Origin of the sequence: Methylocella sp. CPCC 101449, assembly GCF_031921685.1 — a bacterium.
In the GTDB taxonomy this organism is placed as follows: Bacteria; Pseudomonadota; Alphaproteobacteria; order Rhizobiales; family Beijerinckiaceae; genus Terripilifer.
In genome coordinates, this window is the sequence record NZ_JAPDHU010000002.1 from 398,362 (window position 1) to 511,715 (window position 113,354).

Sequence of the window (113,354 nt, forward strand, 5' to 3'; positions counted from 1 at the left end):
GGGGCCTGTCGTCGATGTTCTGGAACCCGGCTGCCGTGACGCAGACGCCCGGCTGGAACAGCGAGTGGGTGGCGACGGGCATCCTGCCTTACGCTTCGATCAACCCGACCCTGCCGAACGTCACGCCGCTGGTCGGCTCGCAGGTGGGCGAGGCCGCCTTCCTGGCGTCGGGCTACACCAACTACCAGATCAATGATCGCTGGTATCTCGGCTTGAGCACGGGCGCGCCGTTCGGTCTCTCGACCCGTTCCTCGGAAATCTGGGGCGCCCAGGCTTACGGCACCACGTCGAAGGTCTTCAGCTTCAACGTCAACCCGGTCGTCGGCTGGAAGGTCAATGACTGGCTGGCGATCGCCGTCGGTCCGCAGATCCAATATTTTGAAGTGCGTCTGCGCGGCTCCACCACGGCCTTCGGTCCGGGCGGCTCGAACATTCTCGCTGGCAATAACATCGGCGCCGGTGTCACTGCCGGTATCATGCTGACGCCGTGGCAGGGCACCCGCATCGGTCTCGGCTATCGCTCGGCGATTTCGCATGCGCTGGAAGGCGGTTTGCAGGCGGGTGGCCCGGCTGTGATCCCGATCCGCACCAAGGTCACCCTGCCTGAAATCGTTACCTTGGGTGTCTCGCAGGACTACGGTCCGTGGACGGCCAACCTCGGCCTCGAATGGACCAATTGGTCGCGTTTGAAGACGTCTGATGTGTTCGCCCTCAACGGCGCCATCATCCCGGCCGCCAAGCAGAACTACATGTGGCGCGATGGTTGGTTCCTTTCGGGCGGTGTCGAATATCGCTACAGCCCGCAGTGGACCTTCCGCGGCGGCGTTGCCTACGAATGGTCGCCGGTCACGACGGCCGTCCGCTCGGTGCGTTTGCCGGACACCAACCGTATCTGGGCTTCGCTGGGCTTCAGCTATAAGTACAGCGAGCGTCTGAGCTTCGATGTCGGCTACACCCACATCTTTGGCACGCCCGACAACATCTTCCTTGGACCGGGCAACCCGAGCTTCATCGCGCCGCTGCTGTTCACCGCGAACACCCGCGCCCATGTCGACATTCTCTCGGTGGGTGTGAAGTACCGCTGGGATACGCCGGCTGCGGCCGTCGTCGCGAAATACTGATTTCATAACTTGGCTGACGAACGGAAGAGCCGGGCATTGCCCGGCTCTTTTGTTTTGTCAGGCCTTGATCCGTGCTGGATTGCCCATGACCGTGGCGCCTGCGGGAACATCGCGGGTAACAACGCTGCCCGCACCAATGATGGCGTCATCACCGATGGTGACACCGGGCACGATGATCGCGCCGCCGCCGATCCAGGCATTGGCGCCGATATGGACGGGACGTCCGAATTCGAGCCCCTGCTTGCGGGGAATGGGGTCGCGCGGATGATCGGCGGTGAGGATCTGCACCGATGGACCGATCTGCGTTGCTTCGCCAATGGTCACCGCGACGACGTCGAGGATGATGCAGTTGAAGTTGATGAAGACGCCATCGGCGACGCTGATGTTATATCCGTAGTCGCAATGAAAAGGCGGCCTGATGTCGACGCGCTCGCCGACTGAGGCGAAGCGCTCGCGCAGCAGCGGCAGGCGTTCGGCCGAAGTGAGTGCCGTGGTTGCATTGTAACGGGCGAGCCACGCATGCGCCGCTAGTTGATCGGCTTGAATCTCCGGAGCGGACGCATCATAAAGCGCGCCCGCCAGCATTTTGTCTTTCTCGTTCATGCGATTGCGGTTTCCAGTTTGACGTCGTCAAACGCCATACGCACGCGTCAAAATAAAGACGCTGGATCGCGCTGCGGCCGAAGCGGAACTTATTAGGATTTCACGCGCACATAGTCGCCCGGCGCCTCGCGCAGCGCGGGCAGGGCCCCTGTGCCCGGTTCGCGCGCTTCGACCTTTTCAGGCGCCTGCGTCGTGATCCAATTGACCCAGTCGAGCCACCAGGAACCTGCCGTTTCGGTGGCTTTGGTGACCCAGTCTTCGAAGGCGCCTTGCACCGGGCCGCCGGTCCAGAATTGGTATTTCGGCTTGTTGGGCGGATTGACCACGCCGGCGATGTGGCCGGAGCCGGCCATCACATAGCGCATCGGTCCGCCGAAGAATTTGGCGCCGTTGAACACCGATCGCGCCGGCGCGATATGATCTTCCTTCGCCGCCAGATTGTAGACGGGGATCGTCACGTCCTTGAGGCTGAGATGACGGCCATCGAGTTCCAGCAAACCGCGCGTCAGATTGTTTTCGAGATAGCAGTTGCGCAGATAGTACGAGTGATTGGCCGCCGGCATGCGGGTTGAATCGGAATTCCAGGCGAGCAAATCGAAAGCCGCCGGATCGACGCCCTTGATGTAGTTGTTGACCACATACTGCCAGATCAATTCGTTCGGCCGCAGCATGTTGAAGGCGGTCGCCATCTGCGCGCTGTCGAGATAGCCGCGCTCCATCATCTTCTTCTCGATGGCGGCGATATTCTCGGCGCCGGCGAACCATTTCAGATCGCCCGCATCGGTGAAGTCCACTTGCGTGGTGAAGAACGTGGCGCTGTCGATGCGGTCGTCGCGCAGTTGCGCCATCAATGCGAGAGCGATGGCGAGCAACGTTCCGCCGACGCAATAGCCGATCGTCGTTACATGCCGTTCGCCGGTGGCTTTCTCGACCGCATCGAGCGCGGCGAATATGCCCTCGTGGATATAGGCGGAGAAGCCCTTGCTTGCGTGCCGCTCGTCCGGATTGACCCAGGAGATGACGAACACCGTCAAACCCTGCTCGACGCAAAAGCGCACGAAGCTCTTCTCGGGGTTGAGGTCGAGCACATAGAATTTGTTGATCCAGGGCGGCACGATCAGCAGCGGCCGCTTGTAGACGGTCGGTGTTGTCGGGGCGTATTGGATCAGCTCGATGAGATCGTTCTGAAAGACCACCTTGCCTGGCGTCGTCGCCATGTCGCGGCCGAGCAGGAATTTCGAGGCGTCGGCCTGACGGATGCGCAGATTGCCTTTGCCGGCCTCGATATCCTCGGCGAACATCTGTAGGCCGCGCACGAGATTGGCGCCGTTCTCGGTCAGCGTCTTGCGCATCAGCTCCGGATTGGTGGCCAGGAAGTTCGACGGCGACAGGGCGCCGGTGATCTGCCTCAAATAGAAGGTGGCCTTGTCCTTGGTCGCCGGGTCGATCGTGTCGGCCTGGTCGATCATCTCGTTCGCCCAGCGTGTCGAGATTAGATAGGCCTGCCGCAGGAAATCGAACGCCGGCATGGCCTGCCAGGACGGGTCGGCGAAACGCTTGTCGCCCGGCTCCGGCACGGCCACGGGGGCGGTGTCTTCGCCGGACATGCGCTTCCAGGTCGCGCCCCACAATTCGAACAGGGAGCCGGTCAGTTTCTGCTGGGCTTCCATCGCCCGCTGCGGGTCGGCCAGCCAATAATCGGCGACAGCGCCGAAGGTGCGCACGGCATCGGCCACCTGTCCGGACGTGTCCGGCGCGGTCTCGCCCTGTTCGAACGGTTTGAGCCAGGCAGCGAGGGCCTTGCCGGTCTGCTCGGTGGCACGCGCCAGATTGAGCGACAGGGCCTCGAAATCTGGCACCGGAAAATCCTGCGGATTGTTGGCCTTGGCGTCGTTCCTTGAATCAGATTTCGAGGAAGCCTGCGGGCTGTCTTGCTTTGCCTCAGGCTTGACTTTAGGAGGCTCAGGCTTCACTTGCGGGACGGTCGGGGCTGGGCTGGGGACCGCGGCAGGGGGCAGGCTTGCCGCTTCCGGCTCCACCAGCAGAAGGGTGGATTCGCTCTCTTTCTTCCCTGATTTTCTACTTTTAGAACGCGTCGTCATGTCCATGACCGGAAAAGATGACGGTATGAGCCGTCATTGCAACACAATACGGAAATAATGAATGCTTTAGTCAATTCTCAATAGGGTTGAATGCGCATCGACGCTCCAATGGACAGACAAAGTGCTACAGCTTCGCGACATGAACAACCACCGTCGACCACATTCGATCCTTTTGGCGCTGCTACTTTTGGCCGCCGCGAGCGTCGGCGCTTACGCGCAGCAATCTACGGGCCAACAGGCGCCCGCCCGCCAGCAAAAAAACAACAGCTTTTTTGACACGTTGATGGAAGGCCCTCGTCTGACCACCACGCCGCTGGAAGCGCCGGAGTGGATGCAGCGCCGCCGCACCGGCCGCGAGCAGGAATTCGTGCCCATCGGGCCGCCGCCGAACCAGCCGCAACGGACGGTGCTTACCGAGGACCAGATCAAGGCCAAGGAGGCTGAGCTCGATGCCGTCGCCCGCCGGCACGACCAGATCGCCGGCCGCAAGGGCTATAAGGGCAAGATCGGGACGGCCTCGGCCCCGCCGATCAAACGGGTCAAGCCCAAGCCTATGCCTTGCGTGCTGACCTGCGAGACGGGTCTCGGCACGCCTACCAGAAAGTGATAATTAAGACGGTCTGGCGATGATTTGCTCATCTCCGGATTCACACCAATCGGGAATACTCTGATGTCTGAGGATTTTTATCGCGTACGCCGGCTGCCGCCCTATGTCTTCGAACAGGTGAATCGCCTGAAGGCACAGGCCCGGGCCGCCGGCGCCGATATCATCGACCTCGGCATGGGTAACCCGGACCTGCCGGCGCCCAAACATGTTATCGAAAAACTGGTCGAAACCGCGGGCAAGCCCCGCACCGACCGGTATTCCGCATCCAAGGGCATCCCCGGCTTGCGCCGGGCCCAGGCCGGTTATTACGAGCGCCGTTTCGGCGTGAAGCTGAACCCCGACACCCAGGTCATCGCCACCTTGGGCTCGAAGGAAGGCTTCGCCAACATGGCCCAGGCGATCACCGCGCCGGGCGACGTGGTTCTGTGCCCGAACCCGTCCTATCCGATCCACGCCTTCGGCTTTCTCATCGCCGGCGGCGTCGTCCGCTCGGTTCCCGCCGAACCGACGCCGGACTATTTCGTGGCGCTCGAAAAGGCGATCCAGCATTCGACCCCCAAGCCGATCGCCGTGGTCGTCTGCTATCCGTCCAATCCGACGGCCATGGTCGCGAGCCTCGATTTCTACAAGGACCTCGTCGCTTTCGCGAAGAAGCACGAGATCTACATTCTCTCCGATCTCGCCTATGCCGAGGTGTATTTCGACGGCAACCCGCCGCCGTCCGTCTTGCAGGTGCCGGGCGCCAATGACGTGACGGTCGAGTTCACCTCGATGTCGAAAACCTATTCCATGGCCGGCTGGCGCATGGGCTTCGCCGTTGGCAACGAACGTCTGCTGGCGGCGCTGGGACGCGTGAAGTCCTACCTCGATTACGGCGCCTATACGCCGATCCAGGTGGCGGCGGCCGCGGCGCTCAACGGCCCGGACGACTGCATCGAGGAGATGCGCCAGACCTACAAGCGCCGGCGCGACGTGATGGTGGAAAGCTTCGGTCAAGCCGGCTGGCATTTCGAACCGCCGACCGCTTCCATGTTCGCCTGGGTGCCGATCCCCGAGCGCTTTGCGCATCTGGGTTCGCTCGAATTCTCGAAACTGCTGATCGAGAAGGCGGATGTCGCCGTGGCGCCGGGCATCGGCTTTGGCGAACACGGCGATCAATATCTGCGCCTCGCCGTGGTCGAGAACGAACAGCGCATCCGTCAGGCGGCGCGCGGCATCCGCCGTTTCTTCGACAATGCCGACCAGACGCTGCACAACGTCGTGCCGCTGCGCAAACCGGCCTGATCGCTCCAGCCCAGCAGGGCTTGAGCCAGGGTTCAAGCGCGGGCGTCTCGCCGACGCCCGCGCTTTTTTCTTTCCAAGGCTCCGCGCCGAAACAGTCTGGATATCAGGGGGCTAGAGGCACGAGATCGGGGGCGGCTCCGGTCCCGAGCGAGCCTGCCCCGGTTTCCTTGATCGGCGGGGGGAAATGGGGCACAAGCGCAACGCCGCGTGGCTGTTCCGCCACTTTCGGCCGTTTCGTCCACCGTTTGTCTGGATCATTTCATGAGCACTCCCTTGCGTGTTGGCATTGCCGGCCTCGGCACTGTGGGCGCCTCCGTCGTCCGATTGTTGGAACGGCAGGCCAATTCCCTTGCCGCCAGCACGGGGCGCACGATCACGCCGGTGGCGGTCTCCGCCCGCAACAAGTCGCGCGACCGCGGCATTCATCTCAATGGTGCCAAATGGTTCGACGATCCGGTGGCGCTCGCCACCTCGTCTGAGATCGATCTGTTCGTCGAACTGATCGGCGGCGATGAAGGCCCGGCGCGCCAGGCCGTCACGGCGGCGCTCGATTCTGGCAAGCCGGTGGTCACCGCCAACAAGGCCTTGCTCGCCAAGCACGGCATGGAACTGGCGCAATTGGCCGAAGCCAAGAAAGTGGCGCTCGCCTTCGAAGCCTCCGTCGCCGGCGGCATTCCGATCGTCAAGACGTTGCGCGAGGGCCTGGCCGGCAATGAGATCAGCCGCGTCTATGGCATTCTCAACGGCACCTGCAATTACATCCTGTCGCGTATGGAGCTGGAAAAGCTCTCCTTCGACGCCTGCCTGAAGGATGCGCAGCGCCTCGGCTATGCCGAAGCCGATCCGACCTTTGACATCGGCGGTTTCGATACGGCGCATAAGCTCGCCATTCTCACCTCGCTCGCCTTCGGCGTTGCCGTCGATTCGGAGGCGATCCACGTGGAAGGCATCGAGCAGATCACGCTCGAAGACCTCAACGCCGCCGACGATCTCGGCTACCGCATCAAGCTTTTGGGCGTGGCGCAGCGCACCGCTGAGGGTATCGAGCAGCGCGTCCATCCGACCATGGTGCCGAAGACCTCGTCGATCGCCCAGGTGATGGGCGTCACCAATGCGGTGACGATCGATGCGGACGCGGTGAAGGAACTGACGCTCGTCGGCCCGGGCGCTGGTGGCGATGCCACCGCTTCGGCTGTCGTCGCCGACATCGCCGACGTCGCGCGGGGCATTCGCTCGGCGCCTTTCGGTCTGCCGGTGGCGCAATTGCAGAAGGCGCCGCGGCGCGAGATGCAGCGCCACGAAGGCGGCTATTACATCCGCCTGTCGGTCGCCGATCTCACAGGTGCCGCAGCCGCCATTGCCACGCGCATGGCCGAGCGCAAGATTTCGCTGGAAAGCATCATGCAGAAATCGCGCGGCGGCGCTCATGGCGCGGCGAGCGGCGATCCGGTCACCGTGGTGTTGCTCACCTATGCGACGAGCGAGGCGAACATCCGGGCCGCCTTGGACGCGGCCTTGAGCGACGGCTACATTGTCGGCCGTCCGCAGGTCATTCGGATCGAGCGCAAATAGCTCGCTGCCCGAACCGGCAAGGAGCATGCGATGGTTGAGCTTGTTATCAAGGAACAGGACATCATCGATCGCATGCTGGCGTTCGAGTTCGTCCGCGTGACCGAACGCGCCGCCGTCGCCGCCGCCGAATGGCGCGGGCGCGGTGATGAAAAGGCGGCGGACCAGGCGGCGGTCGATGCCATGCGCCGCGAACTCAATCGCCTGCCGATCAATGGTACCATCGTGATTGGCGAGGGCGAACGCGACGAAGCGCCGATGTTGTTCATCGGCGAGAAGGTCGGCACCGGCACGGGACCGGCCGTGGACATCGCCGTCGATCCGCTAGAGGGCACGACGCTCTGCGCCAAGGATATGCCGGGCTCGATCGCCGTCATGGCCATCGCCAATGCGGGCTCGCTGCTCAACGCGCCCGACGTCTATATGGACAAGATCGCCATCGGCCCGGGTTATCCTGCGGGCGTCGTCGATCTCGACAGGACGCCGGAAGAAAACGTGTTGGCACTGGCCAAAGCCAAGGGCGTGAAGCCAGGCGACATCACCGTGCTCATTCTCGATCGCCCGCGCCATGCAAAGCTCATCGCTGGCTGCCGCAAGGCCGGGACTAGCATTCGCATGATCACCGATGGTGACGTGGCCGGCGTGATCTTCACCGCTCAGACGGAAAGCACCGGCGTCGACATGTATATGGGCACGGGTGGGGCGCCGGAAGGCGTGCTGGCGGCGGGCGCCTTGCGCTGCGTCGGTGGTCAGATGCAGGGACGCCTCGTCATCGACAATGAAGAGAAGCGTCAGCGCGCCTTCAAGATGGGCGTCAAGGACCCCAAGAAAAAATACGACATGACGGAACTGGCGGCGGGCAATGTCATCGTCTGCGCCACCGGTGTCACCGATGGCGCGCTGCTGCGCGGCGTCAAATGGTCCGGCGATATCGTCGAGACCGAAACCGTGATCTACCGCTCCGTCACCGGCACGGTACGCAAGATCACCTCCGAACATCGCTCGATGGACAAGTTCGCGCGCGACTGAGCGGTTCCAGTATCATCACCGACAGCCGCGCAGCGGCCTTTACCTCGTCGCCGGGCCTTCGATCAGAACCTTGGCGCGGGCGATCACCTGCGGCGAGGCGTTGAGCATGGATTCCGCCGCCGCTTGCGTCTGCGCCGCTGAAGAGGGGCTGATGTCCATCTTCGTCTTGGCGGCCTCGGCAAGGAATTCCTGATCCTTCATCATTGTGTCGAAGGTTGCACGCAGCGCCGCCAGCCGATCGGCCGAGACGCCGGGCGTGGTGATGATCGAACGCGACATGCCGATGTCCGACGAGATGAATTTCAGTACCGCGCGATCCTCGTCGTTCTTCGCCAGTTCCCAGATCAGCGGCACATTGGGCAGGTCGGGCGCGCGTTCGAGGCCGATCTGAACGAGGATGTTGATTTTCTTTTCCGCCAGCCAATGCGGATGGCCGCTTTTCCAGGACGCCCAGGAATTGGAGCCGCGCCCGCCCACTTCACCTTTCTCCATGGCGAGGTTCACGTCGTTGCCGCCGGGATAGCCGGTGACGATACGGAACTTCGTGCCGAGCAGCGCGTTCATGGCAGCAGGATAGACGTAGGAGCTGGAAGCGGCACCCGGCGCGCCGACCACCAACTCCTTGTTGTAAACATCTTCGATTTTGGTGATGCCGGTCGTGTGCCAGGAGTTGATGACATTGGGCGTATTGGTCGTATTGCCGATCCAGCCGAACTGGCGCACGTCGAATTGAATTTCCTTGGCGCCGATGGCCTGCAGGGTCGGCATGTTCTGGAAGATCATGTGCAGGACGGTGCCGTCGCGCGGCGCCACTTTCGCCACCCAATTGGCCGCCGCCACGCCAAGGCCGCCCGGCATGTTACGCACGACGACCTGCGGATTGCCCGGCATCAGGCGGGGATAGTGACGGGCCACCAGCCGCGAACGCAGATCATAGTCGCCGCCTGGCGATGTCGGAACGATGAAGTCGATGGTTTTGTTGCGGTAAAATTCTTCCGGCGATTGCGCCTGCGCGATGCCGGTTGTGCAAGCGAAGACGATCAAGCCGATGGCGGCCATGCGCATTGTGCGTTTCCTTCCTCTGCCGAGCCGTGGGATCGGTCGGTCATTGTGCGGCGAAGGTGCTACAGAGTTAGGCAGGGCGCAAGTTGGTCGGCGTTCGACAGGCTTCTTGTTGCTGACGTCTATCAGCCATGCAGGCCGGGCGTACAAAAAGGCGCCCAAACCTATGTCAGGGAGGCTTGCATTGAGGGCAAAATTTCGGCAGCGTCTGTCTGAAAAACATTCACGGGAACGGGGACGAGGATGGACCTGAAATATCCGGACGAAGCGCAGAAATTCGCGGAGGAGGTACGGGAGTTCGCCCGCGCCGAATTGCCGGCGGCGATCAAGGACAAGGTGACCCGCCACGCTAAAATGTCTCCGGACGCTCAAATCTATTGGCAGCGCAAACTGTGCGAGCGCGGCTGGGCCTGTCCCGGCTGGCCGAAGCAATATGGTGGCCCGGGTTTCACCCCGTTGCAGCGCCATGTCTTCGATAATGTGATGTCGGAAGAGGGCGCGCCGCCGGCAGTGCCCTTCGGCGAGAGCATGATCGCGCCGGTTCTCTTCCACGTCGGTTCCGACGCGCAGAAGAAGGAAATCCTGCCGCGCATCCGCACCCTCGAATACTGGTTCTGCCAGGGCTTTTCCGAGCCAGGCGCTGGCTCCGACCTCGCCTCGTTGAAAACCCGCGCCGTGCGGGACGGCGACGAATGGGTCATCAACGGCCAGAAGACCTGGACCAGCTATGCCCAGTTCGCCAACATGATGTTCTGCCTCGTGCGGACCGATCCGGATGCCAAGCAGCAGGAGGGCATCAGCATGATGGTCTTCCCGATGTCGCTGCCCGGCATCACCGTGCGGCCGATCATCACCATGGACGGCGGCCATTCGGTCAACGAGACCTTCTTCGACAATGTGCGCGTGCCGGCCACAAGCCTCATCGGTGAGGTCAACAAGGGCTGGACCTATGCCAAGCTGCTGCTCGGCCATGAACGTACCAGCATTGCCCGTATCGGCCAGTCGAAGCGCGAATTGCGCATGTTGAAGACGCTGGCCGCCGATCAAGGCACGGGTGGCACGTCGCTGCTCGACAAGCCGGCCTTCCGCACCAAGGTGGCGGAGCTGGAAATGGAGCTGCTGGCGCTGGAAATCACGGCTTTGCGCGTTCTGGCGCAAGATGGCGCGCCCGGTGTCGAGGCCAATCTGCTCAAGATCAAGGGATCCGAAATCCAGCAGACCCTGACCGAGTTGTTGATCGACGCGGTCGGTCCTTACGCGCTGCCGTTCGATCCGAACCGCGGCGTCGGCCTGGGCAATATGGACTATATCGGCCCGGATGAAGCGGCGGCTTTGGGGCCGACCTATCTTTCGACGCGCGTCGTGACGATCTATGGCGGATCGAACGAAATCCAGCGCAACATCATCGCAAAATCATTGGGGCTTTGAGCGACATGGACTTCGTTGCAACCGACACGCAGGCGATGCTGCGCGATACGGCCGACCGGCTCGTGCGCGACCGCTATGATTTTGAAGAGCGTAAGAAGATCGTTGCTTCCGACGACGGCTTCTCACGCAAATTGTGGAAAGAACTCGCTGACCTCGGCCTGCTGGGCATCGAGATTCCGGAAGAGCAGGGCGGCAGCGGCGGCACTTTCGCCGATGTGGCCGTGGTACTCGAAAGCTTCGGCAAGGGCTTGGTGGTCGAGCCTTATCTATCGACGGTGGTTCTCGGCGCCGGACTGATCGCGGCGGCCGGCTGGGAAGCGCAAAAACACGACATTCTGCCGAAAGTCGCCTCCGGCGATATGCTGTTGGCATTGGCCTATACCGAGGCGCACTCCCGCTACGCGCTGAACCACGTGGCGACCAAGGCGCGCAAGGATGGCGCCGGTTATGTGATCGACGGTCACAAGGCGGTCGTTCTCGGCGCCGACACGGCGGACAGACTGATCGTCAGCGCCCGCACCTCCGGCGAGGTCGACGATGCGAGTGGCATTTCGCTCTTTCTCGTCGATCCGAAGGCGGAAGGCGTCAGCATGCGCGCCTTTCCCAATCTTGACGATCGTCGCGCCGCGGAAGTGACCTTCGACGGCGTGAAGGTCGAGGCGAGTGCCCTTGTCGGCGCCGAAGGCGATGGTTTGCTTCCGCTCGAAGCCGCCATCGATCGGGGCGCCGCAGCCGTCGGCTGCGAAGCATTGGGCGCCATGGGCGCGCTGAATGCCTTGACGCTGGACTACCTGAAGACGCGTACGCAGTTCGGTCGGCCGATCGGCAAGTTCCAGGTGCTGCAACATCGCATGGCCGACATGGTGATGGCCGAACAGCAGGCCCGTTCCATGCTGTTCCTGGCCATCGAACAGGCCGACGCCAAGGATCCCGCCGCCCGCGCTCAGGCCATCTCCGCCGCCAAGGCGCAGATCGATGCCTGCGGCCAAGTGGTCGGTCGCGGTGCGATCCAATTACATGGCGGCATCGCCATGACGATGGAATATGTTGCCGGTCACTTCTTCCGTCGCCTCACCGCTCTTGAAAAGATGATGGGCGATAGGGATTATCACCTGGAGCGGTTCGCCATTTAGACGGAGAGACGAAGCGGATGGTGGTGCTCACGAGCAAGCAATCCGCTTCCCCACTTCGGCGAGGGGCCATCTACCTGATCTCCGCGCTATCGGCCTTTGGGGCGGGCGCGGCCTTGGCGCAGGATAGCGATGGCGGTTCGGATAGCGACTACGACGACAATTACGATGAAACGCTGAATCCCGGCCTTGGCCGTACGCCGCGTTTCATCTTCTCACCCTCCGTGCGGGCCGGCGTGCGCTATCGCGTCAATTCCGATTTTTCGCTCGACTTCATGGTGCGCCATAAACATGCGGGCCTCGAACCGCCGATGGTGGTGCGTGGCACCAATGCGTCGGCGGCCGTGCGGGCCTCGCTCCGCATCGGCGAGTTCAACTGGCGCAATCAGATCGACGTGAAGCAGACCTTCGTCAATTTCTATGGACCGAAGGACTATGCGGCGCTGGTCGTTTCAACGGGCCTGTCGCGGGAATTCGCGCTCGGCGAAAGCGGCTGGAATTTCACACCGATCGCCAGCGTGGCCTTCCAGCAAGCGAACGACCGTTTGCTCAACCGCTTGAAATATTCGCTGGAAGGCGCGTTCGGATATAATCTCACGGACCAGCTGAGTGTGAGTTTCGGCCCGCGCGCCGAAGTGCGTGTCTATACGTCCTATCCCTTGCATCGCGTCGATACGATCTTCGCTCTTGGCGGCGGCTTCGATTACGAGGTGACGAAAGGGTTCAATATCGGCAGCGAGCTGAGCTACCAGTTTTCCAAGAGCAGCCTGAGCCGGGCGCGTTTCTCGCAATGGCTGCTGGAACCGCAGATCAAAGCGCGCTTCACGTTTTAGGAGAATACTCGCTCTTGGTGTCATCCCGGACGATTGCGTAGCAGTCGATCCGGGATCCAGGAGCAAAAAGGCAAGTATGCCGATTACAGAAATTCTACCACTCGCCCCTGGGTCCCGGATCGCGCTTGCAGCGCGTCCGGGATGACACCGAGGCGGAGTGTTAATCCTTTACTCCGGCTCGAACATCAGAAGATGCGTGCCGTTGGAAAGCGGTGCCCAATAGGGCTTCACCTTCAGGCCGATCTTCATCTGCTCGAGCGAGCAATTGACCATATTGCCCATCACATTGACGTTCTCGGGCAATTTCACCACGGCGATGAAGAACGGCTCATGGCCTTGGAAGGGCGGGCGGGCGCGCCGCGCGATCGTGAACGAATAGACCTCGCCATGGCCTTTGACCTCGTGCCATTCGAGATTGCTCTTCTTGCCCGTGTAGATCGATGTCGGGCGCGGGAAGAACTGATATTTGCCCACTTCCTTGTCGTATTGGATGATGAGCTTCTTCTCGCGCGTCGCATCCCAGAACGGCTTTGAGAACGAACGCCACTTGGGCGGATCGCGCACGATGTTGAGTGTGTCGTTGATCGTGTTCATGAGCTTTCCTCAACCGTTGGGCGTCAAGATCATGACGACGCTGGAGTTCCAGTTGCGGGCGTAGGGAATGCCGCCGATCCCGGTGACGAGGGCGTTCTTCGTATTCTTCACCTGGCGTTTGTCGCCTTCGCCGAAAAGCTGGCGCACAGCTTCGACCAGATTGGTGCCGCCGCCGGCAAGGCCGCACTGGCCGGCCGAAATCTGGCCGCCGCCCGTGTTCAGCGGCAGATCGCCGAGATGATTGAATTCATGCTCGCGAATGAAAGCCGCGCCTTCACCCTGCTTGCAGAAGCCAAGCATTTCGAACTGCAACATGATGGCGATGATGAAATCGTCATAGGGGTGGATCGAGGCGATATCCTTGGGCGCGAGACCCGCTTGTTTGAATGCTTTTGCGCCGGCGACACGATGGCCGGTATCGGTGACATCGACCATGCTCTCGCTGGCGCGATAGGTGGTGCGCTCGCCATAGCCGATCGGCGTGACGATCTTGGTCAGGCCCTTGCGCGCCGCGTTCTTCTTGCTGGTGATGAGCAGGCCGCTGGCGCCGTCGCACACCATGACGCTGTCGAGCAGGCGCACCGGATCGGCGATCAACCGCGAGTTGATGTAGTCATCGACGGTGATCGGCTTGCGCAGCTTCTCGCAGGCGAGATCGTTCAGCACGGCACTGTCGCGTTGCGCCACGGCAAGCTTGCCGAGCGCCCGCAGATCCAGGCCGAACTGGTGATCGTAGCGGCTGCTGATGAAGCCGAACGAGGTCGGCGGGCCGAGCAGCCCCTGCGGCACCTGCCATTCCTGCTGGAAGCTGCGCGGACGCTGATTGCTCTCCGCCTTCTGCGTATCGGCAAAGAGGCACAGCACCGTGGTGCACAGGCCCGCATCGATGGCGATGGCTGCGCGGGCCAGTGCGCCCGTCGGCGAACAGCCGCCGATGTCGACGGTCTGGCAGAAGTCGACTTCCAAGGCGAGATGGTCAGCTGTCGTCTGCGACCAGAAGCAATTGCCGGCGCCGGTCATCGACGACGACAGGATCAGGCCGTCGATTTCCTGTTTTTCAAAGCCGGTGCGGTTGAGTAGGTCTTCGAGAATCTCGGCGCCCAATTCCCAGACGTCGCGATCGGACTGTTCGACGATCTTGGTTTCGGCAAAGCCGACGATCGCAGTGTCCTGCATTCCCATGGGTTCACTCCCTCATGAATTTTCTTGCGGCGGACCTTTTGGTCCGCCGCCGATTGACGTCAGCTCTGATCGCCGGATTTGCCCGGTTCGACAAGGCGCGCAGCGCGCTTTTCGACGAAAGCCTTCAGGCCTTCCTCGCTGCGGTTGCTGCTCACGGCCTGGCTGATGAGGGTTTCCATGAACAGGCCGTCTTCATGCGACGCGTCGTTGACGCGCGGCAGGCAGGCGCAGATCGCCCAGTTGGTCAGCGGCGCGTTCTTGGCGATGCGCTTGGCGAGCGACTTGGCGCGTTCGAGCGATTCACCCTTCGGCGTGACATACTGGCAGAGATTGTATTTCTCGCCTTCTTCGGCGGTCAACACGCGCCCGGTCAGCATCAGGTCGGCCATGCGGGCATAGCCCATCAGGCGCTGGATGCGCACCGAACCGCCGCCGCCGACGAAAATGCCGCGCTGGCCTTCCGGCAGAGCGAAAAAGGTTGTCTCGTCGGCAACGCGGATATGCGCGGCCGACGCCACTTCCAGGCCACCGCCAATGCAGGCGCCCTTGAGCGCGGCCACGAAGGGCACGCCGCCGCGTGCCATGAGATCGAGGGTGGGGTGCCAGTGGCCGCGACGACGGCGGCGCGCCTGCGGCGGGGCATTGATCCATTCCAGGGCTTCGGCCAGATCGAGACCGGCGGAAAAATTGTCGCCATGACCGAAAATGACGCCAGCCTTGGCCTCTTCATTCGCCTGGGTCAGGGCAGCGCGCAGTTGGCGGTTTGTCTCGTCGTTGATCGCATTGCGCTTATCCGGGCGGTTCAAACCAATCAGGGCAATGTCGTCTTCGAGTTCATAGGTGACGAGTTGGTCGGTCATATTTCCTCCTTGGCCGTGGGCGGCACAATTGCGCAAGTTGGAGACAATCGCAAGGAGGCTGATATAGTTGACTTGCGCGTCGAGGCCCGGCAAATGGAAGCCGGTTTCGACGAATTTCAGGCTGCAAGGGCGAGGAATCGGCCGCTAACGGGCGGTCCTTCCGCTCTTTGAAGCGTGAGTTTCGCCAACAACTTCAAGCTTCTGGCTGCGATCAACCGGCAGCAGACCTCAGATGGGAGAAACGGCTTTGGGTAACGGGACAGCAACACGTGGCGCCGCCGTCATGGAATACTACATGCGGCCGAAATCGGTGGCGGTCATCGGCTTTTCGTCAAAACCGGGCTCGGCGGGCATGAATGCCCTCACGAATCTGACGACCAATAATTTTGCCGGGGATATCTATCTTGTCGGCCGCAGCGGCGGCGAGGTTGAAGGCCGGAAAGTCTTCACCGAAATCGACCAACTGCCCGAGGGCGTCGATCTGGCGATCTTCACCTTGCCGGCGGCCGGCGTGAAGGAGGCCATGGAGGGCTGCGTTCGCCGCAAGGTCAAGGCGACGGTGATTTTTGCCTCCGGCTTCGCCGAAGTGGGCGAGCGCGCCAAGCAGGACGAACTGGCCAAGATCGCCCGCGACGGCAATGTCGCTCTGCTCGGCCCCAACTGCCTCGGCTATTCCAACTTCATCACCGGCTTCAACGCCTTCTTCGTGTCGGCGACCACCGTTCAGAAGATCGAGGCCAAGCCGCGCTCAGCCGCGGCCGTGATTTCGCAGAGCGGTGGCTTGATGGCGCACATCCGCCAGGGCCTGGATCAGCGTGACATTCCGGTCAGCTACAATCTGTCGTCGGGCAACGAGGCGGGCGTGGGCCTCGCGGATTTCGTCGACTTCTTCGTCGAGGACGAAACCACCGCTTCCATCATCATCTATGTGGAGGAAGTGCGTCAGCCAGAAGCCTTCCTGGCGGCGGCACGCCGCGCCATGGCGGCCGGCAAGCCGGTGCTGATGGTGCATCCGGGCTCAAGCGACAAGGGCCGCGATGCCGTCAATTCCCACACCGGCGCCTTGGCGGGCAACCATGCGGTCATGCGCACGCTCGTCACCCATGCCGGCATCATGTTCGTCGATACGATCGACGAACTGATCGACAGCGCCGAGATTGCTACGCGTTATCCCAAGTCGCCGGTCAATGGTCCGGGCTTCCTGACCTTCTCCGGCGCGTTCTGCGCCCTCGCGCACGACTTCCTGGACAAGCTCGATCTCGACATTCCGCCGCTGTCGGCGGCGCAAGAAGCCGAACTGCGCAAGGTCATGCCGTCCTTCGCCACGCCGCGCAATCCGCTCGATCTGACGACCCAGCCCGTGTGGCAGCCGGAACTGGTCGGGCAGGGCGCGCAGGCGCTGCTCGACGATCCGGCCATGGGCAGCATGGTGATTTCGATTCCGATCGGCCCGCCGGTGCTGGCGATGAAATATCTCGACGGCATCACCAAGGCGATCGACAGCAGCAAAAAGCCGGTGGTGTTCTCAATTCTCGGCGAGCGTTCGCCGCTGCCGCAGGAGTTCATCGACAAGGCCAAAGAGAAGAAGATCATCATCTCCCGTTCGGCGGAGCGCTCCATGCGCGCCATGGCGCAGGTGACCTTCCACGGCCGCGCGGTCGAGCGCGCCAAGATGACCGTCGAAGCCAAGCCGATCTCGGGCCTGCCGTCCTTCGGTAAAGGCACCCAGGCGGAATGGGTCGGCAAGCTGGCACTGAAGGCCGCGGGTATCCGCATCCCCGAGGGTGACCTGGCACGCTCCGCCGATCAGGCGGTGCAGATCGCCGGCAAGATCGGCTATCCGGTGGTGATGAAGGCGCAGGCCGCCAAGCTGGCGCATAAGACGGAAGCCGGCGGCGTGCTCCTCAATCTCGCCGACGAAGCCGCCGTGCGCAAAGCCTGGACGACTCTGCACGAGAACGTCGAGCGCTATCAGCCGGGCTTGAAGCTCGACGGTGTGCTGGTCGAGAAAATGTCGTCGAAGGGTCTCGAGTTCATCGTCGGCTCGCGCCGCGATCCGGTCTGGGGTCCGGTGGTTGTCGTCGGCATCGGTGGCGTTCTGATCGAAGCCATCGGCGACGTGCGCCTGCTGCCGCCCGATCTCTCCAAGGAAGCGATCGTCAAGGAGCTCTACAAGCTCAAGACGGCCAAGCTGCTCGACGGCTTCCGTGGCTCGCCGGCAGTCGATGTCGAAGCCGTGGCGGAAGTCGCGGTCAAGGTCGGCAATCTGATGCTCACCGTGCCGGAGATCATGGAAATCGACATCAATCCGGTGTTCGCGCATCCGCGCGGGCAGGGCGTCACCGCCCTCGACGCGCTGATCGTCACCAAGGACTAGGCAAGGGACTAAGACATGGAGGGAGCGCCCGTGTGGCGCTCCCTTTTCACATCGGCTCGCTTCTACATGGGGTCGATGCGGGCGCGCTGGATATAGTCGGCCCAGTTCTTGATCTCGGCACGCAGATAGGTGTCGATTTCCTTCGGCGTCAGGACGAAGGTGTCGGAACCGGTCGCCGCGAAGAATTCTTCCGTCTCCTTCAACCGCACCATTTCATTGATCCAGCCCGATAGCTTGTCTTTGACCGGCTGCGGCGTCCCGGCCGGCACCGCCACGACCCACCAAGTCAACAGATCGATGCCCGGCACGCCACCTTCCGTCATCGTCGGCACGTCGGGGACGGACTTCATGCGCTCGCCGCTGCCGATGGCCAGCGGCCGCAGTCGACCGGCCTTCATCTGGCCGATCAGATAGGGCGCATCGGCGACCATGTAATCGATATTGCCGCCGAGCAGGTCGTTCAGGCTGTCGCCCATGGTTTTGTATTGCACCTGCACCGCATCGAGGCCGGCGATCTGCTTGTACATTTCGCCCATCACATTGCCGATGGTGGTCGATGTGGCGAACGAGGCCTTGCTGCCCCTCTGCTTGAGGGCGGTGGTCAGCTCCGGCAGCGTCTTGTACGGGCTCTTGGCATCGACGGTGATGAACCAGGCCTGTTTGAACAGCGAGCCGAGATAGTCGAAATCCTTCAGCGGATCGGCTTGCGGCTTCTTGAACAGGGAAAGGCTCGCGGCCAAGGTGCTGCCGCCGACGGGATAGATCACATAGCCATCGGGCCGCTGCCGCGCCACATAGCCATGTGCCAGATTACCGGCGGCGCCGGGTTGATTTTCGACGATGAACGTCTTGCCGGAGATGGTCTGCAACTGCTTGGCGAAATAGCGGCACATGATGTCGGCGCCGCCGCCAGCCGGAAAACCGCAGACGACCCGGATCTCGCGGGTCGGAAAATCCTGCGCCTGCCCGGAGCCGATGGTCGAAACCACGGTGCCGATGGCCACGGCGATGCCGGCAATCCACTGCTTCATGACGTCCCCTCCCGGTCGTAGGGACAGCATGTCGTCTCAGGGCCGCCAAAGCAATGCGCCGGCCGCGAGGGGCGGCCGGCGCATCATGTTTCATCGAAAGCCAGGGTTTAGCGACGGGCCTTCTTGGCCGCTTTCTTCGCAGCCTTCTTGGCGGCCTTCTTCACGGCGCCCTTTTTGGCAGCCTTCTTCGCCTTGACGGGAGCGGCCTTGCCGCGCACCGCCAGCACCTTCTTGGTGCGGCTGGCCTTGGCCGGTTTCGCGCGAGCCGAAGACTTGGTTTTGGCAGACTTGGTTTTGGCAGACTTGGCCTTGGCGGATTTGGCCTTCGTCGCGCGCTTCTCGGGCCGGTTTTCCAGGATGAGATGGCCGACGGCGGTGTTGGAAGCCGGCACCGTGTAGAACCGGTAGACTTCCTCGACGTTCTTGTTGAGCGCGCCGCGGGCGACGAGCCACATCACCATTTCGATGCCTTCGGCACCGGCCTCGCGCATATATTCGACGTGGCGCAGCGCCGTCAGCTTTTCCGGATGAGCGGAGAAGTTGTCCATGAAGTTCTTGTCGAACTTGCTGTTGATCAGGCCGGCGCGCGGGCCGGAAATCTGATGCGACATGCCGCCGGTGCCGAACACCACGACCTTGAGATCCTCGGGGAAGGATTCCACGGCCTTGCGGATCGCTTCGCCGAGGTGGAAGCAGCGATTGCCTGTCGGCGGCGGGAACAGCACGACGTTCACCGCCAGCGGGATGATCTTGCACGGCCATTCTTCCGGCTGGCCGAACATCAGGCTCAGCGGCACGGTCAGACCGTGGTCGACGTCCATCTTGTTGACGACGGTGAGATCGAATTCGTCGAGGATAACCGATTGGGCGATATGGGCGGCGAGTTCCGGATGACCCTTGACGACGGGCACCGGGCGCGGGCCCCAGCCTTCATCGGCGGGAATGAATTCCTCGGCGCAGCCGAGTGCGAAGGTCGGCACCACGTCGACCGAGAACGCCGTCGCATGGTCGTTGAATACGACGATGCAGACATCCGGCTTGATCTCTTCGATCCAGCGCTTCGAGCGCTCGTAGCCGGAGAAGACGCGCTTCCAATAGGGTTCCTCGGTCTTGCCGAGATCGAGTGCCGCGCCGATGGCCGGCACGTGCGACGTGCAGACGCCTGCTACAATCTTAGCCATTTTTCTTTTCCCACTCCGATTTCCTGCGATTGCCTTTCACCGGACGGCCGCCGGCGAGCATCATGTCGGCATATTCCTGCTGGGTGGAGCCGGTCATCTTCGCCGCCACCTGCTGGAAGGACAGGCCGTCGGTCGCGCCCAGTTTGGAAGTGAAGTAAATGTTGCCGCCAAGTTCCAGCATGCGGTTCCACTGGCGATTGAGGATGGCGTCGCGCTGATCGGCGGTGAGCTTGAAACCGTCGAGATATTTATTTTCGTCGGCCTTGAACGCTTCGCGGTTTTCCGCCTTCAACAGCGACATGCAGAACATGTTGATGCTGTAGCCCATGCGGGACTGGTCGGCATCGAACACGATCGTGCCAGGAATATCGGAATATTCCTTTTCTTTCCTTTTGGCTTTCGCCGCACCCTTCATGACAGCTCTCCCCTGATGTCCCTCGCCTGGAACGTCGATGCTGGCGAGCGGACTGGAATGTCTGCTGACGCAGATAGCAGATTCCGACCTAGACACACTAATTTTATGACCGTCTTGACCCACATCAAAACCACCGCGATCGGCTTTGCCGATTGGGGCAACGGCTGTTGGGGAACTCGCGTCTTGACAAACCGATGGGCAGGGACGAAACTAAATCATCCGTACACGGATGAATAAACGGTTTTGGAGGAAACCCCGGGGAGGGCGCGCCATGGAATTCGGATTGCAATTTTTTCCCAGCGTCGGGCCGGATGAAAAAAGTGCCGGCGACTATTTCGCCGAAAGCCTGCGCATCGTCGACGAGGCGGATGCGCTGAATTTCAAGTCGGTACGCATCGTCGAACACTACTTCCGCCCCTATGGCGGCTATAGCCCCAACCCGATCGTCTTCCTGGCGGCGGCGGCGATGCGCACGAAAAAGGCGCGGCTGATGACCGGCGCCGTACTGCCGGTGTTCAACAATCCGATGAAGCTCGCCGGCGAGATCGGCATGCTCGACGCCATCTCCGGTGGACGGCTCGATGTCGGTTTTGCCCGCGCTTTTCTGCCGCACGAATTCGCCCGCTTCGGTATCTCGGTCAACGAAAGCCGTGGCCGCTTCGATGAAGGCATCGAACAGATTCGCTTGCTGCTCGAGCAGGAGACGGTCAGCCACGACGGCAAGTTTCACAAGCTTGATCGCGTCTCCTCGCTGCCGCGTCCGACCCAGACACCACGCCCGCCGTTCTGGATTGCCGCGCTGGCGACGCCCGAGAGTTTCGAATTTGCCGGCCGCATGGGCTACAGCATCATGGCGATCCCGCTGGTCGGCGAGACCTTGCGGCCGCTGTTGGCGCGCTATCGCGAAGCCTGGAAAGCCGCGGGCCACCCCGGCATCGGCCGGGTGATGCTGGCCTTCCACATGTACTGTCATGAATCGAAGCAGGCGGCTTATGAGATCGCCCGCGATCCGATCAACAAATATCTCAAGGCGGTGGTCGACTCCGCCAGCGAATGGGACGGCGAACTCGATTCCAAGGACTATCCCAACTACGGCAAGATCATCGCCAGCCTGCGCGCCGAAACCTTCGAGACGCAGGTGGAAAAGAGCGCCATCTGGGTCGGCGATCCCAAGACGCTGCGCGAGACGGTCGCTCAGTACAACGCCGACGTTGGCGGCTTCGAAAGCGCTTCATTGCAGGTGAATTTCCACAACCTGCCTTATGAGCAGGCCATCACCTCGGCACGTCTGTTCAGCAAGGAAGTGATGCCGCACGTCAAGTGAGGCGATCACGCGCCAAGCTTTCACATATGTCAACACGCGACAGGCGAGGCATAAATGACGGAAGTAGCCATCGATCTCTACCATGGTCTGGCTTCGACATGTTCGAAGAAGGTGCGCCTCTGTCTGTATGAAAAAGGCATTGCTTTCAAAAGCCACTTGCTCGACCTGCAGAAGTTCGAACAACACCAGCCGGATTACCTCAAGCTGAACCCCAATGGCGTTGTGCCGACGCTGGTACATCATGGCCGGCCCGTCATCGAATCCAGCATCATCATCGAATATTTGGACGACGAATTTCCGGACGTGCCGCTCAAGCCGAAAGATTCCTATGGCCGGGCGGCCATGCGGCTGTGGACGAAATATTCCGACGAGGTTGCCTACAAAGCCGTCTATGCACCGACGTGGCACAAGCTGCGTCATCGGGCGGCCGAAGGGCTGTCTGAGGACGCGCGCAACGACACGCTATCGCGGGTGCCATCGGCCGAGCGCCGCGAACGCTGGGCGCGCATGGCGGAGGGTGGTTATTCCGAGCGGGAACTGGAAGAGGCCTATGACAAGATGAAGGCCTGCCTCGATCGCGCCGAAGCCACTTTGGCGACGGCGCCATGGCTGGCCGGCGAGACCTATTCGCTGGCCGATATCGCGATGATCCCCTTCATCGACCGCATTCGCAATCTGCGCCCCGATTTCCTTCCGGAAGGCTCCTATACCCATCTCCTCGATTGGTATCGCCGCCTGAGCAGCAGGGCCGCCTTCAAGAAAGCGTTTCAGTTTACCGACGACCCAAGAGCGAAGGAATTGCCGAACCTCTAATCGAGCGCCTCGAAACGCCACATGCGGCCGAAGCGTTGCAGCGCTTCGTCGCTCATGCTGACGAGCACCGCGTCCTCGCTCACCTGATGCTCGATCGCCGACCAGCAGGGCGCGGCGATCGTATCGCCAAAGCTCCAGTTGAACGTCTTGTCACCGACTTTCGATGTGCCTGTGCCTTGCAGAACGATGAAGATCTGATTGGCCGTGGAGCGATAGGGCTTGCTGCGGAAGCCGCTGTCCCAGCGCTGCATGTGAATGGTGATGGTCGGCATCGTCTGCGTGTCGAGCACGATGCGGTGGCCGAAATGGCCTTCGTTGTCCGGCCGCGCTGCATCGAGCGCTTTTTGCGTCGCCGCCCAGGTGAAACGAAACGGTGAATCCGGCGTCACCGCCTTCACAGGCTCAAGGCCGGCGGGATGTTCCTCGAAGAACATCGGTTCGAGCAGATGGGTGAGGGGCACGTCGAGCCCGTCGAACCAATAGGCCTGCGCCGTGCCGTCGTGGCCATGGCCGTGCCAGCTCCAACCCGGTGTCAGCACCACGTCGCCGGTTTCCATCGGATGTTTCTCGCCATCGACGATCGACCAGGCACCGTGCGAGTCGAGAATAACGCGAAAGGCATGCGGCGCATGCCGATGTGAACTGGCGACTTCGCCGGGCAGGATCGTCTGATAGGCACAGACCAAAGTGCGCAACGTGGCGAAATCATTGCCATCGACCGGATTGCGCATCACCAGATTGCGGCGCTCGGCCAGATCCGTGCCGATCAGCCGCGCGGCGCTGTCGAGCCCGGCCTTGGCTTCGTGCCAGGTCCACTGATGCGGGACGAAAACCGACCTCGGTTCGCGCCATAGAAGAGGGGTCGATCGTTTGATCCAGCCGGGCGTCAGATTGCGTTCGGCGGCGGCGCTCGTCAGATCGTCGAGTGTTTGCACTTTGTCCAAAGCGTCGAGCGGCATGATCCCCTCCCAGGAATGAATACGGCCAACAGGCTTTATCAATCCGCCAATCCGCGCGATTGTGGGCGCAGCCAGGGTCCATGGCAACACATCAATTGCTATTCCTGATCAGGAGTTTTCGCATGTCTGAGACAAAACCCGTCGCCATCGTCACGGGCGCCACCGGCAATCTCGGCCGCGCCGTGTCGTTGCGGTTGATCGAGGACGGTTTCGAGATCATCGGCGTTGGCGGATCGGCTGCGCCCGCCAAGCCCGTCTCCGAAACGTCCTATTCCTACATTCAAGGCGATGCGACGGATGCGGCATCGATGGCGCAGGTCGCCGCGACGGTTTTGCAGCGGTTCGGCCGCATCGATGCTTTGGTGCATACGGTCGGCGGCTTTGCCATGGGGCCCGCGGTTTACGAGACGAGCGATGCCGACCTCGACAAGATGATGGGCATGAACGTCAAATCGGTGCTGGCGACGGCCCATGCGATGACGCCGCCGATGATCGCAGCCGGGCGGGGCAAGATCGTTTTCGTATCAGCGCTCGCTGCCGGCCACGGCGTCGCCCGCATGGGTGCTTATGTGGCGGCCAAGAGCGCCGTGGCGCGTTTGACCGAAGCCATGTCGGACGAGGTGCGGCAGCAAGGCATCAACGTCAATTGCATCATGCCTTCGGCCATGGCGACACCGCAGAACCGCGCCACCATGGGGCAGGCCTCGATGGTGCCGCTGGAGGATGTCGCAGATGTCTGCGCCTTCCTCGTCTCCGATCGGGCGCGGGCTCTGCACGGCGCGGCCATTCCGGTGCGCGGCCTCACATAAAGAAAAACCCCGGACTTTCGTCCGGGGTTCGAAATCTTTTCGCGTAATGCGAATTAGGCGGACTTCAGTTCCGCTTCGGCGAACTCGTAGTTGGCGAGCTTGTCGAGGAAGTTCGTCACATAGTCGGGACGACGGTTGCGGAAGTCGAGATAGTAGCTGTGTTCCCACACGTCGAGGCCGAGAATGGCCTTGCCTTCGCCGGTGGCGAGCGGGTTCGAGCCGTTCGGGGTCTTGGTGACCTTCAGCTTGCCGTCCTTGCCGACGATGAGCCAGGCCCAGCCCGAGCCGAACTGGCTGATGGCCGCCGCCTTGAAGGCTTCCTTGAACGCGTCGACGCCGCCGAGGTCTTCCTTGATCTTCGCTTCCAGAGCGCCCGGGATGGCGCCGCCCTTCGGCGACAGCGCCTTCCAGAACAGAATGTGATTCCAATGCTGGCCGGCATTGTTGAACACCGGAGCCATGTCGTCCTTGCCGAAGGACAATTTGACGATCTCTTCGAGGGATTTGCCCTTCAGCGCGTCGTTCTTTTCGACGAAGCCGTTGAGCGCGGTCACGTAAGCCTGATGGTGCTTGCCGTGGTGGAGTTCGAGGGTCTCCTGGCACATGCCCTTATCAGCCAGGGCGTTTTGGGAATAGGGCAGGGAGGGAAGTTCGAATGCCATTGTCGTTTTCTCCAGCTTTAAACCGATTTTCCTGCCAGTTCAGGCGATTGCGACAGGTCTTGGCGAAGTGCCGAGGCGGTTGGGCGAGGCCTACTAGTTAGAAAGGAAGCAGGTTCCCGTCAAGGAACGCGCGAAGGCCCCCGCCGATGATGGGCGCAAACACCTGGACCAAACGCCTGGGGGTCTGGTCGCCATCGACAACGCCTATCGGCATGATAGGCCCTGTCAAATGGCTGCGACGGTTTCACGACATCATGACGTGAAACGCACCCTGTTCGGAAATGTTCCGCTTTGTCGATCGGCGCGGCCGAGAATCGGCCGGAGTTGGTCTTGCGGGGGCCGCGCGGGCCGATAGGGACCGTTCGGCGCATCGTGTCCTATTCCCACCGCCTTCCGATGTGCGCCCACGCACAAGCCGATGCCTGAGCGCGGCGCATGTTGACCGTGGTGCCACACGCTCGGTCCAGTTCTTCCGGCTCGAACGCGAGCGTGTTTCGGCGTAAGTGGATCACTCAAAGCGATGAATGGAAATATCGTCGACAGATGGAAGCGGCGGGCAAATAAAATGAGCGGACCGCAAGCCAGGCCCCCTTTTGCCGGACGCATAGTGCAAGCGGTCGTGATCGTCTTTGCGCGTTTCATCACCGCCACGCGCGGTCGATGGGAAGGTGTCGCGCCGATCGACGAGCAACGCATCTATTTCGCCAATCATGTCAGTCACGGCGACTTCGTTCTGATCTGGACGGCGCTGCCGCGGCGGTTGCGAAGCCGCACGCGCCCCGTTGCCGGCTCCGATTACTGGCTGAAGAGTAGCCTGCGGCGTTTCATCGGCCGCGATGTCTTCAACGCCGTTCTCATCGACCGCAATCGAGACACGCGGATGGACGACCCGATCGTCCAGATGAGCGATGCTCTTGACGCTGGCGAATCCCTGATCGTGTTTCCCGAGGGCACGCGCAACACGACGGAGGCGCCGCTGTTGGCTTTCAAGAGCGGTTTGTACCATCTGGCGACCGCCCGCCGCAGCGTTGCTCTGGTGCCGGTGTGGATCGACAACCTCAACCGCGTCATGCCGAAGGGCGAATTCGTGCCGATCCCGCTGATCTGCACCGTCACCTTCGGCGCGGCCCTGCATCTCGGCGAGAGCGAAGCGAAACAGGCGTTCTTGACCAGAGCCGAAGAGGCCCTGCTGGCCCTCTCTCCCAAGGCAAATACCCTATGACGGCGCCACCGCCCAATCTCGTGATCGTTCTGTCCGGGCTGCTCGTCATCCTGATCGTCGCCTCAGGCGTCGGTTATGGACTGCAACGCAAGCTTTCCCCCGACGGGACGAATGCGGTCATCGAGAACCTGAACGACCGCATCCGCGCCTGGTGGGTGATGGTCGTATTGATGGGACTTGCGTTGATCGGTGGCAAGACCGGTGTGACGCTTCTCTTTGCGTTCTGCTCCTTCGCGGCCTTGCGCGAATTCATCACGCTCATCAACACGCGCCGAGCCGATCACTGGGCATTGGCGGCCGCCTTTTTCATCGTTCTGCCGGTGCAGTATTATCTCATCTGGATCGACTGGTACGGTCTCTATTCGATCTTCATTCCCGTCTACGCTTTCTTGCTGATGCCGATCGTCGCGGCCTTGCGCGGCGACACCGACCGCTTTCTGGTGCGCATCGCCGAGGTGCAGTGGGCGCTGATGATCTGCGTCTTCTGCGTGTCTCATGTTCCGGCTTTGCTCAGTCTCGATATTGCTGATTATCACGGCCGTAACGTCTTGCTGATTGCTTTCCTCGTCATCGTCGTGCAGGCGAGCGACGTCCTGCAATATGTCTGGGGCAAGCTGCTTGGTCGCACCAAGATCGCGCCGAAATTGTCGCCTTCCAAGACGGTCGAGGGGTTCGTCGGCGGTGCGCTCTCCGCCATGGCCGTCGGCGCCGGTCTGTCCTGGATCACGCCCTTCACGCCATTGCAGGCCGCCTTACTGTCGTTTGTTATCGTTCTGATGGGCTTCTTTGGTGGCCTTGTGATGTCGGCGATCAAGCGCGACCGGGGCGTCAAGGACTGGGGCCATCTGATCGCCGGCCATGGCGGTTTCATCGACCGCCTCGATTCGGTGATCTTCTCGGCGCCGATCTTTTTCCATCTGGTGCGCTACGGCTGGTCGGCCACATGAGCGCGCTGTTCACCCGTCTGGCGCGCAGCAGCGTTACCCATGTTGCTGTCGCCTTCCTTCTGATGGGGAGCTGGGCCGCCTTTGCCAACCATAGCCATCCGATGCCGGCGCCGCTCTATGCCGGACTGATCCAGGGGACGATTTCCGCCTGCATCACCTTGGTTCTGAAACGCGGGATCGAATATCTCGCCAGACATTTCGAAGGATTGGCCGGCCTCATCCTCCCACCGGTGATCGCCGGATTGATTTCGGCAAGTTTGCTAACCGCTATTCATATGATCGCCGGCACACCGGAGATCGCCACGACGATCGCGGTGCCGCTAACGGTCGCGACCAGCTACGCGGCGCTTTACAATCTCTCTCTTTGGCGAGCCGGAAAACTCGATGACCAACGATCCTGACCGCCGCCCTCTGTCGAGCCGCGACACGGGCTGGGCGCATGCAATCGCCCGTTTCCTGACGACCTCGGGGCTTTCGCCCAATCAAATCTCCATCGCCAGCATGGTGATGGCAGCGCTGGCCGGCATTGCCTTCTGGCGCGCCGGTCTGGCGGATGGCACGCCGCGTGCGGTTCTCTTCATCGTGGCGGTCCTGTTCTGTCAGCTCCGGCTGCTCTGCAATCTGTTCGATGGCATGGTCGCCATCGAAGGCGACAAGCGCAGTGCCGATGGCGCGTTTTGGAACGAGTTTCCAGATCGTATCGCCGATCTGCTGATTTTTGGCGGCGCCGGTTACGGCGTCGGCGAGCCAGCCCTCGGTTGGGCCGGGGCCAGTTTCGCGATCCTGACGGCTTATACCCGCGAACTGGGCCGTGCCTGCGGCCTGCCGGCCGATTTCTCCGGCCCGATGGCCAAACAGCATCGCATGGCGACGATCAGTGTGGCGGGACTGCTGTCATTGTTCGAGCCGCTCTGGGGTGGCCACAATCAAGTCCTCACGGTGGCGCTCTGGCTGATTGTCATCGGAGCCATCGTCACGACGCTTCGGCGCGCGATCCGCATCGTGCGCGCGCTGCGGGTCGGCTGAGACCTAGCTCGCGGTGCGCGCGTGTTCGCGGACGATGAGCAATTGCGCGGCTGTCGATGCGGCGATGACCGCCGGCAGCTTGCCTTCGATCGCTTCGATACCGATCGGGCAGACGAGCCGTGCAATCGTGTCCGTGGCCAGACCGAGATCGGCCAGGCGATGTTCGAAGCGAGCCCGTTTGGTGGCCGATCCGATGAGCCCGACATAGGGAAAGCGCCGCGCCGCGAGCGCCCGTGCGACGATATCAAAATCGAGCGCATGCGAATGGGTCATGATCAGGATGAAGGCGTCCTTGTCGGCCGCAGCGATTTCCTCGACCGGATTGGTACTGGCGACCGGCGTCACATTGGCTGGCATGGCAGCAGGAAACATCTTGCGGCGTGGATCGATCCAGCGCACCGTGAAGGGCAGGGGCGCGAGCGCCAGCACCAAGGCGCGGCCGACATGGCCGGCACCGAAGAGCAAGAGGCTCGTCGGCACCTCCTCGAAATTCTCGACATATTCGCTGGCGCCCATGGCGCTGTCCTCGCCGATCGGCGCGATGCGCCGCTTCATGCGGCCGTCGGCACCGACGCTCGCGACGATATATTGCCGGTGCGTAACATCGGCGAGCGCGCGCAGTTCCGCGAGATGGTTGCGGTCGAAGGTTTCGATCCGCACCCAGACGCGGCCGCCGCAGCATTGGCCGAGGTCTGGCCCCAGCGCCTGCGACCGTTCGATCACCGGCTCCTTGGCGCGGGCGAGCGCTTCGCGCGCATGGGCGATGGCTTCATATTCGAGCGCGCCGCCGCCGATCGTGCCGTTGAAGGCGCCTGACGGACGCACCACCATCCAGGCGCCGGCATCGCGCGGGCTGGAGCCGGCGGTGCGCGGCAGGCTGACCAGCGCGGCGCTGCCTTCGCCGGCAATCGCGTCAAGCAGCAGCTTGAACGGCGTCATGGTCGTTTGGCGAGCGTATTGGTGAGCGCCTCGGCCGCCATCAGGATGCGCTCCGGCGTCGCCGGCGCATCGAGCGGCACTTGTCGTCCAGGCGCCAGGCTATGCAGCGCGTCGAGAATGGCCGAGAAGACCGAGATCGCCAGCATGAACGGCGGTTCGCCGACCGCCTTGGAACGGTAGATCGTGACTTCGCGATTGGGATGGTCGAGCAGATCGACGCGGAAATCCTTCGGCACGTCGGAAGCGACGGGAATTTTATAGGTCGAAGGCGCGTGGGTGGTCAGAATGCCCTTGTCGTTGAAGACCAGTTCTTCCGTCGTCAGCCAGCCCATGCCCTGCACGAAGCCGCCTTCGATCTGGCCTTTGTCGAGAGCCGGATTCAGCGAATTGCCGACGTCGTGCAGCACGTCGACGCGGGTCACTTTCATCTCGCCGGTAAGGGTATCGATGATGACTTCGGAACAGGCCGCGCCATAGGCATAGTAAAGGAACGGACGGCCTTTGCGGGCTTCGCGATCCCATTCGATCTTCGGTGTCTTGTAGAAGCCCGCATGCGAGAGCTGCACGCGCGCCTGCCGGCATTGCTTGGCGAAGTCGGGGAAGGGCACGGTCGCGTTGCCGATGTAGACCACGCCGTCGCGGAAGGCGATGCTGTTCTCCGGCACGCCATAGGCCTCGACCGCATGCGCGATCATCCGCGCCTTGATGGAGGCAGCGGCAATCTGCGCCGCCATGCCGTTGAGATCGGAGCCGGAGCTGGCAGCGGTGGGCGATGTATTGGGCACTTTCGCCGTATTGGTGGCGGTGACGCGCACCCAATCAAGGGGAATGCCGAACTCCTCGGCCACCACCTGCGCCACTTTGGTGAACAGGCCCTGGCCCATTTCCGTGCCGCCGTGGTTCAGATGCACCGAGCCGTCCTGATAGACATGGACCAAGGCGCCGGCCTGGTTCATGGCGATCAGGGTGAAGGAAATACCGAACTGCACGGGCGTCAGCGCCAGGCCTTTCTTGAGGATCGGCGATGTCGCATTGAACGCGGCGATGGCAGCCTTGCGCCGGCGATAGTCGCTGGAGGCTTCGAGCTTGTCGAGCAGCGCGACGAGGACGTCCGCATCCTCGGCCTTTTGCCCATAGGGCGTCAGGTCGCCGCCGGGCCGCAGGAGGTTGGCCTTGCGCACGTCGAGTGGATCGAGCCCGGTGGTATGAGCGATGCCGTCCATCGCGCGTTCGATCGCCAGCATGCCCTGCGGTCCGCCGAAGCCGCGAAAGGCGGTATTCGAAACGGTGTTGGTGCGCAGCCGCGTCGACAGGATTTTCACCTGCGGCAGCCAATAGCAATTGCCGGCATGGAACATGGCACGATCGCACACACCAGGCGACAGATCGACCGAGCAGCCGCAGCGCGCATGCAAGGTCACGTTATAAGCGCTGACCTGGCCGCGCGCGTCGAAGCCAATAGCCCAATCGGCGCGAAAATCATGGCGCTTGCCGGTGATGGCAAAATCATCGTCGCGATCGAGCCGCACCTTGCAGGGCTTGCCGGTGACGCGCGCCGCGAGCGCCGCCATCACGGCGGTCTGCGCTGCCTGGCTCTCCTTGCCGCCGAAGCCGCCGCCCATGCGGCGGGTTTCGACGGTGACGAAAGCATCCGGCATGGCGAGCACGCGCGCCACCACATGCTGCACTTCCGTCGGATCCTGCGTCGACGAATGGACGAGGATTTCGCCGGCTTCACCGGGAACGGCGAGAGCGGCCTGTCCCTCGAGATAGAAATGTTCCTGGCCGCCGATCTGCAATTGCCCCGCAAGTTGCAACGGCGCGGATTTGATCGCGTCCGCTGGATCGCCGCGATTGAAATCATAATCCGGCAGCACTTTCGCATTGGCCGCCAATGCATCCTCAATGGTGAGAAGCGGTTTGCTCGGCGTGATCTCGACACGCGCCAGTTTGGCGGCGCGGCGGGCTTCATCGCGCGTGCGCGCCACCACCGCGAAGATCACCTGGCCGGCGAAGACGATCTCTTTCTCGGCGAACAGCGGATCGTCACCAAAAGCCGGCGCCACGTCGTTCTTGCCGGGAATGTCGGTGGGGGTGAGAACCGCGACGACACCGGGCGCGGTCCGCACCGCATCGAGATCGATCTTGGTGATCGTGCCGCTGGCAACGTTGGCGAGGCCGGGCGCCACATGCAGCGTGCCTGCGGGTTCGAGTATGTCGTCGATATAGGGCGCGACGCCGCGCACATGCAGGCGGGCGGAATCATGCGGGGAGGGTTTGCGCACGATCGACAGGCGCTCGCCGCTGGCTTCCGGGGCCATATGTTCATTCGGCAGCATCGATCAATCCCAAATCTGAGTTGAAGGCGAGAAGGCGCGTCGCGCCGCCGCCGCCAGCCTCGATGAAAGCCTTGCGCAGCAGATTGCGCGCGACGAGCTGGCGATAGGCGGCACTGGCGCGCATGTCGCTGATCGGTTGCAGGTCATCGGCCAGCGCATTCAGCGCGACGCTCCAGGTCCGCTCGTCGTCGAGCACGACGCGCAGACAGGCGGCCTCGGTCTTGCGAGCGCGTGCCGGAATGCCGGCCATGCCGCCAAAGCCCGTGCGCGCGCAGACGATGCGCTTGCCGTCAAGTGTGAATTTGAACGCGGCCAGCACGGCGGAAATGTCCTCGTCGAACCGTTTGCTGACCTTGTAGATATGCACGCTGTCATCGGTCGCTGGCCGCTTGACGATGATGCGGCGGACATATTCGCCGACCTGCCGATCCTGCTTCTTATAGGCGAGAAAGAAATCTTCCAGCGGCAAGGTGCGGCGCACGTCACGGCGCTGCAGCTCGATGGTGGCGCCCAGCGCGATGAGGCTGGGCGCGAGATCGCCGATCGGCGAGCCATTGGCGATATTGCCGCCCACCGTGCCGGACGCGCGCACCTGTGCCGAGCCAAAGCGGCGCATGACTTCGCCAAGATCGGCATGCAACTCGCCCAAGAGCGGCGCCGCGTCGGCGAGCTTGACGCCAGCGCCCAGCGAGAGCTCGCCCGACGTTGCTTGGATTTCGTCGAAGCCCTGTACGCGGCCGAGCCAGATCACTTTTTTCGGGGCGGCGAGGCCCTTGGTGATGCTCAGCCCAAAATCGGTGGCACCGCCGACGAGATGCGCTTCGGGATTGTTGGCATAGAGCCGCGACAGGGTGGCTTCACGCGCCGGCGCGGCGAAGAAAGCGTTTTCATCGCCAATAAAGATGTCTTCGGCGGCGGCTTCGAGCACCGGGGCCGGAGCGGGCAGGGCGGACCGTTCCGTCGTGGCGCAGGCATCCATCATCGCATCGATGATCGGCCGGTAGCCGGTACAGCGGCAGAGGTTGCCGGCGAGCGCGTCGCAGATGCTGCCGCGCGTGACTGGTACGTCGCTCTGCCGATAGAGCGTGAACAGGCTCATGACGATGCCCGGCGTGCAGAAGCCGCATTGTGAGCCGTGATGGTCGACCATCGCCTGTTGCACGGGATGCAGCGTGCCGTTAGCGGCGAGATCCTCGACGGTGACGACTTCGGCGCCGTCCACCTGCCCGAGCAGCAGGATGCAGGCATTCACCGGCAGATATTCGGTCTTGCCGTTGCGCTGCCGGCTGAGAGCGACCGTGCAGGCGCCGCAATCGCCTTCGGCGCAGCCTTCCTTGGTGCCGGTGGCCCGCGCGTCGAGCCGCAGCCAATCGAGCAGGGTGGCGTGCGGCGCGAAGTCCGATATCTCGACAGGCGCGCCGCGAAACGTGAAGCGGATCGCCGCGCGGGGGTGGCTTTGGGGCTGGCCAGGGCTGCTCAACACTTTTTCACGCCTCATCCTGCTGTCTGCAACTGTCTCACGAACGATCGGCACGCGCCAAGGCCGCGGACGGCCGCCCAAACCTGCCCACTTTAAAAGGGGAGCAAATTAGATTCCAGTTGAAACGGGCCGATCCGGGTTTTGTTGCGGCCTGGCGTCGCGCCTCAATCCGTGCAGGTGCCCGGGAACACCCGTAGAAACCGTAATTCACTATTGAAATTTGTCCGGCGCCCTGAAACAACGCAACCGAATTGAGGCAGACGCGACCCGCCGCGACACAGCGGATCGAAGGTCGCGCGGAAAAGGGTCGAGGGACGCCATGGTGAAGCATATCGGTGAGCCGGCGCGCCGCAAGGAGGACGAGCGGCTCATCACCGGCCAGGGGCAATTTGCCGACGATATCACATTCCCCAAATTGGCACAGGCCTATGTCCTGCGCTCGCCGCACGCCCATGCCGCGATCCGCAAGATAGATACGGCGGCGGCCCGCGCCATGCCGGGCGTCCTCGCCGTGGTCACGGGCGCCGATCTGGTCGAACAGGGTTTAAAACACATTCCCCACGGCACCGGCGGGTCGAAAGTCGGTTACGACGTTCCGCTGCGCAACCTCGACGGCTCGGAACGGCTGATCACCCGCCAGATGCCCTTGCCGGTCGATCGCGCCCGCTATGCCGGCGAGGCGGTGGCCATGGTGGTCGCCGAGACTTTGCTGGCGGCGCGTGACGCGGCCGAAGCCATCGAGATCGATTGGGATGTCTTGCCGGCCGTGGTGCGCGGCACTCAGGCGATCGGGACCGATGCGCCGGCACTGTGGAACGAGGTGCCGGCCAATCTGCCGCTCGATTCCGAGATCGGCGACAAGGCTGCCACCGACGCGGCCTTCGCCAAGGCGGCGCATAGGGTGTCGTTCAAATCGGCGATCCAGCGCGTCACCGGCGTGCATATGGAGCCCCGTGCCTGCATCGGCGAATGGGATGCGAAAGCGAACAAATATACGCTCCATGCCTCGCACGGCATCGGCGTCGTGCAGATGCGTTCCGACGTCGCCCATGCGCTGAATGTCGCGCCGGAACAGGTTCGCGTCATCGCGCCCGGCGATGTCGGCGGCAATTTCGGCACGCGCAACGCCACCTATCCGGAATTCGTGCTGGTGGCCCATGCGGCGCGCCTCGTCGGTCGCCCGGTCAAATATGTTGCCGAGCGGCAGGATGCGCTGCTGTCGGATTTTCAGGGCCGCGATCTCGATATCGACATGGAGCTGGCGCTCGACGCCAAGGGCAATTTCCTGGCCGTCCGCTCGGTCAATACGGGCAATATCGGCGCGCATACGGCATCTTTCGTGCCTTTGAACAAAGGCTCGCAATTGATGACGAGCCTGTACCGGGTGCCGGCCGCCTATGTGCGTGCCCGCGCCGCTCTCAGCAACACGCCGTCGACCATTCCCTATCGCAGTGCCGGCCGGCCGGAGGCCATGTATGCGGTCGAGCGCATCATCGATCTGGCGGCGCGCCAATGCGGGTTCGATCGGGTGGAACTGCGGCGGCGCAATCTCATTCCGCCGAGCCAGCAGCCGTATCGCAATCCCTTCGGCGTGGTTTATGACAACGGCGACTATCTCGGCGTCATGCGCCGGGCGTTGGAACTGGCGGATTGGAAGGGCTTCGAAAAGCGCCGTCGTGAAGCGCGCAAGCGCGGGCTCTATCGCGGCATATCGATCGCCAATTATATCGAAACGACCAGCGGTGCGCCGCGCGAGCGTGCCGAAGTGACGATCCTCGAAGACGGTACGGTCGATGTCATCATCGGCACCCAGGCTTCGGGCCAGGGACACGAGACGAGCTTCAGCCAGGTGGCTGCCGATTGGCTGGGCGTGCCGTTTGAGAAGGTGCGGGTGCGCTCGGGCGATACGGATTTCGTGTTGGCCGGCGGTGGCTCCCACTCCGGTCGTTCCATGCGCCATGCCAGCATCGTCATCGGCGAGTCCGTGAAGCAGATCGTCGAAAAAGCCCAGCGTGTGGCCGCCATCATGTTTCAGGCGCGGGCCGAGGACATTGAATTCGCCGACGGCGCCTGTCGGGTGAAGCGGACGGACCGGTCCGTCACCCTGGCCGAGATGACCGCTTTCACCATTCAGACCTCGGCGCTGCCCGAGGATTTACGCGGACCCTTGAAGGGGGCTTGCGATCGGGTCACGCCGGGCCTTGCCTTTCCCTATGGCGCGGCGGTCTGCGAACTCGATGTCGACCCGGAGACCGGCTCTTTGAGCTTCGTGCGCTATACGTCCGTCGATGACGTCGGCGTCGCGGTCAATCCGATGATCCTGCATGGCCAGACCCATGGCGGCATCGCCCAGGGCGTCGGCCAGGCGCTGATGGAACAATGCTGGTACGATGCCAAGGACGGGCAGAACCTGTCGGCCTCGTTCATGGACTATGCCATGCTGCGCGCCAGCGATCTGCCGAGTTTTACCACTGATTTGAGTGAAGTGGCGGCCAACAGCCATCCCCATGGCATGCGGCCGGGCGGGGAAGGGGGCACGACGCCGGCGCTGGGCTTGACGATCAATGCGATCGTCGATGCCTTGGCCGATCTTGGCGTCACGCATATCGAAATGCCTGCGACGCCGCATAAAATCTGGCAAGCCATCCAAGCGGCCAAGCATCGACAGGCAAGCTGAGAATTTCCATGCGAGTGAAGCGCATCGTCAGCAATATCGCGGTCTCGGACATGACGGCCGTGCGGTATTTCTACGAGACGCTGCTCGGCCTCGATCCAGCCATGGACCTCGGCTGGATCGCAACGCTCACATCAGATGAAACGATGCGAACGCAAGTCAGCCTGATGACCGAAGGTGGTTCGGGCACGCCCGTGCCGGCTTTGTCCATCGAAGTCGATGATGTCGAAGAAGCGCACAAGCGTATGCGTGAGGCAGGCATCGCGATCGAATATGGCCCTGTCGATGAGCCTTGGGGCGTGCGGCGCTTCTACGTGCGTGATCCGATGGGCACACTCGTCAACATCCTTGCCCATCGATAGCCGAACATCTCGATACGATCATTTTCATCGTGCAGAAAATCATCTGCACTGTTGAACCATGACAAGCATCAGCGTAAGACCCCGCGATTGATTCTTGATAGAGGGGCCGATGTCGCGGATTAAGGTAAGCGTGCGCAAGTCGAAGAAGCACGGTCGTGGACTTTTCGCAGACGAACTCATTCCAAAGGGCACCGTCGTTATCCACTACGCAGGTCAGAAGATTTCTAAGAAGGAAGGCGCGCGCCGCGCTCGCTTCTACGATTCGATCGGCTACTGCCCGCTTTTTAATTTCAATGAAAAATATGACATCGATGCGCTGGTCGGTGGCAACGAGTCGATCTACATCAACCACTCGAAACGCCCCAACATGGCCGCTTATGCCTGCCGCTCGAAGATTTCGTTCGAGACGCTGCGTGATGTCGCGCCTGGCGAAGAGCTGCTCTTCGACTATGGCTTCACGCCTGAAAGACCAAAGAAATTTACTTAATCCATATTGAGCATCGCCGCGATCCTGCCTATGGGTAGGATAAGCGATGAACGAGACGGAGCCATGGTGCGACGCGAGGACACAGAATCTGATCGCGTCGGCGACCTTGCGTCCGGCGACTTTGAACTGTTCCGGCATCTGCCGCATCTGCTGCGTCGCGCTCATTTCGAGGCGGAGGCACTCTTTCCCTTGGTCTATGGCGAAGAAGTCACGTCACGCCAATTGGCGTTGCTGACGGTCGTTGGCCAACGCCCTGGCTTGTCGCAGAGCGCCGTCGCTCAGCAGATCGGGATCGACCTCAACACCTGCAGCGATCTGGTCGCGCGCCTCGTTGCCAAGAAACTGCTGCGTCGCGAGCGCTCGCAGATCGACGGGCGCACCTATGCGCTGCATCTCGCGCCCAAGGGGGCGCGCGCGTTCGAGGAAGGCATCGAGAAGGCGGCCGCCTATCGCGAATCCGTCGCACGCCGCCTGTCGCCAGCCGAGCACGAGCGGCTTGTGGTGCTGCTGCGCCGCCTTCTTGGGCTTGAAAGTTCGAAACTTTAGGCAGCACCTGCCGCACATTCCAGCAATCGGTTGATTGACAGCCATTCGGGCTTTTGCCAGATTAAACTACGAATACGTAGTAATTTGTCGACCAACGCGAGAGAGGCAAGAGATGGGTGGCGAAAGATGAGCGGGTTGGTGGCGTTTGATCCTGGCAATTACCGCTATCTGCCCGGTGGCTTCCAATATTCCGCCGCTGTGATCGCCAATCCTGGCTGGGAGATCGAGCGCGCCCGTTTCGCCCAGCCGGTGCCGCTGGCAGAGGGGTTCGCCCGCATCGAAGCGCATCTCGCTTCGATCGGCCGCGCGCCGACGGCGCTCTGCGCTTGCGAGTTGCGCTCGCCCGAGCCTTTGGTCGAAGCCGCCTTCGTGGCCTTCAATCGCGGCTATGTGCAGCCCCTCGAACGCTGGGGGCTTTATCGCGACGAGGCCAATCCGGTGGCGCGCTGCAATCTCTGTCCCGAGCTGGGTGGCCTCACCGGGCCGAGCTTCTATGCGTTCAGCTACACGGTGCCATCGGCATCGAAGGCCGCGAGCTTCATCACATCTGGGGCGGCCGAATGTCCAGATCGGCCGAACTATCGCGATAGCATCACCCGTCTTGGCGAGACCTCGCCTGATGCGTTGCGCGACAAGGTGCATTTCGCACTCGGCGATCTCGAAACGCGCTTCTCGCCGATGGGCGTGTCCTGGGCCGATGTGCTGAACGTCAGCCTCTATACGGTGCATGACCTGCATCACGTGATGGCCGAAGAGTTCGGCCGCCGTGGCGCTTTGGCAGGCGGGCTGAACTGGCATTTCGTGCGCCCGCCCGTTCAGGACATCGAGATTGAAGTTGATGCGCGTGCCGTGCGCCGTGAACTCGTGCTGCCGTAACACGAGCGCCGAACACAGAGTCATTTATCGCCCTCACGACGAAAGGGGATATGCATGCCAAGTTCAATCAGAATGCGTATGGCAGGCCTTATTGCGGGTTTGTTTCTGGCCGCGGGGCCGGTAGCTGCTCAGGCACCATCCTTCTCTTCAGGCCCCGTCCGCTTGCTTGTGGGCTTTCCAGCCGGTGGCACGATCGATGTCGTCGCGCGGCTCCTGGCCGAGCAGATGCGCGTCGATCTCGGCACGCAGATCGTCGTCGAGAACATGACGGGTGCCGGTGGTCAGATCGCCGCGCAGGCGCTGAAGCGCTCAGCGCCCGATGGTCACACGCTGATGGTGGCGCCCGATCACACCATGGTGGTGATACCTCTTACCATGATCAATCCCGGCTTCGATCCGCTGGCGGATTTCGCCGCCGTCGGCCAGATCGCCGATTATTCCGGCGCCATGGCTGTGGGCGCGGGTAGCGATGTCAAAGACCTCGATGGCTTTCTTAAGAAGGTCCAGGCCGATCCGAAACTCGGCAGCGTCGGCATCGCGGCCGCCGGCAGCAAGCCGCAGTTCGCCCTGCTGGCGATCTCGCGCGAAAAGAAAGTTTCGCTCAATCCGGTGCCTTATCGCGGTTCCGTGCCGATGGTGCAGGATCTCGTCGGCGGCCATCTGCCGTCAGGCATCACGGCGCTCGGCGACTTCCTCGAGCAGCATGCCGGCGGCCAGCTTCGCATTATCGCCGTCACCGACGAGAAGCGCGTGCAGCAACTGCCCAACGTGCCGACGGCGGTGGAGCAGGGCTATCCGATGAAGCTGAATTTCTGGCTCGGCATGTTCGCGCCTGCCAAGACGCCGGATGCGGTGATGGCGGCATTGTCGGCATCCATGCTGAAAGCCCTGGCGCAGCCAGCCGTGACGGAACGCATGAGGGCGCTCGCCTTCGAGCCGCGTCCGAAGCCGCCGGCTGGTATGACCGAAGAAATCACAGCCGACATGAAATATTGGGGGCCCCTGGTCGAGGCCTCCGGCTGGGTTAAGCAGTAAAGAGAGGCAAGAGCATTCAGCTCTTGCCGACCGCTTTGCGCAGCACCGCCTCGGCACTGGCCGGCGCCGCGTTCGCCGTCCAGACCACATATTGGTCGGGCCGCACCAGCACGAGCTTGCTCTCATAGTCCTGCCGCCCATCCGCATAGGTATCGCGGATGGCTTTGAAGGGAATACCGAGCGTCTTCGCGGCCGCTTCGAACGCGGCGACGGTTTTGTCGTCGACATCGAAGGCGAGCAGAGTGAAGCCTTCGCACAGCTCCTCATAGATATCGCGACCGTTGGAGAGCGGTTGCGGCGTCAAGTGGTGGCCGGGACGAGCTTTCAGCATATGCGCGCCATGGGCGCTGCATTTGCCATCAGGCGGTCCGAAGATGACGGACGAGCCTTCGAAATTGGGCTCGTAACGCGCGGCCATGCGGCCGTCCTCGATTTCCTTCTGCTTCCAGGCAGCCTCGAAGGCTTCGCGATCGATCGCCGGATCATAGGTGTTCAAGAATTTGCCTTCGGCCTCGATGCGCGAAGCGATGAAATCCTCGCCGGTCTCCTTGAACACCGGGCGCCGCTCCTCGCTATAGGAGGGCACGAGGCCCGCGCCGCCCCAGCCGGCAAGCGCGCCCCACAGTTTCCAGCCGAGATTGCGTGCGTCTTCCAGACCGTTGTTGAGCCCGAAGCCGCCATAGGGCGGGTGGCTGTGCGCGGCGTCGCCGGCGATCAGCACGCGGCCGACCTGATATTTGTCGGCGACGGCGACGCGCAGGTCCCAGAAGCCGAGATGGTCGAACTCGGCCTTGAACTTGAAGCCGGTGGCCTTTTCCAACACGCCCTGGAAATCGAAATCCTTCCTTTGCGCGGCCTCCGCCGGCACCGGCGAATGGAAGAAGAAGCCATTGCCGACGTCGATACGGCCGAAGAACTGCCAATAGCCGTTCAGGGCCGGGTCCATGACGCGGTAGGTGGAGCGTTCCGGAAAGCGCTTCAGCCGTTCGTGCAGTTCCGGCGACCGGAACACGGCCAGCATCATCACCTGATCGAAATCGGTGCCGCCGCGTTCGATGCCAACCTGGGCACGGATCGTCGAATGGGCGCCGTCGCAACCGACGAGATAGTCGGCTTCGATCGTCTCTTTGGCGCCGTTCTCGTCCGCGATGTCGAGGCGGACGCTCTTGTCATCCTGTTCCAGTCTGCTGGCGGTCCAGCCGAAGCGCTGCTCAACGGAAGGAACGGTGGCAAGCTTGCTGCGCAGCACATCCTCGGTCTGATATTGCGGCAGCCGCTCATTATCCTGGAAGAAATAGCGCCGCACGGTCTCGCGGCCTTCGTGGGCGTGCCAGTATTCGCTGGTCAGGCTGCGATAGGCGTTGACATTGCCGATCGGATAGCCCGGCGGCATGACGCGCGCGGCGCGCAACTGGTCGACGATGCCCCAGAAGTAAAAATGTTCGAGGGTGCGCTGGGTCAGGTTCTGTCCGCGCGGAATACGATGGTGGCGGGTGCGCCGCTCGATGAGCACGCATTTGATGCCACGCAGCCCGAGATCGAGCGCCAATCCCAGGCCAACCGGGCCACCGCCAACGATAGCCACTTGAAATCGCTTGTTCATTTCCACCCCGCGCCTTGTTCTTTGTGTTCGGCGGGAAGGTTTTAGCGTCTCTGCGCCGCAAGGGCGAGTGCTTAGCCATTGCTTTTATGGGAAGGCGCCTAGTGGTGTGGATGGGCGTGCGGTGGCTGGCCCAACACATAGGCCTGAGAGGCGAGCGCGCGTTGCCGCAGCTTGTCGAGATCGACATTCAGCATACGCCCCTGGCGCTTCACCGCCTGTCCGGCGACGAGAACCGTATCGACATTACCGGGATGCGCCGCCAGCACCACGGCGGCGATGGCATCGGAGACGGGTGTGAGATTGAGGTCGTCGGTGCGGATCATGACGATGTCGGCCTGCTTGCCCGGCGTCAGCGAGCCGACCTTGTGGCTCAGGCCGTTGGCCTGCGCGCCCGCCATGGTGGCGAAGGACAGCACGTCGCGCAGCGACAGAGCCGGGGGGCGATCGAGGCGCGAGTGCTGGCCGCCGACCCATGAACGGTAATAGGCGAAGGCATGGCGCATCTGGGTGAACATGTCGCCGGAGCATTTCGTCTCGGTGTCGCCGCTCAGGCTGGGCCGAATGCCGGCGGCGAGCAGGCGATCGAAGGGAATGTCGCCGATGCCCTGCGCATTCATCTCGCAATGGACACCAAGCGAGGCGCTGACCCCCGCATCCGCCATCATCTTGATTTCGTCGTCGCCGCAGAAGCAGCAGTGAACGAACGTGAGATCGTCTCCGAGCACGCCGGCGGCCTGCATCTGCGCGATGGCGCGCACGCTGCCGTTGCGCGCATAGGCGCCCATATGAATGGTCGAGCGAATGTCGAGTTCCCGCGCCAGTCTGAGATCTTCAAGCCAGACATCGCGTTGCGCCATTTCCGGTCCGCGCGCCGCCATGGCGAGCGTCAGGAGCTGGTCGTCGGAGGCGAAATACTGTTGCCGCAGGCGGCGAATGTCGTGCGGATGCGGCCGCTGGCTGTCGAACATCCATGAATCGCCCTCGATCAGCGGCCAGCCGTGGCCGAAGACGCCGCGAATGCCGGCATCGCGCAGGCCGAAAATAGCGGCATCGGAATGTTCCGGGCTGTTCTGCACATGCGACCAGTCGAGCATGGTCGTGATGCCGCTCTCCAGAGCCGCGACAGCGCCGAGCAGCGTGCCGACATAGACATCCTCGGGTCGATAGGCGGCGCCTTTGGCGCCGAGCATTTCGCGGAAATAGATCAGCGGATCGATTTCCGCATAGCGATGACGCACGCAGGTCTGCCAGGTGTGGCGATGCGTATCGACGAAGCCGGGCAGGACGATCATGCCACTGGCATCGATGCGTTCGGCCTGCGGCGCTTCGATTTGTGGTGCTACCGCGACGATCCGCTGCCCCTCGATCAGAACGTCGCCCTGGCGAAAGTCGCCGATGGACGGATCCATGCTGATGATCCAGCCGCCGCTCAGGAGAGTAGGTTGTCGATCCATCTTATGGCCTCAACCATGTATTGATCTGCGCCTCAGCCTCGGCGAGGCGACCGACGTCGGTGCTCGCCCAGGCGACGTAACCGTCAGGGCGCACCAGCAGGGCTTTGATCCCGTCCAGCTCCGGCGGTACGCGACCGAGGCGCACGCGATGGACGACGAGCGGGCGCCCGGCGACCGGAAGCGCGTCGAACTGGCGGCTGTAGCCTTCGAGATCGAGCAGAACGAACTGGCGCTCGCGCAGCAGTTCGGTGATGTGCATGGAACGTCCATCGCGCATCGTCACATCGGCGTCGGGACAGCGTTCGCCGGTCAGCGGATGGCTGCCGGGCGCGCTGGGATAGGGCGCTTCAAGGCCGGAGAGTTCGCGCACCAGTTTACGTTGCACGTCGGGCAGGGGAATGAAGTGCTCGCTCATGCGCCGCTTCAGCGCCACGCCTTCCGGCCCGAAATTGAACTGCAGCACGCATTGCGCCTTCACGCTTTCAAGCAGCGCATGCATCACCGGCAGGCGCTCGCTGTCGTAACTGTCGAGCGTCTTCTCGTCGGCGAGGCCCTTGACCACATGAGCCAGTTTCCAGCCGAGGTTGAAGGCGTCCTGCAAACAGAAGTTCATGCCGACGCCGCTGGCGGGATAATGGATGCGGGCGGATTCGCCGACCAGGAAGACGCGGCCCTCGCGCAGGCGTGGCACGGCGCGCAGTTGATCGTCGAAACGCGAAGCCCAGCGGAAGCCCTTGATGCCGTAGTCGCTGCCGAGAATGTCGCGCAGACATTGCAGGGCTTCCTCCAGTGTCACCGGCTCGTCCTTGCTCGCATGGCGGCGATCGCGATGGACGATGTTGAAACGGGTGATGCCTTCGCCGAAGGCATAGCCGCGCAGCCAGCCCATCTCGTTGTCGGCGCCGATGGGGCCTGGCCAAGGCGTTTCCAGTTCGGCATCGATGACGATGCCCCGGAATGTGCCGGACGAACCTTCGAACGGCAGGCCCAGTTGCGCCCGCACCGTGCTGCGCCCGCCGTCGGCGCCGATCAGATAGCGCGCTTTCAAGGTGGAAAGCGTGCCCGATGGGTCGGCGACATCCACCTCGACGCCATCGTCGTGCTGGCGCAGCGCCCGCACTTCCGCGCCCCATTGCAGGTGCGCGCCGCTTTCGAGAGCCCAGCCCTGCAAAATCTCTTCGGTGATGTTTTGCGGCAGGGTCAGGCCAAAGCCGAAGCGCGTTTCCAGATATTTCCACTCGATCGGATCGAAGCCGGCCCAGATATGCGTTTTGCGGAAGGGAAAGTCCGTGATCTCGCGGGCGCGTTCGATGAAGCGCTCGGCGATGCCGCGCGCATCGAACAGTTCCAGCATGCGCGGCAGGATCGTCCCGGCGCGCGATTGTACGCCTTCCACCCGCCGCTCGAGTACGAGGGTCTTCACGCCCGACCCGGCCAGTTCCGCCGCCATGGTGAGGCCCGAAGGCCCACCACCGACGACGATGACATCCCACTCCATCATAATCTCCTTGCGCTTCTTCAAGTCGCCGGACTTTCGGCGAGGGCAGGGTCGGAGGCTTGCTCGTGCCGCAGCAGCGCGGTGTAGAGCCAGATGGCGGCGATCAAGGCGATCGTGCCGGCGCAGGCGAAGACCAGCACCATGGCGCTCGCCAAAGCGCTGGGGCCGGTGCCGTAGACTTGCTGCGCGACGAAGGCGATCAGGGTGGGACCGACGCCCTGACCCATCAGGCCATTGAGCACGAGCACCAGCGCCATCACGAGGCCCACCGAAAGCGATGGCACGGTGCGGGCAACGATGGTCGAGCCTACGGCGAGATAGGTCGTCGAACACAACACCACCAAGGCATCGAAGAACCAGAACCAGCCGATCGTGTTGGCCAGGCACAGGGAGATGGTGAAAGCGGTCAATGTGACGGTGACGATAATGCCGACGAGGGCGGCGGAGGAGGCACGGCCGCCGGTCGCCTTGCGATCCATCGCCAGTCCCGCCAGCCACAAGCCGAGCGGCCCGATCGTCAGCAGCATGCCGCCCTGGATCAGGCCGATCTCCTTCATGCCGAGATGGAACTGCCGCGTGACCACGGTGGGAATCCAGGTCGCCAGGGCAAAGTTGATCATGGCGTTCATGACCGAGAACACCAGCAAGGGAATGAAGATGTTCTTGCGCGCCATTAGATAGCGGGCGACGGCGGAGACGGCAGGTTTGTCGCTGCGGCCGGGCGCCGTCTGGCGTCCTGGATCTTTGTTCAGAAAGATCAGCAGGCCGATCGGCAGGCCGGCGAGGCCGATGATGAACAGCGTCGCCTGCCAATGCGACACCTTGCCGATGAGTGGCAGTGAATTGATGCCGGCGGCCTCGATCGCGCTCATCAAGGGACCGCCGAGCACCAGCGACAGGCCGGTGCCGAGCATGATGGCCATCGTGTAGACGGACAGCGCGCGGGCGCGGCGCGTCTCCTCGACGCCGTCGCGGATCAAGGAGTAGGAGGCGGGCGGGATCAGCGCTTCGGCGGCGCCGACGACGATGCGCGCCGCGACCAGGCCGAGGAAGACGGAGGTGGCCGCATTGGCGGCCAGAGCCAGCGACCAGATGAGGACGCCGACGACGATGATCAGGCGACGGTCGAAGCGATCGGCGAGCCAGCCCGCCGGCAGACCCACGAGAATATTGGCGACGGCGAAGGCGGCACCGATCAGGAAACTGATCTGCACGTCGCTGATGCCCAGATCGGCACGGATCGGCCCGACCATGAGCACCAGGATGTTCTTGTCGATCTGCGCCAGCATGGTCACCAGCGTCAACGTGGCGACCAGGCCCCATTGCGCCCAAGGCGCATAAGCGCTGCCCGTGTCCCTCATCATCGCCCCCTCCGGTCTCGGCCCCTCCGGCCGTTGCGGGGCGGACTATTGGGGAAGGCGAGGCATTTACAAAATTAATTGTCTCAATATTCTACATTTAACGCCTAAATGGAGGGAGCCCCATGCGGTTCAACAAGCTCGACCTCAACCAACTCGTCGTTCTCGACACGCTGCTGGCGACCCGCAGCGTCGGGCGCGCCGCCGAACAGCTCTTTTTAAGCCAGCCAGCGACGAGCTGCGCGCTGGCGCGTCTGCGCGATTATTTCGAGGACGAGTTGCTGACGCCGGTCGGCAAGACGCAGGTGCTCACGCCTCTGGCGCAGGAACTGGCGAAGCCTGTGCGCGACGTGCTGCTGCAAATTCAAACCATCACGCGCTCGCGCCCGTCGTTCGAGCCGGCCACATCGGAGCGTCGCTTCGTCATCGAGTCCTCGGACTATGTAATGAGCGTCTTCCTCACCGAAGTGGCGCGCCGTGCCGCGCTCATCGCGCCCTTGGTGCAATTCGATCTGCGCGTGAAGTCGGCGCAATCGCCGGAGCGGCTCGAGAGCGGTGAGGTGGAATTGTTGATCACACCGGAATTTTCGACCGTGCCCGGGCATCCGTCCGAGGCTTTGTTCGAAGATACGTTCTCCTGTGTGATTTGCGCCGACTATAAATTGCCCGGCGGCAAGTTGAGCGCGGATCAATATTTCAGCGCCTCCCATGTCGGCGTCGAATGGGGTGGGGGGCGGCGGATCACCATCGATGCGCAATTGCTGTCGATCGCCAAGCGGACCCGTCGCCAGGACATCATCGCGCCGAGCTTCACGCTGGTGCCCGAATTCCTCATCGGCACGACGCGGGTCGCGACCTTACCGACGCGGCTGGCGCGACAACTGGCGCAGCGATTGCCGTTGCGCGTCTTGCCATGCCCTGTCGACATTCCAGCCTTCGCGGAAAAATTGCAGTGGCACAAATATCAGGAGCGCGACCCGGCCATCGCCTGGCTGCGCACGCTCTTGCGCGAGGTCGCCGACGACATGCCGCCGGTGGACGCGCGGACTGCGAGCGCGCGCCGCCGAAAAGTCGCGGCCTAAAGTTTCGCCGTTGATAGATATTCAGCACGTCGCCGCGCGATCGCATCGCGCAGCTTGCTGCCATAGGTTTTCATCTCGTCGGTCTCGTCCTGCGTCAGACGATTGTCGATCGCCTCAATGGTGCTCGGCCGCGCCTTGGCGCGCTGCCACCAGTCCTGCAAGCGCGGCCGGTCCGCGATCCAGATGTCGAGCAGGTCGAGATAGGCGAGACGCGCGACATAGGGCACCATGTTGATGTCGCCCAGCGTATAGCCGGCGCCGACCAGCCAGGGGCCGCCGTCCGCCAAAGCGACATCCATGGCCTTGAAGGCTTTTTCGAAATGGCCGATCGCCTGAAACACGTAGGGGCTTTCGACGCCGTGTTCATAGGTCGATAGAAACCGCGCCCGTCGCTCCGGATCGCCGACATTGGCGAAGCGCACCTGCCGCTGTTCCTCGGTCATGTTCTGCATTTTGTAGCGGAAATGCGCCGAGAAGCTGATTTCGCGCGTCGCCTCGAAAATCTGTTCGTCGATCAGCTTCGACCATAGCCGCATGCGCGTGCGCGAAAAGGCATCGGCTGGCATGAGCGGCTTTTGCGGATGGGTCTCGTCGAGATATTCGCAGATGAGCGTCGACTCGACCACCGCCTTGTCGTCATCGACGAGCGTCGGCACCACGCCCTTCGGATTGAGCTTCAGATATTCGGGGCTGTACTGCTCGTTGGTGAACAGATTGACGTTCTGCATCTCATACGGGATCGATTTTTCGTCGAGCGTGATGAAGACTTTCTGGGTGCAGATGGAATTGCGCGCCGTATAGAGCTTGAGCATCGTTCCCTCACCAAATTTGCGGCAACCTTTGCAGACGGGAAGCCGAAAGCCACCTACCATGGCCGAGTGGGGGGAAGTATGAGCCAGGTCAAAAAACGGCCAAGATGCCAAAACTATTCGAGTGATCAGGAAAGCGTATCGTTCCTGCCGGCGGTCAAAGGGCGGTCGTCTTGACCCGCGCCGTCGAGATGGTAAGCCTACCATACAAATAAAAACGCTTGGACGGCGAGGGAGGAACAATGGGCAAGGTGGATCAATCGGGCTTTCGCGCGCGCCTGCTGCTGATGGCTGCCATTTTCTACGCAGCGATGACTGCGCCCTTCGCCACGGCAGCAGACTATCCGTCAGGCCCGATCCGCATCATCATCGCTCTGCCGCCCGGTGGCAGCGCCGACACCATCGGGCGTTATTTCGCCGAACATCTCAATCAGCGTTTCAAGCAGACGGTGATCGTCGAAAACCGTCCCGGCGCCGATGCGCTGATCGGCCCGACCTATGTGGCCCGCTCCAAGCCCGACGGCCTGACCTTGTTGTTCACGACGCCGTCGCTGCCGACTTTCCGCGCTCTGTTCAAGAATCCGGCCATCGACCCGGAAAAGGATCTCGTCGCCATCGGGCAGGTGGTGGAGAGCCCGTATTTCATCGCCGTGCCGGCCAACAGCCCGGTCAAAACCCTGCCGGAACTGCTGGCGCAAGTGCGCGCCAATCCCGGCAAGTTCAACGTCGCGTCCTTTGCCGCCGGCAACCGGTTGACGGTCGAGTCCTTCAAGCGCGGCTTCGGCCTCGACATGGTCACCGTGGCCTATAAGGGCGAGGCGGCGATGTCGGCGGCCTTGCAGGCGGGGGAGGTCAATCTGGGCATCGCCACGGCCGTGACGATCGTCGCGCCCGCCAAGGAGGGCAAGCTGAGAGTGCTGGCGGTAACGGGCAAGAAGCGGGCGACCACCTTGCCGGAGGCGCCGACGGTGGCGGAATCCGGCGTCACGGGGTTTGAGCCCGGACTGGTCTGGTTTGGTCTGCTGGCGCCGGTCGCCACGCCCAAGGACATTGTCAAAACCCTGTCCGACGAGATTTTCGCTTTCACCAGCCGACCGGAACTTCCTGCCAAGCTTGAGCCGTTTGGATTCGTCCCAGCGCCGACGTCCACGGCCGATTTCACCGCTTTGGTGGCCCGGGAGGCACGGAATGCCATTGAATCCGCCAAGGCGGCAGGAATCGAACCGCAATAATCGAGCCGCAATAGGTGCGTAATAGGGTTTCCCTGCGCCCTTGCATCGTGTAAGAGCCGGCACCAAGTCACAGGCTTGTAAGCGGCTCTTGCCCGCCAGACCTTGGAATTTTCATGGATACGGTACTGATCGTCATTCACCTTATGGTCGTGATCGCGCTCGTCGTGGTGGTGCTCCTGCAGCGCTCCGAGGGCGGGGCGCTCGGGATCGGCGGCGGCTCTGGCTTTATGACCGGCCGTGGCCAGGCCAATGCGCTGACCAAGGCGACGGCCATTCTCGGCACGATTTTCTTTCTCACCAGCTTGGCTTTGACCATTCTGGCCAATGTTCACCGCGCGCCGCGTTCGGTGCTGGACGGCGCCCAGCCGGCCGGTCAGACCGCGCCGGCCCAGCCCGGCCAGGCGCCGGCTTCGGGCGGTTCATTGTTTGATCAGTTGCAGCGCATGGAAACGCCGGCGGCCCCGGCAGCTCCCGCCGCACCGCAGCCGCCCCAGCCGGGTCGGTAAGCGGTTCGAGAGCGCAAAATTAGGGGCCGGTTCGCCGGCCCCTTGCTTTTGGCCGGTCGTCAGAATGACGGCTGTGAATATCCCGTGGGGCGGCACGAAAATCCTCCCCGAATCGATCGCGAAAGGATAGGTCTCGGTTCCCATGGCGCGGTACGTTTTCATCACCGGCGGCGTGGTCTCCTCGCTCGGCAAAGGTTTGGCATCGGCGGCTCTCGGGTCGCTCCTGCAGGCACGGGGCTACACGGTCCGCCTGCGCAAGCTCGATCCCTATCTCAACGTGGATCCGGGCACGATGAGCCCGTATCAGCACGGCGAGGTCTTCGTCACCGACGACGGCGCCGAGACCGATCTCGATCTGGGGCATTACGAGCGTTTCACCGGCACGCCAGCGCGTAAGTCCGACAACATCACCACGGGTCGCATCTATCAGGAGATCATCGCCAAGGAGCGCCGCGGCGACTATCTGGGCGGCACGGTGCAGGTGATTCCCCACGTCACCAACCACATCAAGGAATTCGTCCTGGAAGGGAACGAGGGCGTCGATTTCGTGCTCGTCGAAATCGGCGGCACGGTCGGCGACATCGAGGGCCTGCCGTTTTTCGAAGCCATCCGCCAGCTCGGCAACGATCTGCCGCGCAATCACTGCATCTATGTCCATTTGACCTTGCTGCCGTTCATTCCCTCGGCCGGCGAGTTGAAGACCAAGCCGACCCAGCATTCGGTGAAGGAGCTGCGCTCCATCGGCATTCAGCCTGATATCCTGCTGTGCCGCACCGATCGCGAAATTCCGCGCGAGGAGCGCCGCAAGCTCGGCCTGTTCTGCAATGTGCGCGAGAGCGCCGTGATCGAAGCGCGCGACGTCGGCAATATCTATGACGTGCCGCGCGCCTATCACGAGGCGGGTCTCGACCGCGAAGTGCTGGCGGCCTTCGGCATCGAGCCGGCGCCCAAGCCCGACATGCGCCGCTGGGCCGAAGTCGAGGAGCGTATTCACAATCCGGAAGGCCAGGTCACGATTGCCATCGTTGGCAAATATACCGGCCTCAAGGATGCCTATAAGTCGCTGATCGAAGCGCTCGCCCATGGCGGCATGGCCAATCGCGTCAAGGTGAAACTCGACTGGATCGAGTCGGAGGTTTTCGAAAAGGAAGACCCGGCACCTTATCTCGAAGGCGTCAACGGCATTCTGGTGCCGGGCGGCTTCGGCGAGCGCGGCTCCGAAGGCAAAATATTGGCGGCGCGTTTCGCGCGCGAGCGCAAGGTGCCGTATTTCGGCATTTGCTTCGGCATGCAGATGGCGGTGATCGAGGCGGCGCGTGCCTTGGCCGGCGTCGACAAGGCGAGTTCGACCGAATTCGGCCCGACCACCGAGCCGGTGGTCGGCCTGATGACCGAGTGGATGCGCGGCAACGAGCTCGAACAACGCCATGCGGAAGGCGATCTCGGCGGCACCATGCGCCTCGGTGCTTTCAAGGCGAGCCTGAAGCCCGGTTCGAAGATCGCGGGCATCTACGGCACGACGGATATCTCCGAGCGCCACCGCCACCGCTACGAGGTCAACACGGCCTACCGCAAGCGGCTTGAGGACAAGGGCCTGACCTTCTCCGGCCTGTCGCCCGATGGCTTGCTGCCCGAAACCGTGGAGTTCGAGGACCATCCTTGGTTCATCGGCGTGCAATACCATCCGGAGCTGAAGTCTCGGCCGTTCGAACCGCATCCGCTGTTCGCCAGCTTCATCGCCGCCGCCAAGGAACAGAGCCGGCTGGTCTGAAGCCACCGGCGCGGGCGCTTCCGGTGCCCGCATGCGGCAAGGTTGTCTATTTTGTATGTTAATCGCATACAGATGTCAGACAACGACTGACAAACCGACCATCTTCTGGACATCCCATGTACGACATTCGCTGGATCCGCGAGAACACCGAGGCTTTCGATGCCGGCCGCCGTCGCCGTGGCCTGGAGCCGATGGCGGAAAAACTGCTGCAGCTCGATGATGCGCGTCGTGCCGCCATCGCTCAGGCGCAGAAGGCCCAGGAACGTCGCAATGCCGCCTCCAAAGAAATCGGCGCGGCGATGAAGGACAAGGACATGGCGCGCGCCGACGCGCTGAAGGCCGAGGTCGCCACGCTGAAGGACAGCATGGCGGGGTATGAGGCGGAAGAGAAGCGCGCCATCGAAGCCTTGAATATCGAACTCGGCGCCATTCCCAACACACCGCTCGACGAAGTGCCGGAGGGCAGGGACGAGCACGACAATGTCGAGCTGCGCGTCGTCGGCGAGAAGCCGCGCTTCAATTTTGCGCCGAAGGAACATTTCGATATCGGCGAAAAGCTCGGCCTGATGGATTTCGAAGTGGCGGGCAAATTGTCGGGTGCGCGCTTCGTCGTGCTGAAAGGCGCGCTCGCGCGGCTCGAGCGCGCCTTGATGCAATTCATGCTCGACCTGCACACGCAGGAACACGGCTACGAAGAGGTCAATCCGCCGTTGCTGGTGCGCGACGATGCCATGTTCGGCACGGCGCAACTGCCGAAATTCCGCGACGATCAGTTCGCGGCCGGCGATGGCTATTGGCTCATCCCCACCGCCGAAGTTCCCCTGACCAATCTGGTGCGCGAGAGCATCGTCGACGCCAAGCAATTGCCGATGCGCATGACCGCCGGCACCTATTGCTTTCGCGCGGAGGCCGGTGCGGCGGGCCGCGATACACGCGGCATGATCCGTCAGCATCAGTTCAGCAAGGTCGAACTCGTTTCGATCACCACGCCGGAACAGTCGCGCGACGAACATGAGCGCATGTTGCTGGCGGCCGAGGACGTGTTGCGACGCCTTGGTCTGCATTATCGTGTCGTGACGTTATGCACCGGCGATATGGGCTTTGCCTCGCAGAAGACTTACGACATCGAAGTCTGGCTGCCGGGTCAGGACCGTTTCCGCGAGATTTCGTCGTGTTCGGTCTGTGGTGATTTCCAGGCTCGTCGCATGAACGCGCGCTTCCGCGATGGCGAAGGCAAGCAGCCGCGATTCGTCCATACGCTCAACGGCTCGGGCGTTGCGGTCGGTCGCGCTTTGGTCGCGGTGCTCGAGAACTATCAGAATGACGATGGTTCGGTGACCGTGCCGGACGTGCTGCGGCCTTATATGAATGGTCTCGCCACGATCAGTGTTCGCTGAGCGTAAAGACTCGGAACATGGTGAAGATTCGCTTGCCATGATTGGCTCATTTCGAGCCACCGCCATGAACGGAACCACATTTGCGCCATAAAGCGACGAGTTTGGTCAGCTTTTGCGGCGGTCTGTCGCGGGCGCGCTTTCGCGCCAATCGCGAGTCTTTCTAAAACAGCCAGTCGTTTCAGATAAATCAGTGGTTAGCCAAAGGTTATGTTGCTTCGATGCAACGGCCTCCCGCAACGAAACAGAGGCCATTTTTAAGGCACATCTCAGCCACAAAGGTCGCGTTAAACAGCGGTGTGCCCTGGCTGCGACACCGACCGCACACTGCCTTCTGGATGACCCAGAAAGCGCATTTCGGCGGGAACCAAAGCCAATGTGCGGCGATTTGGTGTTCAGCGCACAACTGCACGGGGCGCTTGGTTTTTTGAGACGAGTGAAAAGGATAACGACTATGCGCAAGACCCTCCTCACCGCCGTCGCGCTTTCGGCGATGGCTTCGACCGCGATGGCGGCCGATCTCCCGCGCCGCGCCCCGGCGCCTGCTCCGGCTCCGATGTATGTTGCGCCGATCTTCACGTGGACCGGCTTCTACGTTGGTGCTCAGATCGGTGGCGGTTGGGGCCGTAGCGAAGTGGCTGGCATCAACTACAATGCCAACGGCGTCGTCGGCGGTCTGCATGCCGGTTACAACCAGCAGTTCGGCATGATCGTTGCCGGTGTTGAAGGTGACTTCGAAGCCACTTCGATGAAGGGCTCGGCGGTCGACTTCTTCGGCAACATGTACAAGACCCGCGTGCCGTGGCAGGGTTCGTTGCGCGCTCGCGTCGGCGTTGCCGCCTTCGATCGCGCTCTGATCTACGCCACCGGTGGTGTCGCCTTCGCGAGCATCAAGAACGACGTCATCGTGCCGCCGTTCGCTTCGTCGACCACGACGACCCGCGCGGGTTGGACGGTTGGCGCCGGTGTCGAATACGCCATCGACAACAACTGGTCGGTTCGCGCCGAATACCGTTACACCGACTACGGCCGGTTTAACGTCGGCTTCTTCCCGCTGGGTTCCGCCAACACCCGCTTCCGCGAAAACGCGGTTCGCGTCGGCGTGTCCTACCGCTTCGGCGGCCCGGCCGGCCCGGTCCTCGCCCGCTACTAATCGCGGCGGTCCGATCTTCTATGAGCCGGCGGCCTTCGGGCCGCCGGTTTTTTTATGGCCTTGCTCAGGGGGAGGGGCCAATTTCACCCCCGGGATTAAGCCTTGGCCAGAATCGGCGACCCCTGTAGACACGGAACTGGGGAAAGGCCAAAGAGCGGCATGCATATTCTGATCACCAATGACGACGGCATCCACGCGCCCGGTCTGAAAGTTCTCGAAGGCATCGCCGGTCGGATGGGCGCCAGCCGGATCACCGTCGTCGCCCCGGAGACCGACCAGTCCGGCGTCGCCCATTCGCTGTCGCTCAACGATCCGTTGCGCCTGCGTGAGGTCACGCCCAATCATTTCGCCGTGCAGGGGACGCCGACCGATTGCGTCATCATGGCCATCCATAAAGTGCTTGATGGCGCGCGACCCGACGTGGTGCTCTCTGGCGTCAACGCCGGTCACAACGTCGCCGAGGACGTCACCTATTCCGGCACGGTCGCAGGCGCGATGGAGGCGGCGATTCTCGGCATTCCCGCCGTCGCCCTGTCGCAGAGTTTTGCGCCCGGCGGCCGCGACATGATTCCCTGGGACAATGTCGAAACCCATGCGCCGGGCATCCTGCGCCGCCTGCTCGAACTCGGCATCCCGCAAGGGACGTTGGTCAATCTCAACTTTCCGCGTTGCTCGGCGAGCGAGGTGCGCGGCATTTCGGTGTGCAGCCAGGGCAAACGCGACGCGGCGCTGCTGCGCATCGAGGAACGCTTCGATGGCCGCCATCGTCCTTATTATTGGATCGGCTTTCAGCGCCAGACGTCAGCTCCAGGGGCGGGCTCCGATCTGGCGGCACTGGCCGACAACCGTATTTCCGTGACGCCGTTGCGCATTGATCTCACCGATCGGGAGGCCATGCAGAAATATGCCGGTGCCTTTGCCTGATGTCTTCTTGGGGATGACGCCATGAACGGCGGCGTCCCCGCGACCACGCCGCTGTCGGCCACCGACCAAGCGCGCATGGCATTCGTCCTGCGGCTGCGGGGCCGGGGCATTTCCGATCTCAGGGTCTTGCGGGCGCTCGAAACCATCCCGCGCGAATTGTTCGTTCCGCACCGGCATGTCGATCTCGCCTGGCGCGACCTAGCCCTGCCGATCGCCTGCGGCCAGACCATGCCCGAGCCGTTTCTCGTCGCCCGCATGCTCGAAGCCTTGAAACTGCAGCCCTCGATGCGCGTCTATGAGATCGGCACCGGCTCCGGTTACACCACGGCCATTCTGGCGAATGTCGCCAGCGAGGTTCTGTCCTGCGAGCGCTACCAGACCTTGGCGAGCCAGTCGGCCGAGCGGCTGCGTCAGATCGGGTTGGAGAATGCCCGGATCGAATGGCGCGATGGATTGGCGCCGCCGGAAGGGGCAGGGCAGTTCGATCGCGTCCTCATCCATGGCGTGCTGAACGAGATCCCTCGCCAGATCGGCGCCCTGATCCATGGGGCGGGCTTGATTATCTGTGCCCGCTCGGATGCGTCCGGCCAGGTCCATCTGGTCAGTCTGCGCCGCGACGCAGCCGCCGAGGATGGCTACGAAACGACCGTCATCGCCCCCTGCCGATTGACGCCTTTGGTGCCTGGAAAATCCCTTCCGCTTTAGGATCGGACCACGATCAAGCATCTGCTGGCACGTATTGTTACAATATAAAACTCAACTTTTTCAGTCGCATATATCTATTTGGCGGCGAATTTTCGGAAAATTCTGACAAATCGATTCATCATAAACCCCGTCTTAACCGACCGCGCATTTAATGAATCTGCGAACGTGAATGCGTGGTGTGCGGGTAAGCAAATGAGTGCAAGGTCCAAATTTTCCTCAGTGCGCATGCCAATGCGCTTTGCCCTGATGAGCGCGACCGCGTTATTGATCGCCGGTTGCTCCGACTCTTCCAGGCTAGCCGATCTCACTGGTGGTGTTGATCGCACCGCCACAGGCTCTGTGCCGCGTCCGCCGGACTCGGTGAACAGTGGCGGCTATCCGATGGCCCAGCAGGCTGCGCCCGCGCCGGTGCGCTCTGCCTCGATCCAGTCCTCGCCGTTGCCACCGCCTTCGGTGCCCTCGCGGCCGAACTATTCAGCGCCGGCCGCCGCCAGTCCGCAATTGTCTTCGGCCGCGCCCGCGCAGCATGTGGCGACGACCGCCAGCACGGGTGCGCGCTCTTCCGGTCCGTGGACCGCCGCTGGCGGCACCACCATCACCGTCGGGCAGGGCGACACGGCTGGCGCCTTGTCCAATCGCTATGGCGTGCCGCAGGACGCTCTGCTGAAAGTCAACGGCCTGTCGTCGGCCTCGCAGATCCAGCCCGGCTCGCGCGTCATCATTCCGATTTACAGTCTGTCTTCGTCGCCCTCGACGTCGCAGCAGGCTCAGGCAGCCAAACCGGAGCAGCGTCCGGCTCCGGTCGCGGCCGCCAAGCCCGAGCATAAGCCGGCGCATGTCGCCGAGACCAAGCCCGCGCCCACTGCCAAGCCGAAGATGGCCGAGGTCAAGAAGCCCGAGCCGGCCCGCAAGCCGGAGAAGGTGGCCGAGAAGCCCGCCGAACCGGTGAAGGTGGCGAAGGTTGAGCCGAACGCGCGCCCGACGAAGGTCGACGCGACACCGACCGCCAGCGTTCCGGCGCAGGCTCCCGAGGTTAAGCCGGCTGCCACCACCGCCAGCGCCGATGACGGCAAGCCCGAATTCCGTTGGCCGGCCCGTGGCCGCATCATCCAAGGCTTCAAGGCCGGTGGTAACGACGGCATCAACATCGCGGTGCCGGAGGGCACGGCCGTGAAGGCGGCTGAAGGCGGTGTCGTCGCCTACGCCGGCAGCGAACTGAAGGGCTATGGCAATCTGGTTCTGATCCGCCACCCCAATGGCTTCGTCTCAGCCTATGCCCACAACGGCCAGCTCAGCGTGAAGCGCGGCGAAAGCGTGAAGCGCGGCCAGACCATCGCCACCTCCGGTCAGTCGGGCAACGTGTCTTCGCCGCAGCTCCACTTCGAACTGCGCAAGGGTTCTACGCCGGTCGATCCATCGAGCTATCTGGCGGGTCTCTAAGATCTGAAAGTTTGCTTCGGTCGCCGCGAGACACGTGCACCGAGCAAAAGAAGGGCGGCGGGGTCCAAAGAAAGGCCCCGCCGCCTTTGCATTTGCGGTCTGCGCAATCTGATGTTGCCTAATTTCTAGTCGCCGTGCAGCGTCATGGCGAAGGTGAAATCAGAATCATGTCCGCGTCTCGCTCTCTCGACCGTCTCGGTCTCTTCCTCACACTCGGTTTTTGCCTGTCCTGGTCGGTGCAGCAGGTGGCTGCCAAACTGGCCATGCCGGAAGTGCCGGCGCTCACCCAGGCGGCGGTGCGCTCGGTCGGCGCCTGTCTTGTCGTCGGCATCTGGATGTGGCTGCGCCAGCCCGACGTGTTTCGCCGCGATGGCACGCTCGCCAGCGGCCTGATCGCCGGCTTTTTCTTCGCGCTCGAATTCCTGCTGCTGTTTTTGGGTCTGCAACGGACGACGGCGAGCCACGCCATTCTGTTCATCTACACGGCGCCGCTGTTCGTTTCTCTCGGCGTGATCTGGGTCGCGCCGGACGAACGCTTGCGCTTGTCGCAATGGCTGGGTCTGGCGCTGGCTTTCATCGGTGTCGCTTTGGCATTGAGCGTTTCGTTCAGCGTGTCCAAGGACATGCTGATCGGCGACGTACTGTGCCTGCTGGCGGGGCTTGGCTGGGCGATCACCACGCTGATCATCAAAGGCACCAAACTCAGATTCGCGCCGGCTTCGAAGATATTGCTCTATCAGCTTGCCGTATCATCGGTTTTTCTGGTTCTTGCAGCTCTGCTGAAAGGTGAGAGCCCAAGCTTCTCGATCTCCGCTCTGGCCTATGCCTCGCTGGCCTATCAGACGATCTGGGTGGCCGCGATCACCTTCATGGGCTGGATGTGGCTGGTCGCGCACTACCGCGCCGCCGAACTGTCGGCGCTGACATTCCTCACGCCGGTGCTCGGCGTTCTCGCCGGCTGGGCCATCATGGGCGATCCGCTGCCGCCGCAATTCACGCTCGCGGTGGCGTTGCTGATCCTCGGCCTCTTGCTGGTGAGCTGGCCGCGCAAGGCGACGCAGCCCCAAGGGACATAAGCGTCAGCCGGCGAGAAAGCCGCCATCGGTCGACAGAACATGTCCGACGACAAAACTGGCTTCGTCGGACATCAGCCAGACGACGGCGGCGGCCACTTCTTCCGGATGACCCATCCGCCGCAACGGCAGACTGGCGGCCACGGTGCGCATGTCGGCGATTCCCGAGCCGAGCATCATGTCGGTGACCACGCGGCCCGGCGCGACGGCGTTGATGCGAATGCCCGAAGGCGCATATTCCATCGCCGCCGCGCGCGTCAGCGATATGGTCGCGGCCTTGGAGGCGCCATAGAGCGCCAGTCCCGGATTAGGGTTTCGCATGCCGCTGACGCTCGTATTGTTGACGATCGTGCCGCCACCGGATGTGAGCAGTGCGGGAATCTCATGGCGCAAGGCGTAAAAGACCGCGCGGACATTGGTGTCGAAGACCCGCGCATAGACATCGTCGGTCTGTTCGGCGAGAGGCGCGCGCCGTTCCTGGAAACCGGCATTGTTGAACACGGCATCGAGGCGCCCGAACTGCGTCATCGTTCGCTCGATCGTGCGGGCCATGTCCGCTTCCTGAGTGACGTCAGCGGCGATGAACAGGGCGTTCGTGCCCAATTGTTCGATGTCTTCGGCGAGAGCTTCACCTAGTTCTTGCCGTCGCCCGGTGACGACGACGGTTGAGGCGCCTTCCGATGCCATCATCAAAGCCGTGGCGCGGCCGATGCCGCTGGTGGCGCCGGTGACCAGGCAGATACGGCCTTTGAGCCGCCCGGCCGGCGCGCGAAGAGGTGTCGGGCCGGCAAGATCGACGAGCGAGGGAGAAGTTTTGATTGGCGAGGTTGTCATGGGCGAGGCCTCACGAAACGCTGTTCCAAAACTTCCTTGCCCCATTGGGTGCCGGACCATTCTTCCACGCAAGTGAAGCCATGCGCTTCATACAGGCGGCGGGCGGCGGAAAGACCGGCGAAGGTCCAAAGATGCGTTTCGGTAAAAGCTTTCTCGTCCACGAAGGCGAGGGCGGTCGAAAGCAGTCTGCGGCCGACACCGCCGCCGCGCACGCGATCATCGACAATGAACCAGCGCAGATGGGCGACATCTTTGTCCAAGTTCTTTCGATTTAAGTCTTCACCGTCGATCGCGATCGAGCCGATGATCTGGCCGTCTTGCATGGCGGCCCAGATCGCATTGCGCGGGGTTCCCAGGCGACCGCAGAAATCGGCTAAACCGCTTGCCACAACCGATTCAAAACGCTGCCCAAAACCGGACTCGCGCGCATAGTAGAGCGCGTGCATCTGCACGATGCGCGCGATGAGGCCGGGCTGATAGCCGGCGACGATCTCGATGCGGGGAGGGGTAGCGCGCTCATGCGCGATGACAGTGCCATCCGCATCAAGCGCATCGGTATAAAGGCGTAGTCCCTCCAGCACGGTGCGGCCCTGGCCGGGTTTCAGGCGGTCAAGCGCATTGGCGACCTGCGTGCGTGCGAAGGTGTGGATCGCCGCAACCTGTTTTTTACCTGTAGCCGTGAGGGACAGAATTTTGACGCGCGCGTCCTCGCCGGTTTCCTCCTTCACGTCGCCGGAGTCGACCAGCTTGCGCAGCATGCGGCTGACGCTCGATTTTTCCAGGCGTAGGCGCGCGCCCAGATCGCGCGCGGTGACGCCGCCTTTCTCGATCTCGATCAGCGCATGGACGGCGGAGGGCGAAAGATCTGTGCCGGCGAAATCGCCGCCGCCCATGAAACCCAGTTCACGCACCATCAGGCGAGATGCGGCACGTATGTCTTCAACCAATGGATCGATCGTCACGTGCAGAGGCTCTCATTTGATATGGTTGCATGTTACAACAATATAGTTGTAGTACGCAACCATACAAGAGCCGCCACCGACGATCAGGGGGTGAGCGTGCCGTTCACATAATCGATCTTCGGCGCCCGAAACCCCATGGCCGCCCAGGCGGTGAGGAGCTTCCACATGAACCGGCCGGAATGGGTTTTGTAGCTGGGCAGTCCATCGGTGAACTCGACGCCTGGCCGGCGATCCCGCGTCATGGTGCGCATGTCCAGGGCCGGCTGGTCAGCCTTGGCGAAGCGGTCCTTGTAGATCGAAAACCAATGACCACCGCTAAATTCCAGGAACACGGGGGTATTGCAGCAGGTGGCGACGACGCGCCGCGTCTTTGAGGTTGCGGCGAGGCGATATTCCCGCAGATGGGCCTGGCCGCGCAGCCAGCGAACGCGATCCTTGCGGAAAAGCAGATAGTCGGTTCCGCCATCGGCTGCGAGAACGCTGGGGGCGCCGAGGTGGGCTTCGAGGTTCTGGCCGGCCGTCTGGCAACTGGTGCAATGGCAAGAGGCCGTGACGATCGGCTCGCCTCTCGTTTCAAAGGCAACTTGTCCGCAGGTGCAGGCCGCCGTTCGAAGCCGCAGGGAGGAACTGGTCATGGAGGCTCTCTCAGATTTTCTGTAATTAGACTGGACCGTCTAGTTTGATTCGTCAAGCGAGAAGGTATAGACAAGGCACATTGAGCAGGGGCGACATGAACAAGGTGGCGGTGTCACGGATCGAGCGGACGCATCGGGCTATTGTCACGGCGGCGGCGGAGCTGTTTTTGCGCCAAGGCTTCCTTGGCACCAGCATGGATGAGATCGCCGCCGCGGCCGATGTGTCGAAGCAGACCGTCTATTCCCATTTTCAGAGTAAGGAAGCTTTGTTCCTCGGTGTCATCAGGGGCATGAGCGGCGGCGCCAGCGCGGAACTGCAAGAGCAGGTGGCCGATCCCGGCGATGACGTGCCGGTCGAACGCTTCCTCCTCCATTTCGCCAATCAGCAGCTTGCCATCGTGTTGACGCCACGCTTGCTGCAATTGCGACGCTTGGTGATCTCCGAGACCGTACGTTTTCCCGAACTGGGCCGCGAGCTACGCGAGCGTGGGCCGATGCGCTCCATCACTCGGCTCGCCCAAGCCTTCGCGCGTTATCAGGCGCGTGGCCATCTCGACATGGCTGATCCCATGGCGGCGGCTTCATTCTTCAACTGGCTGTTGATGGGCGCGATGACCAACGACGCCATGCTGCTGGGAGATGAGGCGATCCCGCCGGCGGATGAGATGCAGGCCCATGCCAAGGAGGCCGTGCGAATCTTCCTGTCCGCCTACGCGATCAAGGCAGTCTAACTGGTCTTCTTGCCCAGCCGTCCGGCGAGGTCCTGGATATATTGCCAGGCGGTGCGGCCGGAGCGGGCGCCGCGCGTCGTCGCCCATTCCAGCGCTTCGGCGCGCATGGTTTCGGCCGGTATGTCGAGGCCGAAATGCTTGGCATAGCTGAACACCATGTCGAGATATTCGTCCTGGCTGCATTTGTGGAAGCCAAGCCATAGGCCGAAGCGATCCGACAGCGAGACTTTCTCTTCGACCGCTTCATGTGGATTGATCGCCGTTGAGCGCTCGTTCTCCATCATGTCGCGCGGCAAGAGGTGGCGCCGGTTGGAGGTGGCGTAAAACACCACATTGTCGGGCCGGCCTTCGATGCCGCCTTCCAGCACGGCCTTCAATGACTTGTAGGACGTATCGTCGGTATCGAACGACAGGTCATCGCAGAAGACGATGAACTGCTGCGGCGATTGCCGCACGATGTTCATCAGCGCCGGCAGGCTTTCGATATCCTCGCGATGGATCTCGACCAGTTTAAGAGCATGCGAGCCTTCGGGCCGCTCATGGTTGATCTGGGCGTGGATCGCTTTCACCAGCGAGGACTTGCCCATGCCGCGCGCGCCCCAGAGCAGGGCATTGTTGGCGGGCAGGCCCCGGGCGAAACGCAGCGTATTGTCGAAAAGCTGGTCACGGACCCGGTCCACACCCTTGAGCAGGGCCATTTCGACCCGGTTGACCTTCTTGACCGGCTGCAGCACGTGGCCGGCCGCGTGCCAGACTAAGGCATCGGCGGCTTCAAGGTCGGGCCGGTCCTGTGTCTTGGGGGCGAGGCGCTCCAGCGCGCCGGCGATCCGCTCCAGCAGCGGCAACAGGGTTTCCCGATCGGTAGAATTGCTCATTGGCCCTATCCAGTGGTGCGCCTTCCTGACGCTGGCGCGGTTTAGCTTGTGAAATGAGGCAGGTCCATGCCGAAACAGGCATTTGAGGGGTTCGGAAAGCGCAGAGCCGGCATTGCTTTACGGGCGACGGCCGCTATATTCCGCGCCGAATAACCGACCGGTTCGCGCCGGTGCCCGCCAGTCGCTCGATGGAGCCTAGTTTCCAATGTCTTTTATCACTCCGGCCTACGCCCAGGCTGCCGGCTCCGGCCAACTGGACATGATCGCCCAATTGGCGCCTTTCGCCATCATTCTGGTCATCATGTATTTCCTCATCCTGCGGCCGCAGCAGAAGCGCCAGAAGGCTCATCAGGAGATGATCAAGAACGTCCGTCGGGGCGATACGGTGATCACCTCGGCCGGCTTCATCACCAAGGTCACCAAAGTGATCGATGACAATGAAATCGAAGTTGAATTGGCGCCCGAGACGCGGGTGCGCATGGTCCGCTCGATGATCGCCGAAGTGCGCGCCAAGGGCGAGCCGGTCAAGGAATGACCGGAGCCGCGGCTCGTATCTAACCGGAACAGGAAAATATGCTTCGCTTCTCCCGCTGGAAGGTTGCCTCGGTCATTCTGCTGACGGTGCTGACGTTCCTCATCATCGCGCCGAGTTTCCTCACCAAGGAGACCCGCGACGAATACGCCAAACACCTGCCGAAATGGGTGCCGTTCCAGGGCATCGTTTTGGGTCTCGACCTGCAGGGCGGGGCGCATGTGGTGTTCGAGGTTGATTCCGCGGACGTGCTGCGCACCCAGATTGAGAATCTGCGCGACGACGTGCGCCGCATTCTGCGCGAGGAGCGTGTGCGCAGCCTTGCTGGAACGGTCGCGGCCTCCGGTCGTACGATTCAATTGCGCATCAATGACGCTGCCGAACGGGCTCGTGTTTTGACCAAGTTGCGCCAGCAGGCGCAGCCGACCGGTGTTAATGCGCTTGGCCTTGCGACGCCGCCGGTATTCGACGTTCGGGACAATTCGGACGGTCAGATCGTTCTGTCCATCACGGAGGCGGGCACGCAGGAACGTATCCGCCGCGCCGTCGATCAGGCGATCGAAGTCATTCGTCGCCGTATTGACGCACTCGGCACGACCGAGCCGAACATTCAGCGCCAAGGTACCGATCGCGTGCTTGTCCAGGTGCCTGGCCTTCAGGACACGCAGCGTCTCATAGAAATCGTCGGCACCACCGCGAAGCTCGAATTCCGCCTCGTCGCCGATCCCGGCTACAATCCTGGCGATGTCGACATGCTCAATGAATATGAGCGCACGCCGGACGGTAAGAGCGAGCGCGTGGTCGCCACCTATCCGGTTGAAAAGCGCATCATGGTGCAGGGCGAAGACCTCACCGACGCACAGCCGGGCTTCGACACACGCAATGGCGAGCCGGTGGTCAACTTCCGCTTCAACATCCGTGGCGGCCAGCGCTTCGGCGAAGTGACGAGCCAGAACGTCGGCAAGCCCTTCGCCATCGTGCTCGACAACAAGGTGATCTCGGCGCCGCGTATTCTGACCGCCATCACCGGCGGTTCGGGCCAGATTTCCGGCCGCTTCACCGTGCAACAGGCCAACGATCTGGCGATCCTGCTGCGCGCTGGCGCTCTGCCGGCGAAACTCACCGTGGTCGAGGAACGGACCGTCGGTCCGGGTCTTGGCCAGGACTCGATCGATGCCGGCAAGCGCGCCGCTTATGTCGCCGCCGGCCTCGTCATCTTCTATATGTTGATGACCTATGGCCTGTTCGGCGTCTTCGCCAATCTGGCGCTCACCATCCATATCGGCATGATTTTCGCCGGCCTGATCTTGCTTCAGGCGACGCTGACCCTGCCGGGTATTGCCGGTATCGTTCTCACCATCGGCATGGCGGTGGACGCCAACGTGCTGATCTACGAACGCATTCGTGAAGAAGCGAAATCCGGACGATCGATCATTTCAGCCCTGGATGCCGGTTTCAACCGCGCTTTCGCCACGATCATCGACTCCAACTCGACGATGATGGTGGCCGCCGTGATCCTGTACTTCCTGGGGTCCGGACCGGTGCGCGGCTTCGCCGTGTCGCTCGGTCTTGGCATTATCACGTCCGTCGTCACCGCGGTGACGATGACCCGCATGATGATCGCGCTGTGGTACCGCTGGAAGCGGCCGACCACGATCCCGATCTGATTTTTAGAAAGCGCCCATGTTCCGGTTCCGTCTCGCCCCCGACAACATGCACTTTGGCTTCATGCGCCTGCGGCGCCTGAGCTATCCATTCTCCGCCATGATGTCGATCTTGTCGGTCGTCGCCTTCCTGACGCTCGGCTTGAACTTCGGCATCGACTTCTCGGGCGGCACCATGCTGGAGCTGCGTGCCAAGTCGGGGCAAATGGATCTGGCGCAGTTGCGCCAGCTCGGCGACAAACTGAATCTCGGCGAAGTCGAAGTTCAGGCTTTCGGTGACGGCCAGGACGCGACCTTGCGTCTGCGTTTGCAGCCGGGTGGCGATCAGGGCCAGCGCGATGCTGTCGACAAGGTGCGTGGCGCTCTCGGCGATGCCTATGAATTTCGCCGCACCGAAGTGGTGGGGCCGCGCGTCTCCGGCGAACTCGTTCAATCAGGCACGCTCGGTGTCGTGTTGTCGGTTCTGGCGGTGCTGATCTATCTCTGGTTCCGCTACGAATGGCAGCTTGCGGTGGCAGCCGTCATCGCGACCATGCACGATCTGTTGCTGACAGTCGGCTTTTTCGCCGTCACGCGGCTTGAGTTCAATATCACCTCGATCGCGGCGATTCTGACGGTGGTTGGTCTGTCACTCAACGAAACCGTTGTCGTGCTCGACCGTATTCGCGAGATGATGAAGAAATATCGCCGCGCCACCATGGCCGAGATCATCGATCTGTCGATCAATGCGGTTCTGTCGCGTACCATCATGACGGCGACGACCACTTTGCTGGCCCTGCTGGCCCTGGTGTTCTTCGGCGGTCACGTTATCCAGTCGTTCTCGCTCGCCATGATGTGGGGCGTTCTGGTCGCGACTTATTCGTCGATCTTCATCTGCTCGCCGGTGCTGATCTATCTCGGCGCACCCGGCCATGCGGCCGACGTCAAGCAGCCGGCGACGACGCCCTAAAAGGCTGACCGCGTTCGATCGAACGCGGTCTTGCCTCAAACTGCGCTCTCGCGTGCCCAACTCGGGAGGCTTGCAATGAATGCGCAACGCCATGACGGATTCTTTCCGGGCGAAGCCAATATCGACGGCTATGGCGCCGGCGGCTTTCAATTCGCCGGCATGTCGCATCGAGGCTCGATCCTCGTCACGCCCTCCGGCGTTCGCGCCTGGCCGGTGAATGATGTGTCCGCGCTCGATGTCGCGAGCCTCCAGCCGATCTTTGATGAACCGGCGGGAACAATCGAATTGCTGCTGATCGGCACGGGACGGACGCTGGCCCCCTTGTCGCCATCCGTCCGCCAAGCGCTGAGGGCCCATGGCTTGCGTTTCGATCCGATGGCCACCGGCCATGCGGTGTCGACCTACAACATTCTGTTGGGCGAACGCCGCAAGGTGGCGGCCGCTCTCATCGCCGCGCCATGAGCGATCTGTCATGAGCGAATTGGCGGAAGCCTATGCCGCTTGCGAACAGGCGCTGCGCACCGGCGACCGCGACCGCTGGTTGGCGTCCCTGTTCGTGCCGGCCCAGCATCGGCCGCACGTTCACGCCCTCTATGCTTTTTCCCATGAAGTGGCGCGCGCGCGCGAAGCGGTGTCCGATCCGCGCCTTGGTGAAATCCGGCTGCAATGGTGGCGCGAGGTGATCGAAGGCGGGCGGGACACGGAGGCGCAAGCCAATCCGCTGTCCCAGGCGCTGCTCGATACGATCGTGAAATTCAATCTGCCGCGATCCGCTCTGGTCAATCTCATCGAAGCGCGGCGGTTCGATCTCTATGACGATCCGATGCCGAGCCTGAACGATCTGGAGGGCTATTGCGGCGAAACCTGTTCGGCTCTGTTTCGTTTGTGCGCCATCATCTGCGCTGGCGGACGTGATCCGGGCGGCGGAGAAGTCGCCGGTCATGCCGGCTGTGCCTATGCGATGGCCGGACTGCTGCGGGCGCTGCCGTGGCAGGCGGCGCGCGGCCAATGCTATCTGCCAAGCGATGTGCTGAGCCGCCATGGCGCGCTCGTCGAGGCGGCCACGGCGGGGCTCGATTCGCCAGCCTTGCGGGAAGCACTGGCGGACTTGCGCGAACGCATCCGCTTTCACCTTAAGGCGGCCCGCAGCGGCCTGGCGCAGATACCGGAAGAGGTGCGGCCCGTATTCGCGCCGCTTGCCTTTGTCGAGCCTTGGCTGAAGGCGATGGAAAAGCGCGGTTACGAGCCGTTCCGCACCCTCATTGATCCGCCGCAATGGCGGTTGCAATGGGCGCTGGCGCGGTGGCCGGGCCGGCTGCCGCGTTGACGGGACGGGCGCGCGGCGCTTGGCCCGACGTCTGATAGTAGGCGATGATGTCCTTGGGATGCAGGCTCACCTGCGACTTCATGCCGAAGAAGTAAACGCCATTCGCCGCATCGAGGTTTTCGCGCCGCTTGGTGAAGCGGTCGAAGAAGCGCAGCCAGAAGAACGGCAGCGACAGCGCTGTCGCCAGCTTGTTGCCCAGCCCCAAGGCGCGCAGGAAATAACGATAGGACCACAAGAGCGACACACCCGCGCCACCAACGGCGCCAGCTTCGATTTCGCTGAAGCGGCGGAACAGCCAGCGATGGGCGCTGGGGCTGAAGCGCTGGAAGTCGTAAGCGCCCGCATGCACCTGCTGCATGAACGGCGTATCGGCATAGACGAGGCCATCGTTCTTGAGCACGCGATGCAGTTCGCCGACCACCACTTCTGGTTCAAGAACGTGTTCGAGCACCGCCTGAATCCAGATGGCGTCGAAACTCCCGTCCTTGAAGGGCAGATGGTGCGCATCGGCGATGAGCGTCGTCACCGCGGATGGGAAAACATCGGTTGAAACGACACGGACGTCGCTCTGCTCATAGAGCGCTTGAATGCCCGAGCCGACCGTGCCACCGCCGACGACGAGCACCACCGGATTGGGGCGACCGCGCAGGCGCGCCACCAGCTCATCGCATTTGGCTTTCGCCATTTCATTGGTGCCGAACAGGCCCTCGCGCAGTTTCATGCGCAGCATGCCGAAGGTCGACGTGGTGTGGTTGCCGATCTCCGGAATATGGCCGTCGGTGAATTCGGGCTCATCGAACAGGCTGCGCGAGAAATCGACCAGCACAGGCTGGCTCGCGGCATTGACGAAGCCGGCGCCGCCGGCGCGGCAACGGGGATCGGCGCAGCGCAACTTACTGCCCTGGGTGTTCAGACTGCCGTGGCAGCCGGGGCAGCGCAAAAGCGCATAGATGTCTTTGGCCTTGGCAACGGGCATGCGATTACTCCTCGTGTGTCGGGCGCCCGCTGCTCGCCTGACAACATGATCAACGCCCATCCTGAAAGGGGAGGGCAAAAGGCTGATGACGATCGCCGCGACCGTCCCGTTCGATCACCTGAAATTGCCGAAGGCCTCGCAATCCGTTTTGGTGATGCTCAGTAAATTTAAGTATGTAAGTTCACTGTTTAGTAAGCATAATCGTTAGGCTTAACGGCCGCAATCGTAACAGGCCAAATAGGGTAAACAATTAACCTTAATGTGATCGCTGCGCTGATTTCAGCGAGATTTCGCGCGGCGCTCGGCTCTCAACGCCCTCAGGCTGGCACCGGTTCCGATAGCCAAGCTTCCATGTCGCGTTTCGCCCGTTCCGTTAACAGCCGTTTGCGCGCCTGAGATTTCTCGGGACCCCGCAATCTCTTGCCGTCGGGGCTTTTGACCGCCGCTTCAATCGGCGGAAACAGCCCGAAATTGACGTTCATCGGCTGGAAGGACTGTGGCCCAGCGTCGATGGTCTCGATATGGCCGCCGGTGATGTGGTTGATCAGTGCGCCGATGGCCGTGGTGTGGGGTGGCATCTGGATGACCCGGCCCAACGCCTCGGTGGCGGCCATGCGGCCGGCGATCAGGCCGATGGCGGCGCTTTCCACATAACCTTCGCAGCCGGTGATCTGACCGGCGAAGCGGATGCGTGGATCGGCGCGCAGCCGCAGCAGCGGATCGAGCACTTTCGGCGAATTCAGGAAGGTGTTGCGATGCAGACCGCCGAGGCGGGCGAATTCCGCCCGTTCGAGGCCTGGGATCATGCGGAAGATCCGTGTCTGTTCGCTGTGCTTCAGCTTCGTCTGGAAGCCGACCATGTTGTAGAGCGTGCCCAGCGCATTGTCCTGGCGTAGTTGCACTATGGCGTAGGCTTTGACCGTGGGATTGTGCGGGTTGGTCAGGCCGACGGGCTTCAGTGGGCCGTGACGCAAGGTCTCGCGGCCGCGCTCCATCATCACTTCGATGGGCAGGCAGCCGTCGAAATAGGGTGTGCCTTCCCACTCCTTGAAGCCGGTCTTGTCGCCGGCGAGCGCCGCATCGATGAAGGCTTCGTACTCTTCGCGCGACAAAGGGCAATTGATGTAATCGGCGCCGGTGCCGCCGGGACCCACTTTATCGTAACGGGACTGGAACCAGGCTTTGTCCATGTCGATCGAATCGCGATGCACGATCGGCGCGATCGCATCGAAGAAGGCGAGTTCGCTTTCGCCGGTGAGGCGGCCGATACCTTCGGCCAGCGATTGGGACGTGAGCGGGCCGGTGCACACCAGGATCGAAGGCCAGTCCTGCGCCTGAAGGTCTCGCACTTCCTCGCGCACCAGTTCGATCAACGGATGGCTAGAGATGGCCTGAGTCACGGCTTCAGCGAAGCCATCGCGATCGACGGCAAGGGCGCCGCCGGCTGGCACTTGATGCGCATCGGCGGCGCGCATGATGAGCGAATCCATGCGCCGCATTTCCCAATGCAACTGGCCCACCGCATTCATTTCCGCATCGTCCGAGCGGAAGGAATTGGAGCAGACGAGTTCCGCAAGGGCATCCGTCGCATGGGCATCGGTGGCCCGCACGGGACGCATTTCGTGGAGGATGACCGGCACGCCCATCCGGGCGATCTGCCAAGCCGCTTCAGATCCGGCGAGACCGCCGCCGATGATGTGAACGGCAGGCCAAGAAACAGACTGCGAAGAAACGGATTGCGAAGAAACAGGCTGCGAAGACATGCGGCGGGTTATGCCGCCAGGGGCCGATTGGGGCAATGGTGCAGGTGCGTAGCGCAGTGCAAAAATAATGCGCCCGCCGGGGGAGGGACCGGCGGGCGCTTAAACGTGGGGGGCTGAGGGAGGGGAAGCCCGTCCACGCTATTCCAAATCTCTAATCAGATGCCCGAGCTTTGACGCGCAACGGCGTGGATTTCGGAGCGGGTAATGCCCAGATCATGCAATTCGCGATCCGAGAGCTGCGAAAGTTCCGCAACCGCCACCCGATACCGACGCCAGGAGTCAACCCAGGCCACAATGCTCTTGATAGTCATCTTATCCTCACTTGACGGTCTGTCCTGCAGCCCGTCGTTCATGAACACTATGTAGAATGATGCAGCGCACAATGCCATAGCTAAGTTGGACTATCTGATATGCATTTGATGCATGAGATTACAAAATATGAATTCTGTCACTTCTAAAAAGCGTGACACAAACCCGTCACATTGGTTTTTAGCGCCTATTTCTAGCCAAACTTAGTAACAAGAGATGCAGTATATGCATTGCCGCGACGCAAAATGCCCCTAAAAGGGGACGAAACTGATCAAATTTAGGTCGAAAAGCAAAATAAGCGGGCAACGACAGGGATGCCGTGCCCGCCTATGTAAAATTTTGCATGTGTTTTCAATAACACACGCGAACCGGGCGGCGATAACCGATCACATCGCCCCAGGCGTTGTAGATCGGACGCTGGCGAATCTCACAGTCATAGGCCGGAGCCGCATAAGCGGGCTGGGAAGCGGCGATCGCGCCACCGACGAGGGCCGCACCGAGCAGGCCGACGGCCAGGCCGCCGCCATAGCCATGGTGATGCTTCCAGCCGGCGGAGGCCGGGGTGGATGAAACGGCGAAGGTCGCGGCCAGGGCCAGAGCGCCAGCGGTGGCAGCAAGGGTCTTTCTGCTGATCATGACATGCTCCTGTTCTGTTCCGGGCCGGTGGAACTTTTCCGACCGGCGATGGAAAGACCCTAGGCGCCCCTTAGCCGAAAGAATGTGCGCGGCAGCACGAGCCACACGCAGGCTCCAGTTGCCTCCCGCCGCGCAACTTCGCATTGTCCGGCTCGAAACAGGGTTCAGTAGGGTGGAGCGGGACGATGGCCGGCAATGCTTATTCCAAGGGGTTGGATCGTAACCCCGCCAATTATGTGCCCCTCTCGCCTCTGAGCTTTCTCGAACGCGCCGCCTTGGTGCATCCGCATTTGCCCAGTGTCGTCCACGAAACCCGCGCTTTCACGTGGGTCGAGACCTATGCCCGTTGCCGCCGCTTGGCATCGGCCCTGGCGCAACGCGGTCTCGGCATCGGCGACACAGTGGCGGCGATGCTGCCGAATATCCCAGCCATGTATGAAGCGCATTTCGGCGTGCCGATGATCGGCGCGGTGCTGAACACGCTCAACACGCGGCTTGATCCGGAGGCTATCGCCTTCATGCTCGATCACGGCGAAGCCAAAGCGGTGTTGGTCGATCCGGAACTGGCGCCGGTGATGGAACAGGCGCTGGCGCTGTGCAAAGTGAAGCCCTTCGTCATCGATGTCGCCGATCCGGCCTTTTCCGGCGGCAAGACCATCGGCGAGATGGACTATGAGGACTTCATCGCCACGGGCGATCCCAATTTCCGCTGGCATCTGCCCGATGACGAATGGAATGCGTTGGCCCTCAACTACACGTCAGGCACCACCGGCAATCCGAAAGGCGTCGTCTATCACCATCGCGGCGCTTATCTGAATGCGGTGTCCAATGTGCTGGCTTGGGATCTCGGCTCCCATCCGGTTTATCTGTGGACCTTGCCGATGTTTCACTGCAACGGCTGGTGCTATCCCTGGACGATCGCGGCCGTCGCCGGCGTCAATGTCTGTCTACGCAAGGTCGAAGCGCCGAAAATCTTCGAACTGATGGCCCGCCATGGCGTCACCCATATGTGCGGCGCGCCAATCGTCTACAACACACTGGTGAATGCCAGCGACGCGCGTAAGAACGAAGCACGTTCGGTCAAGGGCAGTGTGGCGGGGGCGTCGCCGCCCATGGCGGTGATCGCTGGCGCCGAAAACATCGGCATCAAGCTCACTCATGTCTATGGCCTCACCGAAGTCTATGGTCCCGCCGGTGTCTGCTCGCCGCAGCCCGATTGGGCTTCGCTGCCGCTTGAAGAGCGCGCCAAGCTCACGCGGCGCCAGGGCGTGCCTTATCATTTGCAACAGGCGATGACCGTGCTCAATCCGGAGACCATGGAGGAAGTGCCGCATGACGGTGAGACCATGGGTGAGATCATGTTCCGCGGCAATATCGTGATGCGCGGCTATCTGAAGAACGAGAAAGCGACGCAGGACGCTTTCGCCGGCGGCTGGTTCCACACCGGCGATCTCGCGGTGATCGATCCCGACGGCTACGTGCTGATCCGCGACCGCTCCAAAGACATCATCATTTCGGGGGGTGAGAATATTTCGTCGGTCGAAGTCGAGGACGTGCTCTACAAACATCCCGCCGTACTCGTCGCCGCCGTCGTCGCCAAGCCCGATCCGAAATGGGGCGAGACGCCGTGCGCCTTCATCGAAGTGAAAGAGGGCGCACAAGTGACGGAGGCGGAGATCATCGCCTTCTGCAAGACGCAGCTCGCCGGCTTCAAAGTGCCGAAAGCCGTCGTCTTCGGCACGATCCCGAAAACGTCAACGGGCAAGATTCAGAAGTTCCAATTGCGCGGTCAAGTCGGCAGCGTCAAAGCCTTCGCGAGTTAAAGCCGCAGTCTTCGTGTCATCCCGGACACTTGCGTAGCAAGTGATCCGGGAACCAGTGGCACGTGGTAGAGTTTTATCGTATCGCAAAGACGCTACGTTGAAAGACTGAAGCGTTTGCCCCTGGATACCGGATCACGCTTCGCGTGTCCGGTATGACGCCGAGGTTGCGACAAAGCCGCCATCCTATTGCGGCTCCAACTTCGCCAGCTTCACATAAGCCGCCCAGTCGGCGATCTCTTTATCGATATGCGCCTTGGTCTGAGCCGAGGTGGCGATGAACGGTTCGGCGCCAAACTTGCCGAGGAAGTCGCGTGTCTCCTCCTGCTTGCCGATCTCGGTGAACCAGCCATTGAGCTTGTCGATGATCGGTGCAGGCGTATTGGCCGGCGCCGCCGTCACCCACCACAGATTCATGTCGACATTGGGAATGCCGGCTTCCTGCAGGGTCGGAATATCCGGCAGCGACTTGATGCGCCGGCCCGTGCTGACGCCGAGCGGCCGCATCTTGCCTTCGCGAATGCGCGCCAATGCGAACACCGGATCGCCCATGACGAAATCGATGCGGCCGCCGAGCATATCGTTGATGAAGTCGACACTGGTGCGGTATTGCACCTGCATGGTTTCGAGGCCGGCCGCGTTCTTATAGATCTCGGCCAAAATGGTCGCCGGATTGTTGGCGGTGGCGTAAGAGGCCTGATCCTTCTTCTGCTTAAGATAAGTGGTGAGTTCGGCCACCGTCTTGAACGGCTTCTGTTCATCGACCAGCAGGATGAAGCCCTGGCTCACCAAAGGTGAGATATAGATGAAGTCCTTGCGCGGATCGGTCGTTGGCTTCTTGAACAGATAGAGCGGCGAGGCGAAGGAATCCGAGCCGCCGATGAAAAGCGTATAGCCATCGGGCTTGGAGCGGGCGACATATTCGGTGGCAATGCTCGCGGCAGCGCCCGGACGATTCTCGACGATCACCGTGCGCTTGGCTTGCTGCGACAGCTTGTTGGCGAAATAGCGCGCATAGACGTCAGCGCCACTGCCGGCAGGGAAGCCGACGACGACTTTGATGTCTTGCGTGGGATACTCCTGCGCTGAAACGGACGTGGCGGCGGCAACGAGCGTCAGCAACCCGGCGCACGCGCCGGCAAGCGTTTTCCTCCTCATGCACCTTCTCCCTCGGCACGCGGATGCACCCTCCAACGGCTCTCCACGAACGCTCAGGCTGGCACGTTGGCCATTGATTGACAATTGGTCCAAGGGCCGGTGAAGGTGCCGCCCATCATGCGCCGCGCAGAAAGGCACAGTCGTTTATGTCCACCGCCATCACCGAACAGGCCGTCTCCTTCATTGAAAATGTGCGTTTCGACGATCTTTCGGCCGAAGCATTGCGGATCGGCCGGCGTTGCATGGTCGATACATTGGGCGTGATGCTGGCGGGCACGTCCGAACATGCGGTGCATATTCTGATGGATGACGCGGCCGAGCAGGGCGGACGGCCCGATGCGCTTCTCTTGGCCGCCGGCTGGCAGCGCGTGCCAGCCGCCATGGCGGCGCGCGTGCTGGCGACCGCGGGTCATGCCCACGATTGGGACGACACGCAGGTCTCCCACGATCCTGCCCACGTCTATGGTCTGTTGACCCATCCCTCCGTACCGCCGCTGACGGCGGTACTGGTGATGGCGCAGCGTCTTGGCGGCGTCGACGGCCGTCGCTTCATGCTCGCCTTCCAGACCGGCTTCGAGGTCGAATGCAAGATTTCCGAATGGATGCTGCCGCGTCACTATCGGCGCGGCCATCATTCCTCAGGCACCGTGGGCACGTTCGGCGCGGCAGCGGCGACTGCCAAACTGCTCGGCTTGAAAGGCGAACAGCTTGCCCATGCGCTTGGCATCGCCGCTTCATTCGCCGCCGGCATCCGCGCCTCGTTTGGCACCATGACCAAGCCGCTGCACGTCGGGCGCGCCGCCGAGAATGGCATTACAGCCGCGATGCTCGCCGCCCGTGGCTTCACCGCCGATCCGACGGTGCTCGATGGTCCCTGGGGCTTCTTCTCGGTGATGGGAGAGGGCTTCGATCCGGCGAAGATAGCGCAGGGCTTTGGCCGGCAACTGACGATCGTCGATCCAGGCGTCAGCATCAAACCTTATCCCTCAGGCATTCTCACCCATCAGTCGATGGATGCCATGCTGAAACTGGTGCTCGACCATGATGTGAAGGCCGATGAAGTTAAAAGCATCCGCTTTTACGCCGGCAAGAACATTTTGGAGCCGATCCGTTATCCGGTGGCGGTCAATCATTTGCAGGCGAAGTTTTCCATGCCGGCGCTGCTGTGCATGATCCTGCTCAAACGCCGCGCCAGCCATCATGAATTCATGGATAGCTTTGTGGCGTCCGCGTCCATGCAGGATTTGCAGCGGCGCACGCAGGTGCTGGGCGATGCCGAAATCGATGCGCGTGGCTACGATCTGATCCGTTCGCGCATCGAGGTCGACACCCAGGACGGTCGCACCCTGGTGCAATGGGCCGACGAGCGTTATCGCGGTGGTCCCATGAATCCGCTGTCCGATGCTGACCTCGAAGGCAAGTTCCGCATGTGCGCCGAGGGGGCGCTCGATGCGGGCGCGCAGGCAAAACTGCTGGAGGCGGTGCAGGGTGTTGAAAGCCTCACTAGCGCCGCGCGTCTGGCCGAACTGATGGTCTTTGATGGCCGCCAGCCCCACTGAGTTTTGTCGAAAACGGAACGCTCGCTCCTTGGCCTTAAGCGACAAAGACCATAATATATCGCGACGAGAACAACATCTGGGGCGAAACGCCGATGAATAAGCCAGTCGTCATCGATTCCACCGCTGCCACGCCGGCGCCCGGCGCCGCCGCGGCGATCGCGCGTCCGCCACCCTCGGCCGAATATATGCAGCGCTATCAGAACATCGAGGAATTGCGCCAGGCGGCCCGTCGTCGCCTGCCCAAGGGCGTGTTCGAATATTTCGACCGGGGCACGATGGACGAACTGTCGCTGCGCGACAATCGCACGGGCTTCCAGACGGTCAAACTGCGCAACAAGGTCTGTATCGACGTCACCAAGCGCAGCACCGAGGCGACGATCTTCGGCAAGCCGTTGAGCATGCCCTTGGCCGTCGGGCCGACCGGCGCCGCCGGCGTGTGTTGGTTCGAGGGCGAACTGGCTTTGGCGCGTGCCGCGGCCCGCTTCGGGGTGCCGTTCACCTTGGCGGTTCTGTCGCTGAGCACGATCGAAGCCGTTGCGGCGGCCGGGCAGGGCGCGCGGCAGTGGTTCCAGCTTTATGTGTGGCCCGAGCGCGAACAATCTTATGCCTTGGTGCGCCGCGCCAAGGATGCCGGCTTCGAAACCCTGATCGTTACGGTCGACACGCAGGTCTCGCCGGTGCGCGAATACAATCGCCGCAACGGTTTCACCATGCCGTTCTTCATCAACGGTCGCGCCGTCTGGGATGTGATGCTGCATCCGCGCTGGGCGATCGGCACTTTCGCGCCGCATTACTTCAAATATGGCATGCCGGCGCTGGCGCATCGGCCCAAACCGACAAAGGGTGGCGAGCGGCCTTCGCTTTCCGGTGGCGATGTCACCTGGGAAGACATCAAGCGCCTGCGTGACCTGTGGAAGGGGCCGATGATCCTCAAGGGATTGCACCGGCCGGAGGATGCGGCGCGCGCCGCCGCCGAAGGGCTCGACGCCATCGTCATCTCCAACCATGGCGGGCGCAATCTTGATACCGCCGTCAACTCCCTCGATGTGCTGCCGGAGATCAAGGCCGAGGTCGGCGACAAGATGAAGGTCATCGTCGACAGCGGCATTCGCCGGGGCGGCGATATTCTGAAGGCACGGGCGCTCGGCGCCGATCTGGTGCTGACCGGCCGCGCCACCCTCTATGGCACCTGTGTCGGCGGCGAGGAGGGGGCCTATCACGCCCTGAATTTGCTGCGGAACGAGCTGGAAACTGACATGGGGTTCACGGGCTGCTGCACCAACGACGAAATCGGCCCGCAGGTGCTCTGGCAGCCGAAGAAATAGTCTGAGTGCTATTGGGGAATGGGCCTCGATCTTGGTGTCATCCCCGACGACCGCGCAGCGGTCGAGCGGGGAACCAGGGGCAACCGCTCCGCTGTTGCAGCAAGACCAAATCGTTTGTCTCGACCACTCGCCCCTGGATCCCCGCTCGCGCCTGCGGCGCGTCGGGGATGACACTAAGGGTGCGGCCGCGGCACGGGTTTCCTCCCACGCAATCCTGCTTTAAAGCAGGCGCGAAGCGGCCGCTGACAGGCCGCGCCAAACCATGGGTGGAAACGTGTCTGTGAAAACCATTGCCTCCGGCACTGTCGCCGAGGCCTACGTCGAACTGTTGGCCGATCGCGGCGTCGACTTCCTCTTTGCCAATGCCGGCACAGATTTCGCGCCGCTGATCGAAGCTTTGGCCAAATTCGAGGGCGAGGGGCGCAAAATGCCCAAGCCTGTCATCGTCCCGCACGAGAATGTCGCTATCCACATGGCGCTCGGCCACTATTTGCAGAGTGGCAAGCCGCAGCTCGTCATGGTCCATGTCAATGTCGGCACCGCCAATTCGATTTGCGGCCTGATGAATGCCTGGCGCGGCAATCTGCCGGTGCTGTTCACCTCCGGCCGCACGCCCTACAGCGAGGAGGGTGGCGTTCTCGGCGCGCGCACGGGCGAGATCCACTGGCCGCAGGAAATGCGCGATCAGGGCGCGGTGGTGCGCGAGATCGTCAAATGGGACTATGAGCTGCCGAACGCGCAGGTGCTGGAACAGACCGTCGACCGCGCATTGACAGTCACCATGAGCGAACCGAAAGGGCCGGTCTATCTCACGCTGCCGCGCGAGGTGCTGGCCGCGCCGGTCGAAAATTTCTCTTACTCTTCGCCATCGCGCCGCCAGCCGGCGAGTGCGCCTTTCCCCGATCTCGATGCCATCGACCGTGCCGCCGATATCATCGCCAAGGCGGAAAACCCGGTGATCGTCTGCGCCAGCGTCGGCCGCGACTGGAGCGAACCGGCGGCGCTGGCCGCTCTCGCCGACGTGTTCGCCATCCCCGTCACCCAGCGCAAGCCCCGTTATGTCGCGCTCGACAGCAATCACCCGATGCATCTGGGCTACGAACCGGATGCCTTCATGACCGAGGCGGACGCGGTGATCGTCATCGAATGCGACGTGCCTTGGATTCCCAATAAGAAGGCGCCGGGCCGCGACACCAAGATCGTTCATATCGGCGTCGATCCGCTCTTCTCTTCTTATCCGATGCGCAGCTTCGCCAGCGATCTCGCCATCACCGGCGCGGCCGGCCCGTCGATGGTGGCGCTGGCTGCCGCCCTGGAAACACGCAAGGCCGTCGCGAAGGATCGCATCGAGGCGCGCCGCAAGCGCCTCGCGGAGCGTCGCGCGGCGCAGCGCCAACGCTGGCAGGCGGCGCTCGAGAAAGCCAAGCACGAAACGCCGATCAATCCGGCCTGGGTGACCTATTGCCTCGATCAGGTGCGCGGCGAAGACGATATCGTCATCAAGGAAGGTCCGATCACCTATGAACATTTGACCTTGCAGAAGCCCGGCTCCCTGTTCTTCACCGGCGCCGCCGGTGCGCTGGGATGGGGCCTCGGCATGGCGCTGGGCATGAAGGCGGCGGCGCCACACAAGCGCGTCATCTGCGCGGTGGGTGACGGCGCCTATATGTTCGGCAATCCGATCCCGGCGCATTACGTGGCGGCGGCGGAGGACTGGCCGATCCTGACCATGGTGTTCAACAATGCCATGTGGGGCGCGGTGAAGCGCAACACCCGCGAGGTCTATCCGAGTGGCTATGCGGCCAAGAGCAATCGCGAGCCTCTGACATATTTCGATCGAGAGCTGGCTTTTGAAAAAGCGGTCGAGACGGCCGGCGGCCACGGCGAGAAGGTCGTCGATCCGGCGGCCGTGCCGAAAGCCATCGAGCGGGCGTTCAAGGTGATGGAGACCGAGAAGCGCCAGGCGCTGCTCAACATCGTCTGCAAAGGCCCCTGAAGGGCTCAGCAACGGTTTGTCGGCGTTCAATAAAACGATCGTAAAACGGTTCGTTTCGTTGCCGCACAAGCATATGGGAGAGGGCGCCGTCGCGCTTGACAGGATGGCGCTCGCGCTCCAACCATGCACACGACAGAACCATTCTAAACTGCTTCAAGCAGTGAGCGGGAACACGTCCGCTCTCAACAAAACGATCGCGACGGAGTTCGTTTCGTTCCTGATGCGGCTCGTCGCGACAGCGCGGAGGACAACACATGGATGATCGCACCTCGGTTCCCACCGGTGTCTTCGAACTTCCGACCGTTGATACGTTAACCGACACCCGCGATCTCTTGGCCCATGCGACCAAGGAAGCGGAAAAGCTGAAGGATTATTTCGTCGTCGATGCCGATGGGCATTTGAGCGAGTTTCCGTTCTGGCAGGAAATCATCGGCCGGATGGACAACAAGGTCTATCGGGACATGGCGAAGTCCTTCAAGGACCGTCCCGGTTCGCCTCCCGGACTCAGCAATGCGACGCCCGGCATGTTGTATCAGGATATGTTCGGCCGCATCCCGCATCAGCAGCGCCTGGGCGAGAAGACGCCTGGTACCCAGCATCCGATGGTGACCCTGACGCAGCGCGCCATGGACACGATGGGCCTCGATTATATGGTGACTTTGCCGACGCCGATGCTGGTGCTCGGCATGCATCCGCAGCCGGAGATCGAAGCGGCCATCGGCCAGGCGTTCAATGCGTGGATGTGCGAGGATATGCTGCCGCACGAAAAGCGGATGATCAACATGATCTATCTGCCGTTCAACGATCCCGAAGCGGCGCTGCGCGAAGTCGAAAAGCACGCGGCCAATCCGCAAGTCGTCGGCTATATGGTGACCTCGACACGCTATCGCCCGGTGCATCATGATTGCTACATGAAGCTCTACGCGGCGATCGAGGCGAGCGGTAAGCCGATCAGCTTCCACTCCGGCTTCCACTGGGGCGATGAATCGATGAAGCAGTGCAATCGCTTCCTGTCGATGCACGCCATCTCCTTCGTCTACTATAACATCATCCACATGACTAATTGGGTCATCAACGGCATTCCAGAGCGCTTCCCGAAACTCAAGAGCATGTGGGTGGAAAGCGGGCTCGCCTGGGTGCCTTTCGTCATGCAGCGGCTCGATTCCGAATATATGATGCGCACATCGGAGGCGCCGCTGCTCAAGCGCAAGCCGTCGGACTATATGCGAGAGATGTATTACACCACGCAGCCGATGGAGCGCGACAATCTCGAACTGCTGGAAGCGACGTTCAAGGCGATCAACGCCGAGACGCAGCTTCTGTTCGCCACCGACTGGCCGCATTGGGATTTCGATCTGCCCAATTCGATCACGCAACTGCCGTTCCTTAACGAACAGCAGAAGCGCAATATTCTCGGCCTCAACGCCGCGAAACTTTTCAATCTCAAAGTGCCGGAGCACAAGCTCGGTAAACCGAGCCTCGGCCCGGTGGGCGAGGCTGCGGCCGCACAGGGCATCGCCCTGTCCAAAGGACGTTGATAATGGTGCAATCGGTTAAGGATGCGGGTGCGGCGCTCAGCGATGCACTGAATGATGCATTGAAGAGCGATGCGGCGGCGGACATTCCCGACGAGGTCTTGCAGAACGCCATGACCGCTCTGGTGAAAGCCTATGCGGCCAAGGTGGAAAAGACCGAGCAGGAATTCGCGCCGGTCGACACGCGGCTGGTCAACGCGACCGAGGCGGTGGTTGCCGCCTGCGCGCTGATCCGCGCGGTCGATCTCAACATGTTCGACGTGGCGCTCTGGTTCAACCGGCCAAGTCACACCCGGTAAGTCATACCAGGTAGATCATACCCGATAGTTCATCACATCATTCGAGGCAGACAATGGCTGACGTCAAAGTGGGAAGGTTCGACGACATCGCCGATGGCGCTCACCGGGTCTACGCCACATCGGGCCGCGAGGTCGGCGTGTTTCGGGTCGGCGGCAAAGTCTATGCGTGGGAAAATCACTGCCCGCACGCGGGTGGACCGGTGTGCCAGGGGCGCATCTTCGGACGCATCGGCGAGGAGCTGACCGAGGATAAGCGCAGTCTTGGCATGTTCTACACTGGCCAGAAACATATCGTATGCCCCTGGCACGGGTTCGAATTCGATGTCGAGACCGGCCGTCATCCGGGCGATGATGCCACGCGCTTGAAAGGCTTTCCGGCCGAAGTGCGCGATGGCGACATTTGGCTGAAGTTGCCGGGTTGATCTCTTTCTTGGTGTCATCCCGGACACGCGAAGCGTGATCCGGGACCCAGGGGCAAACGGTAACGCCTTCGATCTCACGTCGTCTGCAACGCATTAAAGCAAGCAGCACTCGTCACTCGCCCCTGGATCCCGGATCATTTGCTGCGCAAGTGTCCGGGATGACACGAAAAGCTTCGGCCCGTTTCAGCTAAGCCGTGATCTTATCGATCTCGGCCAATTCCTCACTGCTCAACGTCCACGCCGCCGCCTTCACATTGGTGGCCACCTGTTCCGGCGTCATGGCGCCGGCGATGACGCTTGACACCGTCGGCCGGCTGGCGAGCCAGGAGAAGGCGAGTTCGACCATCGTGCGGCCGCGCGCCTTGGCGAAAGCGTCGAGCTGTTCGATCCGCGTCCAGTTCTTGTCGTTCATATAGCGGTTCACATACATCGAGCCCGGCGCGAAGCGCGTGCCGGCGGCGCCCATGTCGCCGCGCTTGTATTTGCCGGTGAGCATGCCGGCGGCCAGCGGATAATAGGGCAGAATGCCAAGGCCGTATTGCTCGGTCACTGGCGCCAGATCGGCCTCGGGCTTGCGATAGAGCAGGCTGTATTCGTCCTGGCAGGAGGCGAAGGCGTTGAGGCCGCCACTCTTGGCTGTCCAGGCGGCTTCGACCACTTGCCAGGCGGCGAGGTTGGAGCAGCCGATGTAGCGCACCTTGCCCTGGCGGACGAGATCGTCGAGCGCGCGCAAGGTTTCCTCGATCGGCGTCAGCGGATCGGGCCGGTGCAATTGATAGAGGTCGATCCAGTCGGTCCGCAGCCGTTGCAGGCTCGCTTCGACGGCGGACATGATGTAGCGGCGCGAGCCGCCCTTGAGCTTGCCTGCCTCGTCCATCTGCATGCCGAATTTCGAGGCCAGGACGATGTTCTTGCGCTGGGCGCCGAGAATTTCGCCAAGCGCCGTCTCCGAGCCGCCGCGATTGCCGTACATATCGGCTGTGTCGAACAGGGTGATGCCCTCGTCGAGGGCCTTGTGGACCACCGTTTTCGCCCCGGCGAGGTCGAGCCGCGCGCCAAAATTGTTGCAGCCGAGGCCGACGACCGACACCCGCAACCCGGATTTGCCCAGATTCTTGTCCAGCATGTTTCGCTCACTATTTATTTTTGGCGAGATTGGTCTCGCGGTCATTTTCACGGCGGCGATAGGAGCGGGTCGGGCCGCATTTTGCAATGGTGAAGGCGATGTTCTGCCTTCATGATAAGCAAGAGTTGATAAGCATCGTTGCGCGGATCGCTGGAGCGGACGGAAGCACGCATGAAACAGGATGAACTGGATGAGGCGCACCGGCGCCTCGCGGCCTTTCTGGCGGACAGCAGCAGTGCGGCGGCGTTCACGGGCGCCGGCATTTCGACCGAATGCGGCATTCCTGATTTCCGCTCCAAGGACAGCGCCTGGCATCGTCATCCGCCGATGCCCTTCGAGGCGTTTCTGGCGAGCGAGGACAATCGCATTCTCGCCTGGGAGCGGAAATTCGCGATGGACGATTCTTATGCCGGCGCCAAGCCGGGCAGGGGCCATCGCGCGCTGTCGCGCCTCGTCTCCGATGGGCTGATGAGTGGCATCATCACGCAGAATATCGACGGCCTGCACCAGGCCTCTGGCCTCTCAGCCGAACAGGTGGTCGAACTGCACGGCAACGGCACCTATGCGACCTGCCTCGCCTGCGGCGTGCGCTATGAATTGGAGCCGATCCGGCGCAAGTTCGAGGCCGATGGCCGGGCACCGACATGCCTGTGCGGTGGCGCGGTCAAAAGCGCAACCATCGCTTTCGGCCAGGCGATGCCTGTCGAAGCCATGCGCCGCGCGCAGCGTGTCGCCGAAAATTGCGATCTGATGCTGGCGATCGGCTCGTCGCTCGTCGTCTATCCAGCGGCCGGATTCCCCTTAATCGCTAAGGAAAACGGGGCTGCTTTGGTGATCATCAATCGCGATCCGACACCGTTCGACGATATCGCGGACCTGGTTCTGCGTGGCGACATCGGCGCCATTCTCGAGCCGTTCGAGCGTGCTAACCGCTTGAACTAACGTCTTGGTGCACCAGCAAGACGGCCCAGTCATCCACAGGAGTTTTCTCAAATATCAGTTGGACCAATTTGGCCCGATGCTATCTTTAGTTGGTGATTCTGGGTGAAGTTGAATCAAGTTCGGCCCCATCCAGAGTGCATGGTGCGGCAACAAGAGTGTCCAGGCGGGGGCGGGTCCATTGACCAGCAAGGATCAGCTTGAAGGCAGAAGCGGCGTAAGCGGCCAGGGTGTCGCGCACGAAGCGACGTCCGAAGAACGGCCGTTGGATCTCTTCGAGATCGCCGGGCACATCAAGTGGTTTGATGTCGCCAAGGGCTACGGCTTCATCCTTCCAGACAACGGCGGTGCTGATGTGCTGCTGCATGTCACCGTTCTCAAGCGCGATGGTTTCTCTACGGCGCCGGAAGGTGCGCGCATCGTCTGCGAAGTGCAGAAGCGCGCCAAGGGCCTGCAGGTCTTCAAAGTGCTCTCGCTCGATGAGTCGACGGCGACGCATCCCTCGCAATTGCAGGCACCGCGCACCCATGTACAGGTGGCGGCGCCAGGTGGCTTCGAGATCGTCGTGGTGAAATGGTTCAACCGCGTGCGCGGCTTTGGCTTTGTCACCCGTGGCGAAGGCACCGAGGATATTTTCGTTCACATGGAAACCTTGCGCCGGTTCGGCATCGCCGATCTGAAACCGGGCGACGGGCTCCTGGTACGCTTCGGTAATGGCGACAAGGGCCTGATGGCGGCGGAAGTGCGGCCGCTCGACACCCGCCTGCCAAGCTCCCACTGAACTTAAACTTCACGATCGATTGATGGGCAGCCGATTCCGGCTGCCGCCGATCTATGCTAATCGGCCGGCACGGGCGGCTTCCGGAGCATAGAGTCGATGGTCAAGTTTTATGGATTTTTCTGCCGCGGCGCGCTTCTGGCCGGCGTAATCGGCCTGTCGGCCATTGTCGCACCCTTGGCCACGCCCTTCTCCGCACCGGCTTTCGCCCAGGCGGCGGCGGTGCAGGAAGAGGCTAATCTCGAACCTCTCACCATCACCACGGCTTCTGGCGCGCACAAGTTTTCCGTGGAGGTCATGCGGACCGACGAGCAGCGGGCGCGGGGCCTGATGTTCCGCCGCTACATGCCCGCCGATCGCGGCATGCTGTTTGATTTCAAAAGCGAACAGCCGGTGATGATGTGGATGAAAAACACCTATCTGCCGCTCGACATGGTGTTCATCTCGCGCAACGGCACGGTCATCAATGTGGCCGAAAACACCGAACCTCTGTCCGAACGCACCATTCCCTCGGCGCGCCCGGCCTTCGCGGTATTGGAACTGAACGCCGGTGCGGCCCGCAAGATCGGCCTGAAACCCGGTGACAAGATTGCCAATTCGCTGTTCCGCTAGACTTTCGACCGCCGTACCGGCTTCTTCGGTGCCAGTTCGGCGGTGAAGGCGAGGGCCTGCCGCAGCCACGCTTGCAAAGCGGCTTTCGTCCGATAGCCCTCCGGGTCCACCAGCACGAAACCCTTGGGTTGCCGCCCGCCGATGTCCATCGGCCGCACATGCGGCTTGGCGAGGGCGGCGGCGTAACCGTTTTGACCGACGCGGATCATCAGCGCCGATCCGGTGACGCCGCAGCACATATGGCCGTCCACCATGAAGCAGAGCGCGCCCATCATTCGGCGCTCGGCGACAGTTCCCGCCGCGGGCAGGGCGCTGCGGATGCGTGCGGCGACCGCCTCGTCATAAGCCATGGCCTATGAACCCAGGCTTTCGGTGAAAATTTCGGCAAGCCGGGCAAAGCTCGTTTCCCAGGCAATGCTGGTATTGGTGCAGATATCGGGAACCGCGATGCCGGCATGACGCAAGGTGATTTTGGTCCCCTTGCTGGTGGGTTCCAGGAGATAGGTGACGGTCGAGGGGCGGCCTGGTGCACCGGCGGCCTCCCAGGTGTGGACGAGTTTGCGCGGCGGATCGATCTCCAGATATTCGCCTTCCAGCACGTAAGGCCGGCCGTTGCCTATGCCGGAGGCACGCCAGCGCCCGCCGACACGTACTTCGCCGCTCCACTCCCGCGTATCCATGACACCGGGGCGAACCCACCAGTTGCAAATTTCGCTTGAGGTGAGGGCCTGAAACACCCGTTCGGGCGGCGCGGCGATTTCGACGGAGGCCAGCACGAGCCCTTCGCTGATGTCGGCGACGGCGCGGGCCTGATGGCTGGCAAGATGACTGGCAGATGTGCTCATGTTCCCTCCAGGTTACGTTTCAATTGGTCGAGGCTGGTCTGCCAGAAGGCACGATAGCCCTCCAGCCAGCCGGCGACGCTCTGCAGTGGGACGGGATTGACGGAGTAAACGCGCTCGCGCCCGACCGGGGTGTCGATCACCAGTTTGGCTTCACGTAAAACGCGCAAGTGCTTGGAAATGGCAGGTCGGCTGGTGTGAAAATCCGCGGCCAGGGCGCCGGCATTGGCTGGCCCGGCGCGCAGCCGGTCAAGGATCACCCGCCGGGTCGGATCGGCGATGGCGCGGAAGACGGCATTGGCGGCAGCAGGTGAAGGGCGCATAATTTGTAACCTTATAGTTACATATTAGCGCAAGCGATCCAGATGTCAACTTTGGCAAGAACGCGCGGATGGAGGGGGAGAAAATAAAGGGCCCGCCGGCGAGTGGCTGCTCACCGGCGGGAAAAGGGAACCTGGGGCTGGGGGGCTGATAGGTTCCCTGCTTGTCAATCGCTTCAGGCGGCGATAGTTCCGCGCAAATGCGAAGCAAGCAGGGAAAAAATGGCGACTCCGGTTGGGCTCGAACCAACGACCTGCCGCTTAGAAGGCGGCTGCTCTAATCCAGCTGAGCTACGGAGCCTGAAACTGCAGACAAATTGCGTTCGCTGAAACGCAAGGACGGCCGATCAGTGGGTCCACTGACCGATGCGAGTGGTCCGGAAATTATCCGAATAGGACAGGATCTTGCGCGTCGCCGTATTGGGCTCGACGACCACATAGGCAAGGCCTTCGCGCTCGGCATAGGCGATCGCCTCTTCCTTGGTCGGAAACCACAGTCTGACCTGCGCATTCATGTCGCTCGACGAGGTCCAGCCCATCAGCGGATCGATCTCGCGCGGTGAATTCCGGTCGAATTCCAGCAGCCAGCGTCTCGACTTGGCAAAACCCGATTGGGTCGCGGTCTTGGCGGGGCAGGAAATCCGGGCGGTCATGGGCTCTTCCATCTCGCTGTCAGAACGATCGTCACCAAATGCCTGGGAAATGGTCGGGGTAGCAGGATTCGAACCTACGACCTGAAGTACCCAAAACTTCCGCGCTACCAGACTGCGCTATACCCCGAATATTTCCAAGCATCTGAATAATAAGGAATATTACTCAAGCTGTCAAAACCACGTCGGGACCGAAGCAGAACGTTTTGGACCAAAAGTCCCACGCCAAGTCCCACGGAGTTGGCGGCGAGATACCATGGACCAAACACCCCCTGCAATCGGTTGCGAGCGGTTTGAGCCACCTAAATCTGCCAGCCAGCCTCATGCCTTCGATTTCAGCTCATCTCCCGCGAAATCGCCGCCGCCAAGTCCTTCAACTGCTCGGCATGCCTGTCCGCGAAGGCGGGCAGGGTGAGATAGGTCTGCGGCCACCAGAGGCTGACGGCGCCGATCCCCGTGCGGTGCGAGCGGATCGGGGCGGCGATGGCGTGGAAGCCGCCGTCGCTCTGGTTGGCGAGGCGGCGCGCATAACCCTTTTCGCGCGTCAGCTCGATCTCGCGAAACAGTCGCTGCGGCGTGACCCGATAGCGCGAGAGCGCCCACAACTCCTGGTCGCGCAGGGTTTCGATCATCTTCCACACCCGCGTATCCGACAGGGTCGCCAGATAGCTGATGCCGCTGGCGGCGGCGAAAATGTTGAGATCGAGCTCGGGCCGGTGCGGCCGGTTGAAACCGAAGGGACTGATCGTCCGCGTCGACTCGATCACCTGCATGCGGCCCTGATGATAGATGTGCAGATCGATCGGCCAGCGGATATCGGTATTGCTGGCCCGCAGCAGCGGCGTCGCCACGTCGATGAGACGGGCGATCTTACCCTGATGGGTTTTGTCGCCGCGCGACGGCAGGGTGATGTTGCAGCGATAGGCGCCGTCGCTCAGCCCGCGTCGCACGAGGCGCCGCCGCACTAAGGTTTCCAGCAACCGGCGCAGGGTGGTCTTCGACAGGCCCGTTTCGTCCTGCAAATGGTGCAAGGCGCTGGGACCGCGTGCCGCCAGATGTTCCAACACGTCGATGGCGCGTTCGAGCGAGCGGGTCTTGCTCGTCGTATCCATGCGGCCCCTCCCGTCATTCCGTCTCGGGCCACTGTGTGGCCCTCTCGTGAGTATGTGTTGAACAGGTTTGCGACTTGGGCAAGCCTTTATGTCGTATCGCGGGTCGAAGCGCGCTGGCGGAAGGGAGAACAGGCCAACGGTGCTTCGACTCGTGGCGAAAATTGGAGGGAGGAAAATGGTGGTGAGGAAGGGGTTGCGGATAGCCGTCGCGCTGGCATCCGTATTGATCATGTCGGCGGCCGCGCAGGCGCAGTCGAATACGATCCGGTTCATTGTCGGTGCGGCGGCGGGCGGCGCGATCGACCCTTACGCCCGTGTGATCGCCGATCACATGGCGGCAACGATGAAGCGGACGATCATCATCGAGAACAAGCCCGGCGCCAACGGCAACATTGCCATTCAAATGGTCGCCGATGCGCCCGCGGATGGCTCACTGGTGTGGGTCGGTACGCAATCCATGACCGAGATCAATCCCAGCGCTTATGACAATCTGCGCTGGTCGATGGATGACTTCGTTCCCTTGATCCGAGGCGTCGAGGCACCGATGGTGCTCGTGACCCATCCCAGTGTTCCGGCCAAGACGTTGAGCGAACTCGTGGCCTGGATCAAAACCAAGCCCGGGCAACTCAACTATGCCTCCTTCAATCCTGGCACGCCGTCGCATTTCTTCGGTTTTCAGCTCAACCAGCGTTTTGGGCTCGACCTGACGCATCTGCCCTATCGTGGTTCCGGATTGCAGGCCAATGATCTGGTGGCGGGGCATGCCTTGCTCGGCTTCGCGCAGATCAACAACACCGCGCCGCAAATCAAGCAAGGCAATCTCAACGCGATCGCCACCACGGGCGAGCAGCGCTCGCCGCTTCTGCCTGACGTGCCGACCTTCGCGGAATTGAAACATCCCGAATTCACGGCTTCCATCTGGTTCGGCCTGCTGGTCAAGAAAGGAACGCCGCAGCCTGTCATCGATGAGCTGGTGAAGGCGGCCCAGGCGGCGCATACCGATCCCAAGGTCAAAGCCACACTCGAAGCGCAGGGCTTTGAGGTTTCAGGCCGGACGGGCAGCGACGCTCTTCTTGCCGATATCAAGAAACAGGGCTTGCGCTGGGGCGAACTGGTGAAGGCCGCGGGCTTCAAGGCCGATTGATGGGCTTCATCCTGTCGTGATCAAAGCCGCCGGCGGCTGGGCTGCCGGCGGCAAAACGTTATTTGTTCACCGTCAACACTGCTTGCACCTTCTGCCTTTGCTCGGGCGTCAATTGGCCGATGGCCGAATTCACCGCCTTGCGGGTTTCTTCCGGGCCGATGAAATCGACATAGCGCTGCGATTTCTCGCCTTCGGCGATCAAGGCTGGGTCTTTCAGGGCGCGGGCGACGGCGGCATTGACGAAGGCGAGCCGGGCCGGCGGGATGTTGGCTGGCATGATCAGGATGCGGCCGAGATCTTCCACCGTGCCATGAAAGTCGAACAGCCATTGCGCCTCCGGCGACAGCTTCTCCATCTCGTAGACAGTCGGCAGATCGGGAAAGAAGCGGGACTTGCGCCGCGCCATATTGGCGATCGCCCTGAGATCGCCGGCCTTCACATAATTGTTGGCCGATGTGTCGGAAACATAGATGGCGTCCATCTCGTTGCGCGCCACCGCCAGTGCTGCCTCGCTGCTGCCCTTGTAGCCCATCACGATCTTGCAATTCAGCTTCAGGGCTTCGCAGGTGATCTGCGCGCCGTCCGACAAACCGTCGATCGGCCCACTGGACGACCAGTTTAACGGCCGGCCGAGTTTGCGGACATCGTCGATGGTGCGCAGCGGCGATTGCACCGGCACCAGCCAGACCCAAGGCGAAGCGCTGACCGTGCCGAGCTGCGTCAGCTTGCTCAGATCATAGCGCACGCCGGACATGCCCATGATCTGCGCCAGGCCCGCCGCCGTGCCATTGGCCAGCATCAGTTGCAGCCCATCGGGCGGGGCGATGCTGAGATTGTTCATGGCGCTGATGCTGCCGGCGCCGGGTTGGTTCTCGACCACTACATTGGCGCCGAGCTCATGGGACAGATAGGGCGCGATCATGCGCGCATAAGCATCGTAACCGCCGCCGGGGCCAAAGCCGACGATCATCCGCACTGTCTTGCCTTTGTAGAATTGCGCCTCGGCATCCTGGGCTTGCGATGTCCCCATGGCCGCCAGCAGCGCGACAGCACCCAGCACGCAACGGACTTTCGTCCCCGCCATAATCAATCCTCCCATATGTGCCCCGCTTTCAGCGAGGGCTTGTCATCAGAAGAGCCGGAACTCTTTGATCCTCATTCTAAGCTAACTTCGTCGTCTGCCAAGTTCTCACTGATCTTGAGGAGCATGGTGCGAAACCGCTTCTCGTCGGCCTCGGAAAACCCCTTCAAAGCGATTTTATTGACCTCGACCGCCAGCGGCACAAGCTTACGCTCAAGCGCGCGCCCAGCTGGCGTCAGAAACACATAGACATTCTTGCGATTGCCCTTTTGCTGGCGCAGCTCGACATAGCCCAGTTCTTCCATGCCCTTCACGGCGGCGAAGGTGGTGGGGCGGGTGACGCCCAACTGCGCGCCCAGCTCCGCCTGGCTCAGTCCGTCCTGCTGCCAGAGAATGCGCAGAAAAGTCCAATGTCCGTGGGCGACCGAGATTTTCGCCAGCCGCACCTGCAAGGCGCGCACGAGCGCCTTGCCGGAGAGTTTCACCAGATGAGCCATACGGTCGGAGGGATCGACCGTGATCGGTTTGCTTGCCCGGCGCGCCATTTGATCTCGCGATGTCATTGCAGAGGACCGCTTGGATCGCATGTCCGCGCCCGTCAGACAAACTCATTCCGTCGCGCTCATTCCGCCGGTTGCAGATGTTTTGCCGATTTAGCTTCGAAAACCTCGATCACATCGCGGGCGATCGGCGAATAGCCGGCATGGGTGCGCATGATCCAATTGCCGAAGCCATCGCTGTTGTGATGTTTCTTGCGCTCGTTGGGCAGATCGAGCCGCACATTTTTGGCCGGATCACGGAAAGTGGCGATCGGGTCCTGGCCCGCCTGCACCTTTTCGATCTCGCGCATGATCATCCGGCGATATTGCGCAATGCCAGAATCGGAGACGCCGAGATTTTCCTTCGTGCGGTCGGCGATGGCGCCTTGGGTGATCCAGGCCATCATGTCCTGGGTGTCGACATTGTCGAGAATGAACTCGCCGTTCTCGTCTTTCCACGGCACGGTGTAGGTGTGGATTTTGGAAAGCAGGTGCGGCGGCACAGGCCGGTCCTTCGGCGGCATATAGGCCGTGTACCACATATGCATCGTGTGCTGATCGTCGACCGGGACGCGGATCTGGAAGGCATAATAGCGCGAGGTTTCATCGCCATTGCCGACCGACAGCATGTTCGGGAACACGACCGGATGGCCGATGCGCCAATCGTCGGAGTCTTCCGAATGGCCTTCCAGCAGGCGATGCTTGGTCATGCCATATTCGAATTCCTTGAAGGCGATCTTTTCGTGACGGGTTGAGATCGCAACCTTCACGCCTTCCTGTTCCTTGACGAATTCATAGGTGTGGCCATGCAGCCATTCGGTGTGAATGGGGTCGAGTGAATTCTCCATGGCCTGCAGCCAGTTCACCGGGATCAGTGCGCGGCCGAGCATGCGGATGGCGCCCTCGACCACGAATCCGTCCCAGCGCGGCAGCAGCGGCTGCGGCTCCGGGCCGAGATAGGCGAACAGCATGCCGTTAAGTTCTTCGACGGGATAGCCCGCGGTCTTGATCTTGTCCTTGAAGCCCATGCGCTCGGGCTCATTAGGTTGGCTCAGGCATTGGCCTGTCTTGCCGAACTCCCAGCCATGATAGGGGCAGCGCAAACCCTTCTCGGTGGGGATGCCATAGGCCAGCGAAGCGCCGCGATGCGGGCATTTCTCAGCCACCAGGCCATAGCCGCCTTCGCGATTGCGATAGAGAACCAGATCTTCGCCCAAGAGGCGCACGCGCATCGTCCAGCGCTCGCTCAATTCCGAAACGGCGGCGACCGGCTGCCAATAGCGCCGCATCAGATTGCCAGCCGGCGTGCCGGGTCCGATGCGGGTGATCATCTCGTTCTGTTCGGCGGTAAGCATAGTCCTCTCCTAGACTTGGCGGCGGCCCAGACTTGAATGGGTCTTATTATAATGTTAGTTACCTAACATTAAGCCGGCACTTTGGCAAGCAGCTTTGAGCTGCCGCTCAAACGACAAGGGGGAGGGGACATGGCAGCCCTGAAGATTGGGATCGTCGGCATGGGCGCCGCCGGCCGCGCTTTTCTGCCGGCGATTGAAAAAAGTGATGATTTTCAGCTTGTCGCTTTCGCCGAAACGAATGCCGCCGCGCGAGCGGAGGCCGAGCGCGAGACGGGCGCGCAGGGCTATGCCGATGTGGGCGCGCTGGTTGCGCATCAAGGCATCGATGCGATCTACATCGCCACCCCGACGGAACAGCATCGTCCTCACGCGCAAGCTGCATTCGAGGCCGGCAAACATGTGCTGACCGAAAAGCCGATGGCGGTGTCGCTCGACGATGCGCAGGCCATGGTCGCAGCAGCAGGGCAAGCCAACCGCATTCTTCTGGTCGGTCATTCGCACAGCTATGACGCGCCCATTCACGCCATGCGCGGCGTCATCGACAGCGGCCGTCTCGGCCGCGTCCGCATGATCAACACCATGGATTTTACCGATTGGATGTTTCGCCCCAGGCGCATCGAGGAATTCGACGTCAGCCTTGGCGGCGGCGTCACTTTTCGGCAAGGCTCACATCAGTTCGACATCATCCGTCTGCTCGGCGGCGGCGCCGTGCGCAGCGTGCGAGCGTCGACCTTCGATTGGGATCCACGACGGCCATCTATCGGCGCGCATACGGTCTTCCTCACGTTCGAGGACGGGGCGACGGCGGTCGCGGTCTACAATGGCTACGGCTATTTCTCGACCATGGAGCTGACGAGCGATGTCACCGAATGGGGTTTCGTCGAACCTTTGGCGCAAAGGCCGAAGCTGAAGCGGGAAGTGGTTTCTGAAGCCGAGCTGGCCGCCAAGCGCAGCCGCGCCAAGACGGCCATTCCAGCGGCGGCGCCCTATCAGCCGACATTCGGCTTGACGGTGGTGAGCTGCGAGCGGGGAGACCTGCGCCAATCCCCCGGCGGCATTCTCCTCTATGACGAGAACGGCCGCGAAGAGATCATTCTCGCCACCGACAAGACACCGCGCGATCTCGTGCTGGCGGAATTCGCCGATGCGATTCTCGGCCGCAAGCCGCCGGTGCATACGGGCAAATGGGGCCTCGCCAATCTGGAGATCTGCCTGGCCGCCCTAGAGTCGTCCCGGCGGGGCCAGGAGCTTCCGCTGCGTTTTCAAGAGCCTCTGTCGGCGCGATAGGCGCAGACCAAAATCCTCGGATCCGGCCTTTGATGCGCAGAGCGAATTAATCGCTCCGGCGTTTGCATTTCACAATGCTTATTCTTTGGGCTCTATCGGGCGACCAAACACTTACGCAAAACGCTCTTGGAAACGGAGGAGGGATTCATGAAGTTTCGTGTTTTGGCGGCGACCGCGCTCGGCTTGTCGCTTGCCTTGGGTCTTGGCGCTGCGCAGGCGCAGGAGCCGATCAGCCTGCGCGCCATGGGCTCGTTCCATGTCGGCGGCAAACTGGTCGAACTGTCCGGCCGGCCGGTCACGGAAGTGACCTTCTCGCCCGGCGGCGTGCCGGCCAAGGTCGATCCGAACGGCACCTATCAGACCGGCCAGATGTATGTGCAGTATTTCCTGCCGCAGAACGAGAAGGGCAGCGTACCGCTGCTGTTCTGGCACGGCGGTGGTATGACCGGCGTGAACTACGAGTCGACGCCGGACGGGCGCCAGGGCTGGCTCGAATTTTTCCTGCGCAAGGGCTGGTCGGTCTACAATTCCGATGCGGTTGAGCGCGGTCGCTCGAGCTGGGCGATGTATCCGGATGTCATTCCCGGCCAGCCGGTGTTCCTGACCACGGCCAATCCGTTCGAACGTTTCCGCATCGGCGACGGCGCCAATAGCTACAATGCCGATCCGGCGAAACGGAAATATCTGCCCGGCAATCAATTCCCGCCGGATGGCTATGACAATTTCGTCAAGCAGATCGTGCCGCGCTGGACCTCCACCGACGACATGATCATCGACGCTTATCTGGCCGAAGTCGACAAGGTCTGCCCGTGCGTCATCATGTTCCACAGCCAGGCCGGCCAGTTCGGCTTCAAAGTGGCTCAGGCGCGTCCCGATAAGGTGAAGGCGCTCATCGCGATCGAGCCTGCCGGTATCGGCGATCCGACAAAGGCGGCGGCACTGAAGGACATTCCGGTGCTGATGGTGTTCGGCGATTTCATCGAGCAGGATTCGCGCTGGCCGACGATCCGCAAGAACGCCACTGACTTCGGCGACAAGATCACCGCTGCGGGCGGTTCGGTCGACGTGGTCAATCTTCCCGCCGTCGGCATCAAGGGCAATTCGCACATGATGATGATGGACAAGAACAATCTGGAAGTGTCGCAGCTCGTCCAGACTTGGTTGGAAAAGAAGAAGCTGACGAAATAGGCCTTAGCCTTCGGCTCACCGCATTTTCTTCACGCGAATTAATCACTTCGCTTGGAAATGCGTAGCGGCCCGGCACCGTTCCCGGAGGGGGCGACGGTGCCGGGCCGTTTTGTTTTGACAGCTTTGCGAGGGACGTTCCGATCTTCTAAAATCATATATATAGGTCATTGAATTTTTACCTGAGGGGGGACTATGAACATTGCTCGTGTTTTGGTGCGGCTCGCGGTCGTGGCCATGCTGGTTCCGGCTGGCGCGGCGATCACGCCTGTCGCCGCCTGGCCGGAGAAGCCGGTCAAGATCGTGGTTCCTTTCGCGGCGGGCGGCACAACCGATGTCATCGCCCGCATTGTCGGAGAGCGTCTGGGCGCGCGCGCCTCAAGGCGACGGTCTTGATCGAAAACCTTCCAGGGGCCGGCGGCAATTCCGGAGCGGCCGCCGTCGCCAAAGCCGCAGGGGACGCCCATGTGCTGCTCATGTCGACGCCGGGGCCGGCCGTCATGAACCAGTTCATGTACGCACGCATGCCCTACGATACGGCGTCGGCTTTTACGCCGGTCGCCTTCGTGGCTTCGATCCCCAGCGTCCTCATCGTCAACGCCGGTACCGATTACAAGACCGTAGCCGAACTTGTCGCCAAGGCCAAAGCGCAGCCGCAGCAGTTCAACTATGGCAGTGCCGGCAACGGTTCGACGGGCCATCTCGGTGGCGCTTTGCTCAACATGGTCGCCGGGACCGATGCGCGGCATGTGCCCTATCGTGGTAGTGCGCCGATGTTGCAGGATCTTTTGAGCGGCAACATTCAGTTCACGATCGACAGCCTGCCGGGTGTCATCAGCTTCATCGAGGCGGGCACCGTGCGCGCGCTCGCTGTTACCGGAGCTCGAAGGGCCGCTCAGCTTGCCAATGTGCCGACGTCGCTCGAGGCGGGCTTTGGCGATGTCAGGATTTCGACGTGGGTCTGTCTGCTGGGGCCGGCTGGCCTAGCTAAGGAGACGGCCGTGCAGATCAACAACGAGGTCAATGCGATTTTGGCAGAGACGGACGTTCGCCAAAAACTTTCCAATCTTGGCGCCGATGTCGATCCTGAAATTCGAACGCCGGATGATTTGGCGCGTTTTCTGGCCAGCGAAACGCCAAATTGGAAACGTATGGTTGAAGCGGCGGGTGTGAAGATCGAGTAATGCGACAGCCCGGCACGTTGGTGCCGGGCGGTTTTTTTGAGTCAGATCTTGGTGGTCAGAACGATCAGAACTTCCAGGTGAAGTTGCCCTTGAGGCTTTGATCGGAAAGACGCGAACCGAACTGGCCGCCGTAGGAGATGCCAAGCGTCGCCTGCGGCGTCAGATTGAGGTCGAGCCCGGCCTCGACGACGGCCGCATTCTTGGCGATCGGCAGACCGGCGATCGAGAAAGGCGTGCCGCCGGCAAAGGATGCCACCGAGATCGGCGTCACATCGCCGAAGGCATGGCGCCAGCCGATGGTGCCGCGTGCCGTCAGGTTCATCGCCCCAAGGTTGAACTGCTGCGATGCCCGCAAGCCTAATGTCGTGAAGGTGACGCCGCTGTTCCGGCCGCGCACATTCAACGCCGCCGGTCCGCCGGTTTCGCTGAAACCGTCGGTGCTCAGGTTGACATAGGCCAAGTTCGCGAACGGTTCGAAACCGAGCGCGCCGACGCGGATGCCATAGCCGACTTCTCCGAACACCTGCGCGGTGCGCGCCTTCTGGCGGCCTTGCAGGCTGTTGGTGGCGAAACCGGCGAAGCTCACCGCGCGGCTGGTGGTGATGTCATGCCAGGAGATGCTGGCACCGGAGCGGAAGGCCAATGCCCCGTACTGCGAACCGCCGTAGATCCCTAAGTGATAGTTGTCGCTGGCGCCTGACGAAGAACGGTCGCTGACGCGGAAGGTCGAGCGGCTGTAGCCGGCAAGCAGACCGACGCGCCAATTGTCACCCACCAGACCGTCGGCCCCGACGAAGGCGCCGCCGACGTCGTGGCGCAGGCGCGCGGCATTGCCATCGCTGGCGGTGGTACCCCAAGCACCAAAGGCGCGGCCCCAGACGGCGAAACGTTCGGTCTGGGCCGGCACCAGCACCGGGCCGCCCGGCGCATAGGACATCACCGGCGTATACGCCGCGCCGACGCTGTCGAAGGCCGAGCGCAGCCGGTCGATGCTGGCATCGCGCAGGAAATGGCTGTCCTGAATGATCACGTTCTGCGCCGAGGCATGCACTTCGCCTGAGAGCTGATCGAAAGCCGCGCGGGCCTGCGGCGCTGAGAGGTTGAGGATCGCATTGTAGACCGGATTGCCCCAGCCGGTGCTTTCCGCGCCAGCACCGGTGCCGCTTTGATTTCGCGTCGTGCCGACGGCGGCGAAGTTGATGTCGTTGCGGGCCATCGTCAGATAGACGGTATTGGCGTCATAGCTGAGCGACGGCGTCAGGAAGGCGAGATTGGAGGAGACCGAGCTGAACGTGCCGGTGCGCCCGCCCGTCGTGGTCAGGATCGTGTATTGCGTCGAGGGCGCATAGGTGCCGGCGCCCGCCAACACCTGCACGTTGCCGCCATTGATGGTGGCAGTGCCGGCGGCGATCTTGTCGGACTGGCCGGCGGCGTTGACTTCGACCTGATAGATCGAGCCGGCGTTGAAGGTGATATTGCCGGTGATCGTCAGCGTGCCGATCGAATTGCCCGGCGCCACCGTGCCGCCCGAGTTGACGAGCAGGGCGCTGAGCGTGCCGGAGCCGCCGATTTGAGAACCGCTCGAAACGGTGATCAAACCACCAATGTTGCCGGCCGCGTTGAGCTTGGCACCGTTGGCGATCGAAATGCCATCCGAATAGGACTGTGTGCCGGTCAGCGTCCAGGTGCCATCGTCAACGCTTAGGGTCTGGAAGTTGATTGCGCCGGCGAATGTGCCGGTGCCGGAGAGCGAAATACGATTGTAGCCGCCGCCGCCATCGACGGTGCCGTTGATCACCGAGCCGGTGCGGATGTTCAGCGTGTCATTGCCCGAACCGAAGACGATCGCCTGGCCGTTGCCACCGGTGATCGTGCCGGAATGGGTGACCACGTTGTCGAGCGTGCTGTTGATATAGATGCCGTAGCGATCGCCGGTGATCGTGCCCGCATTGGTAATGTTGATCACGCCAAAGGCCGGGCCTTGCGAACTGTTGTCGACCAGAATGCCGTCGCCGGTGCTGCGGATGATCGCACCGGCCTTGTTGTCGATCATGCCACCACCGATGGCGATACCTTGAGCGGTATTGGTCAGGCCGTCTGAACCGACACCCTTGGCGCCGATCCCCTCAATGATGCCGTAGTTGGTAATTTCGCCGATATAGTCGATGTCGACGCCATCGCCGTCGCCATTGGGCACGCCGGCTCTGTCGTCGATCCGGCCGGAGATTAGGCCATAGTTGATGACCTTGCCGCCTGCGTCGGAACCATAGCCCGAACCGTTGCGGCCGATGATCTGGCCGCTCGCTTCGTTGATGACAGTGATAAACGAGCTCGTGCTGTTCGAAGCGGCGTCGTAACCGAGGTTGATGCCGTGCCGGCCGCCGGAAATCAGGCCGCTGTTGTTGACCGTGCCGCCGGTGCTGTTCTGAAAATCGACACCATCGGCGCCGGTGTTGTTCTGATAGTCGTGCGCGATGATCGAACCGGCATTGTTGACCGTCGCGTTATTGCCGGGACGGATGCCGTCGGCATCGGCGGTCTGCAAGAGGCCGCCGGCGAAATTGTTGATGGTGATGCTGGCGGTGCCGGCGGTGATGTTGCCGAAATCGATCGACTGGCCGTTGTTGCCGTTGACGCCCGTGGCCTGGATCGTGCCATAGTTGTTGATGATGATCGTGCCGCTGCTGACGTTCTGTCCTACTTGCACGGCATCGTTCTGTGACTGGATGGTGGCGCCGGCGCGGTTGGTCAGGGTGAAAGTCATCGCCGTGCCGTTGTTGAAACGGATGGCGCGAGTGCCGGTGCCGGTCGATTCGATGGTGCCGGAGTTGTCGATGACCACCCCCGTCGCCGCCGAGTTCTGGTTCAAAGTGGGATTGGCCGAAGAGGTTAGCGTCGCGCCGGTGCCGACGGTAATCTGATCCGTGCCGCCAAAAGTGCGTGCGCCCGAGGATGTGGTGCCATCTGGAATGGTGATGTCGGCGGCGATTGCGCCGGTTATGCCCAGACCACAAGACAGGAGGATGAGAGGAAGCGGACTGACACGGCTATACAAAGTTGACATGTTTTTTGAGCCCCACTGCTTTTTGTGCGGCGGGGTCTATCAGTCGTGCCATGACACTATTGCGACAAGTTCTGGATCTTCCTCCGCTTTTGCGAGGCCGCTGAAATGCTGTGTCGAACATGTGACAGCGCGGAAGAATCATTCAGCAATGAAATGTCGCTCGCGGCGATCGTTGCCTGTTTTCAGGGCATAGCCGCGAGCGTCTATGTCAGAACTTCCACATGAAGTTGCCCTTGAGGCTCTGATCGTAGAGACGTGAGCCGAATTGGCCGCCGTAGGAAATGCCAAGCGTCGCTTGCGGCGTCAGGTTGAGATCGAGCCCGGCCTCGACGACAGCGGCATTTTGAGCGATCGGCACACCCGCGACCGAGAAGGGTGTGCCGCCAGCGAAAGCCGCCACCGAAATCGGCGTCACATCGCCGAAGGCGTGGCGCCAGCCGATGGTGCCACGGGCCGTCAGGTTTATAGACCCGAGGCTGAACTGCTGCGACGCCCGCAGGCCGAGCGTCGTGAAAGTGACGCCGCTGCTCTTGCCGCGCACGTTCAAAGCCGCAGGACCGCCGGTTTCACTAAAGCCGTCGGTGCTCAGGTTGACATAGGCCAGGTTGGCGAAGGGCTCGAAGCCGAGCGAGCCGACGCGGATGCCATAACCCACTTCGCCGAACACTTGAGCGGTGCGTGCCTTCTGGCGGCCTTGCAGACCGTTGGTGAAGCCGGGGAAGGTGACCAGACGGCTGGTGGTGATGTCATGCCAGGACATGCTGGCGCCGGAACGGAAGGCAAGGGCACCAAACTGCGAACCGCCGTAGATCCCCAAGTGATAATTGTCGCTGGCGCCCGAGGAGGAGCGGTCGTTCACGCGGAAGGTCGAACGGCTGTAGCCGGTCAGCAGACCGATGCGCCAATTGTCACCCAGCAGACCGTCGGCCCCGACGAAGGCACCGCCGACGTCGTGACGCAGGCGCGCCGCATTGCCGTCGCTGGCGGTCGTTCCCCAGGCGCCAAAGGCGCGGCCCCAGACGGCGAACCGTTCGCTCTGGCTCGGCACCATCACCGGACCACCCGGCGCATAGGACATGACGGGTGTATAGGACGCGCCGACACTGTCGAAGGCCGAGCGCAGCCGATCGATACTGGCATCGCGTAGGAAACGACTGTCCTGGATGATCACGTTCTGGGCCGAGGCATGCACTTCGCCGGAGAGCTGATCGAAGGCGGCGCGAGCCTGCGGCGCCGAGAGAATCAAGACTGCGTTATAAACGGGTCCGCCCCAGCCAAGGCTTTCGACCCTCGCGCCGGCCGCGCGTTGATTGAACGTGCCGCCGATAGCGGCGAAATCGATGCTGTTGCGGACGAGCGTCAGATAGACGTTGTTGGCGTCATAGCTGAGCGAGGGTGAAAGAAAGGCGAAGTTCGAGGAGACCGAGTCAAATGTGCCGGTGCGTCCGCCCGTCGCCGTGAGGATCGTATATTGGGTCGACAGGGCATAGTTGCCGGATCCCGCCAGCACCTGCACGCCGCCGTTGAGCGTGGCCGTACCGGAAACGGATAAAAGGCCCGCCGCCGAAGGTGTCGCGCCGATGACGAGGAAGGCGCCGGCTTGTTGGGCGTAGGTGCCGTTGATCGTCAACGTGGCGCCACTGTCGACGCGGACATTGCCACCGTTGTTGACAGCGCCGATGACGAGGCCGGTTCCAGCGAGCGTGCCGCCCGCTTGCACCGTGAGCGTCGGTGTCGTCAGACTGCCCGCGACGCGCAGCGTGCCCGTCTGTACGTTCGTGCCGGTGGAGAAGGTGCCAGCATCGTTGACGGTCCAGTCCCCACCATTCATCGTCAAATTGTCGAAGTTCAAGAATTTCGCGATGCTTTCCGCGCCAGTGCCTTCCAGAATGAGGTTGTCGGTATTGGTGCCGCCCCGCACAATGCCGTTGAGCACCGAACCCGTCTGCAGGCGCAGGGTATGCACGGCAGGCGTCGCCGCGCCGCCGGCGGCGGAGAAATTGATGGCATTGACCGCGCCACTGATGGTGCCGCTGTTGGTGATCTCCGCGTTCACATTGTTGCGGATCAGGATGCCATCGGTGTTCGTCGAGCTTATCGTGCCGCTGTTGACGAACGTCCCGCCGGCGGTCGCTTCGACGGCCGGGCCGCGTCTCGATGTAATGGAGCCCGCATTGGTGAACGAGATGAAGGGCGTCGTGGCGCTCGCATAGACGCCATTGTAGTCGCCGAAGATCACGCCGGTACTGGTGTTGGTGAACGTCGCGGGACCGCCCTGGATCAGGACGCCGGTGCTGAAGCCGGTCGTCTTGGGTGCCCGGATGGTGCCGGCGTTGAACAGCGTGCGCGATGTTCCCTGCCCAATGGAGACGGCGTTTGTGCCATTCAGTGTCTCGATCGTCCCGCCAAAGTAGTTGTTGACGGTTCCGCCAAGCCACAACGTCACGCCTTCGACGCCGCCGGTGATCGTGCCGTAATTGTTCAAGGTGCCGGGTCCACCGGCAGGCGGCAGGCCAAAGGGTTTGTAGCCGAATGTCAGGCCGGTCGCGGTGCCCGTGACGGAGGCACCGCTCGTGTTGAGAAACGTGCCGCCTTGATCGAGCTGAACCGTATTGCCACCGGTGATGGTGCCATCGTTGGTGACGGACCAGGCTTGCGTTGAAGCACGAAGGGCAGGGCTGCTCGGTCCCACAGTGACTCCGCTGGCGATATGCGCCGTGCTACCGGAATAAATGTCGAGATCGACGCTCGGCGTATTGCTGGTGATTTCCACATCGGCGGCTTGAACGGGAGCCACCGCCAGCAGGGCCGAGGTTGTCAGCAGAAGAGTACGTAGCTTGTTTCCCGTAAACCAATCGTCATGCCGTCCAGCCTTCGCCAGCATCCGCGCGCCCCCAAAATCACCGATAAGAATCAGTCCAGGGGGAAAATCGCGGGTTCGGGGCGCGGCGTCTCTCCTCTAAAAAGAGGAGGAGGCGCGAGAAGCATTCTATCCGTTGCCGTTTTGCCACATGTTACGACAGTCCACTCAACACGAGGCGCGCCACCGCCTGCGAGCGCGTCTTGGCCCCAAGCTTACGGCGGACCTGGTCGACATGGGTTTTCACCGTCGTCTGGGAGAGATTCATGATGGCGGCGATTTCCAGATCGGTTTTTCCGGCGGCAACCCAGCGAATGCACTCCAACTCGCGATGCGTAGGCACGGCTTGCGGATCGGCGACGGGAGCCAGGCCGATCAGTGCGCGGCAACGCTCATGGGTCAGAAAGGCGATCTGGTGCAACGTCATGCGTAGGGACAGCGGCATCGGCTGCTCCTTGCCCGCCATCGCGACGAGACCGAAGTAACCGCCTGGCCCGTGGATCGGGACCGAGAGTCCATCGGTCCATCCCCACGCTATGGCCGTGTCCCAAATGTCCTGCTCGGCGCGCGACAGGATGCGCTCGGCTTTGGCTTCCAGCCAGGTGAAGGGTGCGATGCGCCGGCGCGCTTCCGCGACGCTATAGTCGGCGGCGACGAAGTTTCGGCTCACATAGAGCTCGATCCAGCTTGGTGGCCAATCCTGGAAGAAAAAGTGGGTCTCCGGCCCTTTGTCCGTCGGCAGGAACGCGCCGCAGGCGCTGGCGTTATAGCCATATTCAGCGATACGTTCTTTGAAGAGAACCTTGACCTCGTCCATCGAAGCGCATGTTTCGAGTGCCGCAGCAAATTGCCCAATCATCGCAGAACAGCTCTCCGTGGATGGCGTGACGTCTTCCTATCATGGTGATCGTGTCACCGGATCGACAGACGCGAGGCATCGTACGGAGAGCTTGGCGGAGTGCAATGGGTGAGATGAAGCGCACACGTTTGGTCTAGGAGGCAGCCGACGTCTGCGCTTGCGCCAGCACCTGCGCCGTCCGCGCGTCAGCGGGAAAGAAAGCTTCGATCGCCAGCTCCGACAGAGTGATCTCCAATGGCGAACCGAAGACGGTCATAGTGCTGATGAAGGACAATTCTCCCGCGGGAGAGGCCAACCGCAGCGGCGTGGCGATCACCGGTCCGTCTTCGATGCGCGGCGGCTGTCGCCGAGGCGCAGGATAACTGCGCAATTCTTCCAGAAGATCGATGAGCCCGGCGTCGGCGGCGATGTCGATCTGACGCGAGACGCGGATGAAAACGTGGGCCCGCCATTCCTGCAGGTTGAGGATGCGTTGCGCCAGTCCTTCCGGATGCAGGCTAAGGCGCAATACATTGATCGGCGGCGTCAGCAGGAACGGCGCGATGCCCTCCATGAAAGGCGCAACGGCGCCATTCATGGCCACGAGATCCCAGCGGCGATCGACCGCCAAGGCGGGGTAGGGTTCGTGAGCCTTCAGCACCTGGTCGATCACTTGTCGCGCGGCGGCGAGCTGCGGATCGTCGAGGGCGCGCTCGCTGAACATCGGCGCGAAACCGGCGGCGGCGAGCATCACATTGGTCTCGCGCAGCGGCACGTCGAGCCGATGCGCCAAGGCAAGCACCATCTCGCGCGATGGTTTGGAGCGGCCAGTCTCGACGAAGCTCAGATGGCGGGTCGAGATTTCGGCCTCGTTGGCGAGGTCGAGCTGGCTCAGGCGGCGGCGCTGGCGCCACAGGCGCAGATGATCGCCGAAGGTAACGGGAGCAGGGGCGGAAGTGGATGAGGCGGAGTTCGTGTTCATGCCCTGCACTCTAGCGCCGAACAAATCGTAATCCCATTACCTGGCAGGTAATCGACCCGCCGCCTTCCTGCGCCGATTGTCGGGTCAACGAACGAGGCCAACCCGGCCGGTTCGCAACGCAGGAGACCAAAATGACCGATTTCAACCAGATCGCCGACCGCTATCTCGCCAGCTGGAACGAACGCGATGCCGCCAAGCGAGAAGCGGCACTCGCCGGCATCTTCACCGCCGATGCCAGCTTCGTCGATCCGGTGATGCAGAGCGAGGGGCTGGCCAGCATCGCGGCGATGATCGGCCAGGTGCAGGAGCGCTTCCCTGGCCACAACTTCAAGCGCCTCGGTGAGGCCGATGGCTACAACAACCGCCTGCGCTTCACCTGGGAGCTGGCCGCCGGCGACGGCGCCGTCGTCAAGGGCACCGATGTCGCCACCCTCGATGCATCAGGCAAGGTCAACGCCGTCATCGGCTTCTTCGACTTCGTCCGTCACTGAAAAATCATTCCGCAACCGATTCAATCAGAAAGGAAATTCATCATGTCGAACCTTGTTTCCATCATTCGCACCGAAGCCTTCCTGCGTCGTATCCTCGTGCTCGACGGGGCCGTCTCCCTCGTTTCCGGCGCGGCGATGTTGCTCGGCGCGCAAGTTCTGACGAGCCTGACAGCCATCGATCCAGCTGTGCTGCGCGGGGCCGGCGCGATCCTTTTGCCCTTCGCCGCCCTGGTTCTTTGGACGGCCAGCCGCAATACGGTGCCGGTCTGGGCCGTCTGGACGATTATCGGCATCAACGTCCTATGGACGGTCGAAAGCGTCGTTTCGCTCGCGACGGGCTGGCTGGCACCCAATGCCTTAGGGACGGCGGTGGTCATCGTTCAGGCGGTAGCGGTCGCCATTCTCGCCGAACTGGAAATGATCGCCGTCCGTCGCCCGGCCCAGCGCGCTGCCTGATCAAGGCTGACAAGATGAAGAAGCCGGGCCATGGGCCCGGCTTCTTGCGTTACCACTGATAGCGAACGGAGCCCTTGCCAGCGTAGCTGTTGCTGCGGCCGGAGAATTCTCCCTCGAAGGTCGCCGCGATCGACCAGCCACTCTGCCACTTCATCTCCGCGCCGGCCGAGACGAGCGCGGCGTTCCGCGCCTGCGCGGCGCCGTTCACCACGAAGCTGGAGGCGGGGAGGTTGAGGAAGGAGGCCGAGAGCGAGCTGTTCGGGTTGTAATTATGTGCCCAGGCCAGGCGACCGCGCAGCCATAGGGTCGCATCACCCATATCAATCGCCGTGTCGCCGCGCAGGCCCAGTTCCGTGCGCCAAGTGGTGACGCTCTTCGAGGCATAATTCAAAGCGAAGAGGCCAGGGCCGGTGATCGCCTGCTCGCTATAGTTCGGCAGCGCGACATTGGTGAACTGCGCGGCCGCATAGGGCGTCAATCCGCCGAAGGATGTGCCGAAGCGATAGCCGCCTTCGAGACGACCGGCGAACGCATTGGCGGTGAAGCGCGCGCGCAGTTGATCGAACATGACGCGCCGATCGGTGGTCACGTCTTGCCAACCATAAGCGAGCGATCCAGCCACATAGGCGGCGCCGAAAGTCTGGCGACCATAAAGACCGGCCTGGAAGACATTGGACGAACCGCTGCCCAATCCATTGGCGAGGTGATAGCTGGTGCCGGCGCCACCGAGCGCGAAGCCGACGATCGTATCGGGCGAAACGCGATAATCGGCGCCGGCGGCGAAACCGTAGATGCCGCCGGTGTAGGTGTTGGATCCGACGAAGCTATTGCCGCGCGTTGTTTGCGTGCCGCCGTAGCCGGCAGCCCAGACGCTCCAGCGCGTCTGTTGCGTGACCATCAAGGGCGGGGTGCCCTTGGGCAACGGCGCATAGGACATCGGCACCATCGCCGTGGTGCGGCCGTTGGCATAGGGATCGGTCATCAGGTTGAGGAAGCGATCCATGACGTTGAACGTGCTCTGCTGCACGCCCGTGGCGGATTCACCCGAAGCCTGCGTGAGCCCCGTCGGCCCGAGTGCGCCGAAGACCAGGGGAATGCCGCCAGCGGTGTTGAACGAATTCACCAGCGCATTGGCGACATTAGTCTGATTGATGTTCAGTCCCGTGCCGAAATTTGGCGGTTGCGGCGGTACATAGCTCAGGGTCAGATCGAGATAAGCGTTGTTGGGGTCGTAATTCAAAGCCGCCGAGAAATTGGCGGGCAGGTTGGTGTTGACCGGCCCCGAGAACGTGCCGTTCACGCCGCCGGCAGCATTAAGCACGATGTAGCGCTTGCTCACATAAGCGCCGGGCTCGTAGATCGCCGACAAGGTCGCGCCATTCAAAGTGGCGATACCGGTGACGTTGACGCGATCGGCGCCAGACGGCGAGACCTCGACCTGATAAAACGAGCCGGGCTTGAAGGTGAGATCGCCTTGCACGGTGAGCGTGCCGATGGAATTGCCCGGCGCCAAGGTGCCGCCGGCATTGATGGTGGTGGTGCTGACGATGCCATTGCCAGAAAGCGTGCCGCCGGAATTCACGATCACTTCCGATGACGAGGCGATGGAGCCGTCGATGGCGAGAATGCCGGCGTTGACCGTCGTGCTGCCCGTATAGGTGTTGATGCCGGCGAGCACTTGTTTGCCGGCGCCGCTCTTGACCACGGACACGGGGTCGGGGCCGCCGTTGAGAATGATGCCGTTGTAGGTGCTGGTGCCGCTCTTCAGGTCGAGGGACAGCGTCACAGGGGCGCCGAAGCCGCTACTGCCGACCTCGCCGGTGCTGGCGCCCGACAGCCCGGCGATAGTGGCATCAAAGCCACCCATGTCGAGAATGCCGTCGACGATAAAGTGAGAGTTCGGCGACAGGGCCGTGGGCGATCCGGCCAGCAATACGCCGTCGGCGGTAATATAGGTTGGGCCGCTGTAGGTGCTGTTGCCGGCGAAGACGACGAAGCCCGTGCCGCCGCCGGCGGCCGTGATCGTCAGCATGCCGCCGGGACCATTGCCGTCGGTGATGTTGCCAAGGAAAAACATGATGCCGGAGGCGGCATCGAACGTGCCGCCAGCGGTATTGATGGCGATGTCGTTCAACAGGCCGACGATGCCACCACACCCACAGCCAAGGGTGGCCACCCGCAGCGTGCCGCCGTTCATCGTCACCGTTCCGGTGCCGAGCGGTTGCGGACCATCGAGGTCGAGCGTGCCCTGCGTGACGGTCGTGCCGCCCGTATACGTGTTGATGCCGGCGAGCAAAACGGTGGCCGTGCCAACCTTTTCCACCGAGCCGCTGCCGGTGATGTCGCTGTAGATCGCCGCGTCGTTAGCCGATTGATCCAACGTCAGCGATCCGTTGCCTCGGATGGCGATATTGCCGCTGAAATCGCCTGTCGTGCCGATGGTCAGCCGGTTGGCGCCGCCGGTGAAGGTGATGGCGTTCGCCTGACGCATGCCATCGCCGTCCATACCGCCGGCGATGGTGCCGTTGTTGATGATGGTGAGATCGCCACCGACGACGCCAGCACCGCCTCTGCCGGCCTGGCCGTCATAGCCATTTTGAGAGGCTCCGGTTCCGCCCGTTCCTCCAGCGCCACCATTGCCGCCCGTGAGGATGCCGTCGTTATTCAAGGTGACACCGGGCGCGGTGATCAGGAGGGCGTTGCCGCCGCGGCCACCGCTGCCGCCATCGCCGCCAACAGAGCCGGCAACCGTCGCGTTGCCATCGCCGCCATTGCCGCCGGCGCCGCCGTTGCCGCCGTTGATGGTGGTCGTGCTGATAACGTTGACGGTGTACGAGCCCGCCCCGCCGAAAATCGCGTTATGGCCGCCGGCGCCACCGCCGCCGCCGCTGCCACCATCGGAGGCGCTACCGGTGGCGCTGCCACCATTGCCGCCATTGCCGCCACCGGCGCTGAAAAACACGCCTGAGATGGAAGTCGCGCCAGCGGACAGGACGTCAATGGGCGCACCACCATTGCCGCCACCACCACCGCCGCCGCCTTGACCGGCCCCGGAGACATCCTGGCCGCTCTGTTCGGCTGCGCCGCCCGTGCCACCGTTGTAGCCGCTGCCGCCCGCACCGCCGGAGGGTTTGCTTCCGACAAGCAAACCGCTGCCGCCGCCACCGCCGCCTGAGCCACCGTAGCCGGAGGAGGTCGCAGCCCCTCCGTCAGCGCCCGGCTGGCCTGCCGTGCCTCCCAAGCCGCCAATGCCGGTATAAAAGTCTCCGCCGTCGCCGCCCTGCGGCTGCGGCACGGGCAGTACCAAGAAAGACGGGGGTACGCTTATGACTATTGTCGCGCCGCCCTGCTGCGCTGAGGCGGGCGGCAGCGTAACACCAAGCCCCATCGCCATGACCAGCGCCGCCAACGACACATTGTTGCGCCAAGAGTCGTTGCGCCAAGAATCGTGCCGCACCGGCGCGGCGCCGAGCGTTGCTTTGCGTGATCCGAACATTGAGCCCCAGCCCTGAACGTCATGGCCAGCCCCCGGGCCATGATTTCTTAAATTTTAACAACCGTATCTTGATCGCTTCACCCGGCCAACATGAATCGCAAGCTTATCTGTTTGCCCCAGCGATCTTTTTTGACTTGGGAGGCCGTCGGCCCGTTTCCCCAGCGGCCGAGCTTCTGCCATAAAGAGCTGAGGTGGTTTTAGGGCCAAGCGGGGAGGGCGGGATGGCGGACACTATGGATTTTTCCGACATGACGGCGCGGGCGGAGCGGATCGCGGCGCTTTTGAAAACGCGCGGCGAGACCATCGTTATCGCCGAATCCTCGGCCGGCGGGCTCATCGCGGCGGCTTTGCTGTCGATCCCCGGTGCCTCGGCGTATTTTCTCGGTGGTCTCGTCGTCTACACCCAGAAGGCGCGACTGCTGCAGCTTGGCATTGGCGATCTGCCTGATGGTATGCGGGCATCCACCGAACCCTATGCCGCGTTGCTGGCGCAGACTGTGCGCGAACGTTTCGCGACGACGTGGAGCTTGGCCGAGAGCGGCGCGACCGGGCCCGGCGGCAATCGCTATGGCGATGCTTCCGGTCACTGTTGTCTCGCCATTTCGGGGCCGATGACCCTGTCCACGACGGTCGAAACCGGCAGCGAAGAGCGTCAGGCCAATATGTTTGCCTTCGGCGTGGCCGCGCTCGACCTGTTGGAAATGGCCTTGGTGAGCGCATGAAAAAGCCCCGTCTGGAAACCAGACGGGGCGCAATACGGTTTGGTGCTTAAGAAATGCCGGTCGCTTCCAGTTCCCCTACGGCGGGCGATGCTGCCTGGATCTGTCGGCTAACGAAAAAATTTGGGATCGCCTTGGCCGGATTGGCACATCGCTTGCGTAATTCCTCACGATGTTTCAGCCTCCGCTTATTCGAGAGGCAGTTGGAAGGGGAACGGGGAATGACAAAGCTTAGTTTCAAGGCAGCTTTCGCAGCTATTGCCGTCATTTCGTGCAGCACCTATGGCGCAACTGCTCAGACAGCAGTCAAATTTGCGCTCGATTGGAAGTTCGAGGGCCCGTCGGCCCCTTACTTCGTTGCGATCGACAAGGGCTACTACAAGGCCGAAGGGCTCGACGTCACCGTCGACACCGGTCCGGGCTCAGTGCAGGGCATCGCGCGCGTCGCCGCCGGCACATATCCGCTCGGCTTCTTCGACATCAACTCGCTGGTGAAATTCCGCGACCAGCAGCCGGACCAGAAGGTGACGGCGGTGATGATGGTTTATGACCGTCCGCCGTTTTCCCTCGTCAGCCTGAAGAAGACCGGCATCAAGACGCCGAAGGATCTCGAAGGTAAAATTTTTGGAGCACCAGCTGCCGATGGAGCCTTCGCTCAGTGGAAAGCCTTCGTGAAGGAGAACAAGTTCGACGATTCGAAAGTGAAGATCGAGAATGTCGGCTTTCCCGTGCGTGAGCCGATGCTGGCGCAGGGCAAGGTGGATTTCATCGCCGGCTTCTCCTTCTCGTCCTTCTTCAATCTGATGCAGAACAACATCAAGCCTGACGACATTTCGGTCATGCTGATGTCCGATCACGGCCTGGTCCTTTACGGCAATGCCATCATGGTCAATCCGGATTTCGCCAAGGCTAATCCGAAAGTGGTGCAGGGCTTCGTGCGCGCGACGATCAAGGGCGTCATCGACACCGCGAAGAATCCTGAAGAGGCGATCAAGTCGGTGATGAAGCGCAACGAGACCGGCGATCTCGCCATCGAACTGGCGCGTTTGAAGATGTCGCTGCGCGACAACATGATTACGCCGTGGGTGCAGGCCAACGGCGTCGGTGGTGTCGACATGGAACGTCTCACCAAGTCGATCGATCAGATCGCCGACACCTATGAGTTCAAGAACCGCCCGACGGCCGCCGACATTTTCAGCAACGACTTCCTGCCGCCGGCGAGCGAACGCAAGCTCTGAGCCGTATGACCGGAGACAAGGCTCGGAGGTTGGTGTGATTTCTCTGAAAGATGTGTCGCTCGCCTATGCCGGGCGCACGGGGCCCGTTCTGGCGCTCGAAGGCACGACGATCAACGTCGGTCGCGGCGAATTCGCCGCGGTCGTCGGCCCGTCGGGCTGTGGCAAGTCGACCTTGATGAAACTCGTCACCGGCCTGGTGAAGCCGACGACGGGTCTCGTCGCGGTCGACGGCGCGCCGGTGACGGGGCCGGTCAAAATGGCGGGCATGGCGTTTCAGAACGCCAATCTTTTGCCGTGGCGCACCGTCACCGACAATATTTTGTTGCCGCTTGAGATCGTCGAACCCTATCGCGGCAAGTTCCGCTCGAACCGCGCCGAATACGTCGCCAAGGTGGAAGATTTGCTCGCCACCGTCGGCCTGAAAGGCTTCGGCGATCGTTTCCCATGGGAACTGTCCGGCGGCATGCAGCAACGTGCGTCGCTCTGCCGGTCTCTTATTCATGAGCCGGCCTTGTTGATGCTCGACGAACCTTTCGCCGCGCTCGACGCGTTCACGCGAGAGGAGCTGTGGTGCGTGCTGCGCGATGTCTGGCAGCGACTTAAGTTCACCGTGGTGCTGGTCACCCACGATCTGCGTGAAGCGGTCTTCCTCGCCGATACGGTGCATGTGATGAGCGCGCGCCCCGGCCGGATCATCGAAACGCGCGACGTATCGTTCTCGCGTCCGCGCGATCTCGAAGTCTGCTACGACAAGGCGTTCACCGATATCGTCCACGATCTGCGCAATCAGATTGCGCAGGTACGCAAAGGGTGAGGGCGACATCATGAACTCCTCCAAAATCGAAACCCTCGCGCCGTGGATTTTCGTCATCGGCCTGTTCGCCATCTGGGAACTGGTCTGCAAGCTGTTCGGCGTCTCGACCATCATCCTGCCGGCGCCAAGCGATATCTGGGCGGCGATCGTGCGCTATTGGGCGCCGCTGTTGCGCAATTCCTTCGTCACGTTGTGGACGACCTTGGCCGGCTTCGCGCTGGCCGTCGGCTTTGGCCTGTTCCTCGGCCTCGTCGTCGGTTGGTCGCGCACCATCTATCGCGGCCTTTATCCGGTGATGATCGGTTTCAATTCGATCCCGAAAGTCGCGGTGGTGCCCATCCTCGTGTTGTGGTTCGGCATCGGCGAAATCCCGGCGATCCTCACGGCTTTCCTGATCTCGTTCTTTCCCGTTGTCGTGAACGTCGCCACGGGGCTCGCGACCATCGAGCCGGAGCTTGAGGATGTGCTGCGTGCGCTCGGTGCCTCCAAGCTCGATGTCATGCGCAAGGTCGGCATTCCCAGGGCCATGCCTTACTTCTTCGGTTCGCTGAAGGTGGCGATCACTTTGGCTTTCGTGGGCACCGTGGTGTCGGAGACCATTGCCGCCAATGCCGGCATTGGCTTTCTGATGGCGCAGGCGGGCTCGAACTTCCAGATGCCGCTGGTCTTCGCCGGTCTGATCGCGCTCGCCGTCGAGGGCATCCTCATGTATGCGGCGACCGCCTGGCTCGAACAGCGCATGACCGGCTGGGCCTTCCGCGCCCAGGGCAGCGCGGCGGCTTAGGCCGCCGTCGCGTTCCGGCCTTCCCCTCGCCATGCCGCGCCTGTAGGAAGGGGCGGTATGGGGCGAACGGAAAGGCCGCAATGACCTCTTGGCGCGAATATTGGGATGGGCCGCATCCAATCTATGTCAGCGAACAGCACCGTCGGCTGCATTTCGACCTGATCGCCCGCGACATCGTCAAACTGTTTCCCTCGCCACAGGCCGTCGTGCTCGACTATGGCTGCGGCGAAGCATGGACGGCGGCCGATCTGGCGCGCGCCTGCGCGAAACTCTATCTGTTCGACACGGCGCCGACCGTGCGCGCTGCGGTGGCGCAACGGGTCAGGAACGAACCGAAGATCGCCGTTCTCGACGAAACCGCGCTGGCCGCGCTCGAACCCGGCACGCTCGATCTCGTCGTCGTCAATTCGGTGCTGCAATATCTCTCGCACGATGAACTCGTCGCTCTGCTGGATCTGGCGCGCGCGAAGTTGAAACCGAGCGGCGTTCTGGCGTTGGGCGATGTCATCCCGCAAGATGCCAATGCTCTGTCCGATACCTGGGCGCTGCTCGGCTTCGCCGCCCACGGCGGCTTTCTCACCGCGGCATTGAAGGGGATCGTCAAGACGGTGTTTTCCGACTACCGCAAGCTGCGCGAGCAACTGGGCCTCACGCGCTACAGCGAAACGGCGATGATCGAACTCTTGCGCGGCCACGGATTCTCAGCCGAACGAGCGGTGCGCAACATCGGGCACAATCAGGGCCGAATGTTGTTTCTGGCGCGCCCGGTCTGACGGGGGATCGTTGGCGAACAGCGACGAACTCTAACGTGCGCTAATCTTTATCGTCCTGTTTCGTGACGGGAAGGGTCGTCGATCTGGCCGCGACCTGCATCCAGACGTTGTGCCCACCTTGATCGCCGAGGCGTAGAAACCGCTCGGCCTGTTCGCGCGCGATCGCCGGAGCCGTCTCGCCCCATCGATAATTCAGCATCTTGGCGTAGATTTCGATGGCCTGGTCATGGCTGATGTTCATGCAGCAACTCCGGACTTACCCCGCCATCACACAGCCGCATGACAGCGACCGTATAATGGCTATCGCAAGCAACTGGTTCCGCAGGTCTGTCCGTCCCTGCGCCGGCCCGCCGCTCCGCCGCAATTCGGTCGCTTTCTCACCGCTTGCCCCTTTTGCGAGCAGCGGTTAGGCAGGAACCCATGTTTGCGCCTGTCATCGCCTTTCCCGTTATCGACCCGGTCCTCGTCGAGGTCGGCCCGTTCGCGATCCGCTGGTACGCGCTGGCCTATATCTTCGGTCTGATCGGCGGCTGGTTCTATGCCCGCCGCCTGGTGGCGCAGCCGGCTCATTGGGGGGCGGTGCCGCGTCCCACGGTGGCATCGCTCGATGACCTTCTGGTCTATTGCGCCTTCGGCGTCATTCTCGGCGGCCGCCTTGGCTATGTGCTCTTCTATAATGTCGAGCACTATATGGCCGAGCCGCAAGAGATTTTCGCGCTGTGGAAGGGCGGCATGTCGTTCCACGGCGGTCTCGCAGGGGCCGCCTTGGCGATCTGGCTGTTCGCCCGGCGCTATAAGCTCGGCGTGCTGTCGGTCTGCGATCTCTGCGCCACCGTCGTGCCGATTGGCCTGTTGTTCGGCCGCATCGCCAATTTCATCAAGCCGGAATTGTGGGGCCGGCCGACCGACGTGCCTTGGGCCATGGTTTTCCCCGATGCTGGGCCGCTGCCCCGCCATCCGAGCCAGCTCTATGAGGCGGGGCTCGAGGGGCTGCTGCTCCTGCTGATTCTCTATGTCTTCGTCCGTCGTGGCGGCTTCCAGCGGCCGGGCTTTCTCACCGGCGTTTTCGGCATCGGCTATGGTCTGGCGCGTATTTTCTGTGAATTCTTCCGCGAGCCCGATCCGCAGCTCGGATTTCTGTTTGGAAATGCGACGATGGGCATGCTCCTGTCGATCCCGCTGGTGCTGATTGGCATCTGGCTGATCGCACGCGCCCGCCGGGTCATCGAACCCGTGGCGGCAGAGGGTAAGGCAGGGGGAGAAGGATGACGCCGTTGGGCGAGCACATCCGCCGGCTGATCCGTAATGGCGAGACCGTTTCCCTCGAACGGTTCATGGCGATCGCGCTCGGCGATCCCGAACACGGTTACTACATGACCCGCGATCCCTTTGGCGTCGATGGTGACTTCACCACTGCGCCGGAGATTTCGCAGATGTTTGGCGAACTGCTTGGCCTGTGGGCCGCCGAAGTCTGGGCGCTGATGGGATCGCCGAAGCAGATCCAGCTTGTCGAGCTCGGCCCCGGTCGCGGCACGTTGATGTCGGACGCGCTGCGCGCTCTGCAGGTTGCCGGCAATTTCGCCAAGGCGCTGACGGTCCATTTGATCGAGACCAGTCCGGTTCTCGAAGCGCAGCAGCGCGAGATTTTGGCCGGATCGGAGTTCAAGATCTCCTGGCACCAATCCCTCGATACGGTGCCCTATGGGCCGTCGATCTTTCTGGCCAACGAATTCTTCGATGCGCTGCCGGTGCGCCACTACGTCTTTCAGGAAGGCGCCTGGTACGAGAAGGTCATCGGCCTCGATGAGAACGACGCACTTTACTACGGCTTGGCCGATGATCCCGAAACCTCGATCCGCGCCCGCGCCGATGAAAACGCCGTACTCGAAGTCTCAGGGCTGAGCCATCGTGTCATGGCCGAACTCGCCAAGCGCGTCGCGACCGATCGCGGCGCCGCTTTGATCATCGATTATGGCCATGTCGAAACCCAGTTCGGCGAAACCCTGCAAGCGCTGAAAAGTCATGAGCCGGTGTCGCCGCTCGATGAGCCGGGCGAGGCCGATCTCACCGCCCATGTCGATTTCGCCGCTTTGGCGCGCACCGCGCGTGCCATGGGCGCGTCGGTCTATGGCCCGCAACGGCAGGCGGATTTCCTGTCGAAGCTCGGGATTTTCGAGCGTGCCAACGGCCTCAAGCGTCAGGCGACGCCGCGTCAGGCGATCGAGGTCGATCGGGCGCTGCTGCGTCTCGTCTCCACCGCGCCCGAGCGCGGCGCCGGCGGCGCCATGGTGCCGGGCATGGGCGCGCTGTTCAAAGTGATGGCGATCACTCATCCCGACATGCCGCAGCCGCCCGGCTTGCAGAGCCCATCGAAATGAGCGCGCTGCCCGTCATCCGCTCGCGCCTTTTGGAGGCGGCGGGCGTTTCCCACGCTTTCTTCACCCGCCAGGGCGGCGTCAGCACCGGCGTCTATGCGTCGCTGAATGGCGGCGCCGGATCGCGCGACGATGCGGCGGCGGTCGCCGAAAACAAGCGCCGCATGGCTGACACGCTTGGGATAACGGCCGATCGCTTCATGGTGCCGTATCAAATTCATTCCGCCGATGCGGTGGCCATCGCCGCGTCGTGGAGCGAGGCGGAGCGGCCGCGTTGCGATGGTGTCGCCACCGCGACGACAGGCCTGGGGCTCGGCGTGACGGGTGCTGACTGCGGCATCCTTCTGTTTGCCGACGCACGGGCCGGGGTTATTGGTGCTGCCCATGCTGGCTGGAAGGGGGCTTTCGACGGCGTGATCGAAGCGACCTTGCAGCGTATGGAAGAGCTCGGCGCGAAACGCGCCAATGTCAGCGTCGTGCTGGGGCCGACGATCGCGCAGGCGTCCTATGAAGTCGGGCCGGAATTCGTCGCGCGCTTTCGCGCTGCGGACGCCGGCAACGAACGTTTCTTTGTGCCGTCGCCGCGCGCAGATCATGCGATGTTCGATCTGCCGGCCTTCATCGGCGCCCAGCTCGACAAGGCCCACGTTGGCGCGTTCGAGAATCTCGCCCTCGACACCTATGCGGACGAAGAGCGCTTTTACTCCTATCGCCGCACCACCCATCGCGGCGAGAATGACTATGGCCGGCTGATCGCGGCGATCGCTCTCAACTAAAACGCCACGCCATAGACGATCCGCATTTCGTTACGCTCGAAATTGTCGAGATCGAAACGTCCCGGCGATCCATCGGCGCGGCCAGTCACCTGCCGGTTCCACACCGCCGAAATGAAGGAATGGTCGGTTGGTTTATAGAACAGGTTTGGGCCGATGAAGAGGGCGTGGCCTGAAAAGCGATTGAGGAAGCTGCCATCAGTGGTCCGCACGTAACGCGCTTCGCCGCCCATGAAGAGCCGGCCGACGATCCGCAGGCTTGTGCCAGCGGATAGGCTGAGCGCCGATACGCGATTCCAGATTGTCATGCCCGGCGTGCG

General features: G+C 62.2%; 106 protein-coding genes, 2 tRNA genes and 1 pseudogene (2 of these 109 only partly in view). 63 read left to right on the forward strand and 46 right to left on the reverse strand.

All coding sequences use genetic code 11. The annotated features are described in order from the left end of the window. A protein-coding gene (locus OIM99_RS12520) for an outer membrane protein transport protein (protein ID WP_311850744.1) crosses the window boundary here: on the forward strand, nt 1-1,121 show its 3' portion. The gene continues 154 nt to the left of window position 1, outside the view; 1,121 of the gene's 1,275 nt are visible here — the last part of the coding sequence; the start codon falls outside the window, past its left edge; its stop codon occupies nt 1,119-1,121. A 57-nt stretch (nt 1,122-1,178) separates the two neighbouring features. On the opposite strand, the gene OIM99_RS12525 is transcribed toward OIM99_RS12520, so the two are convergent. Next, nucleotides 1,179-1,724, reverse strand: a complete 546-nt coding sequence (locus OIM99_RS12525) for a sugar O-acetyltransferase (protein ID WP_311850745.1) — start codon at nt 1,722-1,724, stop codon at nt 1,179-1,181. 92 nt (nt 1,725-1,816) lie between these two features. Continuing rightward, nucleotides 1,817-3,826, reverse strand: a complete 2,010-nt coding sequence (locus OIM99_RS12530; RefSeq protein WP_409371512.1) for a PHA/PHB synthase family protein — start codon at nt 3,824-3,826, stop codon at nt 1,817-1,819. A gap of 121 nt (nt 3,827-3,947) precedes the next feature. On the opposite strand from OIM99_RS12530, the gene OIM99_RS12535 reads away from it, so the two are divergent. From OIM99_RS12535 to glpX, 4 genes are all read left to right on the forward strand, one after another. Then, the gene (locus OIM99_RS12535) at nt 3,948-4,433 is read left to right on the forward strand and encodes a hypothetical protein (RefSeq protein WP_311850747.1); all 486 of its coding nucleotides are present in this window, start codon (nt 3,948-3,950) and stop codon (nt 4,431-4,433) included. Between the two features lie 63 nt (nt 4,434-4,496). Beyond that, entirely contained in the window at nt 4,497-5,717 is a 1,221-nt protein-coding gene (locus tag OIM99_RS12540; RefSeq protein WP_311850748.1) for an LL-diaminopimelate aminotransferase, read from the forward strand. Nucleotides 5,718-5,978: 261 nt separating this feature from the next. Beyond that, nucleotides 5,979-7,289: a homoserine dehydrogenase gene (locus OIM99_RS12545; RefSeq protein ID WP_311850749.1), complete on the forward strand. Its 1,311-nt coding sequence runs from the start codon at nt 5,979-5,981 to the stop codon at nt 7,287-7,289. 30 nt (nt 7,290-7,319) lie between these two features. Further along, nucleotides 7,320-8,315: a class II fructose-bisphosphatase gene (gene glpX, locus OIM99_RS12550; RefSeq protein WP_311850750.1), complete on the forward strand. Its 996-nt coding sequence runs from the start codon at nt 7,320-7,322 to the stop codon at nt 8,313-8,315. Nucleotides 8,316-8,354: 39 nt separating this feature from the next. On the opposite strand, the gene OIM99_RS12555 is transcribed toward glpX, so the two are convergent. Further along, nucleotides 8,355-9,380, reverse strand: a complete 1,026-nt coding sequence (locus tag OIM99_RS12555; RefSeq protein WP_311850751.1) for a tripartite tricarboxylate transporter substrate-binding protein — start codon at nt 9,378-9,380, stop codon at nt 8,355-8,357. Nucleotides 9,381-9,620: 240 nt separating this feature from the next. Here OIM99_RS12555 and OIM99_RS12560 point away from each other — a divergent pair, with 240 nt between their 5' ends. Genes OIM99_RS12560 through OIM99_RS12570 form a run of 3 tightly spaced genes read left to right on the forward strand, consistent with a single transcriptional unit; the run spans nt 9,621 to nt 12,768 of the window. Continuing rightward, complete coding sequence (locus tag OIM99_RS12560; RefSeq protein WP_311850752.1) at nt 9,621-10,805, forward strand: acyl-CoA dehydrogenase family protein; 1,185 nt, start codon at nt 9,621-9,623, stop codon at nt 10,803-10,805. A 5-nt stretch (nt 10,806-10,810) separates the two neighbouring features. Further along, nucleotides 10,811-11,938 carry an acyl-CoA dehydrogenase family protein gene (locus tag OIM99_RS12565; RefSeq protein WP_311850753.1) on the forward strand — a complete coding sequence of 376 codons (1,128 nt, stop codon included), beginning with the start codon at nt 10,811-10,813 and terminating at the stop codon, nt 11,936-11,938. A 17-nt stretch (nt 11,939-11,955) separates the two neighbouring features. Then, nucleotides 11,956-12,768, forward strand: coding sequence for a hypothetical protein (locus OIM99_RS12570; protein ID WP_311850754.1), 813 nt, complete (start codon nt 11,956-11,958; stop codon nt 12,766-12,768). Between the two features lie 168 nt (nt 12,769-12,936). On the opposite strand, the gene OIM99_RS12575 is transcribed toward OIM99_RS12570, so the two are convergent. Genes OIM99_RS12575 through OIM99_RS12585 form a run of 3 tightly spaced genes read right to left on the reverse strand, consistent with a single transcriptional unit; the run spans nt 12,937 to nt 15,404 of the window. After that, on the reverse strand, nt 12,937-13,362 hold the full coding sequence (locus OIM99_RS12575) for a Zn-ribbon domain-containing OB-fold protein (protein WP_311850755.1): 426 nt from the start codon (nt 13,360-13,362) through the stop codon (nt 12,937-12,939). Between the two features lie 9 nt (nt 13,363-13,371). Beyond that, a complete protein-coding gene (locus tag OIM99_RS12580; RefSeq protein WP_311850756.1) occupies nt 13,372-14,544 on the reverse strand; it encodes a thiolase family protein in 1,173 nt (390 codons plus the stop codon). A 59-nt stretch (nt 14,545-14,603) separates the two neighbouring features. After that, complete coding sequence (locus OIM99_RS12585; protein ID WP_311850757.1) at nt 14,604-15,404, reverse strand: crotonase/enoyl-CoA hydratase family protein; 801 nt, start codon at nt 15,402-15,404, stop codon at nt 14,604-14,606. 247 nt (nt 15,405-15,651) lie between these two features. Between OIM99_RS12585 and OIM99_RS12590 the strand changes: the two genes are divergently transcribed. Then, complete coding sequence (locus OIM99_RS12590; RefSeq protein ID WP_311850758.1) at nt 15,652-17,781, forward strand: acetate--CoA ligase family protein; 2,130 nt, start codon at nt 15,652-15,654, stop codon at nt 17,779-17,781. Nucleotides 17,782-17,843: 62 nt separating this feature from the next. Here the strand turns inward: OIM99_RS12590 and OIM99_RS12595 are convergent, their stop codons facing one another. From OIM99_RS12595 to ligA, 3 genes and pseudogenes are all read right to left on the reverse strand, one after another. Then, on the reverse strand, nt 17,844-18,812 hold the full coding sequence (locus tag OIM99_RS12595; protein ID WP_311850759.1) for a tripartite tricarboxylate transporter substrate binding protein: 969 nt from the start codon (nt 18,810-18,812) through the stop codon (nt 17,844-17,846). Nucleotides 18,813-19,159: 347 nt separating this feature from the next. Continuing rightward, nucleotides 19,160-19,993: pseudogene (locus OIM99_RS12600) on the reverse strand (class III extradiol dioxygenase subunit beta); the annotation flags it as partial. After that, nucleotides 19,986-20,408, reverse strand: coding sequence for a protocatechuate 4,5-dioxygenase subunit alpha (ligA, locus tag OIM99_RS12605; RefSeq protein ID WP_311850761.1), 423 nt, complete (start codon nt 20,406-20,408; stop codon nt 19,986-19,988). The pseudogene OIM99_RS12600 and the gene ligA, both read right to left, overlap by 8 nt. Nucleotides 20,409-20,679: 271 nt before the next feature. Here ligA and OIM99_RS12610 point away from each other — a divergent pair, with 271 nt between their 5' ends. Beyond that, a complete protein-coding gene (locus OIM99_RS12610; RefSeq protein ID WP_311850762.1) occupies nt 20,680-21,732 on the forward strand; it encodes an LLM class flavin-dependent oxidoreductase in 1,053 nt (350 codons plus the stop codon). Nucleotides 21,733-21,786: 54 nt separating this feature from the next. After that, complete coding sequence (locus OIM99_RS12615; RefSeq protein ID WP_311850763.1) at nt 21,787-22,545, forward strand: glutathione S-transferase family protein; 759 nt, start codon at nt 21,787-21,789, stop codon at nt 22,543-22,545. On the opposite strand, the gene OIM99_RS12620 is transcribed toward OIM99_RS12615, so the two are convergent. Then, nucleotides 22,542-23,504 (reverse strand): cupin domain-containing protein, encoded by a 963-nt coding sequence (locus OIM99_RS12620; RefSeq protein WP_311850764.1) that lies wholly within the window; start codon nt 23,502-23,504, stop codon nt 22,542-22,544. The two genes, OIM99_RS12615 and OIM99_RS12620, sit on opposite strands and share 4 nt — an antisense overlap. A gap of 122 nt (nt 23,505-23,626) precedes the next feature. Between OIM99_RS12620 and OIM99_RS12625 the strand changes: the two genes are divergently transcribed. Then, nucleotides 23,627-24,313 carry an SDR family NAD(P)-dependent oxidoreductase gene (locus OIM99_RS12625; RefSeq protein WP_311850765.1) on the forward strand — a complete coding sequence of 229 codons (687 nt, stop codon included), beginning with the start codon at nt 23,627-23,629 and terminating at the stop codon, nt 24,311-24,313. A gap of 53 nt (nt 24,314-24,366) precedes the next feature. Here OIM99_RS12625 and OIM99_RS12630 read toward each other — a convergent pair whose 3' ends face one another. Next, a complete protein-coding gene (locus tag OIM99_RS12630) occupies nt 24,367-24,975 on the reverse strand; it encodes a superoxide dismutase (RefSeq protein ID WP_311850766.1) in 609 nt (202 codons plus the stop codon). A gap of 565 nt (nt 24,976-25,540) precedes the next feature. Between OIM99_RS12630 and OIM99_RS12635 the strand changes: the two genes are divergently transcribed. The 4 genes from OIM99_RS12635 to OIM99_RS12650 are packed head-to-tail and all read left to right on the forward strand — an operon-like array spanning nt 25,541 to nt 28,170. Continuing rightward, nucleotides 25,541-26,197: a lysophospholipid acyltransferase family protein gene (locus OIM99_RS12635; protein ID WP_311850768.1), complete on the forward strand. Its 657-nt coding sequence runs from the start codon at nt 25,541-25,543 to the stop codon at nt 26,195-26,197. Continuing rightward, nucleotides 26,194-27,144 carry a phosphatidate cytidylyltransferase gene (locus OIM99_RS12640; protein WP_311850770.1) on the forward strand — a complete coding sequence of 317 codons (951 nt, stop codon included), beginning with the start codon at nt 26,194-26,196 and terminating at the stop codon, nt 27,142-27,144. The genes OIM99_RS12635 and OIM99_RS12640 overlap by 4 nt, the downstream gene beginning before the upstream one ends. Continuing rightward, nucleotides 27,141-27,545: a hypothetical protein gene (locus OIM99_RS12645; RefSeq protein ID WP_311850771.1), complete on the forward strand. Its 405-nt coding sequence runs from the start codon at nt 27,141-27,143 to the stop codon at nt 27,543-27,545. Before OIM99_RS12640 ends, OIM99_RS12645 begins: the two co-directional genes overlap by 4 nt. Beyond that, on the forward strand, nt 27,529-28,170 hold the full coding sequence (locus tag OIM99_RS12650) for a CDP-alcohol phosphatidyltransferase family protein (protein ID WP_311850772.1): 642 nt from the start codon (nt 27,529-27,531) through the stop codon (nt 28,168-28,170). Before OIM99_RS12645 ends, OIM99_RS12650 begins: the two co-directional genes overlap by 17 nt. A 3-nt stretch (nt 28,171-28,173) precedes the next feature. On the opposite strand, the gene xdhC is transcribed toward OIM99_RS12650, so the two are convergent. Genes xdhC through xdhA form a run of 3 tightly spaced genes read right to left on the reverse strand, consistent with a single transcriptional unit; the run spans nt 28,174 to nt 32,931 of the window. Further along, nucleotides 28,174-29,109: a xanthine dehydrogenase accessory protein XdhC gene (gene xdhC / locus OIM99_RS12655; RefSeq protein ID WP_311850773.1), complete on the reverse strand. Its 936-nt coding sequence runs from the start codon at nt 29,107-29,109 to the stop codon at nt 28,174-28,176. Continuing rightward, nucleotides 29,106-31,448 carry a xanthine dehydrogenase molybdopterin binding subunit gene (gene xdhB, locus OIM99_RS12660; RefSeq protein ID WP_311850774.1) on the reverse strand — a complete coding sequence of 781 codons (2,343 nt, stop codon included), beginning with the start codon at nt 31,446-31,448 and terminating at the stop codon, nt 29,106-29,108. The genes xdhC and xdhB overlap by 4 nt, the downstream gene beginning before the upstream one ends. Next, nucleotides 31,435-32,931 carry a xanthine dehydrogenase small subunit gene (gene xdhA, locus OIM99_RS12665; RefSeq protein ID WP_311850775.1) on the reverse strand — a complete coding sequence of 499 codons (1,497 nt, stop codon included), beginning with the start codon at nt 32,929-32,931 and terminating at the stop codon, nt 31,435-31,437. Before xdhA ends, xdhB begins: the two co-directional genes overlap by 14 nt. A 316-nt stretch (nt 32,932-33,247) precedes the next feature. Between xdhA and OIM99_RS12670 the strand changes: the two genes are divergently transcribed. From OIM99_RS12670 to OIM99_RS12695, 6 genes are all read left to right on the forward strand, one after another. Next, a complete protein-coding gene (locus tag OIM99_RS12670) occupies nt 33,248-35,605 on the forward strand; it encodes a xanthine dehydrogenase family protein molybdopterin-binding subunit (protein ID WP_311850776.1) in 2,358 nt (785 codons plus the stop codon). A gap of 8 nt (nt 35,606-35,613) precedes the next feature. Next, complete coding sequence (locus OIM99_RS12675; RefSeq protein WP_311850777.1) at nt 35,614-35,964, forward strand: VOC family protein; 351 nt, start codon at nt 35,614-35,616, stop codon at nt 35,962-35,964. A gap of 109 nt (nt 35,965-36,073) precedes the next feature. After that, a complete protein-coding gene (locus OIM99_RS12680; RefSeq protein WP_311850778.1) occupies nt 36,074-36,451 on the forward strand; it encodes an SET domain-containing protein in 378 nt (125 codons plus the stop codon). Between the two features lie 63 nt (nt 36,452-36,514). Next, a complete protein-coding gene (locus tag OIM99_RS12685) occupies nt 36,515-36,997 on the forward strand; it encodes a MarR family transcriptional regulator (protein ID WP_311850779.1) in 483 nt (160 codons plus the stop codon). A gap of 138 nt (nt 36,998-37,135) precedes the next feature. Continuing rightward, nucleotides 37,136-37,873 carry a hypothetical protein gene (locus OIM99_RS12690; protein WP_311850780.1) on the forward strand — a complete coding sequence of 246 codons (738 nt, stop codon included), beginning with the start codon at nt 37,136-37,138 and terminating at the stop codon, nt 37,871-37,873. 78 nt (nt 37,874-37,951) lie between these two features. Then, complete coding sequence (locus OIM99_RS12695) at nt 37,952-38,908, forward strand: tripartite tricarboxylate transporter substrate-binding protein (RefSeq protein WP_311850781.1); 957 nt, start codon at nt 37,952-37,954, stop codon at nt 38,906-38,908. 16 nt (nt 38,909-38,924) lie between these two features. On the opposite strand, the gene OIM99_RS12700 is transcribed toward OIM99_RS12695, so the two are convergent. The 4 genes from OIM99_RS12700 to OIM99_RS12715 form a co-directional block, all read right to left on the reverse strand. Beyond that, complete coding sequence (locus tag OIM99_RS12700) at nt 38,925-40,511, reverse strand: FAD-dependent monooxygenase (RefSeq protein ID WP_311850782.1); 1,587 nt, start codon at nt 40,509-40,511, stop codon at nt 38,925-38,927. A 98-nt stretch (nt 40,512-40,609) separates the two neighbouring features. Next, nucleotides 40,610-41,965 (reverse strand): amidohydrolase family protein, encoded by a 1,356-nt coding sequence (locus OIM99_RS12705; RefSeq protein WP_311850783.1) that lies wholly within the window; start codon nt 41,963-41,965, stop codon nt 40,610-40,612. A gap of 1 nt (nt 41,966) precedes the next feature. Then, entirely contained in the window at nt 41,967-43,463 is a 1,497-nt protein-coding gene (locus tag OIM99_RS12710; protein ID WP_311850784.1) for an FAD-dependent monooxygenase, read from the reverse strand. 20 nt (nt 43,464-43,483) lie between these two features. Beyond that, nucleotides 43,484-44,827: an MFS transporter gene (locus tag OIM99_RS12715; protein WP_311850785.1), complete on the reverse strand. Its 1,344-nt coding sequence runs from the start codon at nt 44,825-44,827 to the stop codon at nt 43,484-43,486. A 119-nt stretch (nt 44,828-44,946) separates the two neighbouring features. Between OIM99_RS12715 and OIM99_RS12720 the strand changes: the two genes are divergently transcribed. Beyond that, the gene (locus OIM99_RS12720; protein WP_311850786.1) at nt 44,947-45,903 is read left to right on the forward strand and encodes a LysR family transcriptional regulator; all 957 of its coding nucleotides are present in this window, start codon (nt 44,947-44,949) and stop codon (nt 45,901-45,903) included. On the opposite strand, the gene OIM99_RS12725 is transcribed toward OIM99_RS12720, so the two are convergent. After that, on the reverse strand, nt 45,900-46,715 hold the full coding sequence (locus tag OIM99_RS12725) for a glutathione S-transferase family protein (RefSeq protein ID WP_311850787.1): 816 nt from the start codon (nt 46,713-46,715) through the stop codon (nt 45,900-45,902). The genes OIM99_RS12720 and OIM99_RS12725 overlap by 4 nt on opposite strands. Before the next feature lie 239 nt (nt 46,716-46,954). Between OIM99_RS12725 and OIM99_RS12730 the strand changes: the two genes are divergently transcribed. From OIM99_RS12730 to OIM99_RS12770, 9 genes are all read left to right on the forward strand, one after another. Further along, nucleotides 46,955-47,944 (forward strand): tripartite tricarboxylate transporter substrate binding protein, encoded by a 990-nt coding sequence (locus tag OIM99_RS12730; protein WP_311850788.1) that lies wholly within the window; start codon nt 46,955-46,957, stop codon nt 47,942-47,944. Nucleotides 47,945-48,057: 113 nt separating this feature from the next. Further along, complete coding sequence (gene secG / locus OIM99_RS12735; RefSeq protein WP_311850789.1) at nt 48,058-48,450, forward strand: preprotein translocase subunit SecG; 393 nt, start codon at nt 48,058-48,060, stop codon at nt 48,448-48,450. A gap of 142 nt (nt 48,451-48,592) precedes the next feature. Beyond that, nucleotides 48,593-50,221, forward strand: a complete 1,629-nt coding sequence (locus OIM99_RS12740) for a CTP synthase (RefSeq protein ID WP_311850790.1) — start codon at nt 48,593-48,595, stop codon at nt 50,219-50,221. A gap of 116 nt (nt 50,222-50,337) precedes the next feature. After that, nucleotides 50,338-51,618, forward strand: a complete 1,281-nt coding sequence (serS, locus tag OIM99_RS12745) for a serine--tRNA ligase (RefSeq protein WP_311850791.1) — start codon at nt 50,338-50,340, stop codon at nt 51,616-51,618. Nucleotides 51,619-52,069: 451 nt separating this feature from the next. Further along, nucleotides 52,070-52,768: a porin family protein gene (locus OIM99_RS12750; protein ID WP_311850792.1), complete on the forward strand. Its 699-nt coding sequence runs from the start codon at nt 52,070-52,072 to the stop codon at nt 52,766-52,768. 159 nt (nt 52,769-52,927) lie between these two features. Next, the gene (surE, locus tag OIM99_RS12755; RefSeq protein WP_311850793.1) at nt 52,928-53,692 is read left to right on the forward strand and encodes a 5'/3'-nucleotidase SurE; all 765 of its coding nucleotides are present in this window, start codon (nt 52,928-52,930) and stop codon (nt 53,690-53,692) included. A 21-nt stretch (nt 53,693-53,713) separates the two neighbouring features. Continuing rightward, on the forward strand, nt 53,714-54,397 hold the full coding sequence (locus OIM99_RS12760) for an rRNA adenine N-6-methyltransferase family protein (RefSeq protein ID WP_311850794.1): 684 nt from the start codon (nt 53,714-53,716) through the stop codon (nt 54,395-54,397). A gap of 381 nt (nt 54,398-54,778) precedes the next feature. Beyond that, the gene (locus OIM99_RS12765; RefSeq protein ID WP_311850795.1) at nt 54,779-55,837 is read left to right on the forward strand and encodes a M23 family metallopeptidase; all 1,059 of its coding nucleotides are present in this window, start codon (nt 54,779-54,781) and stop codon (nt 55,835-55,837) included. 167 nt (nt 55,838-56,004) lie between these two features. Then, complete coding sequence (locus OIM99_RS12770; protein WP_311850796.1) at nt 56,005-56,913, forward strand: DMT family transporter; 909 nt, start codon at nt 56,005-56,007, stop codon at nt 56,911-56,913. Nucleotides 56,914-56,916: 3 nt separating this feature from the next. Here the strand turns inward: OIM99_RS12770 and OIM99_RS12775 are convergent, their stop codons facing one another. From OIM99_RS12775 to OIM99_RS12785, 3 genes are all read right to left on the reverse strand, one after another. After that, entirely contained in the window at nt 56,917-57,744 is an 828-nt protein-coding gene (locus OIM99_RS12775; protein WP_311850797.1) for a glucose 1-dehydrogenase, read from the reverse strand. Further along, nucleotides 57,741-58,658, reverse strand: a complete 918-nt coding sequence (locus OIM99_RS12780) for a GNAT family N-acetyltransferase (protein ID WP_409371531.1) — start codon at nt 58,656-58,658, stop codon at nt 57,741-57,743. Before OIM99_RS12780 ends, OIM99_RS12775 begins: the two co-directional genes overlap by 4 nt. A 131-nt stretch (nt 58,659-58,789) precedes the next feature. Further along, the gene (locus OIM99_RS12785; protein ID WP_311850799.1) at nt 58,790-59,341 is read right to left on the reverse strand and encodes a hypothetical protein; all 552 of its coding nucleotides are present in this window, start codon (nt 59,339-59,341) and stop codon (nt 58,790-58,792) included. A 95-nt stretch (nt 59,342-59,436) separates the two neighbouring features. Between OIM99_RS12785 and OIM99_RS12790 the strand changes: the two genes are divergently transcribed. Continuing rightward, complete coding sequence (locus OIM99_RS12790; protein WP_311850800.1) at nt 59,437-60,072, forward strand: TetR/AcrR family transcriptional regulator; 636 nt, start codon at nt 59,437-59,439, stop codon at nt 60,070-60,072. Here the strand turns inward: OIM99_RS12790 and OIM99_RS12795 are convergent. Then, a complete protein-coding gene (locus OIM99_RS12795; protein WP_311850801.1) occupies nt 60,069-60,947 on the reverse strand; it encodes an ATP-binding protein in 879 nt (292 codons plus the stop codon). The two genes, OIM99_RS12790 and OIM99_RS12795, sit on opposite strands and share 4 nt — an antisense overlap. A 205-nt stretch (nt 60,948-61,152) precedes the next feature. Here OIM99_RS12795 and yajC point away from each other — a divergent pair, with 205 nt between their 5' ends. The 5 genes from yajC to OIM99_RS12820 all read left to right on the forward strand — a co-directional run bounded on the left by yajC (nt 61,153) and on the right by OIM99_RS12820 (nt 65,419). Beyond that, nucleotides 61,153-61,482, forward strand: a complete 330-nt coding sequence (gene yajC, locus OIM99_RS12800; protein ID WP_311850802.1) for a preprotein translocase subunit YajC — start codon at nt 61,153-61,155, stop codon at nt 61,480-61,482. Nucleotides 61,483-61,520: 38 nt separating this feature from the next. Continuing rightward, on the forward strand, nt 61,521-63,146 hold the full coding sequence (secD, locus tag OIM99_RS12805) for a protein translocase subunit SecD (protein ID WP_311850803.1): 1,626 nt from the start codon (nt 61,521-61,523) through the stop codon (nt 63,144-63,146). 16 nt (nt 63,147-63,162) lie between these two features. Then, the gene (gene secF / locus OIM99_RS12810) at nt 63,163-64,092 is read left to right on the forward strand and encodes a protein translocase subunit SecF (protein WP_311850804.1); all 930 of its coding nucleotides are present in this window, start codon (nt 63,163-63,165) and stop codon (nt 64,090-64,092) included. 75 nt (nt 64,093-64,167) lie between these two features. Next, entirely contained in the window at nt 64,168-64,554 is a 387-nt protein-coding gene (locus OIM99_RS12815; RefSeq protein ID WP_311850805.1) for an Mth938-like domain-containing protein, read from the forward strand. A gap of 10 nt (nt 64,555-64,564) precedes the next feature. After that, on the forward strand, nt 64,565-65,419 hold the full coding sequence (locus tag OIM99_RS12820) for a phytoene/squalene synthase family protein (RefSeq protein ID WP_311850806.1): 855 nt from the start codon (nt 64,565-64,567) through the stop codon (nt 65,417-65,419). On the opposite strand, the gene OIM99_RS12825 is transcribed toward OIM99_RS12820, so the two are convergent. From OIM99_RS12825 to OIM99_RS12840, 4 genes are all read right to left on the reverse strand, one after another. After that, nucleotides 65,352-66,395, reverse strand: coding sequence for a class I SAM-dependent methyltransferase (locus OIM99_RS12825; RefSeq protein WP_311850807.1), 1,044 nt, complete (start codon nt 66,393-66,395; stop codon nt 65,352-65,354). The genes OIM99_RS12820 and OIM99_RS12825 overlap by 68 nt on opposite strands. Before the next feature lie 317 nt (nt 66,396-66,712). Further along, a complete protein-coding gene (gene trmFO / locus OIM99_RS12830) occupies nt 66,713-68,158 on the reverse strand; it encodes a methylenetetrahydrofolate--tRNA-(uracil(54)-C(5))-methyltransferase (FADH(2)-oxidizing) TrmFO (RefSeq protein WP_311850808.1) in 1,446 nt (481 codons plus the stop codon). A gap of 155 nt (nt 68,159-68,313) precedes the next feature. Next, a complete protein-coding gene (locus OIM99_RS12835) occupies nt 68,314-68,469 on the reverse strand; it encodes a DUF1127 domain-containing protein (RefSeq protein ID WP_090708915.1) in 156 nt (51 codons plus the stop codon). Nucleotides 68,470-68,818: 349 nt separating this feature from the next. Beyond that, entirely contained in the window at nt 68,819-69,103 is a 285-nt protein-coding gene (locus OIM99_RS12840) for a hypothetical protein (RefSeq protein WP_311850809.1), read from the reverse strand. Between the two features lie 185 nt (nt 69,104-69,288). On the opposite strand from OIM99_RS12840, the gene OIM99_RS12845 reads away from it, so the two are divergent. Then, a complete protein-coding gene (locus tag OIM99_RS12845) occupies nt 69,289-70,926 on the forward strand; it encodes an acyl-CoA synthetase (RefSeq protein WP_311850810.1) in 1,638 nt (545 codons plus the stop codon). Between the two features lie 183 nt (nt 70,927-71,109). On the opposite strand, the gene OIM99_RS12850 is transcribed toward OIM99_RS12845, so the two are convergent. Next, complete coding sequence (locus OIM99_RS12850) at nt 71,110-72,081, reverse strand: tripartite tricarboxylate transporter substrate binding protein (protein WP_311850811.1); 972 nt, start codon at nt 72,079-72,081, stop codon at nt 71,110-71,112. 146 nt (nt 72,082-72,227) lie between these two features. Here OIM99_RS12850 and OIM99_RS12855 point away from each other — a divergent pair, with 146 nt between their 5' ends. The 6 genes from OIM99_RS12855 (at nt 72,228) to OIM99_RS12880 (ending at nt 79,217) form a co-directional block, all read left to right on the forward strand. After that, entirely contained in the window at nt 72,228-73,640 is a 1,413-nt protein-coding gene (locus OIM99_RS12855) for an MmgE/PrpD family protein (protein ID WP_311850812.1), read from the forward strand. Nucleotides 73,641-73,732: 92 nt separating this feature from the next. Then, a complete protein-coding gene (locus OIM99_RS12860) occupies nt 73,733-74,965 on the forward strand; it encodes an alpha-hydroxy acid oxidase (RefSeq protein WP_311850813.1) in 1,233 nt (410 codons plus the stop codon). Nucleotides 74,966-75,239: 274 nt separating this feature from the next. Next, nucleotides 75,240-76,961 (forward strand): thiamine pyrophosphate-requiring protein, encoded by a 1,722-nt coding sequence (locus OIM99_RS12865; protein ID WP_311850814.1) that lies wholly within the window; start codon nt 75,240-75,242, stop codon nt 76,959-76,961. A gap of 254 nt (nt 76,962-77,215) precedes the next feature. After that, nucleotides 77,216-78,499, forward strand: coding sequence for an amidohydrolase family protein (locus OIM99_RS12870; protein ID WP_311850815.1), 1,284 nt, complete (start codon nt 77,216-77,218; stop codon nt 78,497-78,499). A 2-nt stretch (nt 78,500-78,501) separates the two neighbouring features. Continuing rightward, on the forward strand, nt 78,502-78,795 hold the full coding sequence (locus OIM99_RS12875) for a hypothetical protein (protein ID WP_311850816.1): 294 nt from the start codon (nt 78,502-78,504) through the stop codon (nt 78,793-78,795). Nucleotides 78,796-78,848: 53 nt separating this feature from the next. Beyond that, the gene (locus OIM99_RS12880) at nt 78,849-79,217 is read left to right on the forward strand and encodes a Rieske 2Fe-2S domain-containing protein (protein WP_311850817.1); all 369 of its coding nucleotides are present in this window, start codon (nt 78,849-78,851) and stop codon (nt 79,215-79,217) included. Between the two features lie 187 nt (nt 79,218-79,404). Here OIM99_RS12880 and OIM99_RS12885 read toward each other — a convergent pair whose 3' ends face one another. Beyond that, complete coding sequence (locus tag OIM99_RS12885) at nt 79,405-80,343, reverse strand: aldo/keto reductase (protein ID WP_311850818.1); 939 nt, start codon at nt 80,341-80,343, stop codon at nt 79,405-79,407. Between the two features lie 171 nt (nt 80,344-80,514). Between OIM99_RS12885 and OIM99_RS12890 the strand changes: the two genes are divergently transcribed. From OIM99_RS12890 to OIM99_RS12900, 3 genes are all read left to right on the forward strand, one after another. Beyond that, nucleotides 80,515-81,285 (forward strand): Sir2 family NAD-dependent protein deacetylase, encoded by a 771-nt coding sequence (locus OIM99_RS12890; protein WP_311850819.1) that lies wholly within the window; start codon nt 80,515-80,517, stop codon nt 81,283-81,285. Nucleotides 81,286-81,463: 178 nt separating this feature from the next. Further along, nucleotides 81,464-82,063: a cold-shock protein gene (locus tag OIM99_RS12895; RefSeq protein WP_409371513.1), complete on the forward strand. Its 600-nt coding sequence runs from the start codon at nt 81,464-81,466 to the stop codon at nt 82,061-82,063. A 96-nt stretch (nt 82,064-82,159) separates the two neighbouring features. Next, nucleotides 82,160-82,672, forward strand: a complete 513-nt coding sequence (locus OIM99_RS12900; protein ID WP_311850820.1) for a DUF192 domain-containing protein — start codon at nt 82,160-82,162, stop codon at nt 82,670-82,672. Here OIM99_RS12900 and OIM99_RS12905 read toward each other — a convergent pair. From OIM99_RS12905 to OIM99_RS12935, 7 genes are all read right to left on the reverse strand, one after another. Then, the gene (locus OIM99_RS12905) at nt 82,669-83,022 is read right to left on the reverse strand and encodes a TfoX/Sxy family protein (protein WP_311850821.1); all 354 of its coding nucleotides are present in this window, start codon (nt 83,020-83,022) and stop codon (nt 82,669-82,671) included. The two genes, OIM99_RS12900 and OIM99_RS12905, sit on opposite strands and share 4 nt — an antisense overlap. A gap of 3 nt (nt 83,023-83,025) precedes the next feature. Next, on the reverse strand, nt 83,026-83,517 hold the full coding sequence (locus OIM99_RS12910; protein ID WP_311850822.1) for an SRPBCC domain-containing protein: 492 nt from the start codon (nt 83,515-83,517) through the stop codon (nt 83,026-83,028). After that, nucleotides 83,514-83,837, reverse strand: coding sequence for a metalloregulator ArsR/SmtB family transcription factor (locus OIM99_RS12915; RefSeq protein WP_311850823.1), 324 nt, complete (start codon nt 83,835-83,837; stop codon nt 83,514-83,516). The genes OIM99_RS12910 and OIM99_RS12915 overlap by 4 nt, the downstream gene beginning before the upstream one ends. Nucleotides 83,838-84,057: 220 nt before the next feature. After that, nucleotides 84,058-84,135 (reverse strand) — tRNA-Arg (locus OIM99_RS12920). A 46-nt stretch (nt 84,136-84,181) separates the two neighbouring features. Continuing rightward, nucleotides 84,182-84,487, reverse strand: coding sequence for an ETC complex I subunit (locus tag OIM99_RS12925; RefSeq protein WP_311850824.1), 306 nt, complete (start codon nt 84,485-84,487; stop codon nt 84,182-84,184). Nucleotides 84,488-84,537: 50 nt separating this feature from the next. Beyond that, nucleotides 84,538-84,614 (reverse strand) — tRNA-Pro (locus OIM99_RS12930). A gap of 205 nt (nt 84,615-84,819) precedes the next feature. Next, the gene (locus OIM99_RS12935) at nt 84,820-85,596 is read right to left on the reverse strand and encodes an IclR family transcriptional regulator C-terminal domain-containing protein (RefSeq protein ID WP_311850826.1); all 777 of its coding nucleotides are present in this window, start codon (nt 85,594-85,596) and stop codon (nt 84,820-84,822) included. A 175-nt stretch (nt 85,597-85,771) separates the two neighbouring features. On the opposite strand from OIM99_RS12935, the gene OIM99_RS12940 reads away from it, so the two are divergent. Beyond that, nucleotides 85,772-86,740, forward strand: coding sequence for a tripartite tricarboxylate transporter substrate binding protein (locus OIM99_RS12940; RefSeq protein WP_311850827.1), 969 nt, complete (start codon nt 85,772-85,774; stop codon nt 86,738-86,740). 58 nt (nt 86,741-86,798) lie between these two features. Here OIM99_RS12940 and OIM99_RS12945 read toward each other — a convergent pair whose 3' ends face one another. From OIM99_RS12945 to OIM99_RS12955, 3 genes are all read right to left on the reverse strand, one after another. Next, a complete protein-coding gene (locus tag OIM99_RS12945; RefSeq protein WP_311850828.1) occupies nt 86,799-87,824 on the reverse strand; it encodes a tripartite tricarboxylate transporter substrate binding protein in 1,026 nt (341 codons plus the stop codon). A gap of 71 nt (nt 87,825-87,895) precedes the next feature. Further along, nucleotides 87,896-88,366, reverse strand: coding sequence for a MarR family transcriptional regulator (locus OIM99_RS12950; protein WP_311850829.1), 471 nt, complete (start codon nt 88,364-88,366; stop codon nt 87,896-87,898). A gap of 77 nt (nt 88,367-88,443) precedes the next feature. Next, nucleotides 88,444-89,715: an aromatic ring-hydroxylating dioxygenase subunit alpha gene (locus tag OIM99_RS12955; protein ID WP_311850830.1), complete on the reverse strand. Its 1,272-nt coding sequence runs from the start codon at nt 89,713-89,715 to the stop codon at nt 88,444-88,446. Between the two features lie 129 nt (nt 89,716-89,844). Here OIM99_RS12955 and OIM99_RS12960 point away from each other — a divergent pair, with 129 nt between their 5' ends. The 4 genes from OIM99_RS12960 to OIM99_RS12975 all read left to right on the forward strand — a co-directional run bounded on the left by OIM99_RS12960 (nt 89,845) and on the right by OIM99_RS12975 (nt 93,371). Continuing rightward, nucleotides 89,845-91,002, forward strand: coding sequence for a Gfo/Idh/MocA family oxidoreductase (locus tag OIM99_RS12960; protein WP_311850831.1), 1,158 nt, complete (start codon nt 89,845-89,847; stop codon nt 91,000-91,002). 147 nt (nt 91,003-91,149) lie between these two features. After that, nucleotides 91,150-92,190 carry an esterase gene (locus OIM99_RS12965; protein ID WP_311850832.1) on the forward strand — a complete coding sequence of 347 codons (1,041 nt, stop codon included), beginning with the start codon at nt 91,150-91,152 and terminating at the stop codon, nt 92,188-92,190. 192 nt (nt 92,191-92,382) lie between these two features. Further along, nucleotides 92,383-92,583 carry a hypothetical protein gene (locus tag OIM99_RS12970; RefSeq protein WP_311850833.1) on the forward strand — a complete coding sequence of 67 codons (201 nt, stop codon included), beginning with the start codon at nt 92,383-92,385 and terminating at the stop codon, nt 92,581-92,583. Then, the gene (locus OIM99_RS12975) at nt 92,580-93,371 is read left to right on the forward strand and encodes a tripartite tricarboxylate transporter substrate-binding protein (protein ID WP_311850834.1); all 792 of its coding nucleotides are present in this window, start codon (nt 92,580-92,582) and stop codon (nt 93,369-93,371) included. Before OIM99_RS12970 ends, OIM99_RS12975 begins: the two co-directional genes overlap by 4 nt. A gap of 64 nt (nt 93,372-93,435) precedes the next feature. On the opposite strand, the gene OIM99_RS12980 is transcribed toward OIM99_RS12975, so the two are convergent. The 4 genes from OIM99_RS12980 to OIM99_RS12995 all read right to left on the reverse strand — a co-directional run bounded on the left by OIM99_RS12980 (nt 93,436) and on the right by OIM99_RS12995 (nt 101,115). Continuing rightward, nucleotides 93,436-96,435, reverse strand: a complete 3,000-nt coding sequence (locus OIM99_RS12980) for an autotransporter domain-containing protein (protein ID WP_311850835.1) — start codon at nt 96,433-96,435, stop codon at nt 93,436-93,438. 208 nt (nt 96,436-96,643) lie between these two features. After that, the gene (locus OIM99_RS12985; protein WP_311850836.1) at nt 96,644-99,319 is read right to left on the reverse strand and encodes an autotransporter domain-containing protein; all 2,676 of its coding nucleotides are present in this window, start codon (nt 99,317-99,319) and stop codon (nt 96,644-96,646) included. 130 nt (nt 99,320-99,449) lie between these two features. Then, the gene (locus OIM99_RS12990) at nt 99,450-100,154 is read right to left on the reverse strand and encodes a LuxR family transcriptional regulator (RefSeq protein WP_311850837.1); all 705 of its coding nucleotides are present in this window, start codon (nt 100,152-100,154) and stop codon (nt 99,450-99,452) included. 133 nt (nt 100,155-100,287) lie between these two features. After that, nucleotides 100,288-101,115: a helix-turn-helix transcriptional regulator gene (locus tag OIM99_RS12995; protein WP_311850838.1), complete on the reverse strand. Its 828-nt coding sequence runs from the start codon at nt 101,113-101,115 to the stop codon at nt 100,288-100,290. 131 nt (nt 101,116-101,246) lie between these two features. On the opposite strand from OIM99_RS12995, the gene OIM99_RS13000 reads away from it, so the two are divergent. Both OIM99_RS13000 and OIM99_RS13005 read left to right on the forward strand, forming a co-directional pair. After that, the gene (locus OIM99_RS13000) at nt 101,247-101,606 is read left to right on the forward strand and encodes a nuclear transport factor 2 family protein (RefSeq protein ID WP_311850839.1); all 360 of its coding nucleotides are present in this window, start codon (nt 101,247-101,249) and stop codon (nt 101,604-101,606) included. A 42-nt stretch (nt 101,607-101,648) separates the two neighbouring features. Then, nucleotides 101,649-102,062 carry a hypothetical protein gene (locus tag OIM99_RS13005; protein ID WP_311850840.1) on the forward strand — a complete coding sequence of 138 codons (414 nt, stop codon included), beginning with the start codon at nt 101,649-101,651 and terminating at the stop codon, nt 102,060-102,062. A gap of 49 nt (nt 102,063-102,111) precedes the next feature. Here OIM99_RS13005 and OIM99_RS13010 read toward each other — a convergent pair whose 3' ends face one another. Beyond that, nucleotides 102,112-105,558, reverse strand: coding sequence for an autotransporter domain-containing protein (locus tag OIM99_RS13010; protein ID WP_311850841.1), 3,447 nt, complete (start codon nt 105,556-105,558; stop codon nt 102,112-102,114). A gap of 221 nt (nt 105,559-105,779) precedes the next feature. On the opposite strand from OIM99_RS13010, the gene OIM99_RS13015 reads away from it, so the two are divergent. The 5 genes from OIM99_RS13015 (at nt 105,780) to OIM99_RS13035 (ending at nt 109,886) form a co-directional block, all read left to right on the forward strand. After that, entirely contained in the window at nt 105,780-106,280 is a 501-nt protein-coding gene (locus OIM99_RS13015; RefSeq protein ID WP_311850842.1) for a CinA family protein, read from the forward strand. Nucleotides 106,281-106,498: 218 nt separating this feature from the next. Then, nucleotides 106,499-107,515 carry an ABC transporter substrate-binding protein gene (locus OIM99_RS13020; RefSeq protein WP_311850843.1) on the forward strand — a complete coding sequence of 339 codons (1,017 nt, stop codon included), beginning with the start codon at nt 106,499-106,501 and terminating at the stop codon, nt 107,513-107,515. A gap of 34 nt (nt 107,516-107,549) precedes the next feature. Next, the gene (locus OIM99_RS13025; RefSeq protein ID WP_311850844.1) at nt 107,550-108,329 is read left to right on the forward strand and encodes an ABC transporter ATP-binding protein; all 780 of its coding nucleotides are present in this window, start codon (nt 107,550-107,552) and stop codon (nt 108,327-108,329) included. A 10-nt stretch (nt 108,330-108,339) separates the two neighbouring features. Beyond that, the gene (locus tag OIM99_RS13030; protein WP_311850845.1) at nt 108,340-109,113 is read left to right on the forward strand and encodes an ABC transporter permease; all 774 of its coding nucleotides are present in this window, start codon (nt 108,340-108,342) and stop codon (nt 109,111-109,113) included. A gap of 80 nt (nt 109,114-109,193) precedes the next feature. After that, nucleotides 109,194-109,886: a class I SAM-dependent methyltransferase gene (locus tag OIM99_RS13035; RefSeq protein WP_311850846.1), complete on the forward strand. Its 693-nt coding sequence runs from the start codon at nt 109,194-109,196 to the stop codon at nt 109,884-109,886. 40 nt (nt 109,887-109,926) lie between these two features. Here the strand turns inward: OIM99_RS13035 and OIM99_RS13040 are convergent, their stop codons facing one another. Beyond that, nucleotides 109,927-110,127: a hypothetical protein gene (locus OIM99_RS13040; RefSeq protein ID WP_311850847.1), complete on the reverse strand. Its 201-nt coding sequence runs from the start codon at nt 110,125-110,127 to the stop codon at nt 109,927-109,929. 179 nt (nt 110,128-110,306) lie between these two features. Here OIM99_RS13040 and lgt point away from each other — a divergent pair, with 179 nt between their 5' ends. The 3 genes from lgt to pgeF are packed head-to-tail and all read left to right on the forward strand — an operon-like array spanning nt 110,307 to nt 113,037. Further along, entirely contained in the window at nt 110,307-111,155 is an 849-nt protein-coding gene (gene lgt, locus OIM99_RS13045; protein WP_311850848.1) for a prolipoprotein diacylglyceryl transferase, read from the forward strand. After that, on the forward strand, nt 111,152-112,264 hold the full coding sequence (locus OIM99_RS13050) for an SAM-dependent methyltransferase (protein ID WP_311850849.1): 1,113 nt from the start codon (nt 111,152-111,154) through the stop codon (nt 112,262-112,264). Before lgt ends, OIM99_RS13050 begins: the two co-directional genes overlap by 4 nt. Further along, nucleotides 112,261-113,037 carry a peptidoglycan editing factor PgeF gene (gene pgeF, locus OIM99_RS13055; RefSeq protein ID WP_311850850.1) on the forward strand — a complete coding sequence of 259 codons (777 nt, stop codon included), beginning with the start codon at nt 112,261-112,263 and terminating at the stop codon, nt 113,035-113,037. The genes OIM99_RS13050 and pgeF overlap by 4 nt, the downstream gene beginning before the upstream one ends. Here pgeF and OIM99_RS13060 read toward each other — a convergent pair. Then, nucleotides 113,034-113,354 carry the end of a hypothetical protein gene (locus OIM99_RS13060; protein WP_311850851.1) on the reverse strand. Its footprint extends 534 nt past the window's final position, so the window shows 321 of its 855 coding nt (coding positions 535-855); the start codon falls outside the window, past its right edge — the gene reads right to left on this strand; it ends in the stop codon at nt 113,034-113,036. The two genes, pgeF and OIM99_RS13060, sit on opposite strands and share 4 nt — an antisense overlap.

Coding starts and splice junctions, on each gene's coding strand:
- OIM99_RS12525 (WP_311850745.1), bottom strand. CDS start 1,724: ATGAACGAGAAAGACAAAATGCTGGCGGGCGCGCTTTATGATGCGTCC.
- OIM99_RS12530 (WP_409371512.1), bottom strand. CDS start 3,826: ATGACGACGCGTTCTAAAAGTAGAAAATCAGGGAAGAAAGAGAGCGAA.
- OIM99_RS12540 (WP_311850748.1), top strand. CDS start 4,497: ATGTCTGAGGATTTTTATCGCGTACGCCGGCTGCCGCCCTATGTCTTC.
- OIM99_RS12545 (WP_311850749.1), top strand. CDS start 5,979: ATGAGCACTCCCTTGCGTGTTGGCATTGCCGGCCTCGGCACTGTGGGC.
- glpX (WP_311850750.1), top strand. CDS start 7,320: ATGGTTGAGCTTGTTATCAAGGAACAGGACATCATCGATCGCATGCTG.
- OIM99_RS12555 (WP_311850751.1), bottom strand. CDS start 9,380: ATGCGCATGGCCGCCATCGGCTTGATCGTCTTCGCTTGCACAACCGGC.
- OIM99_RS12560 (WP_311850752.1), top strand. CDS start 9,621: ATGGACCTGAAATATCCGGACGAAGCGCAGAAATTCGCGGAGGAGGTA.
- OIM99_RS12565 (WP_311850753.1), top strand. CDS start 10,811: ATGGACTTCGTTGCAACCGACACGCAGGCGATGCTGCGCGATACGGCC.
- OIM99_RS12570 (WP_311850754.1), top strand. CDS start 11,956: ATGGTGGTGCTCACGAGCAAGCAATCCGCTTCCCCACTTCGGCGAGGG.
- OIM99_RS12575 (WP_311850755.1), bottom strand. CDS start 13,362: ATGAACACGATCAACGACACACTCAACATCGTGCGCGATCCGCCCAAG.
- OIM99_RS12580 (WP_311850756.1), bottom strand. CDS start 14,544: ATGGGAATGCAGGACACTGCGATCGTCGGCTTTGCCGAAACCAAGATC.
- OIM99_RS12585 (WP_311850757.1), bottom strand. CDS start 15,404: ATGACCGACCAACTCGTCACCTATGAACTCGAAGACGACATTGCCCTG.
- OIM99_RS12595 (WP_311850759.1), bottom strand. CDS start 18,812: ATGAAGCAGTGGATTGCCGGCATCGCCGTGGCCATCGGCACCGTGGTT.
- ligA (WP_311850761.1), bottom strand. CDS start 20,408: ATGAAGGGTGCGGCGAAAGCCAAAAGGAAAGAAAAGGAATATTCCGAT.
- OIM99_RS12610 (WP_311850762.1), top strand. CDS start 20,680: ATGGAATTCGGATTGCAATTTTTTCCCAGCGTCGGGCCGGATGAAAAA.
- OIM99_RS12615 (WP_311850763.1), top strand. CDS start 21,787: ATGACGGAAGTAGCCATCGATCTCTACCATGGTCTGGCTTCGACATGT.
- OIM99_RS12620 (WP_311850764.1), bottom strand. CDS start 23,504: ATGCCGCTCGACGCTTTGGACAAAGTGCAAACACTCGACGATCTGACG.
- OIM99_RS12625 (WP_311850765.1), top strand. CDS start 23,627: ATGTCTGAGACAAAACCCGTCGCCATCGTCACGGGCGCCACCGGCAAT.
- OIM99_RS12630 (WP_311850766.1), bottom strand. CDS start 24,975: ATGGCATTCGAACTTCCCTCCCTGCCCTATTCCCAAAACGCCCTGGCT.
- OIM99_RS12635 (WP_311850768.1), top strand. CDS start 25,541: ATGAGCGGACCGCAAGCCAGGCCCCCTTTTGCCGGACGCATAGTGCAA.
- OIM99_RS12640 (WP_311850770.1), top strand. CDS start 26,194: ATGACGGCGCCACCGCCCAATCTCGTGATCGTTCTGTCCGGGCTGCTC.
- OIM99_RS12645 (WP_311850771.1), top strand. CDS start 27,141: ATGAGCGCGCTGTTCACCCGTCTGGCGCGCAGCAGCGTTACCCATGTT.
- OIM99_RS12650 (WP_311850772.1), top strand. CDS start 27,529: ATGACCAACGATCCTGACCGCCGCCCTCTGTCGAGCCGCGACACGGGC.
- xdhC (WP_311850773.1), bottom strand. CDS start 29,109: ATGACGCCGTTCAAGCTGCTGCTTGACGCGATTGCCGGCGAAGGCAGC.
- xdhB (WP_311850774.1), bottom strand. CDS start 31,448: ATGCTGCCGAATGAACATATGGCCCCGGAAGCCAGCGGCGAGCGCCTG.
- OIM99_RS12670 (WP_311850776.1), top strand. CDS start 33,248: ATGGTGAAGCATATCGGTGAGCCGGCGCGCCGCAAGGAGGACGAGCGG.
- OIM99_RS12675 (WP_311850777.1), top strand. CDS start 35,614: ATGCGAGTGAAGCGCATCGTCAGCAATATCGCGGTCTCGGACATGACG.
- OIM99_RS12680 (WP_311850778.1), top strand. CDS start 36,074: ATGTCGCGGATTAAGGTAAGCGTGCGCAAGTCGAAGAAGCACGGTCGT.
- OIM99_RS12685 (WP_311850779.1), top strand. CDS start 36,515: ATGGTGCGACGCGAGGACACAGAATCTGATCGCGTCGGCGACCTTGCG.
- OIM99_RS12695 (WP_311850781.1), top strand. CDS start 37,952: ATGGCAGGCCTTATTGCGGGTTTGTTTCTGGCCGCGGGGCCGGTAGCT.
- OIM99_RS12700 (WP_311850782.1), bottom strand. CDS start 40,511: ATGAACAAGCGATTTCAAGTGGCTATCGTTGGCGGTGGCCCGGTTGGC.
- OIM99_RS12705 (WP_311850783.1), bottom strand. CDS start 41,965: ATGGATCGACAACCTACTCTCCTGAGCGGCGGCTGGATCATCAGCATG.
- OIM99_RS12710 (WP_311850784.1), bottom strand. CDS start 43,463: ATGGAGTGGGATGTCATCGTCGTCGGTGGTGGGCCTTCGGGCCTCACC.
- OIM99_RS12715 (WP_311850785.1), bottom strand. CDS start 44,827: ATGATGAGGGACACGGGCAGCGCTTATGCGCCTTGGGCGCAATGGGGC.
- OIM99_RS12720 (WP_311850786.1), top strand. CDS start 44,947: ATGCGGTTCAACAAGCTCGACCTCAACCAACTCGTCGTTCTCGACACG.
- OIM99_RS12725 (WP_311850787.1), bottom strand. CDS start 46,715: ATGCTCAAGCTCTATACGGCGCGCAATTCCATCTGCACCCAGAAAGTC.
- OIM99_RS12730 (WP_311850788.1), top strand. CDS start 46,955: ATGGGCAAGGTGGATCAATCGGGCTTTCGCGCGCGCCTGCTGCTGATG.
- secG (WP_311850789.1), top strand. CDS start 48,058: ATGGATACGGTACTGATCGTCATTCACCTTATGGTCGTGATCGCGCTC.
- OIM99_RS12740 (WP_311850790.1), top strand. CDS start 48,593: ATGGCGCGGTACGTTTTCATCACCGGCGGCGTGGTCTCCTCGCTCGGC.
- serS (WP_311850791.1), top strand. CDS start 50,338: ATGTACGACATTCGCTGGATCCGCGAGAACACCGAGGCTTTCGATGCC.
- OIM99_RS12750 (WP_311850792.1), top strand. CDS start 52,070: ATGCGCAAGACCCTCCTCACCGCCGTCGCGCTTTCGGCGATGGCTTCG.
- surE (WP_311850793.1), top strand. CDS start 52,928: ATGCATATTCTGATCACCAATGACGACGGCATCCACGCGCCCGGTCTG.
- OIM99_RS12760 (WP_311850794.1), top strand. CDS start 53,714: ATGAACGGCGGCGTCCCCGCGACCACGCCGCTGTCGGCCACCGACCAA.
- OIM99_RS12765 (WP_311850795.1), top strand. CDS start 54,779: ATGGCCCAGCAGGCTGCGCCCGCGCCGGTGCGCTCTGCCTCGATCCAG.
- OIM99_RS12770 (WP_311850796.1), top strand. CDS start 56,005: ATGTCCGCGTCTCGCTCTCTCGACCGTCTCGGTCTCTTCCTCACACTC.
- OIM99_RS12775 (WP_311850797.1), bottom strand. CDS start 57,744: ATGACAACCTCGCCAATCAAAACTTCTCCCTCGCTCGTCGATCTTGCC.
- OIM99_RS12780 (WP_409371531.1), bottom strand. CDS start 58,658: ATGGTGCGTGAACTGGGTTTCATGGGCGGCGGCGATTTCGCCGGCACA.
- OIM99_RS12785 (WP_311850799.1), bottom strand. CDS start 59,341: ATGACCAGTTCCTCCCTGCGGCTTCGAACGGCGGCCTGCACCTGCGGA.
- OIM99_RS12790 (WP_311850800.1), top strand. CDS start 59,437: ATGAACAAGGTGGCGGTGTCACGGATCGAGCGGACGCATCGGGCTATT.
- OIM99_RS12795 (WP_311850801.1), bottom strand. CDS start 60,947: ATGAGCAATTCTACCGATCGGGAAACCCTGTTGCCGCTGCTGGAGCGG.
- yajC (WP_311850802.1), top strand. CDS start 61,153: ATGTCTTTTATCACTCCGGCCTACGCCCAGGCTGCCGGCTCCGGCCAA.
- secD (WP_311850803.1), top strand. CDS start 61,521: ATGCTTCGCTTCTCCCGCTGGAAGGTTGCCTCGGTCATTCTGCTGACG.
- secF (WP_311850804.1), top strand. CDS start 63,163: ATGTTCCGGTTCCGTCTCGCCCCCGACAACATGCACTTTGGCTTCATG.
- OIM99_RS12815 (WP_311850805.1), top strand. CDS start 64,168: ATGAATGCGCAACGCCATGACGGATTCTTTCCGGGCGAAGCCAATATC.
- OIM99_RS12820 (WP_311850806.1), top strand. CDS start 64,565: ATGAGCGAATTGGCGGAAGCCTATGCCGCTTGCGAACAGGCGCTGCGC.
- OIM99_RS12825 (WP_311850807.1), bottom strand. CDS start 66,395: ATGCCCGTTGCCAAGGCCAAAGACATCTATGCGCTTTTGCGCTGCCCC.
- trmFO (WP_311850808.1), bottom strand. CDS start 68,158: ATGTCTTCGCAGCCTGTTTCTTCGCAATCCGTTTCTTCGCAGTCTGTT.
- OIM99_RS12835 (WP_090708915.1), bottom strand. CDS start 68,469: ATGACTATCAAGAGCATTGTGGCCTGGGTTGACTCCTGGCGTCGGTAT.
- OIM99_RS12840 (WP_311850809.1), bottom strand. CDS start 69,103: ATGATCAGCAGAAAGACCCTTGCTGCCACCGCTGGCGCTCTGGCCCTG.
- OIM99_RS12845 (WP_311850810.1), top strand. CDS start 69,289: ATGGCCGGCAATGCTTATTCCAAGGGGTTGGATCGTAACCCCGCCAAT.
- OIM99_RS12850 (WP_311850811.1), bottom strand. CDS start 72,081: ATGAGGAGGAAAACGCTTGCCGGCGCGTGCGCCGGGTTGCTGACGCTC.
- OIM99_RS12855 (WP_311850812.1), top strand. CDS start 72,228: ATGTCCACCGCCATCACCGAACAGGCCGTCTCCTTCATTGAAAATGTG.
- OIM99_RS12860 (WP_311850813.1), top strand. CDS start 73,733: ATGAATAAGCCAGTCGTCATCGATTCCACCGCTGCCACGCCGGCGCCC.
- OIM99_RS12870 (WP_311850815.1), top strand. CDS start 77,216: ATGGATGATCGCACCTCGGTTCCCACCGGTGTCTTCGAACTTCCGACC.
- OIM99_RS12875 (WP_311850816.1), top strand. CDS start 78,502: ATGGTGCAATCGGTTAAGGATGCGGGTGCGGCGCTCAGCGATGCACTG.
- OIM99_RS12880 (WP_311850817.1), top strand. CDS start 78,849: ATGGCTGACGTCAAAGTGGGAAGGTTCGACGACATCGCCGATGGCGCT.
- OIM99_RS12885 (WP_311850818.1), bottom strand. CDS start 80,343: ATGCTGGACAAGAATCTGGGCAAATCCGGGTTGCGGGTGTCGGTCGTC.
- OIM99_RS12890 (WP_311850819.1), top strand. CDS start 80,515: ATGAAACAGGATGAACTGGATGAGGCGCACCGGCGCCTCGCGGCCTTT.
- OIM99_RS12900 (WP_311850820.1), top strand. CDS start 82,160: ATGGTCAAGTTTTATGGATTTTTCTGCCGCGGCGCGCTTCTGGCCGGC.
- OIM99_RS12905 (WP_311850821.1), bottom strand. CDS start 83,022: ATGGCTTATGACGAGGCGGTCGCCGCACGCATCCGCAGCGCCCTGCCC.
- OIM99_RS12910 (WP_311850822.1), bottom strand. CDS start 83,517: ATGAGCACATCTGCCAGTCATCTTGCCAGCCATCAGGCCCGCGCCGTC.
- OIM99_RS12915 (WP_311850823.1), bottom strand. CDS start 83,837: ATGCGCCCTTCACCTGCTGCCGCCAATGCCGTCTTCCGCGCCATCGCC.
- OIM99_RS12925 (WP_311850824.1), bottom strand. CDS start 84,487: ATGACCGCCCGGATTTCCTGCCCCGCCAAGACCGCGACCCAATCGGGT.
- OIM99_RS12935 (WP_311850826.1), bottom strand. CDS start 85,596: ATGGATACGACGAGCAAGACCCGCTCGCTCGAACGCGCCATCGACGTG.
- OIM99_RS12940 (WP_311850827.1), top strand. CDS start 85,772: ATGGTGGTGAGGAAGGGGTTGCGGATAGCCGTCGCGCTGGCATCCGTA.
- OIM99_RS12945 (WP_311850828.1), bottom strand. CDS start 87,824: ATGGCGGGGACGAAAGTCCGTTGCGTGCTGGGTGCTGTCGCGCTGCTG.
- OIM99_RS12950 (WP_311850829.1), bottom strand. CDS start 88,366: ATGGCGCGCCGGGCAAGCAAACCGATCACGGTCGATCCCTCCGACCGT.
- OIM99_RS12955 (WP_311850830.1), bottom strand. CDS start 89,715: ATGCTTACCGCCGAACAGAACGAGATGATCACCCGCATCGGACCCGGC.
- OIM99_RS12960 (WP_311850831.1), top strand. CDS start 89,845: ATGGCAGCCCTGAAGATTGGGATCGTCGGCATGGGCGCCGCCGGCCGC.
- OIM99_RS12965 (WP_311850832.1), top strand. CDS start 91,150: ATGAAGTTTCGTGTTTTGGCGGCGACCGCGCTCGGCTTGTCGCTTGCC.
- OIM99_RS12970 (WP_311850833.1), top strand. CDS start 92,383: ATGAACATTGCTCGTGTTTTGGTGCGGCTCGCGGTCGTGGCCATGCTG.
- OIM99_RS12980 (WP_311850835.1), bottom strand. CDS start 96,435: ATGTCAACTTTGTATAGCCGTGTCAGTCCGCTTCCTCTCATCCTCCTG.
- OIM99_RS12985 (WP_311850836.1), bottom strand. CDS start 99,319: ATGCTGGCGAAGGCTGGACGGCATGACGATTGGTTTACGGGAAACAAG.
- OIM99_RS12990 (WP_311850837.1), bottom strand. CDS start 100,154: ATGATTGGGCAATTTGCTGCGGCACTCGAAACATGCGCTTCGATGGAC.
- OIM99_RS12995 (WP_311850838.1), bottom strand. CDS start 101,115: ATGAACACGAACTCCGCCTCATCCACTTCCGCCCCTGCTCCCGTTACC.
- OIM99_RS13000 (WP_311850839.1), top strand. CDS start 101,247: ATGACCGATTTCAACCAGATCGCCGACCGCTATCTCGCCAGCTGGAAC.
- OIM99_RS13005 (WP_311850840.1), top strand. CDS start 101,649: ATGTCGAACCTTGTTTCCATCATTCGCACCGAAGCCTTCCTGCGTCGT.
- OIM99_RS13010 (WP_311850841.1), bottom strand. CDS start 105,558: ATGTTCGGATCACGCAAAGCAACGCTCGGCGCCGCGCCGGTGCGGCAC.
- OIM99_RS13015 (WP_311850842.1), top strand. CDS start 105,780: ATGGCGGACACTATGGATTTTTCCGACATGACGGCGCGGGCGGAGCGG.
- OIM99_RS13020 (WP_311850843.1), top strand. CDS start 106,499: ATGACAAAGCTTAGTTTCAAGGCAGCTTTCGCAGCTATTGCCGTCATT.
- OIM99_RS13030 (WP_311850845.1), top strand. CDS start 108,340: ATGAACTCCTCCAAAATCGAAACCCTCGCGCCGTGGATTTTCGTCATC.
- OIM99_RS13035 (WP_311850846.1), top strand. CDS start 109,194: ATGACCTCTTGGCGCGAATATTGGGATGGGCCGCATCCAATCTATGTC.
- OIM99_RS13040 (WP_311850847.1), bottom strand. CDS start 110,127: ATGAACATCAGCCATGACCAGGCCATCGAAATCTACGCCAAGATGCTG.
- lgt (WP_311850848.1), top strand. CDS start 110,307: ATGTTTGCGCCTGTCATCGCCTTTCCCGTTATCGACCCGGTCCTCGTC.
- OIM99_RS13050 (WP_311850849.1), top strand. CDS start 111,152: ATGACGCCGTTGGGCGAGCACATCCGCCGGCTGATCCGTAATGGCGAG.
- pgeF (WP_311850850.1), top strand. CDS start 112,261: ATGAGCGCGCTGCCCGTCATCCGCTCGCGCCTTTTGGAGGCGGCGGGC.